Below are 114,559 nucleotides of genomic sequence, written 5' to 3'. Positions count from 1 at the left end.
CGCACGGCGGATCCTGGACGATATTGATGAGACAGAACGGGCAGCGGCCGGCGAATATCATTCGCCGCGTGGTGAGCTGATCATGACCGCTCCGGTGGCCTTTGGACGCCTTCTGGTCCTGCCGGTGATCCGGGACTTTCTTGTGGCCTATCCCAGGATCGATGTCCGCCTGGTCCTGTCCGACCGCAATCTTCACCTGATGGACGAACATATCGACATGGCGGTGCGGATCGGGCCGCTGCCGGACAGCTCCATGGTGGCGACAAAAGTCGGATCGATCCGGACGGTCGTTGTTGCCAGTCCGGCTCTGCTGGCGGCCCACGGAAAGCCGCAATCGCCGGAGGACCTGTCCGACCTGCCCGGCGTGCACTTCGACATCCTGTCGCCGGCCGGCCGCTGGACCTTCACAGGCCCCGGCGGGCAGACACATGACAGCGCGCCGCGGCCCCGTCTCACCGTCAGCAGCGCCGATGCCGCGGTCTGGTCAGCCTGCGATGGTGTGGGTGTGACCCGGGTATTGAGTTATCAATGCGCTGACGCCGTGAAGAACGGGTCACTGCATGTATTGCTGGAGGAATTCGAGCCGGCACCCTTGCCTGTGCATCTTGTTCATGCCGGCCGCGGCGTGCAGCCGGCCAAGCTGCGCAGCTTCCTCGACTTCGCAAGGAGCCGCCTGCGATCAAGTCTGACCGCGCTTTGGTGACTGGCCGCATCGGCCGTCAGGGATGACTAGCTCTTATTGGCGAATTTCGGCGGCTTCGCCCGCACCTTTTTCGGCGCAGCAGGCTTGGCTGCGGCAGCCGCGGCCTTGGCTTCCATCGCCAGACGGGCCTGGCGCAGCTTGCGGATCTTGGCCTGCCGCTCGTCGGTTTCCTTGTCCAGCTTGGTGCGGACCATGGTGTCGGTGATTTCGGCCCGCGTTTTCGGGGCCACCGGGGTCACTTTCAGAAGGTCACTGTAAACGGGTTCGCTCATGGGCATGTCTCCTTGGCGCTGACAATAGGGCAAATGGGCCGGAAAAACAAAAAGGCCGGGCGAGTGCCCGGCCTTTCTGATTGCCTGTCCGGGGCGCGGCAATCCGGCCCCGGGACTGGCAGTATGGCTTAGACAGCCTGAAGGTTCTCGGCAGCGTTCTTGCCCGAACGCTTGTCCTGAACGACTTCGAAGGACAGCTTCTGGCCTTCGGTGATCGTGGTCATGCCAGAGCGCTCAACGGCAGAGATGTGGACGAAAACGTCCGTGGAGCCATCTTCCGGCTGGATGAAGCCAAAACCTTTGGTGGTGTTGAAGAATTTTACGGTACCAGTAGCCATGACGATTTCCTTTCAATCAGTCACGTAGATATGGGTCTGCCCGACCGCGTGCCGGAAAGTACCCGAGTGTCGAAATTTGAAAGGAAGAGCGTCAGCGGGGCGACAGATCGCCCCCAGAAGATTCGGCATTCAAGATCGAGTAGCCGCTATATGGGGGGCGATTGTGTCTTTTGCAAGGTAATTCGGTTTGGGGGGTGCGTCTTCAATTCCCCAAGCCTGGCGCGCAGAGACTCCCGCACTCCCGGAACTCCATCACCATTTTCCCAGAAAGCGCGTCAGCGCTATCCGGCGCCAACCGGAGACTCAGCGCCTCAAGGCGCGCTCGGTCAGTCCCGGGTCTTCGCCCGGGAAAAATGGCGTGTGAGATTGCGAGGCTGGCGTCTTCTGTCGAACAGACGCGCCGGGCGCTCTCCCAGCCATACATCCCTTGCCGGGAGAAAGCCGTATCCGGTTCTTGAGCTCAAGGGTTTCAACCGCGAAGCGGCGCTGCGCGCCCTTGACCTCAAGAACCGGATACGGCCCGCTGGCTGACAAGGGCTTTATGGATCAATCCGCGCTTGGCGCAGTTTTCGAGCTACGGACCCCCTACTCCCACTCAATCGTCCCCGGCGGCTTGGACGTCACATCATAGACCACCCGGTTCACGCCGCGCACTTCATTGATGATCCGCGTCGCCACGCGGCTGAGGAAGTCGTGCTCATAGGGGTAGTAGTCCGCCGTCATGCCGTCGACGCTGGTGACGGCGCGCAGGGCGAGGACGGCGTCGTAGGTGCGTTCATCGCCCATCACACCGACCGTATTGACCGGCAGCAGGACCGAGAAAGCCTGCCAGATCTCGTCATAGAGGCCGGCCTTCTTGATCTCCTCGATATAGATCGCATCGGCCTTGCGCAGGATGTCGGCCTTTTCCTTGGAGACAGCGCCGGGGATGCGGATGGCGAGACCCGGTCCCGGGAAGGGATGGCGACCGACAAAGGCGTCCGGCAGGCCGAGCTCGCGGCCAAGCGCACGGACTTCGTCCTTGAACAGCTCGCGCAGCGGCTCGACCAGCTTCATCTTCATCCGGGCCGGCAGGCCGCCGACATTATGGTGCGACTTGATGGTGACGGAGGGGCCGCCATCAAAGCTGACGCTTTCGATGACGTCGGGATAGAGCGTGCCCTGGGCGAGGAAGTCGGCGCCGCCGGCCTCCTTGGCCTTCTCGTCGAAGACATCGATGAAGAGGCTGCCGATGATCTTGCGCTTCTTCTCCGGATCGTCGACGCCCTTAAGGGCGGTCAGGAAGAGGTCCTCGGCCTCGGCATGGACGAGCGGGATATTGTAGTGCTCGCGGAACAGGGTCACGACCTCGTCGGCCTCGCCCTGGCGCATCAGGCCGGTATCGACAAAGACACAGACCAGCTGGTCGCCGATCGCCTCATGCAGCAGGACGGCTGCGACCGAGCTGTCGACGCCGCCGGACAGGCCGCACAGGACGCGCTTGTCGCCAACCTGTTCGCGGATCTTGGCAATCGCCTCATCCTTGAAATTGGCCATCGACCAGTCACCTGTAAGGCCGGCAATCTTGTGCGTGAAATTTTCGAGCAGGGCTGCGCCACGCGGTGTGTGAACCACTTCCGGATGAAACTGCACGCCGTAGAATTTGCGGGTCTCGTCCGCAATGGCGGCATAGGGCGCATTGCCCGAGGTCGCGATGACCTTGAAGCCCTCGGGCAGCGCCGCGACACGGTCGCCATGGCTCATCCAGACGCGCTCTTCATGACCGACCGGACCAAAGCCGGCAAAGAGCGGGCTGTCCTCGACCAGCTTGATGTCGGCGCGGCCAAACTCGCGCTCCTCGGAGGCCTCGACCCGGCCGCCCAGCTGGGCGCACATGGTCTGCTCGCCATAGCAGATCCCCAGGACGGGAATTCCGCGCGTGAAGACCGACGCGTCGGCGCGCGGGGAATTGTCCCAATGGGTGGAATGCGGCGAGCCCGACAGGATGATCGCCTTGGGGTCATAGGCATCGATGAAGGCGGCGTCGGCGCGGTTATAGGGGTGGATCTCGCAGAACACCCCGCTCTCGCGGACGCGGCGGGCGATGAGCTGGGTCACCTGGCTGCCAAAATCGATGATGAGGAGTTTGTCGTGTTGATCGGTCATGGGCGTTCGCACCCGCGCGCGCAGGTGTCCCGGAGGTCAGATTGTAGGGAGATGGCAGAAACATCTGTCAGCATGTGGCCCGATAGCGCGAGTCAGCCCGCTTGACCAGTCCCGCACCGCCCCGGACCTGCGCTTTGCGTGGTTTTGCCGGAAATTCATCACAACGGGCTTGTCCGCGAGCGGCCGGGCGCGCAAGTCTTGCGGCAAGTCAAACCATGGAGATCCGACATGCGCCTTGTCATGACCGCGCTTCTCGCCAGCCTTGCCGTCGCCTGCTCGCAGCCCGTCACTCCGGGCACCTGGCATTTGGACGCGGACCGATCAGCCCTCAGCTTCGTCTCCATCAAATCCGGTGACATCGCCGAAACCCACAGCTTTTCCGGCCTCAGCGGGTCGGTCATGCCGGACGGCCAGGCGGAACTGGTAATCGATCTGGCGACCATCGAGACCGGCATCGGCATCCGCAATGAGCGCATGCGCGAGCACCTGTTCGAGATCGAGCGTTTTGCCGATGCCCGGGTAACCGCCACACTCGACCTCGCCGCGCTTGCCGACCTTGGCGCCGGTGAGCGCCGCGCCCTCACACTCGACGCCGCGCTCGACCTGCACGGCGTCGCCATGGAGATCGAGGCCGAGGTGATCGTCAGCGAGATCGACGGGCGGAGCATCCTCGTCGAAAGCCGTTCTCCCGTGATCATTGACGCGGCTGACCATGATCTCATCGATGGTCTTGCGACCTTGCAGGACCTCGCCGGCCTGCCCTCGATCACGCCGGTTGTCCCGGTTACCTTCTCACTGGTCTTCGCCCGCAGCTGATTATGACACTTGGCCTGAACCATCGTGGCGGGCCACTGTCGGCGCTCAAGGGTCGGCTGCTGGGTGGTCGGCATTGCCCAGCGGAGAGTTGATGCTGCCTGACCGTCCCCGCGCCGAGATCATCGAGCTGCAATATCTGCGGGCCATCGCGGTGTTGCTGGTTGTCGTCGGCCATCTGAACCAGGCGGGTGTTCGCTTCCTGGGTACCGATTTGCTGGGTCCGGTCGGATATGTGGGCTTTGCAGGCGTCGACGTCTTTTTCGTCATTTCCGGTTTCATTATCCACACGCTCTACCGCACAGCCACACGGCCCGGTCCGAGCTATGCGCTGAAACGCCTGAACCGGATTTTCCCGCTCTACTGGATATTCACCGGCCTGTCAGTGGTCGGCTATCTGGTACTGGATGACAGCCTGAGCCGCGGCATGGGAGAACTGGACTGGGTGGCCAGCCTCACCCTGCTGCCGACCGGGCAACCACCCCTGCTCCTGGTCGGATGGACGCTGACCCACGAGCTCTACTTTTACCTCGTTTACGGTCTGGTCCTGTTCCTGCCGCCGCGCTGGCGCCGGGCCGCGTTGGGGCTGTGGGCCCTTCTCACAGTGGCAGCCATGGCTGGCTTGATCGATACAAACCACCCCTGGCGCGCTCTCGCGCTCAGCGGTTTCAACCTGCAATTCATCGCTGGAATCGCGCTCGCAGAGTTCCGCGATCGCCTGTCAGCATTCCGCTGGCCGGCGCTGATCACACTGGTCATCGGCGCAGGCCTGGCTATGACCTGGACCATCAGGCATGGTCTGGACGGGCTGGCGATCGCTGACATTCGGGTCCTGGCCTTTATCACCCTGGCTATCGGCCTGGTCTGGACAGTGCTGGCCTGGCAACCGCGCTGGCCGAAACTACTCGCCGCAATCGGTGATTGGTCCTACGCCATCTATCTCGGGCATTTGCTGGTCATCGGGGTCGCAGCCCGCGTCCTGGCGGGCCTCCTGCCGCACGGCCCCGTCAGCACGCTGATCCTGTTTGCCGGCGGCCTGGTCGCCAGCCTGGCCTTGGGCCTGATTGTCTACCGCCTTGTCGAGACGCCATTGCTCAACGCCGGAAAACAGTTGATCGGTCGCTTCTTTGGCGGAGGGCCGCGAAAAACCCGGTCCTGACAGACGGTTATCCCGACGCCATGTACACTCAGTGAAACTTCCGTAATTTATTGAAACAATGTAACTTATTGCCACCGACGCGGCCTGCTACCTGAGAGTGAACTCGCTGTCTCGGGTCACTCATGCAGTACGCGGTCGGAAAATCTCCCATCTTCATCGGCGGTGCCCCGCGATCCGGCACGACATTGCTGCGCGCCATGGTCAATGCCAGCCGCAATATCGTCTGCGGACCGGAGATGCGGGTCATCCCAGCCCTGTGCCATTTGGCCGAACAGATCGAGGCCGGACAGTCCGACGTGCTGGCGCGCGGCTATGGTCTCGACCGCCAGGCGCTCAATGACCGCTTTGCCCGCGCCATCGACACGCTGCTGGCCCCGCTGCACGAGCGGACCGGGGCGCGGGTGGCCGAGAAGACGCCGGCCAATATCCTTCACTTTTCCCGCCTGCGGCAGATCTTCCCCGACAGCCCGCTGATCGGCATCGTCCGCGATGGCCGCGATGTGGTCGCGTCGCTTCTGTCCATGGACTGGACCGACGCTAGGACCGGTCAGCCGATGGCGATCACCCGCGACGCCGAAGCCGCCGCGCAGCTCTGGTGTGCCAGCATCGATGCCGGCCAGCGCATGAAGGCCGACCCGAATTATGTCGAGCTGCGCTATGAGGATCTCGTGGCTGACACGGCCGGCACGATCTCCCGCCTGTTCGATGCACTGGGCGAGGACGATGACGCCAAGGCCCGCGCGCTCGATCATGCAGACGCTTTCGACGGCCGTCAGGGTATGGCGGAGTCCAGTGCCGACCGTGTCTCCCGTCCCGTCGACCGGACCGCCATCGATCGCTGGCAGACCGATCTCGACCAGACCCGGCTCGACACCGTCATGCGCGTGGCCGGACACCATCTGGACCGGCTCGGCTATGTCTGACAGCGAAGGCAAGGCCGGACGCAGCGATGGCCAAGGCCTGGTCTTTGCCGGCGGCTGTCCGCGCTCCGGCCTGACCCTGCTGCGCCGCCTGCTGGAACCCCATCGCCATGCCCATTGCGGACCCGATACGGGTCTGCCGCCCTCGATCGCCATGCAATGGCAGAATTTTGCCCGCGAGCTGGGCCCCCTGCACGCGCAGGATTTCGATCTGGGCGCCGAGGACATGCGCCGCACCATGGCCGACCTGCTGACCGGCATGATCAGCGCGCCACTGGATCAACCGCCCATCAAGGTGCTGGTCGAAAAGACCTCGCTCAATGTCGCCGCCTTTGACCCGCTCGGGCGGCTGCTTCCGCAGGCCCGTTTCATCCATGTCGTGCGTGATGGTCGCGACGTCGCAAATTCCCTGCTCGCCCGCAACTGGCGCGACCCTCAGGGGCGCCCCTTCCCCCATGTCAGCAACACGGGCGCAGCGCTGAAATACTGGACCGACCTGACCGGTATCGGCCTCGCCGCCGAACGCAGTCTCGCCGGTCGCATCATCCGGATTCGTTACGAAGACCTGGCGACCCGGCCCAAGGCCACGGTGACCCGTTTGATGACCTTCCTCGGCCTGAAATTCGAGCCCGCCCAGTTGCACTACGCGACGCGGAGCATCGAGCTGCACGGGCTGGAGCATGACAGCGCCCCCCTCATCAACCAGCCCCTGACCCGGCGCCGGGTCGGCGCGGGTGCGGGACTGGATGTGCAGGTCAACCCCGCGACCCGGCAGAGACTGAACGAGTTGGGATATGGGGCGCCGGCCGGTACAAAACGGCGACGTGTCGGTGCGCGGTGATCGGGTGAACACGGGAGACAGGCCGCGAGTTCAAGGGGCGCCAGATGTTGCTGATGAAGAATGTCGGAGGGTGAGTATGCCGACTATTCCGCTGGCGCAGCCTGCGGCTTTCGGATGCCGATGAAGCGGTCGCCCAAGTGCGCCGCCATTTCGTCCGCGAGGCTTGATGGTCTTGTCGCCTTGCCGATGACGAGTGTTCGTCCTTGGGCATCGGTGACCCACACGCGCAGGAATATCTCGGAGATGCCCGCCTGCCGGATATCGTTCCAGGCCAGCTGGATGTCCGCGCCGGGCCAGCGCCGTGCGGCCAGGGTATCATCGGACCACCGGATCTCTGATCGGGTCAGGTAGAGCAGAGCGCAGGCCACGAAGATACCCAATCCGACAGTCACAAGTTCAACTTCGCGCCCCTCCTGTGCCGCCAATCCGGTCGGGCCGGTGACCACATTGTGCAGGGTGATAAAAAGCAACAGAATGCCCAACAACATCGGAGTTGGGATTGCCTCAACGAACGCAAACCCCGGATGGCGCAGACGTCGCCTCGCTCGGTGCCGCCAATGAATGGCCGCAACCAAGGCAAAGCCCAAGACATACCCTGCCACATAGCTCAACACTTCACCGGCCCCCAAAAAACCATTCATTGCCGCACCGGGAATAGGCAACCTGCGGCCAATAGCTGAAACCAACCCAAATCTGATAAAGCGGCGCACGACGCGGCGCTATCCATAGATCGCTTGTCAGCCAGCAGGCCGTATCCGGTTCTTCAGGTCAAGGGCCCGAGGGGCCGCAAAGCGGGTAGACCCCTTGACCTGAAGAACCGGATACGGCGGTCTCCCGGCAAGCAGATTATGGTGGGGCATGCGCGATTGCGCAGAAGGGAATGACCCCGGTCAAGCCGGCTCGCATTTTCCTACACTTTCGAGCTTGTCGCTGAGCGCGGCATCGCGGTATTTGTTCAATAAATCGGCCAGCTCCTGAGGTGGCAGCTCGTAACTCTGTTGAAGCCACGCCCCTCGACCTGCGACATTCCGGTTCATGCCTGACCACCAGTCCGCGGGCTGATCGAGAACATCAAACACCACCATTGATACGGCCGGGACGCCAAACCGACGCTTGGTGTAGACCTCGAAAGGGCTCACCTGGTTCCAGCACAATCGGCGGTCGCGACCAGTTGTCTGTTCCTGAAAACCAACTTCATCAAGGGTCAAACTCGCGCGACCGCGAGCCGCTGCCATCCCGTCTTTGGCAAATACCCAGCAGCCGACTCCAAGGAAGGGTAGTCCCGCCCAAAGAAGCCAGTACGCGAACCAGCCACGTCGAATGCTTTCAACATTCTCGACCAGATTTCCCGTATGCAGATTTACCAACGCCCAAGCGCACGCACCGATACCGGCAAGGCAGCCCACAGCCATTGCCAAAAGTTTATCGGTGCTTTGCCTCAGAACGATCGTTTCACTCACCCCACCCGCTCCATCACGCAGATGTAGAACCCGTCCGTATCCGTCCGGCCCGGCGAGAGCTGGAGGGCGCCGTGTTCGGTGAGGCAAGACTCCAGCAGCGCCTCGGCGCCGTCGCCCAGACCGCCGGACTGGATCAGCGCGTCCATCACCGGCACCGGTTTGAAACCCTCGACCTTGTCGAGGAAAGCATTGACCCGGTCACCGTTTTCTTCCGGCAGGACCGAGCAGGTGATGTAGACCAGACGGCCGCCCGGCTTCACATAGCGATGGGCGCGTTCCAGCACGATGTCCTGCTCTTTCATGCGACGGTCGAGAGCGGCGGGCTTGAGACGCCATTTGGCGTCGGGACGGCGGCGCCAGGTGCCGGTTCCGGTGCAGGGCGCATCGCAGAAAACGACATCCATTTTCTCAACAAACTCACCCAAGGCCTTGTCTTCACTATCATCATGGACCTGGACATTGCGCACATCGGCGCGCTTGAGGCGCGGCCAGATGGCGCGCAGGCGGCGCCAGTCAATGTCCCAGGCGTGGACCTGTCCGGTATTGTGCAAAAGTGCGGATAGCGCCAGCGTCTTGCCACCGGCACCGGCGCAATAGTCCAGTATCTGCTCGCCTGCACGGGCGCCCGAGGCCAGCGCGGCCAGCTGGGAACCGATATCCTGGACCTCGACCCAGCCCTTGCCATAGGCGGGAATGCTCTCGGCGGCGGCTGACTTGCCACGCGGGTCGCGCTGCGGAATGCGAATACCTGAGCGCACCAAGGGGCTATTTTCAGCCGCTTTCAGTTTTGACGATACCTCTTTGAAAGCACGGTCGAAATCGACCTTGGCTTCATTCACCCTGAGATCAACCGGCGCCCGCGAAGAGAGCTTGCGGCCCTCTTCGGCGGCGGCCTCGCCAAAGGCCCGGACCAGGCTTTCCTCGAGCCATTCCGGCACATCGCCGCGAATGTGCAGCGGCGCGTCGGAAATGTCCCGGGCCAGGCCCTCTCGCTCGGCGTCGGTGAGGGCTTCCGGCGCATGATCATCACCGGCAAACATGGCGTCGATGGCATCAGCCTCAACACCCCAGACCCGTCCGACCGTGCCAATGGCCAGCGTGCGAGGCGCGTCTCCGTCCATCGCGTAGGCGGTCGAGGACTGGTGACGCAGCGCGTCGAGCACCAGCCCGCCGATCCAGGCGCGATCGCCCGAGCCGGCAAAGCGGTGCGCCTTGCCCCAATCGCGCACGGCGTCCTTCACTGGCTGGTGCTGGGTCTGGAGGGTCTCGAGAATCTCGATGGCCGCGGCAATGCGTGCGCCGTCTCTCATGTCGGATATCCGTCTTGTAAGGGCGCACTCGGGCGCGGTTTATTTCGGCTGGGCGCCGGTATAGCACGCCGCCAGCTGGCGGCAGATGGCCTTGGGGTCGGTATAGATCCGACGGCCATTCACCACCGCCTCCGGCTCGATATGGGCCACCGTGTCGGGGCTGAGGATCAGGGTCGGCGCATTCTGATGGTCCGCGTCCAGCAAGGCCACGATCTCCGCGCGCGGACGGGCGTAATCGACCCGCACCAGGGTGACAGCTTCAGCCCAATGCGGATTGACCTTGATGGCGCCCTCCATCGTGCAGCAATCGGCGCACAGCCACGGACCGCCCTCACCGTCACCCCAGGCGCCAGTCAGCAGGAAAAGAATGTCCTGCCCGGTCTCGAGCATTGGCTGGTCCTGCATCATCGCGTCACGATCCCGATCGCCAGCGTGATCCAGAATGCCAGCAGGACGAAGACACCGGCGGCAAAACAGTAAAAGCGCCAGCGCAGATGATTGCTGGTCGCATGGATGAAGGCGTGGACAATGCGCAGCGCCACCCAGGTCCAGGACAGGGCGAGCAGAACCGGCCCGCCAACACTGGTCACAACTGCCAGGATGACACCGACGAAGAACAAGACCGGCGTTTCCAACTGGTTGTGGAACGCATTGGAGACCTGCTGGACCTGTTTCGGCCAGGCCCGTTGACCGAGCATGATGTCAGCCGGCTTGACCTTGCCAGCGGCAATCGATCCCGTGCGCAAAAAAGCGGTGGCGAACAGCAGGACGAACGTCAGGGCGACTTGCACCAGGAGCGGGTAGATCAAAGCGTCAGACATCAGGCTTCTCCTTGAAAAGAATGGATGGAAGCGGGGTAGCCACCCCGCCCCGTCCCGGCAATCGCCGCCCCGGAATGGCCTTCATGCGAAGATGGCGGCTTGCCTTTCCCGGCTCATTCAACCCGGGCTGATCAGCTCGTGGTCGGATAATTCGGCGCTTCGCGGGTGATCTTGACGTCGTGGACATGGCTCTCGCGCAGACCGGCATTGGTGATGCGCACGAATTGCGCCCGCTGGTGCAGGTCGGCAATAGTCTTCGAGCCGGTATACCCCATCGCCGCGCGCAGCCCGCCGACCATCTGGTGCAGGATCGGGCCGACCGGGCCCTTATAGGGCACCTGGCCCTCAATTCCCTCGGGCACCAGCTTCATGCGCTCGGTATCCTTCTGGAAATAGCGGTCCGCCGAACCGGCCGCCATGGCGCCCAGCGACCCCATGCCGCGATAGGATTTGTAGGACCGGCCCTGGTAGAGGAAGACCTCGCCCGGCGCTTCTTCCGTACCGGCCAGCAGCGAACCGACCATGACGCAATGGGCGCCGGCCGCGATGGCCTTGGCCATGTCACCGGAGAATTTGATGCCGCCATCGGCGATGATGCAGGCGTCGGTGCCTTCCGCCGCGCGGCGCGCATCCATGATCGCTGTCAGCTGCGGCACGCCGACACCGGCGACGATCCGGGTCGTGCAGATCGAGCCCGGCCCGATGCCCACTTTCACACAGTCCGCCCCTGCCTCGATCAACGCCTTGGCACCGTCATAGGTGGCGACATTGCCGGCCACGACACGAGCCAGGCTGGAAGATTTCTTGACCCGGGTGACCTGGTCCAGAACAGATTTGGATTGGCCGTGGGCCGTATCGATCACGATCACATCGACACCGGCATCGATCAGCGCCTCGGCGCGCTCGAAACCACTATCCCCGACCGTGGTCGCCGCCGCACAGCGCAGCGCGCCCTGGGCGTCCTTGGCGGCATTGGGGAAGGCTTGCGCCTTTTCCATGTCCTTGACGGTGATCAGGCCGATACAGCGATCGCTGTCATCGACGACCAGCAGGCGCTCGATGCGGTGCTTGTGCAGCTTGGCGCGGGCTTCGTCCTGGGACGCGCCGACCTTCACCGTGACCACGTCGCGGGTCATCAGATTGCCGACCTTCTCATTGGGATCATCGGCGAAACGGACATCGCGATTGGTGATGATGCCGACCAGCTTGCCCGGGCGCGACGGCGTGGCGCCTTCAACAACGGGAATGCCGGAGATGCGATGCTGGGCGATCAAGGCGCGCAGATCGGCGAGCGTCGCATCCGGCGAGATCGTCACCGGATTGACCACCATGCCGCTCTCATAGCGCTTCACCCGCCGAACTTCCTCGGCCTGCTCGGCAATGGTCAGATTGCGGTGGATCACCGCCAGGCCGCCAGCCTGCGCCATGGCGATCGCCATACCGCTCTCGGACACGGTGTCCATGGCGGCGGCGAGCATGGGAATCTTCAGCGACACATCGCTGGCCACGCGCGTCGCGACATTGGCATCGGCGGGAAGAACTTCGGACGGGCCCGGTTGCAAGAGCACATCATCGAAGGTGAGACCTTCACGAATCTCCATGGGAGACTCCTCATTGCTGCTTGCGGCGCGGCAATAGAATGGATTCGAAGATGTGGCAAGGGATGGATGCGGGTGGTCGCAGAAATGTCGCGGTGTGGGAGACGTTGGGCGTAGCTTAGGGCGCGCTCGCAGGTGAACCCCACGGATCCCGTCATCAACCGCCCTAACGCAACCAGGCAAAGGCTCGCTTGAGAAAAGCGTGCGCATTGTCCCGCACCGGCTCACCATGCGCAAACAGAACGGTTGTGACCGGCCAGGAGAGAATACGGTCGATGGCTGCGCGCGCCAGCTTCCGGTCACGAAAGGCAAGGCGGAATTTGCCTGGTACGGCCGGTTCCGGGCCGGTCATCCGGTCCCAGCGCGCAACCCAGCGCCGCCAGCCGGAATACCAGTCGTCCGGCAGGTGCTGGATCAGGTCGGTGAAGATCACCGTGCCACTGGCCCGGTGGAAGAAGACGACCTCGGTGGTGATCCGGTTGCCGCGCACGACGACCTGATCGATCTCGCCTGCCCAGGCCGGGTCAGCGCTGTCAGTCAGCTCCCGATCGAATTTCAGATCGGAAAGCTGGGCGGCCATGCCCGGCGCGCCGTGCAGTTGAGCGGCCGGATAGGCGAACTGCCAGTCCGCCAGGGCGAGATGGTGCAGGCTGTTCGGCGCGACGATATGGGCGACCTCTCCGAGCGCGTCGATCTCGCGCTGCAGGGCCTCGTCGAGCGCAACCGGCGACCACACCCAGAGCCGGTCATCTTCGAGACGGATGACCATCATCCGGGTTGGATAGTGAAACCCGGCGACAGCCGTGACGACGTCACCGGACGCGGTCCAGATTCCATCTGACATCCATTGCAGTGTCGAACTGTCCGGTTCCGCGTCCATGTCGTCAGGCTAGGCACCGGGCACGGCCAGAACAAGCACGCGTCCGACACGCGGCCCCATTTTCGCCCGCAAATGGCCTTCCCGCCTCCCCGCTCCTGCCTTGCCAGCTCGTTCGACTGACAAGGCGCCGGGTGAGGCTGGCGCGGTCCATCGGCCAATGGGGAGGCCCACATGCGTAAACGTTTTCGCAAGCGCGACGACCAGGCAGAGGTCAACATGACCCCGATGCTGGACATCGTTTTCATCCTGCTGATTTTCTTCATCGTCACTGCGACATTCCTGTCGGAAGAGGGTGTCGATTTGCGCCCGCCGCCGGAGTGCGAAGGCGCGGGGTGCGAGGCGCCGAACCGGCCCGTGATCCTGATCCAGGTCGACAGCGACAACCAGGTTTTCGTCAACCAGGACCGGACCGACATCGAACGGGTTCTGGCCTCCGTCAATCGGCACAGGGCAGAAAATCCCGAAAGCGCAGTCCTGCTGGAAGTCCATGACGAAAGCGATCATGGCGTGGTGGTCCGGATCTGGGATGATATGGGCGCGAATGGCGTACCCGTCTCGATCCAGCGAACCGACGAGGACGGACGGGGTATGTGACCTTCCGCTTACGCCGACGACATGCTATAAATCAGGTAACGGCGACCCTCGCCGAACGAGCTAAAGGCGGAGCAACTGGCGTGTCGGTTTCGAAAGCGACAGCTTGAAGCCCAAAGTCATTTCGGTCCGCCTTACCCTTTCGGGCCGCCCTATTTGGGCGGCCCGATATATTTTGAGCTGTCATCCACCACGGTGAGATAACGCGCAAAGATGCGGTAGCGCAGGTCGCGCCATGTCTTTCGCGACAACTTGCGGGGATAGGAGGGTCGCTCTCGGCTCAAAGCGTGTTTGGGGTCGAGAGTATCGACCAGCGCGTGCACGACGATCCCATAGGCCATCAAGCGTTGTCGCTCGGTTGTATGGCGGGTGCGGGACAGGAAATCGACGAGAGGCCCTACCCATTCCTGCGCCAGAGGGTGCTCCTTCTGCCGCAGGGCAAAGTCAAGAAATCGAACCAGGTCGAGCCCCTCCGCCTGATCATTCAGCATGAGTTCGCCGATCGCTCTTTGCGATATCCGGTCCTGTAATCGCACACGACGGGATTCGAGGCAGTCGATGAAGGTCTGCAAAGTCCGTCCGCGTTCGTCACGCACGAATTCGACGGTCAAGCCGGCAGTCCGGAAGACTTCGATCTGGGCCCAGAATTTTGACAGAAGGTAGACGGTCGATTGCAGGTCCTTGGATCGCGCCAGATCGGTTGTGTCATGAAGCGGCTGGAAGTCCTGCATGGCAAGCGAACGCAGCTTGCCCACTAGCTCATCCGCAACCTTGATCAACGGCACAAGATGGGAATCGACGAAGGCCCTCGCCGACTTGGACTTCATACTGCGCGAGCGGTATTCCTGATAGGCGATATCAAGCAGTTTGACGACCAGCCCCCCGCCAAGTGCCGCCCCCAGAAGTTGTAGCCAGTCGCCAATCACGTGAACGCCTCCAAGGCTTCACTCTACCTTTGGGAGCGGTGGGCGACAATTACATGCGCTAGCCCTTGAAGCCCATCGCGACAACAAAGGTCTCGGCGCTTTCCGAACGGCTGGCATCCGGCTTGAAGTGGCGGACCTTCTCGAAATTGGCCTTGAGGAAGTTGAGCAGATCACTGTCGGATCCACCCTGGAAGACCTTGGCGATGAAGAAACCGCCGGGCTTGAGGGTTTCGACCGCGAAATGGGCCGCGAGTTCGGCCAGGGCGACGATGCGCAAATGGTCGGTGGTCTTGTGGCCAGTGGTCCAGGGCGCGAGATCAGAGACGACGGCATCGGCGGCGCCGCCCATCTCGGCCTTCACCAGGCTGGGCGCGTCGGCGTCGGTGAAGTCCTTTTCCAGCAGGGTCGCGCCGGCGATGGCTTCCATCTCCAGCAAGTCGATCCCGACCACTTCGGAGGCACCGGATTTCAGTGCCACCTGCACCCAGCCGCCCGGCGCCGAGCCGAGATCGACCACGCGCATGCCCGGCTTGAGGAGTTTGAAACGCTCGTCCAGTTGCAACAGCTTGTAGGCCGCGCGCGAGCGATAGCCCTCCATCTGGGCTTTCTTCACATAGGGATCATTGAGCTGACGCTGCAGCCAGCGGGTCGAAGAGGACTTGCGACCCCGCGCGGTTTTCACGCGCTCGAACATCTGCTTGGCAGCGCGGGCGTCTCCGCCCTTCTTCATCGGACCGGAGCGGCGGCCGCGGCGCTTGTCACTGCTGCCCCAACCGGGCAGGCCGGCCTGGTCCGGCGCGCCTTCACCGGCTGCCGGCGTCTCGCCATCGGGCTGGTTTTCGGCAGGCTCCGAGCCGTCGGGCGTCGCGTCTTCGGGTTTTTGATCGTCGTCGCTCATGCGTCTGATCCTGTCACGTCTGGCGCCGCATCGCCCGCCTTCTTGCGGCGACGCCTGCGCTTCTTGGACTTTCGCATCAGATTGAGCAACATGCCTTCGCGCAAGCCCCGGTCACCGACCCGCAACCGGTCGGCCGGCCACATCTCGGCCACCGCCTCATAGATCGCGCAGCCGGCGAGCACCAGCTCGGCCCGGTCGGCGCCGATGGTCGGCTCTTGCGAGCGACCGTGAAAATCCAGTTCCCGCAAGCGCTTGCAGGCGTCCAGCGCCTCATCGCCACTCATCCACAACCCGTCCACCTTAGACCGGTCATAGCGCGGCAGGCGCAGATGCACGCCGGCCATCGAGGTGACGGTCCCCGACGTGCCGACCAGATGGGCCCGACCATCATCGAAGATCGGCCGCATGGCCTTGGCGCCGCGCGGGGTCTTCATCAGGTCGCGGGCATAGGTCTTCATGTCCTGGTACCATTCGGCCCGGTCCTCACGCTCGGGAAAGCGTTCCGACAGGGTAACCACACCCACCGGCGTCGAGGTCCAGGACTTCATCGGCGGGCGGCCGCCCGAGTCCCGGCCACCGCGCCGGCGCCATTCGGCCAGATCGACCCAGGACAGCTCGGTGGAGCCGCCGCCGATATCGATCACCAGCGCTGCGTCGCGGTCTTCATCGAGCAGGTCGACGCAGCCATGCACGGCCAGGCGCGCCTCTTCCTCGGCGGTAATGAGATCGAAGGTCAGCCCGGTCTCGCGTTCGACGCGGTCGAGGAATTCAGCGCCATTATCGGCCATGCGGCAGGCTTGTGTGGCGATGGAGCGATGCTTGACGACGTTCTGGCGACGGATCTTGTCGGCACAGACCTTGAGCGCCTCGACGGCCCGATCCATGGCCCCCTGCGACAGCGCACCCGAGCCGGTTATGCCCTCGCCCAACCGCACGACCCGTGAAAAGGCATCCACGACATGAAAGCTGCTACCGGATCGCTGCGCCAGCAACATGCGGCAATTATTGGTTCCCAGATCGATCGCGCCGTACACGGGAGCTGGCGCGCGTTTGCGCCCTCTCCGCTTGCGTGCGGCGGCATCACTGCCCGGATCAGACCGGGACGATGGCTCCGCCATGATTTCCCTCTTGCCGACCGGCGCGCCGCATCCGGGTTCGGGAGGCGCGGCTCGAATCGGGCTATTTCTTTGTTGATTGCAGAATACAAGGAAGTGATTGACCTGCAAGGATGCGTGACGTCTGGCAGTGCAAGCCGTAGCTTAATGCAAGAAACACCCTAGATAGGGTCCCGGCGCGCGAGGATGGTCCGCGCGCGTTCATATGTGCCAGAGTGTGTGCCAGAGTAAGATGCCATGATCATTCGCGACGCCAAATTCGGATTGGGCGATGTGGTTCGCCACCGGCTCTTCCCCTTCCGCGGGGTGGTGGTGGATGTGGATCCGCAATTCGCCAATACAGAGGAATGGTACGAGTCCATTCCCGAAAATGTCCGTCCGTCCAAGGACCAGCCTTTCTATCACCTGCTGGCCGAGAATGATGAAAGCTATTACGGCGCCTATGTCTCGGAGGGCAATCTCCTGCCCGACGCCGAGAACGGCCCGGTCGAGCACCCGCAAATCGCTGAGGCCTTCGAGAGCTTTGACGGCACGCGCTATCAACTGAAAATGACGCCGGACCAGGCGCACTAGGGTCGAGCCGCCAGCGCGGCGTAGACGCGCACGGACCTAACCGTCCCTCCAGCCCGACGATCCCCGTCGACCGGGTGGACAAGGCCCCCCGGACAAGCCGGGGGATGACGGGGTTTGAGGCTATTGCGGGCAAGAGAAAGGCTGGCGCAGCGCGCCCATCAAATTGACCAATCCGAATCTCGATATCCCGCGACATTGCGGCCTCAAGATAACACCGCCAATCCGGCGATATATCGGTGCCTGTCACCATTTCTTACAACAGCTTCGTCAACTCTGAGCCGCCATGAGATGAATGCGCCGAGCGTCGATTCTACCTAAAATTCACATTCCTCTTCAAAGAAGCAGACCTCGATCGCTTCCTCCACCGTTTCCCGGATCGCTTCTTCGACAATGCCTTCGATGTTCTCGGCGGGGTCAGATTGCAATTCGTCGATGACCTCTTCCATGACCAGGGCAGCCGGCTGCACGGTCTGCGTGCCGTCTGGAATCGGAGCAGGACTTCCGGGGCAGTTTGGATTTTGAACCCATAGCCCGGTCCGCTCGTCGAAGGACCAGCAATCAACAGAACCGGCATTCGGCGCGGTCGGGGTTGGTGAAACCGTGTCAACGTTCGGCAACACGGACAGGCTCGGGCCATCATCCGTAATGTTGAGGTTCGGCTGGCCGGTCGTCGGAGCAGGACTTCCGGGGCAGTTTGGATTTTGAACCCATAGCCCGGTCCGCTCGTCGAAGGACCAGCAATCAACAGAACCGGCATTCGGCGCGGTCGGGGTTGGAGAAACCGTGTCAACGTTCGGCAACACGGACAGGCTCGGGCCATCATCCGTAATGTTGAGATTCGGCTGGCCGGTCGTCGGTAACTGGACCGATTGCAAAGACTGTGGCTGCCCGAGCACAGGCGATATGGGCGATGCAGGTGCCGGTGCCGGGCTGCACATATTGAGTTGGCCACCGCTGGACGCCGTGAGGCCGGAAAAAACCGAAGCGATAAAAGCGGAATGCGGCATTCCGTTTGGAGAGAAGGACTGCAGATAGGCAGTGTAATTGTCCGGGTTTGTGCGATCCGGCATGCCCGTCACATTACCGGCGGGGATGCCATTGCCGGCTGCTGCGATCGACAAGATCTGGCTCGCCCGAGCGCGCACGCCATTGTCCAGAAGCACGATGTCCGGATTGTTCGGATCGCGCGGCAACCTGGCGACACCCTCAATCAACTGGGCCTGCGTCGCCGTGCCGGCTCCTAGCGCGTTATCAAGCGCACAATTAGAGTCGAGGAAGACGCCAAAATTGGTCATATTGGCGCCACTGCCAGCCACCGCGGCGGGATTGTTGGGCGTCGGCGACTGGACCGACAGGGGCTGTGGCGGTTGGAGCACAGGCAATGTGGGCGATGCCGGTGTCGGTGCCGAGCTGCACAGATTGACTGGGCCGTTGTGAGACGTCGTAAGGCCAGAAAAGACCTCACCGATAAAACTCGAATGCGGCATTCCGTTTGAAGAGAAGGACTGCAGATAGGCAATGTAATTGTCCGGGTTCGTGCGATCGGGCGTGCCCGTCACATTACCAGCGGGGATGCCATTGCCGGCCGCCGCGATCGACAAGATCTGGCTCGCCCGGGCGCGCACCCCATCGGCTAAAAGTACGATGTCGGGATTGCTCGGATCGCGCGGCAGCCTGGCCACTGCCTCGACGAATTGGGCCTGCGTCGCCGTTCCGAGTTGAATGGCGTCTTCCAGCTCACAAGCAAGGTTGATGCTGACCCCCTGATGGGTCATCTGAACCCCACTTCCGGCAATCGCGACGGGATTGCCGGTCGTTGGCGACTGGATCGACAAGGTTTGTGGCTGCTGGAGCACAGGCGTTACAGGCAAAACCGGTGCCGGTGCCGGGCTTCCGATGGAGACGTTGACTTGGCGCGGCGCCGGCGCAGGGGCGCACAGGTCAACCGATCCGCCGAGCGAAGTGGCAACGCCCCTGAATATCGCGGTGACAAGGGCCTGGTGCGTCAGCGCATTGCCGCCATTGTCGTGGACGAGATACGCCATGAGATTGTTCGGATCGGACCGATCCGGCGGGGTGGATAACGGGCTAGCAGGCAGTCCGGATCCGCCAGCGACGAGCGCATTGATAGCGCCGAGCTGCGCGCGTGCACCGTTTGCGAGCAACACGATTGAGGGATTATTCGGATCGCGCGGCAGCCTTGCGACCGCCTCTGCGAACTGGGCCGGCGTCGCCGTTCCGAGTTGAATGGCTTCATCCAGCGGGCAGGTCATGGCTACCGTTGGCGTGGCATTGCCGGCTGGCATATTGAGGTTGCCGGGCGCGGCGACAGGCGCCACACCGCCAGACACGGGCGATTGGACCACAGGGCCGAGCAATACGTCGGTCACAATGTTTTGCGAAGCCGGGGTTGGCGCCGGGCTGCACAAATCAGCCGGGCCGCCGCCAGACGGCGTGAGGCCGGAAAAAACCGAAGCGATAAAAGTGGAATGGGCTATCGCGGTTCCACCGCTACGGTACAGCAGATGGGAAATGTAATTGTCCGGGTTTGTGCGATCCGGCTCGCTCGTCACGGGGGCTGCGGCAATACCGTTGCCCGCTGCTGCAATCGCCAAAATCTGGCTCGCCCGAGCGCGCACGCCATCGTCCAGAAGCACGATATCCGGATTACTCGGATCGCGCGGCAGCCTGGCAACAGCTTGAGCGAATTGGGCCTGGGTCGCCGTTCCGCTAGAAACGGCCCCAACCAGCTCACAAGCATACCTGCGCATAGGTTGCCGAGTCGCGGCGGCGCTGAACGCAGCGGGATTATTGGTCGTCGGCGACTGGATCACCGGGGGTTGTGACGGTTGAATCACAGGGCCGAGCATGGCCTGGGTCACAATGTTTTGCGGAACCGGGGGCGGCGCACACAGATCAACCGTTCCGAACAATCCCGTCGAGACGCCGCTGAAAACCGCGTACATGAAATCGCTGTGCGACATGGCACGTTGATTGTTGCTGAACTGCAGATGGGCGACGAAATTGGCCGGATTGGCCCGGTCCGGCGCGCTCGCCACATTGCCGGCTGGAACGCCATTGCCGGCCGCTGCAATCGCCAGGATTTCCCGGGCACTTGCGCGTACACCATTGTCCAGCAACACAACATCAGGATTCCGCGGATCCCGCGGCAGCCTGGCAACTGCCTCGGCAAATTGGGCTTGCGTTGCCGTTCCTGCGGCTATGGCTGCATCCAGTTCGCAGCTAAAGCCTGACGAAGTAACGAGGCCTTGAGCGCCGACCGCAACGGACGCGGTCAGGCTGAATGTACCGGCAATGACGGCGGCAGCGAACATGCCGGCAAGTCGTGATGTTTTCATGTTCCGGGTCCTTCGGTCGGGCCTTGGCCGCGGCGCCCCTGGCGCGCGGCTTGAATTCAACGTCTAGAAGCGTTGATTGATGCTGAAACTGATGATCGTCTGGTCGTAATTCGCCGACGGCAGGTTCGAGCTTGAATCCAGATGGCTGGCGGAGCCTGTTATGGACAATCCGCTGTCGAATTCCCGAGACAGCGCGGCCTGATATCTGCGGCGCGTATCTTCTCGGGTAACGCCGTAATACGGATCGAGCCGGTCATAGCTGCGCTCCGAGATGCCGGCGGTGAGCGACAGGCGGAGCGGTTGATCGATCAACCGGAGCGGTTGGGACAGGTTGATGGAGACGGTGGTGGAGTTGTTATCCAGGAAGTCCGAACTTGCGTCTTCACCGGCCTGGCTCAATTCCAGTCGAATTCGGGTATCGCCAAATCGCCGCGATGCCGAAATGCCGACGCTGTCGGCGCTTGCGTCCCGTTCTGACAGGGCCGCGTCGAATGTCTTTTCCGTCGCTGTGTAGCGACCGACCAGCACCCAACCCCATGGCCCCGGCGTTCCAAAGAACAGGCTCGCCACGTCGATCTCCAGGAAATCTTCGCCGTCGAGCTGGTAGCGCCCGATGGCATAACTGCCGCCGAGGACCGATACGCCAACGCGATGGGTGTAGGTCGCCGTGCCAAGATGGAGGTTATTGTCCCGCGATCCGATTGCACTGTAGCGCGTGCCGGAGAAGGCGTAATCAAGCGACAGGCGACCATTGTCACCGATTTGCCACTTGCCGTTTGCACTCCCACGCAGCGTAATCGAGCTGTCGTCGTCCGATGAGACGCCCGCGCCCGACAGGAAAGCGATATTGTCGCTATTCGACACCGTCAGCCCGAGGCTGAAGCTCAAGTCCCCATCGCCAGTTTGTGCATCAGACGCACTTCCAAAAGCTCCCGCCAATCCGACGGCAGCGATAACTCCAAGCAATGGTTTCATATGCAAGTGCCCCAACTCTCGTAGCAAACAAATTTGCATAGTGCCTTTTCACCGTCAACGGCGTGGCTCGCCGAAACCATTCATATCAATCATTTACCAGAACGTGTGGGGGCCGACTTCCTTGATTTGGCGACGGCCTTACTGCGAAATCGCTCAAGGCCTCTGTGTAAATTGCGGCGCCCCAAACCGTGTCGCCCCGCCTCGAGAACCCGAAAACCGGCCCGACCCATGCTCTAAAAATGACCGAAACAAATGGTGACAGGCACCAATTAATTCTCGGATTCAGGCTGCGCCGTTATCCATTGCCGGGTGAAAGCCGAATCCGGTTCTTCAGCTCAAGGGTTTCAACCGCGAAGCGGCGCCTGCGGCGCCCTTGACCTGAAGAACCGGATACGGCCCGCTGGCTGACATGGGTTTTATGGATAGCTCCCGCGCCGGGCGCAGGATATTAGGTGCGCCCCGGTCTTCCCCACGCGAACCGGCAGATCGCTGCCCGCAACGAAAAAGGGCGGGATCATCGCCCCGCCCTTTTCTTGCCTTGCCGGGATGGTTGCCCGCCCTCAGGCCTTGACCACTTCCTGCTCGATGGCGCCGAAGATGGACTTGCCGTCCTTGTCCTTCATCTCGATGCGGACCGTGTCGCCATATTGCATGAAAGGCGTGCTTGGCTTGCCGTCATTGATCGTTTCGATCATGCGGATCTCGGCGATGCAGGAATAGCCGACACCGCCTTCACTGATCGGCTTGCCGGGACCATCATCGAGCTTGTTGGACACTGTGCCGGAGCCGACAATCGTGCCGGCCGTGACCGGGCGCGTCTTGCCGAGGTGGGCGATCAGCTGGCCGAAATCAAAGGTCATGTCGACGCCGCACTCGGCCTTGCCGAACAGCTCGCCATTATATTTCACCAAGAGCGGCAGGTGCAGCTTCTTGCCATCCCAGGCCTCACCCAGCTCGTCCGGCGTGACAGCGACCGGCGAGAAGGCGCTCGGCGGTTTGGCCTGGAAGAAGCCGAAGCCCTTGGCCAGCTCACCGGGGATCAGGCCGCGCAGGGAGACGTCATTGACCAGCATCACCAGGCGGATGGTCTTGGCGGCGTCCTCGACCGAACAACCGGCCGGCGCGTCGCCGGTGATGACAGCGACCTCGCCCTCCATGTCACAGCCCCAGGCCGTGTCGCCGAGCGGGATATCGGCGCGCGGGGCGAGGAAGGCGTCGGAGCCGCCCTGATACATCAGCGGGTCGGTCCAGAAGGTGGCCGGCATCTCGGCATTGCGCGCCTTGCGGACCAGTTCGACATGGTTGACGTAGGCTGACCCGTCGGCCCACTGGAAGGCACGCGGCAACGGCGACAGGGCCTCGCGTTCATGGAAGCGCTCGCGCGGAATGGTTTCACGCTCGAGTTCTTCTGACAGGGCGCGAAGCTCGGGCTCGCACCGGTCCCAGTCATCAAGGGCCGCCTGCAGGGTCGGCGCGACCTGCCGGGCATCCGCACACCAGGCGAGATCTTTTGAGACGACGACCAGGCGGCCATCCCGGCTGTCAGATTTGAGCGTTGCGAGTTTCATCCTGTCACTTCCCTGTGCATCGATTGTGGTCCCGACGTGATGATCCGCCGGTTGAAATGTTGCGAAGCAGGCTGGCGCCCGATGCGCGGCAATTGAAAGAGGCGGGCGCAGCCAGATCTGGAGTCCGCGTCGGACGCGGGACTGCGGCGAGGCTAGACCGGATGGAATTCGCCGTCTTCCCCCATCCACTCCAATACCCCGTCATGAATCGAGAAGCGGGCCCCGTGCAGTTGCAGCCCGCGGTCCTGGATCGCCTGTTCGACAAAGGGGAATTGGTGCAGCCGCCGGATCGAATGCCGGATCGAATTGAGCTCGAGCGCATCACACAGCGTCTCGCTGTCGGCGTCGCCATGATGCGCATGCACTTCGGCCCGCGCCGGTTCGAGTGGCTCCAGCCAGGGGCCGACATATTTGAAGGACAGGCTGTCGAGGCCGGCGACGCAAGCCGCCACGCCGCCACACTGGCCATGCCCCATCACCACGATATGGTCGACACCCAGGGCGCTGACAGCAAATTCGATCGCGGCCGAGACGCCATGGCGTCCGCCATCATCATCCATCGGCGGCACGAGATTAGCGACATTGCGGACCACGAACAGATCGCCCGGGCGGGCGCTGAACACCACTGCCGGGTCCACCCGGCTGTCGGAGCAGGCAATGATCAGCGTGTGCGGATTCTGGCCCTTGGTCAGCTCGGCATAGTGCGCCCGCTGGGTCTTGTAGGCATCGCGGCGAAATTCGCGATAGCCATCCAGCAGGGGTTTGGGGGGTTGGTCCGGCATGCGTCGCTCCTGCGTCTGGCCGGGCAAGGCTGGCCACTCACATCGATAGCGCCGTTTTAGTTGCAATCGAAACCGATTTGAAGCCCGGGCCCGCAGCCTGGTGCAAGCCTGTGCTCAGCGACAAAAAAGCGGCCGGAGCACAACACGCTCCGGCCGCCAGTCTGTGCAGCATGCAAACCTGTCTGGGAGGATTAGTTTGCCGAGGTGCACGAGGCCATTGCGAGATTCGCGGTCACTTCGTCCTCACCGGTCGAGGCAGCGTCGGCGGCGCGGAAATCGGCCAGGGCCGCCTCCGTATTGCCAGCCAGCCAATGGGCCGCACCACGATTATTGAGCGCACGCCAGGCATTGTCGCGCAGGGCCAGGGCCTCGCCGCAAGCCGAGACGGCCGCTTCATACTCACCACTGCCCGCATAACCGGCGCAGAGATTGGACCAGGCGGCGGTCTTGTTGCGCGAAGACAGGCCGGTTTCAACTAGGCCTTCGCCGATCAGCACCACATTGGGCCACTCGCCGCGCTCGACGGCGTTGTACTGGGCACGTACCGTACCGTTGGCAGTCCGGTGGCCGACCAGGGTCGGTTCGGCGTCACAGGTCTGGGCAATTCCGGCTGGCGTTGCGATGGCGGCCAGGGCGGCCGCGAGAAACATTGAGCGCATGATCAATCCCTCCGATATGAGCAATGCGGTAAACACTGTTCATAATTAGAACGAAGTTCCGCGAATGGAATTGACGATATCATCATCCTTGGAATACAAATTCGTATGGATGACTGGTCTGATTATCTCGTCTGCCTCGCCGTTTCCGAAGCAGGCAGCCTGACCGCCGCGGCCCATGAGCTCGGCGTCAGCCAACCCACGGTTACACGGCGCCTGCAGGCGTTGGAATCCCGTTTTGGCGAACCCCTGTTCGAGCGCGAGCAGGGGCAGACACGACTGACCCCGCTCGGCCGGAAAGTGACCGCCCATGCCGCGCGCATGCGCGACGAGGCGTCGGCCATCGAGCGCGCCGCCATGGCCCAGGACCAGTCCCTGTCAGGCCTGGTGGTCGTCTCCGCCTCGGAAGGCCTGGGCGCCGACTGGCTGCCACTGGCGCTGGAGAGTTTTCAGGCCGCCAATCCCGGCATTGGAATCGATATCGCAATCAAGAATAATTCAGCCAATCTGGCCGATCGCGAGGCCGATATCGCCCTGCGCTGGAACGGCCCCGGCACCCAGCAAAGCCTGGTCGGACGCCGTGGTGCCACGGTCGGCGCCGGCCTCTATGCCGCCAAGAGCTATCTCGACAAGCATGGTCGTCCGAACGCCGTGGAAGACCTCGCCGACCATGCCGGTGTCGGCTGGTCGATTGGCGATTATTTCGGCTGGCCATCGACGCAGACAGGCGCTCCGGTCCTGCCGCGGCATGTCTCCTTCAAGTCCAACAGCCCCGCCTCCCACGTCAAGGGGCTGGAGGCCGGTTTCGGCGTCGGTGTGACCTCGCACCGGCTGGCGCGCAACAGCATCTATCTCGAACGCATCTTGCCGGACTTTGAAAGCTCGCTGGACCTGTGGGTGGTCGCCCACGAGACGGTCCGCAAGAGCGCGCGTGTGCGGGCCGCCTACGACCATATCATCGCGCAAATGAAGGCCGACGCGGCCTATTTCAGCCGCGGCGAACCGTCGACGCTCTAGCAATCGGTCAATACGGGACGAGAACGCCGACAGCTACAGTCTTTGCAGCGACGTCAGTCCTCGTCTCCGTAAATCGCAACCACCGGCTCACCGCCCTCGCTCAAGCGGGCCCGATACATGCCCGGCGTGTTGAAACTCCAGGCGATCTCGCCGCCCGGCGTAAGCGCGACGATGCCGCCATCGCCGCCCATCGCCGTCAGCTCGTCGCCGATGACCTGGTCGCTGGCGGCCTGCAGGTCGAGGCCCTGGAACTCCACCAGGGCACAGATCCGGCTGGCGACCGTCAGGCGGATGAAATACTCGCCCGTCCCCGTGGCTGAGACACCGCAGCTGGCATTATTGGCATAGGTCCCGGCTCCGATGATCGGGCTGTCACCGACCCGGCCCCACCGCTTGGCGGTCGTGCCGCCGGTCGAGGTGCCCGCCGCAATGTTTCCGGCGCGGTCCAGGGCGACCACGCCGACAGTGCCGAAGCGGTGTTCGCGGGCGTCGCGATCCAGCTCGCCATGATCAACCCCGGTCGGAGCGGGCGCTCCATCCGGACGGGACGGGATTGGCAGACCCAAAGCACCCAGCGAGCGCTCCATCGCCGCCCAGCGCCGTTCGGTGAAGAAGTAGGCCGGAGGTACGATTTCCAGCTCCTGCTCGCGGGCAAAGGTCTCGGCGCCCTCGCCCTGCAACATGACATGCCGGGAATTGTCCATCACGGCACGGGCCAGGGAAATGGGATGGCGGACCTGGGTCACACCGGCGACCGCGCCGGCCTCCAGGCTCGCCCCATCCATGATCGAGGCGTCCAGCTCGTTGCGGCCGGCGGCCGTGAACACCGCGCCGCGCCCGGCGTTGAACAGCGGATCGTCTTCCATGCCGTGAATGACCGCTTCGATCGCATCAAGGGCGCTGCCGCCCTGGTCGAGGACAGCCTCGCCGCGAACGAGCGCGGCATTCATCGCATCGCGATACTCGGCCTCGCGCTCGGGCGTCATGGCGCCGCGCTCGATGACGCCGGCACCGCCGTGAATGACCAGGGCCCAGCGGCCCTCCGATTGCGCCTGACTGCCCGCCGTTGCAAGCATGGCGCCCGCGGCTGCGACAGCCGTGATCATGAAACGAAGCATGTGAAAATCTCCCCGTGATACACGCACAGGGTCCCGCGCCGACGCCGGTCTGGCAAGACGCCTCAGGCGGAATTGACACACAGCGGACGAAGGCCGACGAGGCTCGCCTGTCCGGGACCGGTCGCGGCACGGTCAAAATAGAGCTGCACGCCCTGGACCGTCCAACCGCGCTGGCACCACACGGTGCGGTATTCGGTGACACAGTCGCCGGCTTCCGCCGTCACCGCCTCATCGGCAAAGGTGTAGAGTCGTACCGCGCCGACCCGTTCGGCGTCGGTGAAACAGGCCGCAATGCCATTGACCCGCTCGCCAGCGCGCAGCGTGGCGCTTCCCGCGCCCTCCAGTTGCCGGCGCGTCATCCGCCGGGTGCAAAACTGGGCGGTCCGGGGTGACGCCCCGCGGAAAAAGGCTCGCACCTGACAGGGTCGGTCGCGACGCACGCCAATCTGCAGGCCGTAAAAATCATGCCCTGAAACGGCGATCAGGCTGGTGTGGAAATCAGTGGTCTCGCCGACCACCATTTCCTCACTCTCCCCGATCATGCTGAACGTCACCAGCATCGCCATGACAAAGGTCGTCAACATGGACATATCGCCTCCTGCTGCGGGCAGACTAGGCAATCAGGGAGAATTTGTCCGCACACTCATCAATCACAAGCGCGTGCGCTCGATCGCGGGTCACTCGGCGCGAACCGCGCTGCCTCTGACGCGGACCGACGCGCGCGCTTCGCGCCCGGTCTCGTCGATCGCGCTGACCGAATAGAAGCCCGGGCCGGTTGGCGTCCACAGCGCTTCGCCCAGCGCGTTTTGCGGCACGCGCTGACCGTCCGCATACCAGCGCAGCGGACCAGCCGCTTGCGCCGACAGGATAAAGCCCCGCCCGGCCCGGTCGGACCAGATCTCGGCCCCATCCGGAGGGAACAGGATGTGCGGCGCCGGATCCTGCTGGAAAGCCGTCAACGTCTCGGGAAGCGCATCCGGCAGCGCCGGATCCGGTGTCCCGGTCATGGCACTGCCCGGCTCGACCTGGCTGATCCCGTCGGCGATACGGAACAGCAGCGGCAGCGCCGCCTCCCGCCCGGTCACGCCGTCGCGCGGTGCGCCATCGGCCCGGCCTGTCCAGACGACGATCGTGTAGCGCCCGGCGATACCGGCAGCCCAAGCATCGCGAAAACCATAGGACGTCCCCGTCTTGAACGCGATATCGGGTGCGCCGCGCGCCAGCAGGGCCGGTACCCGACCACCCGGATGCGGAGCGCGGCGCAGCACGGCCATGATCTCGTCCGCCGATTCCGCGGACAGCAGGCGGAAGCCGCCGGGCGCGACACCTGTGTCCAACTCATCCTCATACCAGGCCAGTGGCCTCGCCTCGCCGCCATCACCCAGCGCGGCGTAGAGCACACCGACCTGCCGCAGCGTCAGTCCCGCACCGCCCAGTGCCACAGCCAGTCCACTGTCCTGACCGGCCTGACGCGGTCGCAGGGGACGCGCCCCGGCAAAGCCGAGCGCCGCGTTGAACCGGCGCGCGCCGACACCGTCCAGCGTCGTCACGGCGGGAATATTGAGCGAGTGCTGCAGCGCTTCGGCAATGGTCACATCGCCGCGGAAGCGTCGGTCGAAATTATCCGGTTGATAGCCGGAATAGCGCCGCGGCAGGTCAGCGATGCGCGTGCCCGGCGCCGCCAGCCCGTCATCGAAGGCCATGCCGTAGATGAAGGGTTTCAGGGTCGAACCCGGCGAGCGCGCCCGGTCGGTCAGATCGATCCAGCCGCCCGGCCTGGCGCGGCTGGCCGAGCCGGCCATGGCCCGCACGGCGCGGCTTTGCGTATCGATCACCATGGCCGCGAACTGAACATCCGGCCCGGTCTCCGGCAGCTCGCTCTCCAGCCGGTCCTGGAGCATGCGCTGGAGCGCCCGGTCCAGCGTGCTGACATGGTCATGACGGTCCGGTCGGGCCCGGCGCAGATCGTCGGCCGCATGCCAGGCATCGGAGGGGAAGGCGCGGCGGCGCGGGGCCGGATCACCGAGCGCATCGGCGGCGGAGGTGTCGCGGGCCAGGCCAACAGCCGCCAGACGCTCCAGCACCCGGCTGCGGGCCAGCACTGCCTGCCCGGGCCGCCGGTCCGGACGCCGGGCCTCGGGCGATTGTGGCAAGGCGATCAGCATCGCGATCTGGTCGATGGTCAGATCATCCGGCTCCCGCCCGAAATAGGCCCAGCTCGCCGCCCGCACACCCTCCAGATTACCGCCATAGGGAGCCAGGGTAAGATAGAGCTCCAGGATTTCGCGCTTGGTCAGGCGCAATTCCAACTGGAGCGCCCGCGCCATCTGGATCAGCTTGGCCCCGAAGGTCCGCTCGCGCGGCTCGATCAGCCGGGCCAGCTGCATGGTGATGGTCGATCCGCCCGAGACAATACGTCCGGCCGCCAGGCTGTCGCGGGAGGCGCGCATCAGGGCTGGCAGGTCGACGCCCCAATGCCCGAAAAAGCGCTCGTCCTCATAGGCGAGCAGGGCGGCCAGGAAATCCGGATCGAGCGTGTCGATATCGGCGGCCAGACGCCAGCGCCCCTCCTCTACCGGGAAAGCCCGCAAAACCGCTCCATTGCGATCACGGACCACCGCCGACACCGACCCGGCGTCCGGCAGGGGCGGTGGCAACAGCCGGTCGAGGGCGAGCAGGCCCACAAGCCCCGACAGGGTGGCCAGTATGATCCAGTATGCCCGCCCCAGACCAAACATGATCAGTCGCGCGGCGCGATCACCACCCGGCGGGTTTGCGATCGGGCATAGACATCACTGCGATACATGTCCTCGACCACGGCGCCCGGCAGGGTGTATTCACCGGGCGTCACGGCACGGACGATATAGGCCAGCCGGCGCGGTCGGCGCTGGGTCAGGTCCAGGGCGGCGGCATACCGGTCATCCCGGGTTTCACTCATCGATGGCGAGACGATCTGGCCGAGCCAGGCATAGGCTCCGCGCGGCGCGCCCTCGGCCGAACTGATCTCGGCCTCGATCTCGAAGCCCGGCGGCAGAAGGTCGGTCAGAATGGCCGGGATCAGGCGTTGTTCGTGCGGAGACACGGTAATGTCGATGACAAGCCGGTCGCCCTGCACCAGCGCTTCCAGATCAACTGCCCGGCCATCAAGGCCGAGCACACGTTTCTGCACGGACAGGCCTTCGGCTGCGGCGTCCGGTGCCAGGCGGGTCTCGCCATGGGCCAGCTGGGTCACCCAGACCGGTCCCTCGCCTGCTGCGGTGAAGGTCAGCTCGCTATCCAGCATGTCCGGCTGCACGGTGAAGACGGGACGCTCACCGTTCGTCGGGGCGAACGGCGCCTCAATCACAACGCTATCCGCGCCGCCCGACAAGCCTTGCGCCGCCATCAGGAGGAAAGCCTTTTCCTGCGTGGTCAGACGGGCCGGTTCGGGCAGATCGGTCACGACCTGTTCGGCGAGGCGGGCGACGCGTTCGGCATCGCCGGCCTCGGCGGCATAGGCGACCACGCCGGCCAGGTCACGACGGGCCGACTGATACCAGTCGCCCGGATTCTCATAACCGATCAGGGCCTCGGCGGCGTCGAAGGCACTGAGCGACCGGGCCCGGTCGCCGATCAGATGAAGCGCCGCGCCCAATTGCGCCAGGGCGAGCGGGCTGTCGATCTCGCCGAGACGTTCATCATGCATGTAGCGCAGGCGCGAGCGGTCGACCCGGCCGGCCCGGGCCAGCACGTAAAGCGCATAGGCCGCACTGCGGTCAGACAGGCGCTCGGCGGTGTCGGTCTGGCCGCGCCAGGAATAGATGGTGGTGGTGTAGCCGCTGACCCGCCAGCTCTCCTGCGCGGCAACATGCTCCAAACCCGAATAGGCGCGGTCCAGCGCTGCCTGCGGCACGGTGTAGCCGGCCGCCTTGGCCCGTTCGAGGAAATCGACGGCATAGGCCCCGATCCACGGACGGCTGCCGCGGTCGCCGATGCGCCACAGGCCGATCGTGCCATCATTGGCCTGTCGGTTGAGCAGGGTCGAGATGGCATCCTGGATAATCACCCGCGTGTCGTCGACACCGTCAATGCCGGCGGCCTGGGCCAGCGGGTCGGCCATCAGAAGCGGCATGGCGCGACTGGTGATCTGTTCGGTGCAGCCATAGGGATAGCGCGACAGGGAGCGCAGCAGCGCATCCTCGTCCAGCGGTGTCGGCGAGAAGCTCAGCGTGACATCCGACCCGCCGGGCAGATAGGCCGCAAGTGCGTCCGAGCCCAGCGACCAGCTTTCACCCGGCAGCAGCCGACCACGGGTGACGGTGGAAGATGGCAGCCAGGCCGAGCGGACCTCGATCGGATAGCTGCGAGACACGGCGAAATCAGCCGGTCCGCCAACATCAAGCGCCACAGAGCCCAGGCCGGCATCGGCGCCTTCCAGCGCATAGCGACGGTCGGCGCGCTGGCCCTGGTCGAGCGGGATGGTGTCAGATGCGGCACCGGACACGGCACCATCGGCTGTCATGGTGGTCAGATAGTCGCCGGGAGCACCGTCGACATTGTCGATGGTCAGCGTCGCCGTCGAGACGTCACCAGGCGCCAGGAAGCGGGGCAGGATGAGTTCGGCGGGCACATCATCGCGCACCGTCAGCGGTTGGGAGAGACCGCCCACCCCGCTTTCACTCCAGGCCACGGCCATCAGGCGCAGCTCGCCATTGAAGTCGGGAATCTCCAGCGCGACGGTGGCGCGGCCATTGCGACCGACCGACACCGGACCACTGAACAGGGCCACCGTGCGGGTCGGCACCACGGTCAGGCCGGCGCCGCCGATCTGGTCACCACCGGAACGGACAGCTGCAGCGGCGCCCTGGTTGGGATCGAGCAGGCGACCGTAATCATCATAAAGATCCACATCGAGCGAGGACTGACCGAAGAACCAGCTGACCGGGTCGGGCGAGGCAAAACGGGTCAGGGCCAGAATGCCCTCATCCACAGCCGCGACGGTCAGCCAGGCGCCCTCACGCACCGGCCCGTCCAGGGTCACGCCCAATTCCAGCGTCTGGCGCGGATGGACACGTTCAGGCGCGTCCATCGTCAGCTCAAATGTCCTCTGCCCCATATCGACCGGCAGGTAGGCCACACCCACCGCCCGTCGCGGGGCTGGCTGGTCGACCGGATGGCGCGGCGTGAACAGGGACACCATGGCATAGGCGCCGGCGCCCCATTCCTCGGTGACACGGAAGGACAATTCGGCGCCGCTTTCCGGAATGGTGACCGAGCGCGTCTCGATCACATGATCGCTGGCGATCACGATTTCGGCCTCGCCGGCATAGGGCGGCAGCAGGCTGAGCGTCATTTCGCCACCAACCGGCGTTGGCGTGTCCGGTGTCGACAGGGCGACACGGTCAGGCGCTTCGCTGCCCGCTTCTGCCGTCGCACCCCAGCCGACCCAGAAATCGGTCGAGGCGCTCTGGCCACTGCTCGCCCCGGTGACGACAAGCCGGTAGCTGCCCCAGTCGAGAGCCCGGATATCGATGGATGTCGGACCATCGCCAACACTCGACGCAACACCCTGTTCGACCAGAACGATATTGCGGGTGCGGCGCCACTGCCAGCGACCACTGCCCACGCGATACCAGTCATATTCCCAGTCCACGCGCACCAATTGCCATTCCAGCGGCGTGGCGACGAGGTCACCTGCGGGGTCCAGAGCCACGACATCGATCGCGGTTTCACGATTGCGCTGGGCGCGCCCGTCAAATTGCGGGCGCAAGCCGAGATAGAGATCGGCCGGGCGGTAGGGAATGCGCAGATCGTCGGCGACCGGCCTGCCACCGGGCTCAATGGCCGAGATCACAGCGCGCACACGCAAGGGCTGGGTGGCATCGCGGCCGGCCTCGCCCAGATCGATCGACTGGACCGCGCGGCCGGCGCCATCGGCGACGGTATCGGCGAGATCACTGGTGAACTCACGGAAGGGTTCATCGCCGCGCCCGAAACGGAAATCGGCAAAATCGGCGAAGGGAGCCGGATCGACCTCGACACGGACCCGTCCCTCGACCACCAGACCGGCGCCAGGTGCGCCATAGAGGAAGCGCACATTGGCTTCAATATCGCGGACTTCGCCGGCACCGATGGCCATCGCGTCATCGCCGGACAGGGTCAGACCGACGCGTTGCGGCACGAAGTCCTCGACCGAGAAGCGGACCTGGCCGACGCGGCCATAGCCATCCATCTCGGCGACAATTCGCCACTCGCCGCGTGCCGCTGTGCGCGGCACATCCCAGGCCCAGCTGACACCGCCCGCATCAGGAGCAGCGGGGAAACGCACATTGGCCGCCTCGATACCGTTGGGACCATAGACAGTCAGATCGACAGGACGGTCGGTGACGGCGAATGCCTCGGCATCGCGCAGCAGGGCTGATACATGCACGGTTTCGCCGGGACGATAGATGCCACGGTCGAGATAGACGAGACCATCGGCCCCGTCCGGGCGCTGGCGCCCCGTTGTGTCCAGTCCGGACAGGTCAACCGGATTGCGCTGAAAGTCGAGCACGGCGAAGTCATTGTCAGGGCCGTAGGCTGTCAGCAAGCGCGGCGCCATGGCGCCCTCGCCGCGGGTCAGCGGGCCCTCAAAGCGCGCCCGGCCACTGGCATCGGTCGTCACCCCGGCCAGCACTTCATTGGAGCGGGCGATCAGTTCGACCCGCACACCGGAGACAGGCTGGGCGGTCTGCAGCGAACGGACAACGAAATCGACGCCGTCATTGCCGCGATAGGCCGTCAGGGCCAGATCGGTGATCACCAGCCAGCGATTGGCGCGAGCCGGCGTGCGGTAGTCATCATCAGCCTCGGCGGCATCGACCACGGTGATGTGATAGGCACCCGGTGTCAGTGTGCCGATGGCCTCGGCGACCGGGAAGACGGTCGTCACCGGCGTGTTCAGCAGGCCGGCCGTGTCCATCTCACCGCGCCAGATGATCTCGCCGACCGCGTCGGGGTTTTCCTCTTCGCCGGACCAGTAATAGTCCCCCGAGGCAATATTGGCGCCGGAGGTGATGGACCGGAAAGCCAGGGCCCGGTCATTGATGCGGCGAAGGGTGACCGCGACGCTGTCGACATTGACGGTCTCGATCGCCAGGCCGTCGGCATCGAGGCGCGGCAGGATGACCCCGTCGCCGGCAATACCGACATAGGCGGGCCGGTCACCGAAATCGACCTCGACGGTCTCATCGACCAGCAGGCCATCGCCATTGGCGGCCGGGAGACCGGCACGCAGCGTCAGCGACTGACCCTCGCCAAAGCCCAGTCCACCGACACACAGGCTCTGCCCGCTGGCATCCAGGGCGATGGGGCGCTCAGGAGTGACAGCGACATAGGACGCGTAATCAGCCTGCGGATCGAGCGGGTGGGTAAAGCCAAGGCACAGGCGGGGCGCGTCGTCATCGACATCGATGGAATAGCGCAGAAAGGCGAACTGGCTGGGCGTGCTTTCTTCGGCGCGGGGGGCGCCGGCTTCACGGGCGTCCAGCTGCGGGCCGGTCTCGGTCTCCTGGGAGCCACCGGAACAGGCCGCAACAGTCAGGGCCAATGCCCCCACAAGCCAGTTTGCATACCGAGTCGCCATCATGCCTCTCCCCTGAATGAAGCACTGGCGAGCTTAGGGCATGCTATTGCGAAACGCACCTACAAACAGGTTGAAACATTGATGTTTTCGAGAGGCTGCCCGCTTGGTGGGCAAGGGCATGGCGCGACGGGTCAGTCGAGCGGGATGCCGCACAGCGCTGCCAGCGCCCGCCATGGAATGGCCGCCGAGGCGAAGCCGATCATGACAATCACCGCACCGACGAAATAGCGGGTGCCCGGCCGGCGGGCGAGTGCGAGAAATTGCGTCAGGCCGAGCGCCGCAGCGGTCACGGCTGGCAAGGTGCCCAGCCCGAAGCCCAGCATGACCAGTCCTCCGGAAACGGCGCTGCCGGACAACAGGGCATAAAGGAGCGCCGCATAGACCATGCCGCAGGGCAACAGCCCCCAAACCAGACCCGCCAGCACCGGGCTTGCCGCGTGGAATGCGCCACCCAGCCGCGCGCCCATGAAGCGGTGCACGCCCTGACCGAGGCGGTCCAGTCCGGACAGGGCAGGCGCCCAACCCATGACCGAAAAACCGATATAGACCAGCACGAGGGCGCCGGCCCAGCGCATGACATGATGGGCCTCGGCCCGGTCAAAGCCGAAATAGAGACCGGTCCCGATCGCGGCCAGAGCGGCGCCGGCCAGCGTATAGGCGATGATCCGGCCGAGCTGGGCGAACAGCAAGACACGCACCCGGTCGGCCCTCGACCCATTTGGCGAAAGCGACAGGGTCAAACTGGACGCGATGCCACCGCACATGCCGACGCAGTGCAGGCTGGACGCCAGGCCGGCCGCAAATCCGCCCGCCAGGCTGAGTTCACCCAGCATTGCTGTCATCGCTCGGTTACTCCCCTGGCCACGCGACTTTCCTTGTCCGGTACGGCCCCTGTTGATGCATGACAGCGGGAAAGCCATAAAAAAAGTACGGCGTATTGCCGCAAGGGCCGATACAGCTTAGTGATTGGGCATCAAGGGGAGCTCAAGATGATGAAATTGCAGCATGTCAGACGCGATGCTCCGTGGAAATGGTTGCAAGCTGGCTGGCAGGATTTCATCAAGGCGCCCCGGGTCTGCCTGACCTATGGCGCCATTTTCGTCCTCATCGGGCTGACGGTCAGCGTTGGTCTGACCAGTATCGGACTGGCCTCCGCCATCCCCGTTGCGCTTAGCGGGTTTGCCCTTGTCGGCCCGGCCTTCGCAATCGGTATCTACCAGGTCAGCCGGGCGATTGAACGCGGCGAAACCCCGCGCTTCCGCGTCATCATCTCGCGCATGCCCGACCGTTTGTCCCAGATCGGCTTTCTCAGCCTGCTGCTCCTGCTCTTGCTGCTTTTGTGGGTGCGGATCGCGCAATTCCTGCTGGTCCTCATTGCGCCCTTCAGCCCGCTTGATCCCGGGCCATTCCTCAATTTCCTGCTGAGCGATGGTGCCGGCCTCACCCTGTTGGCGATCGGAACTCTGATCGGCGGCATTCTGGCGACCCTGGCCTTTTCGATCTCCGTCCTCGCCTTCCCCATGCTGGTCGATCGCGATGTCGACGCTGTCACCGCACTGGTCACCAGCCTGCGGGCTGTCGCTGCCCAACCCTTTGTGCTGCTGACCTGGGCCTGGTTGATCGCCTTCGCCATCGGCGCCGGGATCGCCGCCTTCGGCGTCGGCCTGGCCATCACCTTCCCGTGGATCGCGCTAGCCTCCTGGCATGCCTATCGGGACTTCCTGCCGGCCGAATAGCTCAGGCATCGCGGCGCGCATCGCCGTCGATCTGACCATCATCCTGCGCACCCTCGCCGGTTTCAGAATCGCGCGACGGCAACGGCGCATCATCGTCCATCAGCATCCGCTGGGCGGCGCCGTCCATATCCTCATACTGGCCCGAGCGGAGACTCCACAGGAAACCGGCAAGGCCCAGGGCGCCCATCGCAATGGCCACCGGGATCATCCAGATCAGAACCGACATCAGCGCGTTCTCCGCGCCAGCCGGAGCGCATTCAGCGTGACCAGGACCGAGGACGCCGACATGGCGATGGCGGCAATCAGCGGCGTCACCAGTCCGGCGACGGCCATCGGTACCGCAATCGCATTATAGGCGGCCGCCAGACCGAAATTCTCCAATACACGCCGCCGCGCCGACCGCGATACATCCAGCGTGACCAGGCAGGCCGCCAGCTTGTCGCCCTGCAACACGAAATCGGCGGCGGCCTGGGAAATCTCAGCGGCAGAGGCGAGCGAGACAGAGACATGGGCCGCCGCCAGGGCCGGCGCGTCATTGATCCCGTCGCCGATCATCGCCACGACCCGTCCCTGTGCTTTCAAGGCTTCAAGCCGGTCAATCTTGTCGCGTGGCTGAAGGCCTGCGTGCCAATCGTCAATGCCAAGCTCCATTGCCACCGCATTGACCGGACCGGGCCGGTCACCGGACAGCAGGGTCACGCCGCAGCCCCGCGCCTTCAGGCCCGCGATCACAGCCTTGGCATCCGGGCGCAGACTGTCCTCGAAACAAAAGCGGACCGGCCTGTCCGTTCCGACCTGCAGCCAGGCTTCCGTATGCGGGTCGGAATGGGCGTCAATTCCCATCCAGTTCGCTGCGCCAAAGCGGACCAGCATGCCGTCCTGTTCGGCTTCCAGACCGCCTCCCGGCACTTCGCGGACCCCGGCCGCGGCCTCGCCCATGCCGGCGGCATCAGCAATGGCGCGCGAGAGCGGATGACGACTGGTACGGGCCAGGCGTGCGGCCTGCTCCAGCATGCCGTCCGGCAACGCGTCCTGATTGATCAGGCGCGGGCGTCCCTCGGTCAGGGTGCCGGTCTTGTCGAACACCACGGTATCAATGCCTGCGAAACGCTCCAGCGCATCGCCGGATTTCACCAGCACGCCCTCACGGTAGAGCCGCCCCGACGCCACGACCTGAACGGCCGGCACCGCCAGCCCCAGCGCGCAGGGACAGGTGATGATAAGCACCGCAATGGCGTTGATGATGGCCGGACGCGCCTCGCCACCGATCACCAGCCAGCCGATCAGCGTCAGCGCCGCCAACCCGTGCACGACCGGTACATAGAGCCGCGCCGCCTGGTCGGCCAGACGGACATAGCGCGAGCGCGCCTGCTCACCGGCTTCCACGAGCCGGGTGATCTCGGCCAGCAGCGAATGGTCGCGATCACTGCGCGCTTCGAGCACCAGCTTGCCGTCGAGATTGAGCATGCCGGAAAAAACGTCGAGCCCCGGCTTGGCAATGACGGGCGCTGTTTCACCGGTCACGAGCGAGCCGTCCAGCGCGCCCTCGCCCTCACAAATGGTCGCATCGACCGGGACGCGGTCACCGGCAGCGAGGACCAGCCGGTCGCCCGCCTTCACATCGCGCGCCGGGATGGCGCGGACGCGGCCATCGGCTTCCAGACGATTGGCGGTGGCGGCCTGCATCGCCGCGAGTCCTCGGGCGGCCTCGCCGGCGCGGGCGCGCAGGCGCATATCGAGAAAGCGGCCAATAAGCAGGAAGAAGAGCAGCATGACAGCTGCGTCGTAATAGGTCTGTCCGTGACCGATAAAGGTTTCCCAGACCGACAGGCCGCAGGCCAGCAGGACCGCCAGCGAAATCGGTACATCCATGTTGACGTGACCGCTGCGCAGGGCGGTCACGGCAGAACGGAAGAAGGGCTGGCCAGCGTACGCCGCGACCGGCAGGGCAATCAGGGCGGAGCCGCGATGCATCAACGCCTGCAGGCTGGCGCTCATCTCCTCGCCGCCGGCCCAGACCGAAATCGAGAGTAACATGACATTGGCCATGCCGAAGCCGGCCACCGCGAGCGCATAGAGGAGTTTGCGCTCATCTTCCTTTTGCGGATCGGCCTCGCTCTCCGGTTCATAGGGCGTCGCCGGATAGCCCAGCCGGCCCAATGTATCGACATAGTCGCGCGCAAGGTCTGCAGATCCGGTCCAGCGCAGGTTCAGCCGGCCGGTCGACAAGTTCAGACGAGCCTGGGTGACACGGGCATCCGCCTTCAGCCCGCCTTCGATACGGGCGATACAGCCGGCACAGGTGGCACCGCGGACCAGCAGATCGAGACTGGCCTCGCCATCGCTTTCCCGCACGAAGGCCTGCGGGTCGGCATGTCCGGCCATCGCCGCCCCGGCGACAGCCGCCGTCATGGCAGCCTCAAAGCGTGCATCATCTCGAACGGCGGGCCGTCCACCGTATGCACACGCAAACGCCAATCACCGGCCTCGCCGCAAGGCAGCGTCGAGCGATAGACACCCGGCCGGGCCTCGGTGAAAGCGAGGTCACAGTCAGCGCCCGTATCCGCGGGGTGGATCAGCTGGCCGGCCAGCTGGAGGCCGGCGACAGCCGCCCCGTCCGCATCATCAATGGCGAGGACGAGATCGCCATCAACCTGGTTGACCCGCGCCGACCAGCCCAGGGCGGCCTGGGCGTTGCGGCGGTCCAGCGTGTCATTGTAATTGAGGCCCTGCACGTAGGAGCGCGGCACGTCTTCGCCGGGATGACTGGACAGGGCAAGCGTCACGAAGGTCGCGTTGACGCCGATCGTGACGCCGAAAAACATCAGGATCAGGATCAGGACGTGCCAGCCGCGCAGCGGGTTGAACGGGTTTCGCATGGCTCAATCAGCTCCGGTGATCAGGACGGATCGGGTGGTCGCGGTCTCGCCGGTCGACGGATCGGTGACCCGGAACTGGAAGTCCTCGCGTGGACCGTCGATCGCCTCGCCTGGCAGGGTCAGATAGATGACAAAGTCCTGTGTCGTGTCGGCGCCGACCTCCAACCGTCCGGGCGCATCCGCCGGAGCGCCCAGAACGCGGGTCTGGAAAGCGGTATCGCCGTCGATGGCGAGCTGAAGCACGCGCGGCGTTGTCGCCTTGTTGATGACGGTCAGCGAATACCCGTTCCGTACCGAACCGTCTGACAGCCGCACATAATTCGGATTGCGGTCGCGCTGCGAATTCAGGTCGAGCTCGGTGCGCATGACCAGCCCGGCCAGCATCACCGCGCACACGATCGCCAGTGACACCGCATAGACCATCGTCCGGGCCCGAAGAAAACGGTAGCGCGGTTTCTCACCCGCCACGAAACGGTCGACATTGTCATCGGTCTCATAGGTGATCAGACCCGTCGGACGGTCGACCTTGGCCATGATGTCGTCGCAGGCATCGATGCACAGGGCGCACTGGATGCATTCCAGCTGGGCGCCGTCGCGGATATCGATCCCCATCGGGCAGACCGCCACGCACTGCTTGCAGTCGATGCAATCGCCGCGATTGTCCCAGCTTTCATTCTTCTTGTGAGCGCCGCGCGGTTCACCACGATCGACGCGATAGGTGACGTTCAGCGCTTCGCGATCCGTCATGGCGGCCTGGATGCGTGGCCAGGGGCACATATAGGTGCAGACCTGCTCACGCATGGTTCCGGCGAGGGCATAGGTGGTGAAGGTCAGCACACCGGCAAACACATAGGAGGACGGCGCCGCCGTACCGGCGAAGAAATTCGCCAGCGTGTCCCAGGCATCGTGGAAATAGAGGATCCAGGCACCGCCGGTCCCGAAGGCGATCAACAGCCAGACCGCGTGCTTGCCGACCTTGCGCAGCGCCTTGTCAGTCGTCCACCCGGCCCGGTCCAGCTTGATGCGGGCATTGCGATCGCCCTCGAACAGGCGCTCGACCATGATGAAGAGATCGGTCCAGACCGTTTGCGGGCAGGCATAGCCACACCAGACCCGCCCGAACAGCGCGCTGGCGAGGAAGAGGCCCAGCGCGGCGATGATCAGCAGCCCGGTGACGTAATAGATTTCCTGCGGCCAGATCTCGATGAAGAAGAAGTAGAAGCGACGGCCGGCAAAATCGATCAGCACGGCCTGGTCCGGCGCGCCCTCACCCCGGTCCCAGCGCAGGAAGGGGACCAGATAGTAAATCCCCAGCGTGACCGCCATCACCACCCATTTGGCAAAACGGAACTTGCCGTGCGCCAGCTTGGGATAGATCGGCTCGCGCTTCTTGTAGAGCTCGCGCGTCTCGGCCGCGTTGACGGCCTCGGCCTGCGACCGGGGAATGCCGGCCGCGGCCTGTTGCTGGGCAGTTGGCTGGGTCATGACGGCTTCATACAGGAGCCGGACAGCCGCTCACATGCGACCTACTGCCCGGTGGGGCGCTCTGACGCACCCTCCCCGCCTCCCAAGAGGAACACATAAGCGGCCATGGCATCGAGTGTTGCCTCGTCGAGCCGACCTTCCCAGGCCGGCATGACGCCATAGGGCCCGCGATGGATGCTGGCGATGACCTGGTCGCGACTGCCGCCATAGAGCCAGTCCCGGTCGGTCAGATCAGGCGCACCCTGGACCCGGTCGCCAACACCGCCCGGCATGTGGCAGCTGGCGCACTGGGCGTCGTAGATCACAGCGCCGCGGGCGATGGCCGCGCTGTCGGCCTCGACACCGGACAGCGACAGGACGTAATCGGCCGTGTCGGCGATCTCGCTGCGCGTCAGCAATTCATCCCGCCCGAAAGCCGGCATCTGCGAGAAACGCGTGTCGGGATGCTCCGCCCGGATGCCAACGGCGAGAGTGGTGCGGATATCGTCATACGAGCCGCCCCACAGCCAGACATCATCATTCAGGTTGGGATATCCGACAAAACCCTGGGCACCCGTTCCGTGGCAGGTCGCGCAGTTATCGCCGAATACGGCCTCACCGGCCGCAAAGACGAAGCCGAGCAGGTCCGGATCATTCTCGATCTCGGTGATCGACGCGCCTTCCAGCGCCGCGAACCCGTCAGCGCGTTCTGCCGCCAGCGCATCAAGGGCCAGCGCGACATTTGCCCGCTCGGAATGGTTGCGCAGGCCACGTGTGTGGTCGGTCTCGCCGGCCAGTCCCGGCAGCGCCGGCCAGGCCGGCATCAGGACCCAATAAACCACCGACCAGACGATCGAGGCGTAGAAGATATAGAGCCACCAACGCGGCAATGGCGTGTCGAGCTCCTTGATGCCATCCCATTCGTGGCCGGTTGTTGCGGTTCCGGAATGCGCGTCGGTTTCGCGTGTCTCGTCATGCTCGGACATGGGTCTCGTCCTCGGTCTCGCCGGCCGGAGCCGGAGCGTCGTTTTCAACAAGTGGGGCGCTGGCCGCAGCATCGAACCGGGCCTGGTTGCGTGGCCAGAGCGCGTAAACGAGCGCTGTGCCGAACAGGACGACAAAGACCAGCAGGCCCCAGGTCTGCGCGAAGGTGGAGAGGAGTTCGTACATCGCCCTACCTCAGATTTTCATCGGCTTCGGCTTCATAGGTGGAGAAATCCACCATCGTGCCGAGCACCTGCAGATAGGCGATCAGCGCATCGAGCTCGGTCACCTGGTCCGGATTGCCATCGAATTCCCGCATCACGGCACCAGGATAGCGCGCCTGGAAGCCGTCATAATCATCGGCGAACGGATCCAGCTGGGTCTCGATGTCCGACACGGCCGATGCGAGCATCGTGTCGTCATAGGGCACACCCACCGTGCGCAGGGCGCGGAGATTGGCCTCGACATTGTCGAAGGCGAGCTCGGACGTCTCCAGGAAGCCATAGGCCGGCATGATCGACTCCGGCACCACCGATTGCGGCCGCCGCATGTGATCGCGATGCCATTCGTCGGAATACTTGCCACCGACGCGGGCGAGGTCCGGACCGGTCCGCTTCGAGCCCCACTGGAAGGGGTGGTCATACATGCTCTCGGCCGCCAGCGAGTAGTGGCCATAGCGTTCGACCTCGTCGCGCAGCGGGCGAACCATTTGCGAGTGGCAGTTATAGCAACCCTCGCGAATATAGATGTCGCGTCCCAGCTGCTCGAGCGGCGTGTAGGGCCGCATGCCGTCAACCTCCTCGATCGTCGAGTCGAGGTAGAAGAGCGGTGCGATCTCGACAATGCCGCCGATCGAGACGGTCACGAGAACCCCGACCGTGAGGATGAGCGAGTTCTTTTCGAAGAGCGATTTGTGGAGATCGCTCCAGAGAGATTTTTTCCCTGACATGAGGACCTCCTATTGCGCCGGCTGGAGTGAGGGTTGATCGACAACATCTTCATCGACCTCGGTCACATCGCCCTTGATGGTGCGATAGACATTGTAGGCCATGATGAGGGCACCAGCGAGGTAGAGCAGCCCGCCGACAGCCCGGATGATGTAGGAGATATGCATCTCTTCGACGGTCTCGACGAAGGAGTATTCCAGGAAGCCGAGGCTGTCATAGGCCCGCCACATCAGGCCCTGCATGATACCGGCCGCCCACATCGAGGTGATGTAGAGAAGGATGCCGATCGTCGCGACCCAGAAGTGCCAGTCGATGAGGGCCTTGGAGAACATGCCCTTGCGCTTCCACAACCAGGGAACCAGGCAGTAGATGGCACCGAAGGAGACGAAGCCGACCCAGCCAAGCGCCCCCGAATGCACATGGCCGACAGTCCAGTCGGTATAATGCGACAGGGCGTTGACGGCGCGGATCGACATCACCGGACCTTCAAAGGTCGACATGCCATAGAAGGCAACGGACATCACCAGCATGCGGACCACCGGGTCGGTGCGCAGCTTGTCCCAGGCGCCCGACAGCGTCATCAGACCGTTGATCATTCCGCCCCAGGACGGCATCCACAGCATGATCGAGAAGGTCATGCCCAGCGTCTGCGCCCATTCCGGCAGGGCCGTATAATGCAGGTGGTGCGGTCCGGCCCAGATATAGATGAAGATCAGCGACCAGAAGTGGATGATCGACAGGCGATAGGAATAGACCGGCCGGTTCACCCGCTTGGGGATGAAGTAGTACATGATCCCGAGGAAGCCGGCGGTCAGGAAGAAGCCGACCGCATTATGGCCGTACCACCACTGGATCAGGGCATCCTGCACGCCGGAGAAGGCAGAGTAGGAGCGCGAGCCAAGCCAGGAGACCGGCATGGACAGGTTGTTGATCACGTGCAGGACGGCAATCGTGACGATGAAGGCCAGGTAGAACCAGTTGGCCACATAGATATGCGGCTCCTTGCGCTTCCACAGCGTGCCCAGGAAGACCAGCAGATAGACCACCCAGACCAGTGTCAGCCAGAGATCAGCATACCATTCCGGCTCGGCGTATTCCTTGCCCTGGGTGATCCCGACGACATAGCCCGAGGCGGCCATCAGGATGAAGAACTGATAGCCCCAGAACACGAACCACGGCCAGATGCCGCCAGCGATCCGGGTCCGGCAGGTCCGCTGGACGACATAGAAGGACGTCGCGATCAGTACATTGCCGCCGAAGGCAAAGATCACGGCCGAGGTGTGCAGCGGACGCAGACGTCCGAAATTGGTGAAACCGAATTCCTCGATATTGAGGACCGGGAAGGCCAGCTGGAAGGCAATGACAACGCCGACCAGCAATCCCACCACGCCCCAGAACATGGAGGCGATCACGCCGGCCTTGATCAGGTTCTCGTTATACTCGCGCTCATCGGTGATCACCCCACCGCCGGCGATCGAGCCAACCAGCAGGAAAATACCGGTCAGGAAACCGCCGAGCAGGAGCCAGGCCTGCCCTTTCATCGCGGCGTCCGGAGCATAGGCGGCAGCAAAGAGCGACCACAGGGCGCCCAATACGGTGATGAGGAGTACGATGGCTGTGTTCGGGTCGGATCCGGCCCGTCGTAGCCCTTGAGCGGAAATCATGTGTGCCCCCGGCGATTCGCGTTATTGTCCGGGTGTAGCGCACTTCACCACAAAATGTGTATGGCAATTTGTCACGGGCGGTTTTCACTGCAGTTTCAGCCTCGCCCATCCCATCCCTGAAGCTTGCGCGCTTGATCCGCAGCAGGATCCCGTGAACTGTCCTGGCATCAGGTCGCAAAGACGACCGTCAACGGGAGAGATCGATGAACTGGGCCCTGTCCATAGACCGCAAAAACATTACTGACGTCCGGATCGCCGAGGCGACGACGCGACCGCTCGCCGAGGGCGAAGCCCGCCTGTCGGTCGACAGTTTTGCGCTGACCGCCAACAACATCACCTATGCGGCCTTTGGCGATGCGATGCGCTATTGGGATTTTTTCCCCGGCGATGACGGTCGCTGCCGTCTGCCGGTATGGGGTTTCGCCGAGATCGCTGAAAGCCGGGTCGACGGCCTCACCGTCGGCGAGCGGATCTACGGCTATTTCCCGGCCGCATCAGAACTGATTGTCAGTCCCGGCAAGGTGACGCCGGCCGGTTTCGTCGACACGTCCGAACACCGCGCCGAGCTGGCCCCCGCCTACAATAATTATGTCCGCTGCGCCGCCGATCCCGGCTGGTCATCAAGGGGCGAGGCCGCGCAAATGGTGTTGCAGCCGCTCTTCATCACCGCCTGGTTGCTCGACTTCTTCCTGCGCGACCCGGACAACGGCCTGACCGAGGCACCGGTCCTCTTGACCAGCGCCTCCAGCAAGACCGCCATCGCCCTCGCCTTTGCGCTCAAGGCTGGCGGCGGCCGCCAGGCGATCGGCCTGACGTCGAAGGGCAATGCAGACTTCGTGTCGGGCCTGGGCCTCTATGACTCAGTTGCGACATATGACGCGCTCGATGCGCTGGCCCCCTCCGCGCCGGCGGTGATCGTCGACTTCGCCGGAGACGCCGACCTCAACCGCAAGCTCCATGAAGGCCTTGCCGGCCAGCTCGCCGCCAATATCCGGGTCGGCGGCGCCCATTGGGAGCAATCCGCGCCACCGCGCGACCTGCCCCCGCCCAAACCACAATTCTTCTTCGCTCCGGACGCTGCGCGCACCCTCATCAAGCAATGGGGACCGGAAGCGTTCGATCAGAGATACAAGGCCGCCTGGCGCAAGTTTGCCGACGCCGCACCGGATTATTTCGACTTCCGCAGTGAAGCAGGAAGCGACGGCGCCCTCGCCACTTACCGTGCCTTGCTGGACGGCAAGGCCAGGCCGCGGGACGGATTCAGCATCAAGGTCTGATCGGGTGGGGCAAGAAGGGGCCTGGCCGTAACCCGATACGGCGGCCCCTTCGCCCTGTCCCCGACAGCCCCGCTAGAGAATGCTCTGACCCGTCTTCTGCCAGTCGGCCATGAAGGCTTCCAGGCCCTTGTCGGTCAGCTGGTGCTTGACCAGGCCTTTCAGGACTGAGGGCGGGGCGGTGGCGACGTCGGCGCCCAGCAGGGCACATTGCTGGATGTGGTCGGCCGAACGGATCGAAGCGGCCAGGATCTGGGTGTCGAAGGCGTAATTGTCGAAGATCATCCGCAGATTGGCGATCAGCTCCATGCCGTCAACGCCAAGATCATCGAGCCGGCCGATGAAGGGCGAGACATAGGTCGCTCCGGCCTTGGCAGCGAGCAGGCCCTGATTGGCGGAAAAGCACAGCGTCACATTGGTCTGGATATTCTCGGCCGTCAGCGCCTGGCAGGCTTTGAGACCTTCAAAGGTCAGCGGCAGCTTGACCACGACATTGTCGGCCAGCAGGGCCAGCTTCTTGCCTTCGGCGATCATGGCCGGCGCTTCGAGCGCAGTGACTTCGGCGCTGACCGGTCCCTCGACCAGATCACAGATTTCCTTGACCACTTCGAGGAAGTTACGGCCTGATTTGGCGATCAGGGACGGGTTGGTGGTGACACCATCGACCAGACCGGCTTCAGCCAGCTCGGCGATCTCTGCGGTTTCGGCCGTGTCGACAAAGAATTTCATGATGCGCTCCTCGCGGTCGGTCAGTGTATTTCGCTGCCGTTACCGGTAACGGCCGGATGTGACATTTCAAAGCCCGATGGGCAGATCAACTCAGTAGCCCGCCAGTTCGACCCGGAAGCCGGCCGCCTGCAGGGCCGCCTGGATCCGGTCCATATGGGCGCCATCCTGCGCCTCCAGCGAGATATCGATATAGGTCACCTTGGCTGGCAGGTCCGAGAATGTCTTGTGATAGGCGACATCGGTGACATTGCCACCGGCCTCGGAGATGATCTCCGACACGCTCGACAACTGCCCGGGAATATCGACCAGCTCGATGCGGAAGCGGGCTAGCCGGCGCGATCGGGCCAGGTCGCGCAGCAGGAGCGATGACAAGAGCCTTGTATCGACATTGCCGCCGGACAGGACGAGGCCGACCTTCTTGCCGGCAAAGCGTTGCTTGTGGGCGAGGACGGCAGCAAGCCCGACAGCGCCCGCCCCTTCCGGCAGGACCCGCATCTGCGCGATGAAGAGATTGAGCGCGTGCTCGATCTGGCGCTCGTCCACCAGCAGGACATCATCGAGCAGGGTCTTCAATATCGCGCTGGTCAGATCACCGGGCTGACGCACGGCAATGCCTTCAGCGAGGGTGAAACCACCGACCGGCCGGTCGGCGTCGTGAAAGAGATTGGCAAAGGCCGGGAAAAGGTCGGACTGCACACCCACCAGTTCGATGTCCGGCTTGATCCGCCGCGCCGCCAGCCCGGCGCCCGCCGCCAGCCCGCCGCCGCCGACCGGGAAGACCAGCACGTCGAGGTCGGGCTGGTCCTCCAGCATTTCCATCGCCACCGTTCCCTGCCCGGCCAGCACGACAGGGTCATCGAAGGGGTGGATGAAGACGGCACCGCTGGTCTCGGCTGCGGCGACAGCAAGCGCCTTGGCCGCATCAAAATCATCGCCGGCCAACTCGACCTCAGCGCCCAGGGCGCGGGTCGCATTGACCTTCACGGTCGGCGTTCCCACCGGCATGTAGATCCGGGCCGCTATACCCATCGCCCCGGCGCTGCGTGCCACACCCTGGGCATGATTGCCCGCCGACGCCGCGACAACGCCCCTGCGGCGCTCATCCGCACTGAGGGCGGCCATGCGGGCAAACGCGCCGCGCTCCTTGAACGAGCCGGTGACCTGAAGGTTTTCCAGCTTGACCCACAGGTCGCATCCCGCGCTCGCCGACAGGACCGGCGATGCGACCATCGGGGCACGCAGAATGCCGCCAAACCCGTCCCGCCGCAGCGTGTCGACATGGTCGAACGCAGCAGACAGCGCGGTGGCTTCTTGCGGTGGGCAGTCTGGCAAAGGGGCTGTCGAACGGGCAGTTAGCGACATGGGCGGTCTCCGGAATGCCGCGCAGAAAAAACCCCACTCCTGTGGCCAGGAGCGGGGTGAAACTGCACGAAACCTAAGTCAAAGGGGTCAGGTCGTGGCTGTCATCGCTCCTGTAGGCGCCATGACGGTGGTAATCGAAATGATGGGAAGACGGCGCACGGCAGGGATCGGCGCGCACTTGCGTGCCACCCCGGTCATCTGCACGTTTTTGCCTGCCAGTAGACGCATGGCGCCTTTCTCCAACAAAATTTCACCGCAAGCATGCCCGCGCCCGCAAGGTCTGTCCAGTGGCAAACCGGGCGCCGTCCACCTAGCCTGCCGCCTCATAAGCCTGTTTGAGCCAGCCAAGCACTTCGGCATCGACCGCGCCCGGCCCGTCCAGGCGGACACGATGGGTGCACATCGCATTGAACGAGCCCGACGCTTCCAGCCGACCGGCGGGCTCGACCCCTTTGAGATTGAGACCGAGATCAACCCGCGTCCTGGTCGAGGGCTGGATCAGGCCGAACTGCTTGGCCCGCCGCAGCGAGACATAGGCTTTCTTCGGGGCGAGTTCGACATCGCCGCCAAAGCCGGTCGCGGCGGACGACAGGGCATCATAGATCGGACGCAGGCCGGCCTTGCCGCCGGCATATTGCGCTTCGACCAGGTCAGTGGCGGCAGCCGGGGCCGAGACGACCCCGCTCTTCACTTCATGCGCCACCAGATTGGCAAAGCCATGCGTCATGCCGTGCTCGGTCTTGAGCAGCTTGACCATCTCGCCATGCTTTTCCAGCCCGCTCGCCTTGACGATCGCGACCCAGTCGCCGAGCGGTTTGCCGGTCTTTTCCGGCATGTTGGCGATCATCGACCGCGCCATGTCTTCCGGGGATTGCGCCATGATCAGGCCTCCTCTGTGACTGCAGGAATTTCGGACAGGTCGGGCGCGCGCTCAAGCGGCCAATTGCTCGACAGCGCCGCCTTCGGCGTCATCGGCGCCATCAAGGAAAACATGAACAGCATCATGCGTCCGCCCATCGTGGCCTTGCCGGTCTCGACCAGTGCCTTGAGATTCTCGCAGATGAATTTCGCGCCCTGCGCCATTTGCTTCTCGGACTTGGAGACCTCGTCGGCCGCCGAGTGCTCATTGATCAGCGTGAATTCAACCCCGCCTTCAACCTCCTTGAGGACATAGCGCACGATCGAGACCGGGTCGTCCGAAGTGGTGAAGCGGAAGGTATGCGCATAGCGGTGCGGCGGCTCAAACTCGATCACCTTGCCCATTACCAGCGTATGCTTGCCGTCCGGCGTGCGCATGGCGAAGGCCGCCCCGTTCTGAAGGCCGGGCGTGTCATACTGGCCGTTGAAGAAGAAGGGCATCGGCCGGTCGGTCCGGATCAGCTCGGACCAGACCTGGTCAATCGTCGCCCGGATCATGACCCGGTACATGGATGTCCGGACCTCTCCGGACAGGCTTTTGGCTTGTGGTTCACTCATCCTGGCTCCCCCTTCGTGTGAGTAATTTCGTCCGCCTCCGGCGCATCGCCGTCGCGGGCACGGCGTTGTTCGGCGAGATACTTGATATCCAGCATGCGACCGGACCAGAGCGCGGAATACTCGCTCGTCCACCGGTCATGGATCATCTGGATGGGCACGGCATTCATGTAGAGATGCCGCGTGCGTCCGCGCTTGTCCGAGATGATGAGACCGGCCTCCTCCAGAACGGTCAGATGGCGCATCACCGCGATCCGGCTGACATCAAAACGGCTGGCGACCGCCCCGACCGAGCATCCCGGCTCATTGCGGACGATGTCGAGCATCTCGCGCCGCGTTGTGCTGGCGAGCGCCTGAAAAACCGCATCCATCGAGTCCGGAGACATCATCTGATCACCTCATGTAACTAAGATATTACATGTTAGAGTAAATTTTTCAAGCTATATCTCATAATCTGTCGCAGATTGATGATAGCATATCTCAATTATGTACATATTCTGGGCGCCCACAGCGGAGCGGGGCAGAACCTCTTCCTCGGAGATAACGACCATGGAGGTACCGAGTTGGAGACACCGTGTTAGAGGCGCGAAACCGGCGCGACCGAAGGAAGCTCGTTCAGGTCATCGCGCCAAGCGCGGAACCGCCCTTAATTCTATTGTCAGCCAGCGGGCCGTATCCGGTTCTTAAGGCCAAGGCGGTCGAGATCACGCCTTCCCGCTCATCGCCCGTGCCCCAAACCTGTCTCTCTTGCCGCCGACCTCAAAACGCGTCACCCTCAACCTTCGCAGTGCAACATTTCGCTTCCATCCGCCGCGCGAAGCGGTTTTTATGGTAACGTTACCAGCGCGCTGACCGGCGCGCGCCACCCCTGACCCTATCGGGAGACGCCGCGTGCCCACCGAAAAACTCCTCGTCGCCAATCGCAGTGAAATCGCCATCCGCATCATGCGCGCCGCTACCGAGCTCGGCCTGCGCACGGTCGCGATCTATGCGGAAGAGGACAAGCTGGCGCTGCACCGCTTCAAGGCCGATGAAAGCTATCGGGTTGGCGCCGGCCTCGGTCCGGTGAAGGCCTATCTCGATATCGACGGCATCATCGCCATTGCCAAGAAGTGCGGCGCGACCCTGATCCATCCCGGCTATGGCTTCCTGTCGGAAAATCCCGACTTCGCCGAAGCCTGTGCCGCGGCCGGCCTGACCTTTATCGGCCCGTCTCCGGATGTCATGAAATCCCTCGGCAACAAGGTCGCCGCGCGCAATATGGCGGTTGAGGCCGAGGTGCCGGTGGTGCCCGCGACAGGCCCCTTGCCCGACGCATCGGATGACTGGGACACAATGGCCGAGGCCGTTGGCTATCCGCTCATGCTCAAGGCCAGCTGGGGCGGTGGTGGTCGCGGCATGCGGGTGATCGAGGAGGCCGGCGAGCTGCACGCCCAGGCGGAAGCCGGTCGCCGCGAGGCCGAAGCCGCTTTCGGCAATGGCGAGGTCTATCTGGAAAAACTGATCCGCAAGGCGCGCCATATCGAGGTCCAGATCCTCGGCGACAGTCATGGCAATCTGGTCCATCTCTACGAGCGCGACTGCACGGTCCAGCGCCGCAACCAGAAAGTCGTCGAGCGCGCCCCGGCGCCGGACATGGGCGAGGACACCCGCTCCGCCATCTGCGAGGCCGCCCTGCGCCTGGTGCGCCATGCGGGATATTGCGGCGCCGGCACGGTGGAATTCCTGCTCGATGCCGAAACCGGCAAATTCTACTTCATCGAGGTCAATCCGCGCGTCCAGGTCGAACATACCGTGACCGAGGAAGTGACCGGGATCGACATCGTCCGCGCCCAGATCCAGATCGCCCGTGGCGGCCATATCGGTATCGAGTCCGAGACCGGCGTCCCCGAACAGTCGAAAATCGTGCTGCACGGTCACGCCCTGCAATGCCGGGTCACCACGGAAGACCCGCAGAATAATTTCACCCCGGATTATGGCCGTATCACTGCTTATCGCGGCGCGACGGGTTTCGGCATTCGGCTGGATGGCGGCACCGCCTATTCCGGCGCCGTGATCACGCGCTATTTCGACAGCCTGCTGGAAAAGGTCACCGCCTGGGCAGCGACGCCGGAAGAAGCTGTGCGGCGGATGGATCGGGCCCTGCGCGAGTTTCGCATCCGCGGCGTCTCGACCAATATCGCCTTCCTGGAAAACGTCATCAATCACCCGGACTTCGTCTCGGGCAATATCACCACCCGTTTCATCGACACCACGCCGGCCCTGTTTGATTTTCCCAAGCGCCGCGACCGCGCCACGCGTCTGCTCGGCTTCATCGCCGACGTCTCGGTCAATGGCAATCCGGAGGTGGCCGGCCGGCCGCTGCCACCGGCCCATGCCGTCACACCGGTGCCGCCACCCAGCACCGGCAAGGCACCGGACGGCACCAAGCAATTGCTCGACAAGCTGGGCCCGGAAGGCTTTCGCGACTGGATGCTGGCGCAAAAGCGCGTGCTGATCACCGACACCACCATGCGCGATGGTCACCAGTCCCTGCTGGCAACGCGCATGCGCTCGCACGACATGGTCACCGTGTCGGAGGCCTATGCCGAACACCTGTCCGAGCTGTTTTCGATCGAATGCTGGGGCGGCGCGACCTTTGATGTCGCCCTGCGCTTTTTGAAGGAAGACAGCTGGGACCGCCTGGCCGATCTGCGCCAGCGCATGCCGAATGTCATGCTCCAGATGCTCCTGCGCGCCTCCAACGCCGTCGGCTACACCAATTATCCCGACAATGCCGTCGACCTGTTTGTCAAACAGGCGGCCCAGACCGGGATTGATGTCTTCCGCGTCTTCGACAGTCTCAACTGGGCCGACAACATGAAAGTCGCCATGGAGTCGGTGCTCAAGACCGACCGTCTGTGCGAAGCGGCGATCTGTTATACCGGCGATCTGGGTCATGCCGAGCGGCCGAAATACCAGCTCGACTATTATCTCGGCCTCGCCCGTGAGCTCAAATCCGCCGGCGCCCATATCATCGGCATCAAGGACATGGCCGGCCTGTGCCGTCCGGCCCAGATCCGCACCCTGGTCAGCGCCATCAAGGACGAGACCGGCCTGCCGGTGCATTATCACACCCATGACACGTCCGGCATTGCCGCCGCGACTGTTCTGGCGGCCTGCGAAGCGGGCGCCGATGCCGTGGATGCGGCCATGGACAGTTTCTCCGGCCTGACCTCCCAGCCCAATCTAGGCTCCATCATCACGGCGCTTGGCGATACCGATCGCACCACAGGGATCGACCCGGCGGTGATCCGCCGCTTCTCGGACTATTGGGAAGATGTGCGCACCCAATACGCCGCCTTCGAGCCCGACCTGCGGGCCGGGGCGTCGGAGGTTTACCTGCACGAAATGCCGGGCGGGCAATTCACCAATCTCAAGGAACAGGCCCGCTCGATGGGGCTGGCCGAGCGCTGGCATGAAGTCGCCAAGATGTATGCCGCCGTGAACATGATGTTCGGCGACATCGTCAAGGTGACGCCCTCCTCCAAGGTCGTTGGCGACATGGCGCTCTACATGGTCTCCTCCGGCCTCACACCGGACGACGTGCTGGATCCCGATACCGAGATCAATTTCCCGGAAAGCGTGATCGGCTTGTTGCGCGGCGATCTTGGTCAACCGCCAGGCGGATGGCCGCCGGCCCTGCAGGCCAAGGCATTGAAGGGTGAAAAGCCGCGCACCGACCGCCCCGGCCAACATCTCGACCCGGTCGATTTCGACGCGGTGCGCGCGACGATCAAGGGCCATGGCGGGCGCGAAATCAATGACAATGATGTCTGCTCGGCCATCATGTACCCAAAAGTCTTCGCCGATTACGAAACCCATCGCAGCGAGTTCGGACGCGTCGACCGCCTGCCCACGCCGGTCTTCTTCTATGGCATGGAACCGGGCGAGGAGATCTCCGTCGAGATCGACCGCGGCAAGTCGCTCAATATCCGCTTCATGGCGATCGGCGAGCCCAATGATGCCGGTCTGCGCGAGGTCTTCTTCGAGCTCAACGGCCAGCCGCGCGTTGTTCGCGTCGATGACAAATCGGTCGCCTCCACCGTGGTCGTCAATGAAAAGGCCGACATGGCCAATCCGGGCCACATCCCCGCCCCGATGCCCGGCCTGATCGCCACCGTCGCCGCCAAGGAGGGCGACACCGTGAAAGCCGGCACCCTGTTGATGACGTTGGAAGCAATGAAAATGGAAACCTCGATCACCGCGCCCCAGTCCGGCACGGTCAAACGCCTGCCGATCAGTGCCGGGGCCCAGGTCGATGCCAAGGATCTGCTGGCTGTGGTGGAGTGAGCGCCTGAACGGCCCGCCCTACTCCCCGGGGAGAAGGAACACGTGCCTTGCACGCGGCGCTCTGCGCGGAGCCATCCATAAATCACTTGTCAGCCAGCAGGCCGTATCCGCTTCTTCAGCTCAAGGGTGAAACCGCGAAGCGGCGCCTGCGGCGCCCTTGACCTGAAGAAGCGGATACGGCGAAGTCTCGGCAAGCGATCCATGGTGCGGTGCGCGCCAGAGGCGCGGGGGTGAACGGGATTAATTGTGTCTGTCCCGGTTGTTTTGGGGATATCCGAAGGGAGAGTCGGGCTGGTTGGCCCGATTGGAAACAATGCTGCAGCGTGAGCTGCGCCCGAAACCGAAAGTCCAACCGCAGCGTGAAACCGAGGATTAAAGGGGGCCTGTCACCATTTATTCCTGGTCGGGCACTAAGCCCGCAATCACTTCATGCGGTTGGCCGCTCCGCTCAATGCGGCGGTCAGCAGCGCGGCGATCAGGGCCAGGTCAAGCAGGTTGAATGCAACATCAAGCATCGCCGCCCAACCTTCCAGGATGAATTCATAGGACACGAACATCGAGGCCGACAGCCACAGCAGGAGGTCAAGCAGGGAAGCAAGGAAATAGGTCACGCTCGCGGCGATCGGGCGCGACGGATACAGCATCGCGGCGGCGAGATATCCTGCGACATAGGCGAACCAGAAACCGAAAAAGACAGGCCGCATGCCGTCGATGAAGCCGGCGAGAAAGCCTTGCACGAATTCCGTGCCCGAAATGCCCAGCCGGTAGGCCAGCAACACCAGGAAGAGTTGAAGGGCCCAGAGCGCCCGGAACCAGAGCACGCTGCCCAGAATGGTCGCTGCGGTCGTTCCCTTTTGAAAACTCAAACCCGCCTGACGGCCCATGATTCCATCCTGCTTCTTCGGCCCCATCAAAACAAGAAAGGTCCCGACAAGCAACCAGATCAGCCCCTAGCCCAGCTTCCCCGCCATGCGCACAATAAATGCCTCCAGCCGCTCCGGCTCGATTACGGGTGGCATGTGGCCGCGGGCTTCCATCGTCTCGACATCGGCATCTGGCAGGGCCGCGCTGAGTGCGGCGATTTGTTCCGGGGCCGAGAGGATGCGGTCCGCCATGCCGTAGAACATCCCGACCGGGACCTGGATCTCGCCGATCCGGGCGGTGATGGCGTGCATGTCCTTGCCAACGGCGGTGAGATCAGTGGCCGCAGCGTAAAAAGCGTCCGGACGCATGGACAAAAGACCGCCACCGCGGGTCCGGAAGTCCTCCGGCGCCGGGTCCGGGCCGAAGATGATTGCCAGCGTTTTGGCGCCATTGCGGATCGACATCGGGATGGCGATGGTCTCGGCGATGAAACGGCGCATGCCCGGATTGGCGATATCGATACCGGCAAAGGCTTCGGCCGGCGTGTCGGGCGGTGTGACCAGGGCCGAGACCAGGGCCAGTCCGCCAACGCGGTCGGGATGATTGACAGCCAGGGCCAGTGACACGGCGCCGCCCAGCGAATGACCAACCAGGAGCGGCTTGTCGATGCCCTCCTTCTCCAGCATCTCGGCGATCATGCGGGCCTGTTCGGGGACCCGCGCCTGCTCGTCACTGTCGCGCTCGGACCAGCCGCAGCCGGGACGATCGACCGCGATGGCGCGATAGCCGGCAGCGGCGAGGCGCTCGGTCATGGCATAGGTGAAATTATGATGATTCCCGCCGAGGCCATGGATCATCACGACCGGCTGCCCCTCGCCCTTTTCGATCCAGTGCAGGCGGCCGCCCGACACCTCGGTGAAATGACCCTTTGGCGGCAATGCAGCCGACGCCTTCTTCGCCACCATGTGGCTGAAGCGCCAGGCGATGAACAGCGCCAGGATGAAGATCAGGATGATGCCACCAAGAACGGCAAGAAGAACAGTAAGCATGAATGACCCCTAGGAGGCGCGCTTGGCGCCGACCATTTTTTGAAGAATCGACCAGTAGCGGGTCGGGAAGATCCGTTCCAGCCACATCATGGTGTGCGCATCCCGGCCGACAAATATGCGCGGCTTCCTGCGCGCGACGCCATCAAGGATGATCCGCGCTGCTTCGGCTGGCGGCATGACCAGCAGACGCTGCGTCTGCTTGCGGGCCGCTTCCATCTCCTCGGGCGACGCTCCCGGTGGCGATTTTGCGCTGGCCGCAATCTGCGTTGCGACCCCGCCCGGATGGACCGTTGTCACCCCGATGGACGACCCGGCGAGCTCATGCCGCAAGGCGTTGGAAAAGCCTTTCACGCCAAACTTGGCCGTTGAGTAGGCTGCCTGGCCGGCCGGCGCGACGATTCCGAAGATGCTGGAAATATTGACGATATGGGCTTCATCAACCGCGCGCATCCTGGGCAGGAAGGCCCGGCTCATGCGGATGACGCCATAAAGATTGATGTCGATCAGGCGTTCAAAATCGGCCATTTCAACGTCCTCGAACATCCCGCCCAGCGCGATACCGGCATTATTGAAGAGGAGATGGACCGGCGCGCCGCTGGCTTCGACATCCTTTGCCAGCCGGGCAATGGCCGCGGCATCGGCCATGTCGACCACGAAGGTCGAGACCGCACACCCATCCGCCCGCAAAGGTGCCGCGACGCCATCAAGCCCGTCTGCATTGATATCGACCAGGATGAGACTGGCACCGCGCGCAGCCAATCCCGCCGCCAGCGCTGCACCAATGCCGCTGGCGGCCCCGGTGATCAGCGCCGTCCGGCCGGAATAAACGAAGCGCCGGCTCATTCCGCGGCCTCCCGGGCTGCCAGCTGACCGACCGGGCCGGGCGCCTTGGAAAAGGTCATATAGCCGTCCTCCAGCTTGCCGAAGCGGATCGCCAGCATGTCCTGGACATAGTTCTGATAGGTCTTCCAGGGAGCCCGATCGCCCTGCTTGGGCAGGTGCGCAATGGCCCGCTGGACATAGCCGGACGAGAAGTCGAGCAGCGGCTCGGGCGTGATGTCGTCGGGCACCTGCGGTACCGCGATGTCAGTTCCGGTCTTCTCCATGTGATTGAGCATGCGGCAGACACGCTCGCAGGTGAGATCGACCTTCAGGGTCCATGACGCATTGGTATAGCCGAAGGCGAGCGCCAGATTGGGCACATCCCCCAGCATCATGCCGCGATAGGTGTAAAGGTCAGCCGGCTCGACCACCACACCGTCGCGCGAGATCCGGGCCCCGCCTGCCAGCTGCATCTCCAGCCCGGTCGCCGGGACGATGATGTCGGCCTCGAGGATTTCGCCGGACTTGAGCTGGATACCGGTCGGCGTGAAACGCTCGATATGATCGGTGACGATGTCCGCCTTGCCGGATTTCAAGGTCTTGAAGACGTCACCGTCCGGCGCGAGGCAGAAGCGCTGATCCCAGGGATTATAGCTCGGCGTGAAATGCTTCTCGACATCGAAGCCCTCACCCAGCTCCGCTTTCACCGCTTTCAGGACGCCCTTCTTTACAAAGTCGGGCCATCGCCTTGAGAGCTGGTAGGTCAGGATGGAAACGCCGATATTCTTGATGCGTGCGATCAGGTAGGCGAGCTTGGCCGGCAGCATCTTGCTCATGGACACGGCGAGCCCGTCAATCGATGGACGCGACGCGATATAGGTCGGTGACCTTTGCAGCATCGTGACGTGCGAGGCCGTCTCGGCCATTGCCGGGACCAGGGTTACCGCGGTCGCACCGGAACCGATGATGACGACCCGCTTGCCGGCATAATCGAGCGCGCCGTCCCACAATTGCGGGTGGGCGATTTCGCCCTTGAAGTCATCATATCCCGCAAATTCGGGGAGATATCCTTTTTCATACCGATAATAGCCCGAGCACAGGAAAACGAAGCGGGCCCTGAAGACCTGCTCCTTGCCCGCGCCATCAACTGCCGTGACCTGCCAGCGCGCCGACGTGCTCTGCCAGTCCACGGCGACAACGCGGTGGCCGAAGTGGATATGTTGGTCGATACCGTTTTCGCTCGCCGTGTCGCGGACATATTGGCGAATGGACGGACCATCCGCGAACGCCTTGCCTCCGGTCCAGGGCCGGAAGGCATAGCCGAACGTGTACATGTCACTGTCCGAGCGGATACCGGGATAGCGAAACAGGTCCCAGGTTCCGCCGATCGCATCGCGCGATTCCAGGATGGCATAGCTGCGTCCGGGAGAGCGGGTTTGCAAGTGGTAGGCGGCGCCGATGCCGGACAGTCCAGCCCCGACGATCAGGACGTCAAATTCGTTCTCGGACATGTCAGCTCCCATACCGTGTCTTCGGCACTGTAGGAAAAGTGAACACTGTTTGCCAGTCGTTTCAAGCGCCGGTACAGGCCATCAACCAGGCGTCGCGAAGCGCCGCCGCCCAGAACAGTCCTCCCAGTCCCACCAGCACCCGGCCGTCCTGCGGCAACTGCGCGGCAGCGATGGCCTGCGCCGCCGTCGGGGCGAGTTGAAGTCGGGCACGCGGGTTGCGCTGACGGTAGGCCGCTTCCAGCAAGGCTGCCGGCACGCCTCCCGGCAGGGCCGACACGACGACATCGTCAAAGGCCGGTGCAAGCCGGTCGAGCATGGCGTCAACGGACTTGTCCGCCGACATGGCCAGCAATAGCCGCGCCGGTCGTCCGTCCAGCAAGGTCGCGACGCCGGACACAGCAGCGGCGATACCGGCCGGAGAGTGTCCCGCATCGATAATCAGCCCCGGCTCACCGTCGCCATCATCTGCGCCCAATGGCAGGACTTCCATCCGGGCCGGATTGGTGCAATGCGCCAGCGCCTCCGCCACACTGCCGGGCCAGTTGTTTGCGAACAGGTCGGGCCGGGCCTCAGCCAGCACTTCCAGTGCGACTTCCAGATTGTCGGCCTGAAACCGCCCGTGCATTGGCGTCAGGACACGCAGCGGGCCGCGCTCGCGATGCCGGATGGTGATATGATGCCCGGCCAGCCTGTCCTCGCTGCCGGACGGGCCATACTGGTCTGCGACCCAGAGGGGCCGCACCGGCTTGAGGCCCGCCATCACCGCCAGAACGGGGCGTTCGCCTTCAAAACTGCGGCCGATGACAACGCGCGCGCCGGGCGGGGCCACGTCGAGCTTGTCCAGGGCGACCTCGCGCAAAGTGTGTCCCAGCAGCGGCATGTGCTCGCGGTCCAGGCTGACCAGGGCGACGACCGGCGCCTGCAGGAGCCGGGTCGGATCATAACGTCCACCAATGCCTGCCTCGATGACCAGCCGCTCGGCGCCCGCTTGCTCAAACCACAACAGCGCTGTCAGGAAGCCGGCTTCAAAGGCACAGGCCTGATCACCCGGATGATCGGCGAGATGGTCGCTGACGGCCGCCCCGATCTGGGCTTCCAGCGCCTGCAGTCGATTGTCGGCAATCATCTCGCCGGCCAGTTCGAAGCGCTCATTGAAGGCCTGCAGATGGGGCGAGGTGAACAGGCCGGTCCGTTCGCCGGCAGCCTGGAACAGCCCGCCCAGCATGCGCGCGACACTACCCTTGCCATTGCTGCCGGCGATCACGACCGACCGGCGCCCGATAGCGGGCAGATCAAGGCCAAGCCGCGCTGCAATCGCAGCTGTGCGGGCCAGTCCGACCCCATCGCCAAAGCGCGGCAGATCGAGCGTGCTGGCCCTCATGGCGCAGCCGCCAGGGCGCGAGCCAGGATATCGGTCCACAACGCCTCTGCCACCGCATGCTCGCCAATCGATTCCAGGGAGGCGAAGCTGGGATTGGCATTGACTTCCAGCACGACCGGAGCGCCCGGAGCCGGCCTGAGCAGATCGACCCCGGCGACGTCCAGACCCAGCACCTTCGTCGCCCCGACGGCCAGCCCGGACAGGTCGGGGTCCACGTCGGTCGTGAACCCGACCGCTTGTCCACCGGTGGCCAGATTGCCGCGACCAGGCAACAGCACAGACACCCCTGCCTCAGAGATGTCATCAGCGCCCTGCCCCCGCGCTTCCAGGCCGGCGGCGAAATCCGTGCCAGTAACCGGGCTCAACGCGTTGTCCTGCAAATTCCTGTTGAGGCTCTCCAGCAGCTCGCGCCAGCTCGACTGGCCGTCACCAACCAGCCCGCCCGAGACCTTTTGGTATTGAAACCGCGCCTCGCCGGCGACAACCAATACCCGAAACTCTGCCGCTTCCACATAGGGCTGCACGACGACCTGGTCATATGTGCGGGCCGCGCGGTCCAGATAGTCGAGCAAGCCGTCATGGTCTCGGATCTGTTCGGCCAAATCACCATGGGCACCGCGATTGGGCTTGGCGAAGACCGGGTAGCTTGCTGTCGCCCCCCATTGCTCAAGATCGGCGCGCTCGCGCCCCGGCGCGCGCAAATGCCGGCGTGTCGTTTCCAGAAAGTAGAGCGAGGTAGGAAGATGCGGCAGTCCGGCCTCAGCGAGCATCGCCGCCGTGAAGGCCTTGTCGCGCGCGATTGTATAGGCAGTCGCGGAGTTGCCGGGATAGGCACAGATCGCGCCGGATCCGCAATGGACGCGGCGCCCGCCGGCCTCGACAGCGAAGAGATAGCCCTCGCCGCCATCCAGATCGAGAAATTGCCACCCCTGGCGCTGGCACACCGTGCGGACCAGGCGGGTATTGAACGGGGTTCGGTCAGGGGCGGCCATTGATTGCATGTCGATCTTCTACATCCCCGCCGCAGGCGCGGAAACAGCGGCATGACGTTCCCTCGATACCGCACCGCCGCAAAACGCATGGGTCAGATACATACCCAAGGGTCGATTTTCGCGAAAACCTCCCTATTTGATAGCGCTGACTATTTCTGTAAGGACAAGCGAATGACCCCGACCGACGCCCTCTTCAAGCCCTTCTCGCTGGGTTCGTTGCAACTGCCCAACCGCATTGTGATGGCGCCAATGACGCGCTCCAAAAGCCCTGATGGTGTGCCGGGCCAACCTGTCGTCGACTATTACCGGCGCCGCGCCGAGAACGCCGTCGGCCTGATCATCACCGAGGGCACGACCGTTGACCGGCCCGGCGCCAGTTTCGACCCGTCCATACCGAATTTTCATCGGCCCGACTCGCTGGCGGGGTGGAAAACCGTTGTCGATGCGGTGCACAAGGCCGGCGGCAAGATCGCGCCGCAGCTCTGGCATGTCGGCCTGGCCCGCAAGCCGGGTACCGGTCCGCACCCGGACGCCAAATCCGACAGCCCCTCCGGCATTGTGCCTGGCGGCAAACAGGTCGGCGAGCCGATGAGCGCCGAGGACATTGCCGACACCATCGCCGCCTTCGCCAAGGCTGCCAGGGCCGCGGCCGATATCGGTTTTGATGCCATCGAGATGCATGGCGCCCACGGCTATCTGCTCGACCAGTTCTTCTGGGACGGCATGAACCAGCGCGATGACCGCTATGGCGGGGGGCTCACTGAACGCACCACCATCGTGCAGGAGATCATCAAGGCCATCCGCGCCGAAATCCCGGCCAACCTGCCGCTCATCCTGCGCTATTCGCAATGGAAGCAGCAGGACTATAATGCCCGCCTGGCCGAAACGCCTGACGCGCTTGGCGAATTCCTCGGTCCGCTCTCCGATGCGGGTGTCGACATTTTCCATGCTTCGACCCGCCGCTTCTGGATCCCGGAATTTGAAGGCTCAGAGCTCAACCTTGCCGGCTGGACCCAAAAACTGACCGGCAAGCCGGCCATCACGGTCGGCTCGGTCGGCCTCAACTCCGACTTCATCGGTGCCTTCATGGGCGAGAACTCGCCTGCGGCCTCGCTTGACGGTCTGATCGAACGCCTCGAACGCAATGAGTTCGACCTCGTCGCCGTCGGCCGCGCCCTCATCTCCGACCCGGAATGGGCCGCCAAGGTTCGTGATGGCCGTTTCGACGAGCTGGAAGACTTCAGCGCCGAGAAGCTGAAAGAGCTGGTGTAATACCGGTCTGATCACAGTAAGGCGCCCCGCTGCGCGGCGGGGCGCCTTACCCTTGATCGGGCGGGCGCTGCCGTTCGGCTCGCCTGCCTGACGGCATGACCCTTTCGCCCCGAAAACCCGACCGCGAATAACAAATGAGACAAATTTTCGTCTATTTTTCGCGACTCTACGTTTTTCTGCAGAATAACGAACGGTTGCAGTCGACTATTGAACGACACATTAAGACTTATCCATCTAGCTTGCCCGGACAGCAGTTTTTGATGGATTGATACTGTGACAACTGATGTTCTCGACCGGATCAAGAAGGCCCTGACAGGGCGCGACGGGATCGACATCGGTCATTTCCAGTGGATCAACTTGGAAATGATCAAGAACGAGGTCGGAGAACAATGGATCGAGGTGCGCAAAAAAATCTACAGCGTCTCTGCCCAGTACATTGAAAAGCGGCTCGCCAAGGAAGACGTGCTGGTCCGCTGCCGGGGCGGATTCATCCTGGTTTTTGCCACCCTGTCGGGTGCAGATGCCGCCCGGAAAACAGCCGAACTGTCCAATGGTCTGAACCACTACTTCCTGGGCGACCGTATCCTCAAGAACCTGGAAATCAGTTCTCAATCCAAAGAGTTGTCGGTTAACGAATTCGCCGAACTGGTCAAACGCAGCGACGTCTCCCAAGCGGCAGAAATCGGCCAGGCCAGCCAGAATGCCATCAAGACCGTCACCAAGAAGGATGCCGCCGGCAACTGGCGAGACATAGACCGCCGGTCGGCAAGTTCCGCACAGCGCGACCTGTCAAAGCACAAGTCTCCCGACATCCCCGCCCCGGCTCCGGCGCAAATTGCCAAGGACCTGCCGCCGAGCATCGACGCCACAGCCGATCTCGACAAGCTGTCCTCCCTGCCGTTCAAGGTCCCGACCGCCCAGTGGGACGAGATCATTTTCAAACCGTCATGGGATGCGAAATTCAATTACATAACGGCCAATTTCTGCCTGCCACACCGCCATCACAACGGCCAGGAGCTCTACGGGCGCCAGACCCTCCTGGGCAATGATGATCCCGACATACTCCAAGCGATGGATCATGCCGTGGCCACCACGGCCCAACGCGGTTTTCTGAAACAGCTGACCGGCGGCAAGAAATGCGCTGTCGTCATCCCGGTCAATTACGAGACCGTGATCGGTACCCAGGACCGGATTCGGTATTTCTCCATTCTCCAGAATATTCCCCAGGCCCAACGAAAATATTTCTACATCCGGGTCGACAGTATTCCGGACGGCGCGCCGATCGGCCAGATGGAAGAATTGTTCCGGTCCATGCGGATATTCGGGTCCAATCTGCTCGCAAAGATCGAACCTGGCACAGTCCGGCTCAACCGATTCGAGAATTGCTCGATCGCCATCTACTGCTCGTCGCTGGAACGCAAATGGGCGCGCACCGGCCTGAGCGAGGGCGTCATCAAGAAGCTTGTTGACCAAGCAATCTCGATCCGGCGGATCGGCGCACGCGGTGCGCTCACACAGGTTGATACCGCCGAACAACTCCAGTTCGGCATTGATGCCGGCTACGAGATCTTCACCGGCGCAGCCATTGGCAAGGACATGAAATCCCCGGCCCCGCTGATTGAGGCAACGCTCCAGAGCCTGCTGTCCAAGGCGGCCTGACACACGGATTGTGATCGCGCCGGAACCGCCAAGGCCGGCCCGCATACAAAAAGCATCCATGTTCAGGAAATAAATGGTGCCCGGGGGCGGAATTGAACCACCGACACGCGGATTTTCAATCCGCTGCTCTACCCCTGAGCTACCCGGGCACCGTGTCGACAAGCTGCCTCGGCAGCCATCGAGAGCGCGGTTTATAGGTCGGGCACGGATGCGTGTCCATGGCTCTTTTCAGCGAAATCACAACCGGTGGCAGCTCGGTCCGCCAGAGGGGCCCGCGCGTGCCCCTACTGGTCTTCCTCGGTCGGCGGATTGTCCTCGGCGACGTCGGCGGGCTCACCGGGAATGGCGTAGGAACCACTGACCCATTTGCCCAGATCGACATCAGCGCAGCGCTTGGAACAGAAGGGTTTGAAATCGGGGTCAGCCGGCTGGCGGCAGATCGGACATTTCATGGCGATGTCTCCTTTGCGGGGAGGCGGACAGGGTGGAGGGTGTCAGGGTGGAGGGTGTCAGGCGCGTCCGACACGGCAGGCATTGCGTGCCAGCTCCGGATTTTCGGTCAGTTCAAAACGGGCCCCGATACGATCGGTCAGCGCCGCGCGCCAGGCAATGGTGTCGCTGTCGAGCCAGTTGAAGACCTCGGGCCCAACCGTCAGGCGCTGCTTGCGGGAGCGATCGGACCGGGCTTCCGCGTCGAGCCGGCGCAAGGCGGTCAGCGCGGCGGTTTCAACAGTCGGTCGTCCGTCGGACTCCAGCATGATTTCCGACAGGGTGCGACCGCGCCGCTGACGGGCAACCTCGCCAATGCAGAACTGCGACAGCGGGGCGACGTCAACCTTGGCCCGGTCACGGCGAAAGGCGCCGCGCAGGGTCTGTTCGACAGCCTTGCGATCCGGCTGCCCGCGCATGTGGACGAAATCGATGGCCAGGATGCCGCCAATACCGCGCATGCGGGCCTGACGGGCGGCTTCCTTGGCGGCGGAATTATTGAGCTGGACGGCCAGCTGGGCGGCATTGCCCTGGCCCTTGCGGCCATCGGCATCGACATCAATCGTCGTCATCGCCCGCGTCGTCTCGATATAGAGCGACCCGCCGCCGGGAATGGCGACTTGTGGCTCCAGCGCCTCATCGAAGGCGGCCTCAAGGTCGAAATCAGTCTCGTCCGCCCATTGCGCCTCGGCATCGCCGAACGTGCGCACCAGGCGCTGGGCGAGGATTTCGGCCGGTTCCAGGCAATCGGGTGCCTCGCCAGGCTCGACGTCGACGAGCCCGAGATTCGGGCCTTTCTCGGCATAGGCTTCGCGGGCAATGCGCACGCCGATGGCGGCGCCTTCGTGCAGTCCTTTGGGACGGCCCGACTTGCCGAATGGCAAAAAGCCCTCCTCGCCGACACCCAGATCGACAAAGGCGGCATTCAGGGCCGGCTCGACCCGGCGCACCCGACCGCGATAGATCTCGCCCTCGATCACCCGCTGGCCGGCTTCCGACCAGCGGTCGAGGAAGAGCTCGACGATGCGGCCATTCTCGGCGACAGCAGCGCGGGTCTCGCCGATATTTTCTTCGATCAGGATCTGCCGGTTCATGCCGAACCTCCCTCGCCCATCCGCGCGGTGACCGGATAGCCCAGCCCCGTCAGCAGATTGGCCGTTTCATAGAGCGGCAGGCCGACCACGCCGGTGAAGGAGCCGATCAGATTGATCACGAAACAGCCCGCCCGCCCCTGAATGGCATAACCGCCCGCCTTGCCGCGCCATTCGCCCGACGCGATGTAGGCGTCGATTTCCGGCTGTGACAGGCGCTTGAACTTGACCCGGGTTTCGACCACCCGCGCTGCAAAACGGTTGTCCGGTCCCCGCGCAGCAATGCCCGTGAAGACGCGGTGATTGCGGCCGGACAGCAGATCGAGACAGCGCCGCGCTTCGGCCTCGGTCTCGGTCTTGGGCAGAATGCGCCGACCAACCCCGACGACCGTATCGGCGGCAAGGATGAAGGCGTCATCGCTGCCCGGATGGGCCATGGCCTTTTCCTGCGCCAGACGCAACGCCAGGGGCCCGGGCAGCTCGCCGGGGATCTCGTGCTCATCGATATGGGTGGGTTCGACCGCGTCGGGGCTCAGTCCCGCCCCGCTCAGCAGGTCGAAGCGTCGGGGCGAGGCACTGGCCAGGATCAGGCGCGGGCGGGGAAGTGCCGGGTCGGCCAGCGTCATCGCGTCACCACGCCTGAATGGAGCTTACTTGAAGCGATAGGTGATCCGGCCCTTGGTCAGATCATAGGGCGTCATCTCGACCAGGACCTTGTCGCCGGCCAGAACGCGGATACGGTTCTTGCGCATCTTGCCCGCAGTGTGGGCAATGATTTCGTGTTCATTCTCGAGCTTGACCCGGAAGGTCGCGTTCGGAAGCAGTTCCGTGACTTCGCCCGGAAACTCCAACAGTTCTTCTTTCGCCATGCGGCTCCTCGTTTCTGACCCTGCGGTCTGACCCTGTGGGGGCTTAGAATTCTGGGTGTTACCGCAGACTCGCCAAGCAGCCCGCGCACCGGAGCGCGCTGTATACTCCCCCTTGCGGGCAAAAGTCGAGACATCAAGCGCTTTTTGGCGTCGGTTCCCACTGCGCGACACGGGCGGCGATGGCATCACGCGTTTCGCGATAGGCGGCGATCTTCATGTCACGATTACCGCCGGTCTCGCTGGGATCGGGAATCGGCCAGGCCTGGAACTCGGCACCGGTGCGGGCGGCATACTCCCGTGCCATCCGGTCGGCCGCCGTCGACAGCGACACGATCAGCTCGGCCGGAGGGTCGCCAACGCCATTGAGGGCAATCGGCGAGAAGTCTTCCAGATCGACCTTTTTCTCCAGCATGACCGAGACCATGAAAGGGTCCACGAAGGCCGCCGGGATGACACCGCAGGAGCGGGCGATGGCGTCGGGACCGAATCGAAGGCGCCACAACCCCTCACCCATGGGCGAGCGGATGGCGTTGCGGCCGCAGACAAACAGCACCGAAGGCGCGCTCATGACGCCGCCCGCCTGTGCAGGGCGCAGATCAGGGTGAAGAGGCGCCGGGCGGTGTCGAAATCAACATCGATCTTGCCGACCAGCCGCTCGCGCAGCAGCGTCGAGCCCTCATTGTGAACACCGCGCCGGGCCATGTCGATCGCCTCGATCCGCTCCAGCGGCGCATCGCGCACAGCCTCGTAATAACTCTCACAGATCAGGAAATAGTCTTTCACGATGCGGCGCAGCGGCCCCAGTGCGAACATGAAGCCATGCACCGGCGTGTCGTCTTCCAGACGCACATCGAAGACCAGCCGGTCATGTTCGATGGCGAGGCGCAGCGCATAGGGACCATCGACCTCGCCGTCCGGACGGAAGCGATTGCCTTCCAAGAGGTCGGCAATGGCGACGCGGCGCTCATGGTCGGCATTGACATCGCCTGGTCCCATACTGGCGCCGTCGAGGTCGATACGGACAATCCTGTCGTCGGACTGGCTCATGGCGCTTGGGTCTCTTCGTCCGGTTCACCGATATCGGCGGTTTCATGCTGCGGTCGCGCTGTGGCCCGCCAGGGACGGGACAGATCGACCAGAACCACGTCCAGGCATTCGACATCAAGCCGCAGCTCGCCGCCACCGGAAAATGTGCAAACCACCTGCCCCGACGGCATTTCGCCCGGCTCGAAGCGGATCGCCAGCAGATTGACCACCGCATCCTCGGCACCCTGTCGGATATTGCGCGAGCGGGCCGCGGTCACATGGCCGATCTGGACGCCGGAGCGCACGCGCCGGTCGCGCCTCCCCGCCTCCCAGCAGAAGCGGTTGAACGCCATGGTGAAGGATCGCAGCCGTTTGGAGTGCTCGAAATCACCCAGCAGCGCCACGGCGTCCTGGAGGGCCGCCGAAATGGCCGCGAGATCGTGCTCGTCCAGTGCCGTCAGCCGCAAGGGAGCTGTCATCCGTCATGTCCTGTGGTTCAGGCTCCGTCGGGGAGCCGTTCGATGCGGGCACCGCAGCCGGTGAGCTTGGCTTCCAGCCGTTCAAACCCGCGATCAAGATGGTAGACCCGATTGACCACGGTTTCGCCTTCCGCCGCAAGACCGGCGATGACCAGGCTGACCGAAGCGCGCAGGTCGGTGGCCATGACCGGCGCCCCGCGCAGGCGCTCGACGCCGCGCACCACCGCCTCATTGCCATGCACGGTGATGTCAGCGCCCAGACGGGCGAGTTCCGGCGCGTGCATGAACCGGTTTTCGAAAATGGTTTCGCGGATCACCGAAGACCCGTTCGCCAACGACATCAGTGCCATGAATTGCGCCTGGGCATCGGTCGGGAAGCCCGGGAAGGGCTGGGTCTCGATATCGACACTGTCCAGGCGGGAGCCATTGCGGGCCACACGCACGCCGTCCGCCACGGCTTCAACCGTCACACCCGCCTCACCCATCGACGACCACAGCGCCTTGTTATGGGCCAGCACAGCCCCTTCCAGCACCGCATCGCCGCCTGCCGCGGCAACGGCCAGAGCATAGGTCGCGGTCTCGATCCGGTCGGCAACCACCTTGTGGGTGACACCGGACAGTCGCGACTGGCCCTGGATACGGATGGTCGAGCTGCCGGCTCCCTCGATCGTCGCGCCCATCGCCGTCAGGCAATCGGCGAGATCCCCGATCTCCGGCTCGCGGGCAGCATTTTCGATCACGGTCTCACCGCGGGCCAGCGAGGCGGCCAGCATGGCGTGCTCGGTGGCGCCGACCGAGGCAAAGGGCAGATCGATCTCGCCGCCGACCAGACCGCCTGCCGGCGCCTTGGCCGAGACATAGCCCTCGGAAATCTCGATCTGTGCGCCCAGCGCCTTCAGTGCTTTGAGGTGCAGGTCGACCGGGCGCGCACCAATGGCGCAGCCACCCGGCAGCGACACACGGGCATGCCCCTCTCGCGCCAGCAGCGGGCCGAGCACATTGAAGCTCGCCCGCATCTTGCGGACCAGGTCGTAGGGCGCGAACGTGTCGGCAATGGTCGCCGCATGCAGGCGCAGTTGCGCGTCTTGGCCATCGGAGACCTCGACACCGAGCTTTTCCAGCAGATGACCGAGAAAGCGGCTGTCAGCCAGGCGCGGCATGCGGGTGAGGATCACCGGCTCATCGGTCAACAGCGCCGCGGCCATCAGCTTCAGCGCGGAGTTCTTGGCTCCGCTGATTTCAATACGGCCTTCAAGGCGGGCGCCGCCCTGGATGACAATCCGGTCCATGAGTACTCCTTCAACGCCAAGACGGAAACGCGAGACGCGCGTGATTGCGTGTGCGCCCCATCCCGGTGCCCGATCCGGGCGGCATTATGACGGGGTGGCGGGTTTTTCTGAGGCAGTTTGTGCAGCGTCGCTGTCATTTTCCGGTGCCTCCTCGACCGGGGTACGCACCGCCGCCTTGCGACGACGCAGATTGGCGCGCAAAGCCTCGGCCAGACGGGCCTCCCGGGAATTGGGGTCCGGTTTGTCGCGCTTGGCGCGCGGCGGTGTGGCGGGTGGATCGCTGGGCTTGCTCATGCAATTGGTCATGGCGAACGCTGCACATCACGTCAAGACACACTTGGCGCAGGCTCAGGCTTGCGTTATATGCCCGGCTCTCGTTCGCCGAAAGGCAACCCGGCGCCGCTATAGCTCAGGGGTAGAGCGTTCCCTTGGTAAGGGAGAGGTCGAGTGTTCAATTCACTCTAGCGGCACCATTTTCAAGCCCTTGAAATTGCTTGGACAAATCACTACACAACATCGGAACACGCACCGAACGCAGGCTTTATAGGATTGTGCCGCGGCAGGCCTGTCCGTGTTTGGTTTTGCTGCAACCAATCTGACCTGATCGCCTCCTGGGCCTTGCTCTCGAGATGCCTCGCGCACGACCACGCACAGCCTAGCGCGAAAAGGAGACGTGCCGAAACCGCGGCTGTTATATGAGCGCCGCGGCGCACGGCCATCCATACACCGCTTGTCAGCCAGCGGGCCGTATCCGGTTCTTCAGCTCAAGGGTGAAACCGCGAAGCGGCCGCGTCGCGGCCCTTGACCTGAAGAACCGGATACGGCGGTCTCTCGGCAAGCGGTTTATGGCGGGGTTTGCTCCTGGGCGCGGGGGATAAGGGAGATTAACTGTGTCTGTCCCGGTTGTTCTGCAGTTTCCGTTGGATCAGAACCGCCAAATCTGCCCGAAAATGGTGCCTGTCCCCATTCTTCCCGTTTTTCTCACTGTCACCATTTATTATCGGGCGACGTTTTGAAGTAGCGGAATGGGTTCAGGCCCGTTTACATAAACCTACGATTTGCAACTGCCCAGAACCTTCGAATTCACCATCATTGATTGATCCGAACTCACCATTCACGGCGATTTCATTCCCAAGCTTCAACGCATCGTCCGAAATCTCTTTTCCATCCCTAGCGCTCAGCCCAAGGGCATCATAGGTGTGCCTATCAAAATTCGTTGGCTTGATACCGATGATCAAAAAATGGTTATCAGGCCTGCTTACGTCGATTATCTCGTTCCCAACAATCAGATTGTCACCATCAGGCCCCGAAAAATCCCAGGGCTCTCCAACAGACACAGAAAACTTTCTCAAATCACTGGCCGAGAATAACTTCTTCAAAGATTTCCACATTAACTCTGTCCCCAGTTTTCCCGAGAAATGACTCGCTTCCACCCCTTGCCGCGATGGCGTTGTCTGGTACTGGCAGTCGTAAGAAAAAACAGGAAAAAACAGGGACACACACCATTTATCCCGCATCCAGTTTAGGTCGCCCGCGCGGTCTGGGGCGCAATCGTCGGCCGGATTTGGTTTCCAGTCCAGAGAGCCATGCCTCCGCCCCCATGGGGAAACCGGTTTTAGTGAAATAGCCCAGCCGCGCTTCCACTTCCTCGCTGAGCCCGTCTGCCAGGCAGGTCGGCCAGTCGAGGATCCGGTCCGGATAGTCGGCCGGCTCCGGAACCAGGTGGACATGATTGGATTAATAGGTGCCTGTCACCATTTTTTGCCGAAGCATTTGAACGGATTACGCATCCGGGCAGGCTGGGAAACTTCGCCCGGCACTCCTGGCGAAGTTCCTCTGACAGGCCCCCTCTGACAGCACCCGCATCGCCCCAATCAGTAGTCCGAGTAGAACAAGATCAGCCGGTCGGAATCCCATGTGGTGGCGACCGACAGATAAAAGCCGACAGGCGGAACGGCCCCGGTAAAATTCCGATCGGTGACCATCTGAGGGTAGCCCGGATCGGCGCGGTCGGCAGCAATATCAAAGCTCAGCATGCGATTGCCCGAGAAGAACATGATTTTGCCATTCCCCATATTGGTCGCGGCTTCAATCCGGCGGCCCAGTGCCGGCAGCCCCGGCCACGTGCCTTCAGTCACGGGCCTGGGGTAGCCGGGATCGGTACGGTGGCTGGCAATGTCAAAGCGCAGATAATTGCCGCCGCCGAAGAAATAGATCTTGCCATTACCCGCATTCACCGCAGCATCAATCGGGCCCAGAGCCAACAGGCCGGGCCAGCGTTGCTCGGTGATCCTGACCGGAAATCCGGAAGAGACCTCTCGTATGCTGAGCTGGTAGCGCGAATACCAGCCATCGCGAAAGAAATAGACAAAACCACGGCCGTCATTGACCGCCGCTGTCGTGCCCTCCCGAAAAACGGCATCAAAACCGTACGGATCCAACCTTTGGATACCCCGGGGTATCCCCCCGACACGGTTTTGTTCCAAATCAAACTCCGCCCAATAAGCGGGGTCAGCATTTCCAGGACCAGAGCGCGCGACCTGCTGGGGTGCCCGGGGGACCGCCGCGGCCGCATTGACGATAATGTCACCATCTGCCGGTGAATTGACGGTGAGTGCTTGACGAAAATCTGCACTTCCGAGCTCTTGCGCATTTGCGTAGATATCGGCCCTGGTGTCATAGGCGCCCAACCTGGAGATGTGGCATTTGTCCTCTGTATCGGCGAGGCGTTCCATCCAGTCCCTGCCGGTATTTTTATGGTGGAAGATCGTTATGGATCGGCTTTGGTGGCCCGAAACCGTTCGAAAATGATCGCCCGATATTGTTAAAGTCGCATGGGAATTGTCTTCTGGAATAGCATAGGATACCGATGTGTGAGGCGCGACCGGGTAGGTCGCGCAGCCACCTCCCGTATTGAACAAGACCAATGTGACGGGGACATCTCTGTTATTGGTGATGTGCCGATAACAATAATAATCCCTCGCGTGCGCTGTTCCGGCTAGCGACAGCAATGCAAGAACGCATGCCGCTCCGAAAAATCGACGGACGTTATTGATCTCGGCACGCCGCTCACGATTTTTCATATTGCGCTTCCCCTACCATCCCCTGAATTATATAGGACTCGCAGTGCCCCCCAATAATGTCAACGTGTTGGTTTCAAACGAAGGCGGACCTACACCACCGCCGCATTGCGGATCACCTCAGGCGACATTTTGAAGTAACGAAATTTGAAGTAACGAAATGGGTTTTTCATCCAAGCATTTTTGCTGGCGAACCGATAACGGCCCGTTTTATCTTATATTTCCTTTGAGGCGAATGCAGTATTGCTGCGCGATCTCTTTGTGAGAAGACTTTGACGATTTGCGGAAATCGGGGCCAAGCGTGACAGCTTGGAGCTCATTGTCACGAAGGGAATTTTTGAGCCTGGGCGGCTCATGGTTCGAGCCGATCAAAGTCAATTCCTTCCTTCTTTAGTTGGTGTTCCCGGTCTTCCTGTGCATCAAGGAGAGAGTTCAATCCATCTCCCTCAAGCGGCACCATTACTTCCCGCAGACACAATTTGAATTGCCACGGGGTCTTGCCGCGATGGCGGTGTCTGGTATTGGCATGGGTGAGATCGGGGCGGTGTCCGGCGCAAAGGCGCCCCGGCGGTAAACGGGGCGGGGATTGCAGGTTTTTCAATCAGACTGGGTGCGCGCTCTGGGAGTGCTGACCGTGACCATTCTGGGCGCGGCAGCGATTCTGTCTGCCAGTGGCGAGACGCATGCCGAGCCGGAACCCGTTCCGGTCATCTATTCCATCCTGAACATGACCGAACGGATGGCGGACCGGCACGCTTGCCCTCTGGACCTGGTGCATGCGCGCGAGCTGATCGAGACACGCTATGCGGCGACCGGGTACCGGTTGGAATTCAGCCCCCTGGCCGACGGGCCAGATGTGCTCCTGCATGAATTCGCCGCGACGGTCTCGCCGGAACCGGACGCGAGCACGGCCGCCTGTGCGTGGACGGTCATTGTCAGCTTCCAGGGCGCAACCGCGACCTATCAATCCACGGTCGCCCCGTCCTCGACGCCGCTCGAACGTGTCAATCTGACGCCGCTTCCCGCAGCCTCACCCGCGACCGACACCCGATGAGCGCCTTTCACCCGGCCTGCGCGCCGCACCAGAGCGGCCATCTGGACGTTGGTGACGGGCATGCGATCTATTGGGAAAGCGCCGGGAACCCGGACGGCATCCCGCTGCTGGTGCTGCATGGCGGCCCGGGTTCGGGGATATCCGACAAGTTCCGGAAGTTGTTCGATCCGCAGCGATTCCGCATCATCCTGCTCGACCAGCGCGGCGCCGGCCGCTCGACGCCGCACCTGTCGCTGCAGGCTAATACGACCGCCCATCTGGTCGCTGACCTGGAAGCCCTCCGCGGGCATCTGGCCATCAAGCGCTGGATGGTGTTCGGCCCGTCCTGGGGCTCGACGCTGGCCCTGGCCTATGCCCAGACGCATCCACACGTCGTCAGTGGCCTCATCGTCGGCGCCATCTTCACGGCCCGCGCTTTCGAGCTGGACTGGTGGCACAGCCCCGACGGCGCGCCGACCATCTTTCCGGACGCCTTCGCAACCTTCATCGCTCCGGTACCGCAGGCAGAGCGGACCTCACCCGAAACGATCATGCGCTGGTATCTTGCGGAGATGCAGGACGAGATCGCGCGCGGGCTTCCGGATCTGACTGAGCTGGCCGACATCTCGACCCCGCTCGATACGCTGCGCCGCTCTGCGGTCTATCGGTGGACTGAGTATGAGGACCGCCTCTCCTATCTCGACAATCCGCCAGAAGCTGTGCGCGCGGGACTGGCGGCTCGCGGTGCCGGCTTTATTGCCGCGCATTCGCTGATCGAGGTCCATTATTTCAGCCAGGGATGCTTCCTCGAGGAGGGTGAATTGCTGGCCAAGGCCGACCGCCTGGCAGACATTCCGATGGGGATCCTGCACGCCCGCTATGACATGGTGTGCCCCGCCCGCACCGCCTTCGATCTCGCCGCAGCCTGCCCGCATGCCGATTTCCGGCTGGTCGCCGTGGGCGGTCATGGCATGACCGATGCCAGCCAGGCTGAGCTGAATGTCCTTGTCGACGACGTGGTCTCCCGTATCACCTGAGTGCAGGTGAGCGGGTCAGCCCTCCGGGGCGACCGGCATCCAGGCATGGATTGCGATGGCGACTTCCCCACCGGTGAAATCACCGCCATTGGCCGCCAGTTCGATTGGCGTATCCGAATAAAAGGCGGTCGGGCCGATCACGCCCAGATTGCTCGCGCCCTCGGCGATGCCGAGCGACCCGCCGAATTTGGTGCGCTCCCCGGACAGACCGCAATCAAACGAGCTTGCGCCGGTGATGGCTGAGACGGTTCTCACCGATACGCAGAAGACCACCGCCCGGGCGGGAATGACGACCGAACTGGCTACCACCGATCCGCTCAGCCCGGTCAGGGTCTCCTCGGCGATCAGGGCCCGGCTTGCGGCACCACCAATCCCCTGCGCCAGGACCGTATCGGTCGGCGCGTCCCGCCAGCGTGCATTGTCCTCATCCCAGAACAGGCCGGCCCGTTCATCGATGACAGACACCCGCCAGCCATCGGCCGGAGTAAATGCCGTCCAGTAGCCGTCCCGCCAGACGGCAATATCGCCGGCATTGAGGCTCGACCAGGCCGTACCGCTGGCTCCGCCCGGGATGATCCAGGCGGCGCCCTCGGCCGGTGTGGCCGGCTCAACCGTCACGCTGCGACTTTGCACCACGGCCTGGACCAGGGCGTCGAGCCGCATCAATGCCTCGTTCACGGTGACATGCTTTTGCGCCTGGGCGGGCATCACAAGCGGCAGATCGAGTGTCGGACTGGTCTGGGACATGGGGTTTCTCCTCGCTGGCCCGCCAGTCTGTGGCAAGATGGGGAAGCGGGGATAAGCAGCCACACTGTCCTCGCTTCAGTGACCCACTTGACGCACGCGCCGTGCGCGCTTTCTCTCCGCCGCACAAAGACACCACGAAGATCGAGGATTCCGGGCATGACTGACACTATCCGCGCCCTCGCCGGGGATTTCCCGGCCCAGACGCCGGCCAGCTGGACGGCGCTGGCCGAGAAAGCCCTGCGCGGCGCCGATTTCGACGACACGCTCGGCCGCACCACGATCGACGGTATCAAGCGCGGCCCGGCCTTTTTCGCCCGTCCGGAAGGCAGCAACGCTGTCGACGCGGCGCCGCGCGACATCCACCTGCCCTGGGGCATCCGCCAGACCCTGGTCGAAGCCTCGCCCGAGGCCGCCAATACTGCGGCGCTGGATGATCTGATGGGCGGCGTCTCCGAACTGGAACTGCGCCTCGATCCGACGGGACAGTTCGGCCTCAAGGCCAATGAGATTGAATTGCTGGACGCGGCCCTGAAGGGTGTCGACCTCACCCTCGCCCCGATCCATCTGGACAGTCTGGGCGGACAGGGTCACCACGCCCATCTCCTCCTGACCCTGTTTGCCCGTCGCCGCATCGACGGCGAATTGGTCAGCGGCGGCCTCGGACTACACCCGGTCGAGCGCGCCGCCCGGCAGGGCATAGCGCTGGATGAGGAGTGCTTCCCCAAAGCCGCCGCCCTGACCGAGCTGGCCCAGGCCGCCTTCCCCAATCTCAAGGTCTTCCGCTGCGATGCCGCGCACATGTTCGAGGCCGGCGCCAGTGAGAGCCAGGAACTGGCCATCTTGGCCGCTTCGGTCGCGACCTATATGCGCCTGATGATGGAAACCGGGCTCGACGCCAATGCCGCGGCCAAGGCCATCGAGGCCCGGCTGGCCGCTGATGCCGACATCCACCTGACCATCGCCAAGCTGCGCGCCGCGCGCCGCATCTTCGCCCGCATCGCCGAGAGTTTCGGCGCCACTGGCGAGGCACGGCGCCTCACCCTGCATGTGACCACGGCCGCCCGCATGCTGTCAGCCCGCGACGCCTGGACCAATCTGATCCGCAATGCCTGTGCCGGCTTTGCCGCCGCCGCTGGCGGCGCCGATACGATCACGGTGCGGCCGATGACCGAAGCCATTGGCCGCCCGACCGGCTTTGCCCGCCGCGTGGCCCGCAATCTCCACATCCTGCTGGCCGAGGAAAGCCATCTGGGCAAGGTCACCGACCCGGCTGCCGGCTCCTACCTGCACGAGACCCTGGCTGACAGCCTTGCGCAATCCGCCTGGTCCCTGTTCCAGGAGATCGAGCGCCGCGGCGGGCTGGTCGACGCCTTTGCCAGTGGCTGGTTGCAGGGCGAGATCGCCAAATCGCGCGAGGCCTCTTTGGCCCGCATTGCGGGCGGTCAGGCGCAGATCCTCGGTGTTACGCAATACAAGGACCCCGATCCGCGCGCGGTCGAAACAGATGGCATCTGGCCGGACCCTGACGCGCCGGAGGATGCGCTGCTGGCGACCCGTTTCGCCGCGCGATTTGAAACAGAGATGGAGGCGGCCCAATGACCATCACATCCAAATCCACCGCCCCTGACTTCACCACGATAGAGCTGGGCGAGGCGCGCAGCCCCGGAACCGGCTCCCGTGAGCCCTGGACGCCGGCGGAAGGCATTCCGGTCCGCTCGCAATACCGCGCCGAGGACAGCGCCGGTATCGACTTCCTGGGCTCCGTCCCGGGTGCCGCCCCCTTCGTGCGCGGCCCCTATCCGACCATGTTCGGACAGCGACCCTGGACGATCCGCCAATATGCCGGCTTCTCCACAGCAGAAGACTCCAATGCCTTTTACCGCCGCAATCTGGCCGCCGGGCAAAAAGGCCTCTCGGTCGCTTTCGATCTGGCCACCCATCGCGGCTATGACTCAGACCATCCGCGCGTCGCCGGCGATGTCGGCATGGCCGGTGTGGCCATCGACAGTATTTACGACACCCGCACCCTGTTCGACGGCATTCCGCTCGACCAGATGTCGGTCTCGATGACGATGAATGGTGCCGTCCTGCCGATCATGGCGCTCTATATCGTCGCCGCGGAAGAACAGGGTGTGAAACCGGAACAACTCTCCGGGACGATCCAGAACGACATCCTCAAGGAGTTCATGGTTCGCAACACCTATATCTACCCGCCCACGCCTTCGATGCGGATCATTTCGGACATTTTCGAATTCACCTCCAAGCACATGCCGCGTTTCAACTCGATCTCGATCTCCGGCTATCACATGCAGGAGGCGGGTGCCCCGGCCGACCTCGAGCTCGCCTACACGATCGCCGACGGGCTGGAATACATCCAGACCGGGATTGATGCCGGGCTCGACGTCGACACTTTCGCGCCGCGTCTCTCCTTCTTCTTCGGCATCGGCATGAATGTCTTCATGGAGATCGCCAAGCTGCGCGCGGCGCGCCTGCTGTGGGCCAAGTTGGTCAAGGAGCGCTTCAACCCCAAATCCGACAAGTCGATCTGCCTGCGTACCCACTGCCAGACGTCCGGCTGGTCGCTGGCCGCCCAGGACGTGTTCAACAATGTCGGACGGACGGCGCTGGAGGCCATCGCCGCGGTCGACGGTCACACCCAGTCGCTGCACACCAATTCGCTGGACGAGGCGCTGGCCCTGCCGACCGATTTTTCCGCCCGCATCGCGCGCAATACCCAGCTATTGCTGGCCGGCGAGGCGCATCTTTGCGATGCCATCGACCCCTGGGGCGGCAGCCACTACATCGAACGCCTGACCCATGACCTGGCCGCCCGCGCCCTCGATCATATCGCCGAGGTCGACGAACTGGGCGGCATGGCCAAGGCCATCGAGGCCGGCATTCCCAAACTGCGCATCGAGGAAGCCGCCGCCCGCACCCAGGCCCAGATCGACAGCGGTCGCCAGACCATTACCGGCGTCAACAAATTCCGCCTCGACGAGGAAGAGGATGTTCCCGTCCTCAAGGTCGACAATTATCTGGTCCGCAAGCAGCAGATCGAGAAGCTGGAACGCTTGCGTGCCGAGCGTGATCCCAACGCCCTCAAGGCCGCGCTGGACGCCCTCTCCGAGGCGGCCCGCACCGGCGAGGGCAATCTGCTTGCCCTCTCGGTCGACGCCGCACGCGCCAAGGCCACGGTCGGCGAGATTTCCGACGCGATGGAAACCGCGTTCAACCGGCATGTCGCGAAGATCAAGACGGTCAAGGGCGTCTATGGCGAGGTCGCCGGTGATGATGACCGGGTGAAGAAAGCCCGCTCCCTCGCCGAGGCCTTTGAAGCGCGTTTTGGCGAAAAGCCGAAAATCCTGATCGCCAAGCTGGGCCAGGACGGGCATGACCGCGGCCAGAAAGTCGTCGCCTCAGCCTATGCCGATCTTGGCTGGGAGGTCGTCGTCGGACCGCTGTTCCAGACCCCGGACGAAGCCGCGGATCTCGCGGTCGCCGAGAAGGTCCACGCCGCCGCGGCTTCCTCCCTCGCTGCCGGACATCTGACCCTGGTCCCTGAATTGAGGTCCGCACTCGGCCAGCGCGGCCGCGACGACATTCTCGTCGTCGTCGGCGGCGTCATCCCGCCCGATGACGAGCCGGTCCTGCGCCAGATGGGCGCCGCCGCGGTCTTCCCGCCCGGCACCGTGATTGCCGACAGCGCCCTGGTCCTGCTGGAGCGGATGGGGATGGAAGTGGAGTAGGCCAGCATTCATCGACCTGACAGCCAGCCTGTGTCACGCTGCGCCATCGCCATCATCCAGGAGTGCGCCATGCGCCGGGTCTTTGCTTCGCTTGTTCTTGCCACTTCGCTGACGGCCTGCGCGACGACGCCGACGACCTACGGACCGTCCAATGGGGGTGATCGGGGCTGGTCGCAGAGCCGGATCGAGCAGGACCGCTTTCGAGTCCGCTTTGCAGCCGGCTCGGATACGGAGTTTGACGAGGCCGAGAACATGGCGCTGCGCCGGGCCGCCGAGATCACGCTGGACAATGGTGGCGACTGGTTTCTGGTCACGAACCGGCAGCGTGAAGGCAATGACCGCAACCCGGTCGGAGTTTCGACCGGCGTCAGCATTTCGTCCGGCTCACGCGGGCGTTCCTCCCGCGGCGTCGGTCTCGGCCTGCGCTTTGACGGCGATGCCGGTGAAAAATCGGTCTCGCTGATGATCCTGATACGATCGGGGCCATTGCCGCAGGATCCGAACGCCTATGACGCGCGCAACGTGCTGGCCAATCTGACCCGGCCCTGAGACCTGCCGCCGTCTCAAAACGGCCGCGGTTCAGCCGGTGAGCTTTTTGGCCTGACCGACCCAGTCATCCCGCACAATCCGGCCGCGACCATTGATGGCCGCGTCCCAACGCTCGATGTCCGCGTCCGTCCAGGCGGCAATCTGGGCCACCGAGGTCACGCCACCGGTTTTCAGCGCGGCAGCAGCCTTGGGACCGAGCCCTTTGATCGCGCCAAGATCACCGCCGGCTTCGACGGCTGGCTTGCCAGGCTTCGGCGCCGATTTCGCCTTCGGGCTGGCTTTGGGCTTGGCGGCGGCTTTGGGCTTCGCGGCTGAGGGTTTCTCGGCTGAGGGCTTCGCTGGCGCGGGTTTCGCGGCAGGTTTCGGCTTCGGTGTTGCCGACGGGGCCGTGGCAGCGTCGCGCACGACCGTCTCCGGCATGGCGATCTCCGGCGCTTCGACGCGAGCCGGCGACGGATCCGCTGCGGCCACGCGGGACTGGGCCTCGGCCTCGCCAAGGCGGCGCGCGAGATTCTCGTTTTCCTGGCGCAGGCGGGCATTCTCGGCCACGGCGGCATCTGCCTCGGCGCTGCGGGCATCGCCGGACCAGAGTTGATAGCCGACGAAAACGCCGAACCCGACCGCCAGCAACAACAAAATCCCCATTTCCCAGATCAGGTAAAACATGCCTCAGCCCTCAAGCGTCGCGATTGCGAATGATATGGCGTCATCCTGTCGATCGGTCAGGACAACGAATACACGCGGGTTTTCCGCGGTGACATTGGTGACCAGCCCGGTCACGGCAGCGATCCGGGCCTCGTCCAGCTCGGCATCATCGGCACTGCGGCGGACCGAGACCGTCAAAGCGGCGTCGTCCGGGCAGGCGGCGAACATGCGACCGACCCGCCGCAGGGCGACGGATGTGAAGGGGCTGGGCGTCGCACCTGCGCGCTCGAAGCGCGGCATTTCAGTGCCTTGAGCGGCCAGGATCACCGCTGAGCAGGCGGCAACGTCCTCGACCCGAACTTCGGCTGGCGCACCGGCGGGCGTGATGACCGTCGCCGCCCGGAATGGTGTCGGCATGGCCTGAAGCGTCTGGGTCACCGAACGCGCAATCTGCGGGTTTGACGCTTCACCGACCAGGGCCCCTTGCTCGCCGCGCAGCACCAAGGCACCGCGATCCAACCGTGCCAGCTGACCCAGCAAGCGCTTGGCGGCCTCCTCCCAGTCCGGCGAGGCAGACCCGCCAGGAACGAGGGTCAGGTCGGTATCGGCACCACCGGGAAAATTGGCGCTGGCATAGCGGGCCACCGCGTCGCGGGCCCCGGCATCGGTGGCATCGCCCCGGATCAACACCCGGCCATTGGTGGCGACATCCGCGCGGAACACAAATCCCGACTGCAAGCGTGCCTCGATTGTCTCGTCGATGACGCGGGTGACGCCGCCGGCGACCACTCCGCCACTCCAGCTCGATGTCAGGACGGTGGCGATGGCATCGTCGCGCGCCTCCACGTCCGGCGCGGCACCGGTCAGGATGGCCCGCTGCCCGTCCATGCGCACGCTGGCCCAGTCATGCCCGCGCGAATCAAGCGCTTCGCGAGCGCCGACCGCCAGCCGGGCCTCGATCGATCCGACGGAAAACGGGCCGAATGAAAACAGCACCACAGCGGCCAGGACGACCAGTCCGGCCGCCATCAGCAGCGTTTTTCGGGTGCGAGGGGTCAAAGCGAGGTCAAGCATGAAATCTTCCATCGAATGCGGCCAGAAATCACCGGAAAAAGGCGAATTGAAGGCCCGCGTCCTCCACCGAAATAGCATTAAAGGTCAGTGACCTCCATAGGGCAAACCGCATCCGCGCATGCAAAAAGGGCCGGAGCTTGCGCCCCGGCCCTTCTTGTCACGATTGACCGTGTGCCTAGTTGCGCACGCGCAGGGTCAAACCATAGGTACGCGGCTGACCAAGGAAGGCGTTAAAGGAACCCGGCTGGAACGGACCGTCAAAGCCAACCTGGACATACTCTTCATCCAGCAGGTTGCGACCCCAGAGTTCAAGCGACCAGGCTTCGTCCTCGGCACTGAGACCGACGCGGCCGTTGAACACCATGTAACCGTCCTGGACCTTTTCCGGGTCAAGGTCGGAACCGGTGTTCTGCTCGGACATCCAGCGACCATCAAGGTGGGCCAGCCAGTTCATGCCGCCCTCAAGCTCACCGGTGTAGGACACCGAAGCCGAGGTGTACCATTCCGGAGCCAGCGAGAAGTTCTGGCCGGACAGGCGGTCAACGTCAGCCGTACCGGTCGGGGCGAAGTTGTCGTAACGCGCGTCGGCGTAGGTGACACCACCCTGAACAGTCAGGCCCGGCATGCTTTCCGGCAACCAGAGGATCTCGGCTTCGGCACCCTGGGTCGACGCACCGTCGATCGAGGTGACGAAGTAGCCGATGCCGTTGAACGTGTTCAGCTGGTAGGTCTCGAAGTCCGAGCTGAACAGGTACAGGTTGGCCAGCAGCGTGTCGTTGAACCATTCGGTCTTGAAACCGATCTCGACACTGTCGACGACTTCCGGATCGAAACGAGCCGGATAGGAGGACGGGTCAGCCAGGACGGACTGGAAATCAACCGCCGAAGAACCCGCCTGGGTGAAGCGGTCGAGGTTGAAGCCACCGGCCTTGTAGCCGCGCGAGAACGTACCATAGACGAGGAAGTCGTCATTGATGCGGTGCGAGACGGAGAGCAGGCCGGACAGCTGGTTTTCTTCCAGCGACTGGGTGTTGTCGATCTGGGCGTAGACATCACGCGAGAACGGCAGACAGGTGAAGGTACCGAAGGTCACCAGGTCGGCCACAGCCACGCCGGAACCGGCCGAGAAGCCGTTCAGGATTGCCTGGCTGAGCGGGGTCGAGAAGTCCAGCGCGTCACCGAACACGGCTTCCCAGACGTCACAGGCCGGCACGGAGCTGTCTGCAAAGTCAAACGTCGCTTCCTTGTCGGTGCTGGTGTGACGCAGACCGAAGGTGATGTCGGTGTTTTCCAGCACATGCCAGGTGTTGTGCGTGAAGAAGCTCAGGCTTTCACCCTGCTGGGTGAAGGTGTCCCCCAGCGGATTGCCGCCACCGAGCGGAGCGCCGGAACCCGGTGCAAGGCCGCCGAAGCCCGGAATGAAGGTGAAGCCGAGACCATTGGCCAGATCGGTGACCAGGGTCGGGCTGCCACCGAGCAGACCGAGATAGGGTTCGAACACATTGCCCATCTGGATGGCATCGCCGCGGACGAGATTTTCGTCCGAGTAATACATGCCGAACATCCAGTCGACGCTTTCACCTTCGCCAGAGAAGCGAAGCTCGAGCGTGGTGTTGTCGAAATCAAAGGTGTTGTTCGACGCATCACGGAAGACGATGTCGGCACCGGTGAAGTCGGTGTCCTGACCCGAGCGCAGGCTGTAGCTGCGGTCCGAGACGATCGCCGTCATGTCGAAATTGTCGAACTCCCAGTTCAGCTCGCCGCTGTAACCGTGGTCGATGATGTTCTGACCGGTGTCACGGTTGGCCTGGATCACGCGGCTGAACGGGTCCTCGGAACCGGCCAGCGGGCGGGCACCGGGAACCAAGGCGTTGATCGCCGCAGCGGTCGGACCCGAGACGAGGCTCGGCGCACCACAACAGAACTCTTCGCGCTTGGTGTAGTCTGCCGACAGGAGCAGGCTGACATTCTCGCTGAAATCGAGCAGGAATTGCGTGCGCAGGGTGAAGTAGTCCTGGTCGCCGTCACGGTCTTCCGTGCGCGGGCCGCCGAAGGTCTCGACAGTCTGGAAACCGTCACGTTCGCGGTAGGCGCCGAAGACGCGCATCGCCAGATTGTCGGACACACCACCGGTGAAGCCACCAGCAACGCCATAGCCCTCTTCAGATCCGGCGACGTATTCCAGTTCGGCATGCGAGCTGAACTCGTACTCGGGGCGCTTGGTCACGACATTGATGATGCCGGCCGAGGTGTTGGCGCCGAACAGCGTACCCTGCGGGCCGCGCAGCACTTCGATACGCTCGAGCTCGCCGAGGTCGTTGAAGCCAACGCCGTTACGGGCGCGCGGCACGCCGTCGATGACGATACCAACCGATGATTCCAGACCCGGATTGTCGCCAACCGTACCGATGCCGCGGATACGGGCGGTGGTGACGAACTCGTTCGAGGTCGAGGTGACGTTGATGCCCGGCGCGATGACGGCGAGGTCCTTCAGGTCACGGACGCCGGCGTTCTGGAGCAGCTCGGCATTATAGGCCGTCACGGCAACCGGGACGTCCTGGATACCTTGTTCGCGCTTCTGAGCCGTCACGGTGATGACGTCGACAGAGCGGCTGTCCTGGGCGGCAGCCTGAGCGCCGGTCAGTGCGATCACCGAGGCTGCGGCGAACAAAAGTGTGCGTTTGGTGGATGACATACTCTAACTTCCTCCCGTTGGGTCGACGGTCGTGCCGTCGTTCTTTTTTGATGCGCCCGATGGGGGAATGCCCCATCATTCAAATCAATCTGACCGAATTGCGATATTGGGTGAAGCACAATTGCTGCGTCGCCCACACGGAATTCCGCACCGAAGGCTCGAAAAGCGACACTTTTCGGACAGCTGTTGCAATCAGGGCACAGAATTGCAGCGTCTGTGTGGGATGGATGGATGAGCGGCATTTTCAGACCGCGAGAAATTGGACGGAGACTGTTTGTGATCAAACCGATAGCGGGAATGTTGGCCGCGATCGCCTTCGCAGGCGCAGCATGCGGACAATCAGCAACACCGTTGACGCCCGAAATTATCTTTCAGCTCGAGGCCGCATCAGCGCCCAGCATCTCGCCCGACGGTGAGCGGGTTGCTTATGTGCGCCGCACAAATGACGTCAAAAGCGACCAAACCCGATCTTCTATTTGGCTTGTCCGAGCGGATGGATCCCATCACGAACCCCTGTCCGCCGACGGAGCAGCGTCCGGATCGCCGCGCTGGTCGCCAGACGGCCAGACCCTCGCCTACACCTATGCCGGTGAAGCCGGCGTCAGCCTGCGGACACGCAGCCGCGATGGAAGCGACTCATTGGTGACGGAGCTGCCCGGCGCTCCCGGTGGGCTGGCCTGGTCGCCCGATGGCAACCGCCTCGCCTGGTCAATGTTCAAGGCCCTTCCCGGACCGGTTGCAGCGGCCCTGCCCGCTGCAGCGGAGGACGCCGAACGAGCGGCGCCGGCCGTTGTCGAAAACCGCCTCACCTTCCGCCTCGACGGTGCCGGCAACATCCCGCCCGGCATCCAGCAATTCTACATGATCGACCTGCGGACCGGGACGACCACCCTGCTCAGCGAAGACGGGTTGGGCGGTTCGGGTGATTTCGTCTGGGCCAATGACGGCGCGTCGCTGATCTTTTCCGCCGATCGACGCCCGCAACTGGGGCAGCTGCCACCCGACAGCGAATTGCACCGGCTCGACATCGCCACCGGTGACGTCACCCAGCTGACAGACCGGGCCGGGCCGGACGCCTCTCCGCGAGCTTCCCCGGACGGACAATGGATCGCTTATCTCGGATATGATGACCACCGGATGGGCTATCACAATACCGAACTCTACATCGTCCCAAGCGGGGGCGGGACGGCACGCTCACTGACGGCTTCGCTCGACCGCTCGGTCGGCAATCCGCAATGGGCTGGCGACAGTTCAGGTCTCTATGTCCAGTTCGATGATCGCGGCACAACCCGGGTCGGATTTGTCGCCCTGGATGGCAGTCTGAGCGTCGTGGCCGAAGGACTGATCGGCTCGACATTCGGACGTCCTTATACCGGCGGCGATTATGCCGTTTCCGCAACTGGCGATGTGGTCTTCACCACAGGCTCGCCGCAACACCCTGCCGAGCTGGCCCTGGTCACCGCCGACGGCGTGCAGAGCTTGCTGACCGATCTGAACAGTGACGCCCTGGCTGGCACCGCCCTGTCACCGGCCGAGGCCGTGAGCTGGGCTTCTCCGGCCGACGGCCGCGACATCCATGGCTGGGTGCTCTATCCGCCCGATTTCGATCCGTCGCGCGCCTGGCCGATGATCCTGGAAATCCATGGCGGTCCGTTCACCGCCTATGGTCCGACCTTTTCCGCCGAGCTGCAGCTGATGGCCGCCGCCGGATATGTCGTGCTCTACACAAACCCGCGCGGATCGACGAGCTATGGGTATGACTTCGCCAACCTCATCCACCATGCCTATCCCGGCGACGACTACGACGACCTGATGGGCGGGGTCGATCACATGCTGGGCCGCGGCTTCATCGACGAGGAGCGGCTGTTTGTCACCGGGGGGTCCGGCGGTGGACTGCTGACCGCGTGGATCATCGGCAATACCGACCGCTTCGCCGCGGCCGCCTCGGTCAAGCCGGTGATCAACTGGGCCAGTTTCGTGCTCTATTCCGACCTGCCGCAATTCTTCTATCGCTACTGGTTCGCCAGCCCGCCCTGGGAGGATCCGGACGAATACTGGCGCCGCTCGCCGCTATCGCTCGTCGGCAATGTCACCACACCGACCCTGATGATGGTCGGCGGAGCCGATGTTCGCACGCCGCGGGCCGAGACCGAGCAGTATTACTCAGCGCTTCATCTCAACAACGTACCGACGCGCCTGGTCATCATACCGGACAGTTTCCACGGCATATCCAATTCGCGCCCGAGCCGGCTGTTGACCAAGGTCGCCGAGATCCTGCGCTGGTTCGATGAGCATGATCCCGGCGCTGCGCCCCTCCCACAGCCGGGCGCGCCATGACCGGTTTCATACTGGCGGCCATCCAGGCGGCTCCGATTGTCTTCGACCGGCAGGCCTGCACCGACAAGGCCTGCGAGCTGATCGCTGAGGCGGGTCGCAATGGCGCCGATATCGCGGCCTTCGGCGAGACCTGGCTACCCGGCTACCCCTTCTTCATCGAGGCGCCGCTCGGGGATCTGTGGTGGGAGGCGGCGGCGCTTTATCTCGAACAGGCCGTGCGTCTGGACGGGCCGGAGATCGCGCAGATCTGCAAGGCAGCCCGCGCCGCCGGAACCGATGTGGTGATCGGCATCGCCGAACTCGATCCGGCGACGCAAAGCTCGATCTACGCCAGCCTCGTCTTCATCTCCCGCGAAGGCGAGGTCATGGGGCGTCACCGCAAGCTGAAACCCACCCATCATGAACGGTCGGTCTGGGCGGATGGCGATGCCGACGGGCTGGTGGTCCATGAACGACCCTATGGGCGCCTGTCCGGCCTCAATTGCTGGGAGCACAATATCGTCCTGCCCGGCTTCTCACTCATTGCGCAGGGCACGCAGGTCCATGTCGCCGCCTGGCCGGGTCATGAGCCGGAAAACGCGCCCAGCGATCCGGTCTGGGCCCGGCAGCATCTGTTGTCCCGGGCCTTTGCCAGCCAGGCCGGCGCCTATGTCATCGCGGCTGCCGGCTTGCGTCTCGATCAGCATGTGCCGGAGCGGTTCAAACCGCTGAACGCCTTTGAACACACAGGGCAGAGCGTGATCATCGATCCACGCGGCGAGATCATTGCCGGGCCGGCGGATGGAGAAACCATCCTCTATGCCGACGCCAATCTGGACGAAGTCCGCAAGGCGAAAGCCGCCTGCGATCCGGCCGGCCATTATTCGCGGCCGGACCTGTTCGAGCTTCGCCTGAAAGGCAAGACGCTGTTCCCGACCCGTCAGAGCTGAGCCCGGCCGGCCCTAACCAGCTCCAGACGTCAGGCCTCGATGCTCGGCCGCGCCGCCACCGCTTCGCGCCAGCGGGCCAGATTGTCCAGGCCTTCCGGCATGGGCAGCTTGATCCAGGCGGTGAAGTCGACAAAGACGAAGGCGGCGATATCGGCCGCGCTGAACGCGTCGCCGGCCAGATAGGCCGCCTCACCCAGACGGGTGTCGAGATCGTGCAGGCAGGCCGTCGCCCGCGCCCGCCCCCGCTCGATCAGCTCGGGCACCTGGGCATAGCGATTGGGGCCGGTAACCGAGGAATCCTTGAAGAATTCGGACCGGTTGCGCAGCGCTTCGGCGACGCCCATCAGCCCTTCCCCCTCGACCCGCGCCAGCCACTCGGCGACCAGAGCCTTTTCAACCGGTGTCCGGCCCAACATCGGCGGGTCCGGATAGATTTCCTCGAAATAGCGGGCGATCGATGCGTTGTCGCAAAGGACGGTCCCGTCATCGAGCTGGAGGGCCGGCACGGTACAGCGCGGATTGATCGCCTTGAAGGCGGGGTCAAACTGGGCGCGGGCACCCAGATCGATTTGCTCGATCTCGATATCAATGCCCTTCTCGGCCATCAGGATACGGGCCCGGCGCGGGCTGGGTGCAGCCTTGTAGTCAAAGAATTTCATGATCACTCCTGGTGGAAAGCGGGCGGATGGTCATCCGCGACATTGAGCCGGCGTTCGATTTCGCGCCCCAGCGCGATCAGCGTGCCTTCTTCAAAAAGGGGCGCCCACAGGCTGGTGGTTTGCGGCACGCGGTGGGTAGTGCCCTCATCGCTCGCCGGATCGCCGAAAATGGTCCGGGTGGCAAGCTGGTTATAGCCGGACTTGATCGCCAGCTGCGGGTGACCGGTATAATTGGTGATGACCAGCAATGCATTGGCGAAGTTCGGGCCGATCATCGCATCCAGCCCCTCCATCACACCGTCCATCATCTCCATCACCTCGCGCCGGAAGCGGTCGACATTGATCAGATCGACGGCGGAAATGAAGCGGGCCCGGCGCCAGGTATTCGGCCAGGCCGCCGGCGCCTGCCAGACCAGGCTGTCATCCTCGCCGGACAGGGTCAGGTGCTCAAAGGCAGCTGCCGATTCCGCTTCGACGACCGCGAACAGGCCGTCATAGGGCAGATCGGGCAGTTCGACCTCGACCAGTTCGACACCGGCATCCCGGGCCGCCTGCAGGGCCGCCCGGTCGGCATCACTGCCGGCCTCGAACCAGGCCGGGCTGTAGCCGACCCGCATGCCCCGAACCGGCCGGGCGGCATCAATCTCCAGCCCGACATCCAGTGAGCCGGCATCAGCGGCGTCAAATCCGTTCAGCGCCGCCAGTACCAGGCCGGTATCCTCGACCGAGCGGCAGATCGGCCCGATCTTGTCGAGCGACCAGCAAAGCGCCATCGCCCCGTGCCGCGAGACCCGCCCGAAAGTCGGGCGCAAACCGGTGGTGCCACAGCGATTGGACGGCGACACGATCGACCCCAGCGTCTCGGTACCGATGCCGAAAGCAACCAGTCCGGCCGCCGTCGCTGAGGCCGAACCGGCGCTTGAGCCGGACGAGCCCTCTTGCGTATTCCACGGATTGCGGGTGATGCCGCCAAACCAGCGATCACCATAGGCCAAAGCCCCATTGGTGGTCTTGCCGAGCAGGACAGCACCTGCCTCGCGCAGCCTGGTCGTCACCGTGGCATCGGCTTCAGCGACACGGTCCTGATAGGGCGTCGCCCCCCAGGTCGCGCGCACGCCGGCCACATCGACAATGTCCTTCATGCCATAGGGAATACCGTGCAGCGGACCACGGTCCTGACCGGCGGCGAGCTCCCGGTCGGCGGCATCCGCCTGGGCCCGGGCGAGGTCCGGCGTCACCGTGACAAAACACTCCAGCGTGTCGCCATGGACAGCGATACGGTCGAGATAGATATCGGTCAGGCGGCGCGAGGTCAGGACGCCGCGCCGCATCCACTGGCCCAGCTTCCAGACAGGCGCGAAAGCGATGTCGGCGGGGCTTGATGGCAGCGCGCCGGCATCCGCACCGGACGGGGCGACCTGATCCGCCTGGTCACGATAGCGACGGGAACGCAGGCGCGGGTCGAAAACGGTGGCAGGCGAAAGCGTGTTGGGTTTGGCATGGGCCCGCTGCCGGCTCATCCGGTCAATCCAGCCATCGATCTCGGCGACGACCATTTCACGCTCGGCATCGGTGTAGCGAACGTCAAACAGCGCTTCAGCGCATTGCAGCGTTTGCGGTGTGACGGCCTCCTCCACGACTGCGCCGGTGGTGCTGACCTGCCGCGCGGTGGCAGCGCCCGTTGCCCCGACCGAGACGACAGCCAGTGCGCCGCCCTTGAGCAAGTCCCGCCGTGACGTTTTGCGTCCTGTCATGATCATCTCCCCTATCTTCGCTCGCGAATCTGCGGTGCTGCCCACCGGATTTCAATAGCTTGCCCCAGATCGCGACCGATTTCCCCTCAAAATCGCCTCAATCCGAGCCATTTCGCTTCACAATTGCAAATTAACCATGATGTCAGAGCCAATCCGGCTTGGTCGAATGAGGGGGAGGCCATGCCCTTAGATCAGAACATTGTCGAAGCCGATCTGGAATTGCGTCCGGATCTTGCTGAATTCCGCGAGACCCGCGCGCCTGCCGCGCTGATCCAGCTGGGTCGTGCCCGCGCCATCGCCCGGGCCCGCCGGGCTGATCTCCTGAAATTCCGTCGCACCTGGGGCGGTGCCGTCGAGGACACCGAAGGAACGGACAAGCCGGCCGTCAAACCGATTGACCGCGCGGCCATCTATCCGACCTCGCACATCCTGCACTTTTCCATCCTGGCAACGCTGGTGCTCTTTGAGGGTCTGGCCAATGCCTACTTCTTCTCCACCGGTTCCGATCTCGGACTGCTGGGTGGCTGGCTGCAGGCGATCACCGTCTCCTTCACCAATGTCATCGCCGGCTTCTTCCTGATCGGTTTCATCGGTCTGCGTCACATGTCCAACCGTAACCGACCGATCATTTCCGGTCTCGCGGCTGTGGGCGTGATCATCGGCGCCGCGATCCTGGTGATGCTCAACCTGACCGCGGCCCATTATCGCGACCTGCTGGAGCTGAACGCCGCAACGCTGGCCCTCGGCGGGTCCGAAATGACCGGCGCGGTGCTGGCGCCGGTGGTCGAGGCGCGTGCCAACCCGTTCGGCCTGCAGACGCTGGAAGCCCTGCTGCTGTTCATCCTGGGCACCACCTTTGCCGCCATCGCAGCCTTCAAGGGCCGCACTTTCGACGACGCCATTCCGGGCTATGGCGGGGTTTCCCGTCGCCTTGAAGCGGCTTCGCGCGATCTGGAGAAGGCCCTCGAGGCCGGCTGGAAAGACGCCCGCAAACTGTCGCAGCCAGAGCTGGAAGAACTCGTCGAGGCAAAAAATCTGCTCGATGATATCTGTCAGGACTTGGCCGGGCCACGCGAGCGCAGCTAAGCTCTACCCGTGGGTCACCGCGATCGGCCGATTCACGGGTAACGACCCAGGGGGTGGGGAATGTCCGGACGCGACGCCATAGGCCTGTTCAATCTTGCTGTCGTAGCAGCTGTCATCGGCGGTATCAGCTATGCCGCATTCAAGCTCACGCCGGACGAGTATGACAGCCAGACCCTGTGCCTGGCTGACGCCCTGCCACCGCACCGGGTGGTGGTCATCGACAAGACCGACCTCTACTCCCCGGAACAGGCGGGCGGCATTGAAAGCCTGATCCTGTCGGAACGTGATGGCCTCGCGGTTGGCGAACGCTTCTCCCTCTACGAGCTCAATGAGAGCGGTCAGCTGCGAAACACCAACAGTTTTTCGCTGTGCAATCCCGGTGCTGGCGAACAGGTCAATCCGCTCTACCGCAATCCCGACCGCATCCAGGCACGCTACGAGGCTTTGTTTGCCGATCCGCTGGACCGGGCCCTGGCCGATCTCGTCCTGCCCAAGGATGCGCCGTCGAGCCCGATCATCGAGGCGCTGGCCCGCCTCGCCCAGGATCCCAGCTTCGACAATACCGTGCCGGGACGCCGCATCGTGCTGGTTTCGGACATGTTGCAGAATTCCGAGATCTTCTCGGTCTATGGCCGACGGCGCGGGGCGCTGGATGCCCGCATCCCGCCCGCCGACACCGTCGCCACCGCCATTCGCGATACCTATGGCGACACGCTGCGCGGCGTCGGCCTCGAGATTCACCTGATCCCGCGCGACAGCTGGGAAGCGGAACAACGCGGTCCGCTCCGGGACTATTGGGACGATGTGTTCTATCGCCTGGGCGTCAACGCCCGCTGGGCCGACATCTGAGTTTTTCAAGCCTTTGCTTTCGAGCCCGCTTATCCACAGGCAAACCCTGTGGATGCATAGAATATGCATTTGCCCGCGGCCCGACCCACCCCACAATATGTTGTGTTGAATTCAGGCAACGACGCAACTGATGGGGTTTTACATGGCGATCATCGCCAAACAGCTGGACGAGGCGCCCGCACTGCCGAGCCCGCGATCGACCGCACCGCCGCCCCGCGACAGCGTGCTGAACCGCGATGTGATCACCCTCTGTGCCCGTCAGACCCACCTCACCGAGCTGGCCTTTCGGCTCGCGGACAATGGCCACACCCATGTCGGCGACCTGATCGGCCTGTCGCGCTACACGCTGGTTGATCTCGCAGATGGCGACGCGGCCCTGGTCGACAGCCTCGAACTGGTTCTGGGGCATCTCGGCCTGGCGCTGGGCACACCGGTGACCGGCTGGATTGCACCGCCGGCCGATGCGATCGACGTCCTGCTCGACTGATCATGCAGCGCAGACGCGTTGCCTTTTGATCGCAGGCGCCTATTTCATGACGCGTCGACAGTCAGCCGGGTAGAAGTCCATGATCACCGTCCACCACCTCAACAATTCCCGCTCGCAGCGCATTCTCTGGCTGCTTGAAGAAGCCGACCTGGATTACGAGATCAAGAAATACATGCGCGACGCGACCACCATGCGCGCGCCGCAGGCTCTGCGTGACGTCCACCCGCTCGGCAAGTCTCCGGTCATTTCGGACGGCGAGACTGTCATCGCCGAATCCGGCGCGATCGTGGAATACCTGGTCGACACCTATGCCCCCGCCCTCAAGCCGGAAGCCGGGACGCCCGCCTATCGCGACTATGTCTACTGGATGCATTTCGCCGAGGGCTCCTTGATGACGCCCCTGCTGCTCAAGCTGATCAGCGACCAGATGCCCAAATCCAAGGCGCCCTTCTTCGTCAAGCCGGTCATCCGCCAGGTAGCGGCCCGGCTCCGGTCCAGCTTTGTCGATCCGGAACTGGCCTCTCTGTTCGGCTTTATCGAGTCGTACCTTGAGGGACGGGAATGGATTGCCGGTGACGCCTTCAGCGGCGCCGACATCCAGCTGACTTTCCCGCTGGAGGCCGCCGCTGCCCGGGGCGGGCTCGACGAGCGCTACCCCAATCTGAAAGCCTATGTCGCCCGCATGCAGGCCCGCCCGGCCTACAAGGCCGCGATCGAGCGCGGTGGCGCCTACGGCATCGTCGGCAGCTGACAGGCAACACGCCCGTCTGCGAGGTCAGCGATTCTGGATCCGGAGGCCGACCTGGAACACGGCGCCGGAATAGCTGCGCAGGTCGATATTCGAGTCATTGTCGACATAGCCTGCCTCACCGAACAGGGTCACCTGATCGCTGATCATGTGCTCAACCCGGCCGGTCGCCCGCCAGCGCGTGTCCTCGCGCTCAAAGGCCTGGGCGACCGAAAACGGTCCATCATAGGCGCGCTGTGAGGCTTCAAACCGCAGTTCACCGCGCGTCTTCTCGCCCAGCGGGCGCCAGGTCCGGGCCCGCACCTGCGCTTCAGTGAAGCTGAAACGGTCGGCATCGGCACTGGAGTCGGTCAGGAAACCGGCCAGATACCAGCCCGAGCGGCGCTCGTCGCCATAGCCATATTGCTCGACGCCCAAACGCCATTGTGACTGATCAAGACCGGCCACGACCTGATCACCGAAATCATACTGGTTGGCCCGCAATCGCAGCACCGTCTCGCGGTCAGCCTGACCACGATAGCGCAACTGCCCCTCGGCCTGCAGGCGCGTATAGTGGCGGTCACCATCGCGATTGAGGACCGAGCCTTCGGCGGCGACCCGCATCTGCCAGTTCTCGCCGACCGGCGCCCAGTACTGGACCCGCGGCGTCAGCAGGAAGGAGTTGAGGTCATCGCGATCCTCATAGCGGCGCAGGCGGGCCTGCTGCTCGAAGCGCCAGACACGCCCCTCACCGACCGGCTTGACGATGCGCAGCCAGTTATTGCTGTCGAAGCCGGTTTCCAGGTCTGAAGCGCCCTGCGGTTCCAGGACATCCTGATCGATAAAGGGGTCCGACCGCTCGACGGCGTTGTCCGACCGGAATTCGAACCGCGCGTCCTGAGCCTCCGCCAGGGCGGGCAGCAGGGCCAGGCCGATGGCGCTGCCCAGCAGCGTATTGAGGCGGAATGTCATGTCGGAACCCCCTGAATTTCATGTTGTTGCGTGAAGCTTATCGCCGCGGTTCGGCTTTCGCCATCGCCTTGGCGCCTTAATCTTGATAATTTCAAGCCTTAGTGTCGCATCGGGGCCGAAATTGGACGCCATCGTTCAGTCTTCCGACAGGTCCCGAACATGCAGGAGCACCCATGGCAGGCAAGGATCGTCAGGACAGATCCGGACCGGGCAAATCCGCCCGGCCCGCTGATTTCTTCCGGTCCGTCGACAGCGCGCCGAAGGGTATCAGCGTCAAGCGCGACCGGTCGGTCACCGACGGATTCCTGATCACCTTCCTGGCGCTGACCATTCTCGCCCTGTCGGCCGCGGCCTGGGCCAATGCCCGCTGGCCGGGCAGCGTTCCGACCGACCTCATTTTCTTCACCGCCGACCGCTTCAACGCCGTCCTGCCAATCCGCATCTTCCTGGTGATCTTCTACATCAGCTATGCCGCCTATGCGCACGGCCCGGTGCTGGCGCGGCTGCGGCTCGGCTTCAGCTTCCTGATCAAGCTGGCGGGCATAGCGGCCATAGTCGACGGTGCGGCCATGCTGTCCTGGCAGCAGGCCGACGCAGTCTGGCCGGTCCACGTCCAGCAAATCCTGGTCGGACTGTCCGGACTGGCGATCTTCCCGCACACCGTGCTCAACCAGGCGCGACTGCCGGGCCCGTGCGGGTCACCGGTGCGCCGCCGCGGTCGCTATCACGAATACTGGTTGATCAGCGTGGCTGCGCTGACGTCGGCGATCGGCGCGGTCGTGGCCCTGACACTGTATGGCGGCGAAGTGGAGCAATTGCGCAATCTGGCGCTGTTGGGCGGCATGGGGCCGGGCGTTTTCCTCGCCCAGCAATTCTTCACCGTGCAACTGGCCTCGCTCGGCTGGATGCGCAACACGCTGTCACGGCGCCGGTCCTTCTCGCCGCCAGTGGCCGTCCTGATCCCCGCCCACAATGAATCCCATCTCATCGGCCAGACGATTGACGCCATTGACGAGGCCGCCGCCCATTATGACGGGCCGGTGCGCATCCTGCTGATGGAGAACTGCTCCAGCGACGACACGGCCGACGTGGCCCGTCAGGCAATCGCCAAATGCCGTTGTGCCCGGGGCGAGGTGATCGAGAGCATCATTCCCGGCAAGGCCAAGGCGCTCAATCACGGTCTTGAGCTGATCAGCGAGGACTATGTGGTCCGCATCGATGCCGATACCCAGATCGACCCGCAATCCCTGCGGCTGGCGATGCGCCATTTTGCCAACGAGACCGTCGGCACGGTCGGCGGCCTGCCACTGCCACTCAAGCGCACGGGGCTGCTGGACAAGTTCCGCACCATCGAAGTGCTCAACCGCCACGGCTATTTCCAGGTCGCGCTGGGTGCCTTCAACGGCATTCTGGGCATTCCGGGCATGTTCTGCATCTATCGGCGTGACGTGCTGATGGAGGCCGGCGGCATTGTCGAGGAAATGAATGGCGAGGACACCGACATTGTCCTGCGCATGACCAATCTGGGCTATCGCGCCGTTTCCGATCCGCGGGTCAAATTCCGTACCGAAGTGCCCGACAGCATGGAATTCCTGCGCGAGCAGCGGACCCGCTGGTTCCGCAGCCTCTATCATGTCACCGCGCACAATCGCGAAATGCTGTTCCAGGGCAATCTGATCACCGGGGCGGTGGTGCTGCCCTTCACGCTGATGAATGGCGCGCGCCGGGCGATGATGGCGCCGCTGGCGATCTATGGTGTCGTGCTGTTCTTCATGTTCGGAGGGATTTACGACCACCCGCATCTGACCACGGTGCTGGCGGTCATGTTCGGCATGCCCTTCATCATGGCCTGCGCGGTGGTCGCCTTCTGGCGCCGCCCGGACCTGATCCTCTACATGCCGGCCTATATGGCCTTCCGGCTGCTGCGCTCCTACTACACGCTGGGCGCAACGCTGACGCTGGTCTATCCGGGCTCGTCAAAGGATCGTCGTTTCGATCCGCCCAAGCCGCTGGCCGTGCCGGCGGAAGAGCGGGTCGGGCTGGTCGAGAAGCCACCGATCATCGCCGAGTAGCCGAACCGCCGGCGGGCACGCGGCCCGCCGACATCCGGGCTGATCAATCGAGGGTCAGGACCGCGCCTTCGTCGTGGACAACCGCCACATGCTCCTGCCCGATCTGCGAGCGCATCAGCGTCGGCGGCGTTCCCAGTGCATGGGCGACCAGACCCGGGACAGCAACGACCCGATCAGGCTGGCCCGGTCCCGGGCGCGGCAGCAGCGCGGCAACCGCCTGCAGGATGGCAACATTGGAAACCGAGCGGATATCGGCCGTGTCGACCCGACGGGTCTGGCTCATCTCGATCCGGTCGCCTTCAACGCCAATCGGCAGGACAACATTGGACGGCGCATGATTGATGGTGATGAAGGGTTCGATGGCCTGGGAGGCCGGACCCGCTGACGGATCGACATAGCCAAAATCGATCTGGGCCGACAGCGGCACAAAGCTCGCCACCACCTCGGAGCCCAGCTCCAGCGCGGCCAGGCGATCCGCCCCGTCCAGCCCGGACGGGAAGCGCAGGGCAACGCGGTCGCGGAACAGGTGCGGCAGGCCAGCCAGGCCCGCCATCGGCGCCGTGCCTTCGTCATACAGGAAACCGGATTCCGGCAGCAGCTGGACCGGATAGCGGCGCGCCGTGATGGTACAACCACCGGCCTCGCGGTGACGCTGGACAGAGACCCGCAGATCATTGCGCAGGTTCTGGACCTCGTGCGGCAGGTTCAGCGTGAACGTGTTGAGACGACCCGTTTCCATATGGCGGCTGTCGATCAGCACGCCATTCAGCTCGGTATGGATCAGATTGGTGAAATCGCCCGGACCTTCCGGCAGGCGAACCGCCAGACGCAGCCGGTCCGGCACACGACCATCCGGCAGGCTGGCCAGACCGTAGCCAACATCCCAGCTGCGCGATTCCGCAATGCGCTGGATCGAGGTGTCGACACCGATATCGCCAAAGCGGGTCATCAGCGTGTCGTCGTGCGACTCGACAAATTCGGTGGGCGACACAAAGGCCGTCCGGGCCAGCGGCAACATGTCGGAAGTGATGAAATCGGCGACGTCCATACGGCCGGCCTCGGTCAGGCCCAGATGGACGAAATCGCCCTGGCGCCACAGCGTCGCCGCACCGCCATGTCCGGCATCAGCGGACAGGTGATCGAAGCCGCTGGCGGCCAGTTGATCGGCCGATCCCAGCAGGATCAGGCCGCGCGAGGCCAGCCGGTAGCGCTCCAGCGCTTCCAGATCCATGAACTTCACCGCATAGCCGCGCTGGGTCATGCGGGCGCCCAGGCGCAGGGCCAGCGGAACGAAGTCGGCATCACCCGTAGAGGGCACGGCGATCGTCACTTCGGCGGGCAGCAGATTGACCACGTCGCGCAGGGATGAAACCGCGCTACGCAATTCCATTTCGATACCCGAGCGGGAATCCAGGGTCACCACGGCCCCGATCGAGCGGTCATTGTGGCAGAGCGCGTCCGGCAGATCGCCATGCAACTGGATGCCGACATTGAGTTCCTGGCCGTGCATCGCGCTTTCCGGCAGGGCGATCACCCAGCGAAACTCGCGCGAGCCCGGCACCAGAACCCGTTCCAGAACCCGTTCGCCATTGACCACAACGCGCATGGCAGCGATGGCCGACTCGGACAGGTCCTGCGTGCCCTGCAGCACCAGGCGGACCTGGTCGACAGGCGTATCACGCACGACCGGCAGGTCGAAGGTCGCATAGGAGGGGTAGCCGGCGATGAACAGGCCGTCGCTTTCGCCGATATCGGCCAGCGTTACGGTTGAAGGTTGCTCAGGCTCGGCATCGGCACGGCCCGTAATGACGGTGTCGAACACGTCCGTGACGAACAGGCCGAAACTGCCGCGGCCGGCATTGAGTGCGCCGGAATTGAACAGGGTGATCACACTGCCGAGCGCGATGATGATCAAGATGTAGGAAAACCACGGTTTCCGCTTGTTCCTGTCGGTATTCGTACGCATCGGATCCCCCGTTGACCGATCCGCTTCCGGATCCTTGGTCGGGCTGATTGTTTCCCTCAAATCCGACGCCCCCCAGCGACCGAATGATTAACAGGTATTTCGGCAATGCGTTCAAACCGCGACCATTTGCGATGAATTCTGGATCAATCAGGGCAAAACTGCGGCACGACAGAAAACGAGCGGACCATCGGCATGGCCCGCTCGTCTCGATCTACCTTGCAGGCTTGAGAGCCCGCCAGCTTCCCGGCGACTATTCGTCTTCGGTCGCCGACCGGAAATCCACATCCAGTTCGGCGGCGAGATAAACCAGCGCCACATAGGCCGCGACGTTCTGGGCCAGCTCATCCGGATCGATCTTGTCGAGCGTGTCATCCGGCGTGTGATGCAGGTCGAAATAATCGCTGCCATTCTGACTCAAACGCACCGTCGGCACGCCCTGCATGGCCAGCGGGATGATGTCCGGTCCACCACCGGGCACGTTTGATCCCCCGCGGACAATCCCGAGCGGGCCGATAATGTCGCCCACCGCATCGATCGCCGGCGTGCCTTCATCCGAGACATTCGAAACAAGCTGCCAGACGGTCCGGGCACCGAAATCGGATTCAGTTGCCAGCACATGATTGCCGATCTCGTCGGCATGCTGTTCGGCATAGGCGCGGGCACCGAGAAGGCCGACTTCCTCGGCCCCGAACATCACGACACGAATGGTCCGGCGCGGGCGCTGCGGCAATTGCGCGATCAGCGCTGCGGCAGCCGTCGTGATGGCGACACCGGCACCGTCATCGACCGCGCCTGTACCCTGGTCCCAACTGTCGAGATGACCGCCGATCAGGACGATCTCGTCAGGGTTCTCGCGGCCGATCAGATCCAGCACGACATTGCCGCTGGTCACCTCGCCCCGCCAACCGGCGGTCGAGCGGATCCGCATCTCGATCGCTTCACCCGAATTGTGCAGCCGGCGCAGATGGTCTGCGTCCGGATTGGAGACCGCGATGACCGGAATATCGGCCCACTCGCCATCCATGGAGCTCATCATGCCGGTATGGGGCATGCGATGGCTGTCCGAGCCGACCGAGCGCACCACGAGGGCCTCGGCACCGCCACGCTCGGCGTGCTGCCAGCCGATACGGCGGCGCTGGTTTGACGGGCCATAGCCGGCACCGGTCTGGCTGGGCACCATGGCATCACCGTCAACAAACGCGATCTTGCCGTCCAGCGCCCCATCCTCAATGGCGGTCAGTGCATCGATATTGCGGAAATAGACGATCTCCGCATTCACCGCCCCCAGGAAAGGCGACCGGCCGGAACCACCAAGAGCCGAGCCATACAGGGCCTGCTCATAGGGCGCGGTCATGACGATTTCCATCTCGCCGCGCTCCCAGAATTCCATCGTGAACGGCTCGACACTGACCCGGTCAAAACCGAGCTCGCGACCCAGTTCCTCACCCCAGGCACGGGCCCGGGCCTCGGCCTCGGAGCCGGCAAGACGGGGACCGACGCTGGTGGTCAGCGATTCGACAATGTCCCAGGCCAGATCACTGTCCAGCGCCGTCTCGACCAGGGCCTGCGCCGTATCGGCGTCCCCGGCCGGCAGGACAAAGCCGTCCTGGGCCAGTATTTCCGCAGACAGAAAGACTGTCATTCCAAGCGCGATAATTGATTTCATGAAGTCCTCCCGACACATTCGGACCACACTATGGAGGCCGCAGCGAAAGGCGCAAGTCACGCCGCTGTGGGCTCGCAATGCAATTTCAGCCGGAGGTGCACGATGAGCGGCATGATCACCCAGAAGTTCGCAGGAAAGCCCAAGGATCTTGGCGGGTTCGGCGTTCGCCGCGTGCTGCCCTTTGCCCGCCAGCGCATGGTCGGGCCCTTCATCTTTTTCGACCAGATGGGCCCGGCCGAATTCGCGCCCGGCCAGGGAATCGATGTCCGGCCCCATCCCCATATCGGCCTGGCAACGGTCACCTATCTGTTCGAAGGCGCGCTGGGCCATCGCGACAGCCTCGGCGAAGACCTGGTGATCCGTCCCGGTGATGTGAACTGGATGACCGCCGGGCGGGGTGTGGTCCATTCCGAGCGAACGCCGGCGCCCGAGCGCGCGGCGGGCCATCGCATGTTCGGCATCCAGACCTGGGTCGCCCTGCCGGAGGACAAGGAGAACATCGCGCCGGCCTTCCACCATCACAAGGCCGCCACCCTGCCCGTGATCGAACGGGGCGATAGTCGTTTCGACCTCATTCTCGGTAACGCCTGGGACCGGACAGCACCGGTCGAGGTGTTCTCGCCAATCTTCTACCTGCATGGCCTGATGCCGGCCGGCAGCGGCACCGACCTCGATATCGACCATGCCGAGCGGGCGGTCTATGTGGTGGAGGGTGAGGTGACGCTGGATGGCGAGCCGGTCGCTGCCGGAGAGATGGCGGTGCTGGAGGCGGGATCCGTCGGACATCTCATGGCCAGCACGGACAGCCGCGTCATGCTGTGCGGCGGCGACAATCTGGGTCCGCGCCATATCAACTGGAATTTCGTCGCCGCCGACCGTGCAGCGATCAGCGAAGCCCGACAGGACTGGTCGGACGCTGCCCGCGCCGGCTTCCCGACGGGCGGGCGGTTCGCCCTGCCGCCCGGTGAGACCGAGCACATTCCCCTGCCCGACTGATCCTGACTCGGCCTACCGACTTATCGGCCGATCGGCGCCTCAAGGGCGCGCTGGGTGGTCAGATAAGTCGCGAAACTGGCCAGCCAGTGACCGCCGGCATAATCATCGCCGGTGACCGACGCGATGCCGCTCTCGGCATGGCGCGCCGAGGCCGCCATCAGGCTGGCACGACGCGGATCCCCCTGCGGCAGGGCGTCGGCGATGGCTTCGAGATTCCAGGCCCGCGACAGGTTGACCCCGTCAAGATGGACCAGCTTGCCATCGCTGGGATCGAGCACGACGCCCGGTTCCAGCCAGCCAGCCGAGCCGTCGGTCGGAATGCCGGGCAGGAAGTCCGTCAGCCACTGCGAATAGGCGCCCTCGTCCAGCACGCGCCGCATCAGGTCCGCCTCCATCAAACAGGGAGACAGGAAGTCCTCGCCGGACGGCTCATAGCTGATGGGGCAGGCCCGGTCATCGCGGTGGAAGGTCAGGCTCGCTTCGACCAGCTGCGCCTCCAGCGCCTCGTCGCCCACGGTACGGGTCCAATCCAGCGCCAGGGCAAAGCCGAAAGCGGACTGGTTGTGGGTGCCGATACGGATCGGATAGGCAAGATTGGGCAACCAGCTGCGATAGCGGTCGGCAACCACGCTTTCCAGCGGTTCCAGTGCCGCCGCCCAGCGCCGCGCCCGCGGATCTTCCCACTCCCGCAATTCGGTTCCCAGCTGCAGCAGCCAGGCCAGCCCGTAGGGGCGTTCGAACGAAGCCGTCCCTTCGCGGGCGAAATAGGCCACTTCGCCGACCATGGCTTCCGGCGTCAGGTGCCGGTCCAGCGCGGCGGTCGCGGCCAGCTCGGCATCGGCATCCAGACCACCGCGCAGCAAGCGGACAATCAACCAGTGCCCATGCACGGCGGAATGCCAGTCATAACAACCGTAAAAGGCGGGGTGCATGTCGCGCGGCGTGCGGGCGTCCGAGTCGTCCTGCAGGACATGGGAGATCTTGTTCGGGTATTCGCGGTCAACACAGTCCAGGGCCAGCTCGAGAAAATGCGATTCCTGCACCGGCGGAGCTGTCTCGGCCTGGGCCTCGGCGATGTTGCTGCAAAGAAAAGCAAAATTTGCGATTGTTACAAAAAATGTTCGCGATAACATGGACTTCCCTCACCGAAATTGCGCTACGGAACCGTGCCTTTTTGGCTTTTCTGGACACTTTCGATCTGCTACCGGCCCCATACCATGAGTGTTTGGCGGCGCTGGCAAGTGACTTGCCTGTGCCAACGTACAAGGCCCGCACATGCCTCGTTTTGAAGCGAGTGTCGGGCAGGAAGGTGCCAGTCTGACGGCGCAAAAAAGCGTCGCGGGATCACCGGGGGAAGGAAAAACATGTCCAAGTCAGAACGTCTTGATGGCGGTCTCGAAGCACTGGGAATCCAGGCCGGGACGGTCAATCTCAACTGGAACGAGCCGCGGCTCTACCAGGAAGCGGTACAGCGCGGCGAAGCCGAAGTCGCCGAAGGTGGCGCCCTCGTCGTCAAGACAGGCGCCCATACCGGCCGCTCGGCCAAGGACAAGTTCACCGTCCGCGACAGCGAAACCGAAGACCAGGTGTGGTGGGACAATAATGCCGCCATCTCGCCGGAGCATTTCGACGCGCTGTGGACGGATTTCCAGGCCCACATGGCCGGCAAGGAACTCTTCGTTCAGCAATTATTCGGTGGCGCTGACCTCGATCACCGCCTGCCGGTGCGGGTCGTCAACGAGCTGGCCTGGCACTCGCTCTTCATCCGCCATCTCCTGCGCGTTCCCGCGGCCGAGGAATATGCCGGTTTCGCAGCCGAGTTCACCATCATCAACCTGCCCAGCTTCAAGGCTGACCCGGCCCGTCACGGCTGCCGCTCCGAGACCGTGATCGGTGTCGATTTTGCGCGCCGTATCGTGTTGATCGGCGGGACGTCCTATGCCGGCGAGACCAAGAAGTCGGTCTTTACCATCCTCAACTACCTGCTGCCCGCCAAGGGCGTCATGCCGATGCATTGTTCGGTCAATTCCAACCCGAACGGCGAGGACGCGACGATCTTTTTCGGACTGTCGGGCACCGGCAAGACCACCCTCTCCGCCGATGCCAGCCGCACGCTGGTCGGTGATGACGAGCATGGCTGGTCGCCCAACGGCTTGTTCAATTTCGAGGGCGGTTGCTACGCCAAGATGATCCGCCTGTCGGCCGAAGCCGAACCGGAAATCCATGCCACCACCAAGATGTGGGGCACGGTGCTGGAAAACGTGGTCATGGATCCGCAGACCCGCGTCCTTGATCTCGATGATGACAGCCTGGCCGAGAACAGCCGCGGCGCCTATCCGCTGTCGGCCATTCCCAACGCCTCGGAAACCGGTCGCTGTGGCCATCCGAAAAACGTCATCATGCTGACCTGCGACGCCTTCGGCATCATGCCACCGATCGCCAAGCTGACCCCGGCCCAGGCGATGTACCACTTCCTCTCCGGCTATACCGCCAAGGTCGCCGGCACCGAAAAGGGTGTCACCGAGCCGTCAGCCACCTTCTCGACCTGTTTCGGCGCCCCCTTCATGCCGCGTCATCCGGCCGAATACGGCGCCCTGCTGCGCGAGCTGATCGCCGAGCACCAGGTCGATTGCTGGCTGGTCAATACCGGCTGGACCGGCGGCGCCTACGGTACCGGCAACCGCATGCCGATCAAAGCTACCCGCGCCCTGCTCAACGCTGCCATGGACGGTTCGCTCAACAGCGCTGCCTTCCGCGAAGACCCGAATTTCGGCTTCATGGTGCCGATCGCGGTTGATGGCGTCGATGCCAGCATCCTCGATCCGCGTTCGACCTGGTCGGACAAGGCCGCTTATGATGACCGAGCCGCCAAGCTCGCCACCATGTTCATCGAAAACTTCAAGACCTTCGAAGCGCATGTGGCGCCCTATGTCCGCGCTGCCGCTCCGAAAGTGCGCGAGCTGACTGCGGCTGAGTAACGCCACCGAGCGCGACTACAGACACAAAAGCCCCGGCCGGTTGGTCGGGGCTTTTTTTGCTTTGGGCTAGGCGCGCCGCTGCCCAACCGCCCGAGGCTCCTGATCATCCTTGTTCGCGCCGCTAGTTACCGTCATCCCGGCGAAGGCCGGGACCCAGGCTCGCAGTCCCGGCTTGGCCAAGCCAGGCAACAGCGTGCGTCGCAGCCTGGGTCCTGACTTTCGTCAGGATGACGGTGGATTGGGGGCTTTTTCTTTGTGTCGAGGGAAGCGTTCAAGGCGTGGAGCCACAGGCGCTCACCCCACCATAAATCCCTTGCCGGGAGTTAGCCGTATCCGGTTCTTGAGCTCAAGGGTGAAACCGCGAAGCGGCGGCTGCGCCGCCCTTGACCTCAAGAACCGGATACGGCCCGCTGGCTGACAAGGTATCTATGGATCAAGGTGCGCGCGAGGCGCGCCTCTTCTCCTTCAATCCTCAAAAACCGTCATCTCACGGGGCGCGCGAAGCGGACATCCGGGGGATGACTGTGGATTGGGGCGTAATGTTTGTGTCGAGGGAAGAGTTCAAGACATGGAACCAGGGGGGCACGACAAGTCAGAACCGCTCCGCGCGACCCGAGCTCACCCCCGCTTGCCCGCCAGCCGATAACCCAGCCAGGCCATCGGCAGGAAGACTGCCAGACCGAAGGCCCACATCCATAGCGGGCTGGGGATCAGGATGAGATTGCTCAGCCCGGCGAACAACAAGCCGCCGCCGGCGACCAGGGCCAGCGCCAGATGATGCCGCCGCGCCAGCGTGGTGGTCACCCATCCGGCCATCAGGGCCCCGCCGGCCCAGGCCGCGATCACCGCGACGCGATTGGCGTCCGGAACCTGCGCGAGAGCCGCGTTGAGGGCCTCGCGGTCATTCAGGTCTTCAGGGATCAAACCCTCCGGCAAAGGCATTGCCATATGTCCCAGGGCCTCCAGCACACCGGTCACGATGCCGCCCGCGATCACGCCTGCCAGGACCGCCAATATCATCCGGACCATGCCGCCTCCCTCGAATATGCCCGGGCACCCTCATGGCGAGACCCGCTGACGGGCAGAAGAGTGCCCGACCCGACCCGCCGGCGCCAGCACGCGCTCCGCCGGCGAGCCCCTCTCCAAACGCGCGCACTCGCCTGACCGGAGAAAATCATGCTCGTGAATGCGCCCTTTAACACCTGATTACAGGAATTCTGCCAAAAAGGGTTTGACCGCGCGAAATTTTTGCGCACATCTTGTCATCACGTTTTGCAGGTGCAGCAATCATGCTGGACCGGCACGCCGCCCTCGCGGCAGAGGATTTGTCGATATGGCCTTCGCCATGACCCTGACCAGCAGCCTCCGTCCGACCCTTTCGGGTTCGGGCGTGACCGGCTGCGGCATCGACGGCGGCCTCGGTACCACCACCATGATTATCACGACGACCTCCTGGACCAGGGGGGCGGCCGGCGTGGCGTAGCGGAACCAGACAAACCGCAACACACCGAACCCGCTCCCTCACCGGCAGCGGGTTTTTTCATGCCGATTTTTCACCACCCCCACCACACCTCAACCCGACCCATCACACGACCCGACCCGAAGGACCCGACCCATGGCCTTGCCAGACCAACCCCAGCCAGACCAAGCCGACCGCCCTCTCAAACTTTGCGTGCTGAAATTCGGCAGCTCAGTCCTGTTCAAGCCGGATGACTATGCCCGCGCCGCCCACGAGATCTATCGCCATGTCCGCGCCGGCGAGAAAGTCGTGGCGGTGGTCTCGGCGCTCGATGGCGAGACCGATGCGCTGTTCGGGGTCGGCAATGATGTCGGCCAGGGCTGCAGCGATGCCCTGCTGGCGCGCCTGGTGCGCTGCGGTGAGTTGAAGTCGGCGGCCCTGATGGGCCTCGCCCTGGAACGTTCCGGCATCCCCTCGGCCGTCCTTGACCCCCACGAAATGGGGCTGCGGGCTGAAGGCGAGGCCCTGGATGCCAACCTCACCGGTCTCGACGCCAGCCGCGTGCTCAAGCGCTTCGCATCGGTCGATGTGATCGTGGCACCGGGTTTCTTTGGCGAAGGCGCTGATGGTCCTGTCACCCTGGGTCGGGGCGGCACGGATCTGACGGCGGTCGAATTCGCCCATTGGCTGGGCGCCGACCGGGTGCGCCTGATCAAGGATGTCGACGGGGTCTATACCGATGATCCGGCCAAGGTCGCCAATGCCAAACGGTTCGACCAGCTGGACTATGACGAAGCCGCCAGGGTCAGCCGGGGTCTGGTGCAGGACAAGGCCATCACCCGCGCCAAGGAACAGGATGTCGTCATCGAGGTCGCCGCCCTTGGCCGCCCCTATGCAACGCGGATCGCCGCCGTTGAGCAACGCGCCGGCGATGGTCTGGAGATGAAGCCGATGCGGGTTGCGGTGCTCGGCCATGGCGCGGTCGGTGCCGGTGTCTGCGCGCACCTGCTCGCCCATCCCGGCCGTTTCACGCTGAACCCGGTCCTGGTCCGCGACCCGGCCCAGCACAGCGCCGGGGCAGCCGCCGAACTGAGTTTCACCGACGATCCGGCCAGGGCGCTGGGCGGTGAACCGGATATCGTGGTGGAAACCATTGGCGGTACCGGCCTGGCCCGCGCCCTGTCACAAAGCGTGCTGCGCGAAGGCGCACACCTCGTCACCGCCAACAAGGCCGTGGTCGCCCTCGACTTTGACCGCCTGCACGAGCTGGCCGAGGAGAATGGCCGCTCCCTGCGCTATTCGGCCACCATTGGCGGCGGCGTCCCCATTCTTGAACTCGTCGACCTGCTCGCCCGCCATGACACGCTGCTGTCGGTCGAAGGCGTGCTGAACGGCACCTGCAATTTCGTGCTCGGCCAGCTGGGCCAGGGCGTGCCGCTCGCCGCAGCCGTCGCCGAAGCCCAGCGCCTGGGCTTTGCCGAGGCCGATCCGAGCGCCGATATTGACGGTCTCGACGCTGCCGACAAGCTGGCCATCCTGGTCCGCCACGCCTTCGGCGTCGCCCTCCATCCCGACCAAATCGCCTGCGAGAGCCTGAGCGACCTGTCGGCCGAGCGCATCGCCGCGGTCAATGAAGAAGGGCTGGTCTTCAAACAGATCGCCTGTTGCAGCACGACCGCGGATGGCGGGGTCGAGGCCCGGGTCGAGATCCGCGCCCTGGCGCCGGATCATCCGCTGGCCGGACTGGTCAATGAGGGCAATGGCGCCCTGCTCGACCTGCCGAGTGGACAGGTCGGCGTGTTCGGCAAGGGGGCGGGCCGCTGGCCGACCGCGGAGGCCGTCTTCGCCGACATCATGGATATCCAGCGCGAAACCCTGCTGCCGGCGCAAAGCGCGTCGCACCAGCCGGAGAATCCACTTAGCCATGGTCGCCAGATGTCCTCGAGGACGGTGGCATGAGCAAAAAACCATCGCTGGCGCGCGCAAGTGCACCAGCCAGTATCGGCAATGTCGGGGTCGGCTTTGATGTGCTCGGCCTCGCCTTCGATGCCGTGCGCGATACGGTCACGGTCCATCGTGATACGGCGCCGGGAACAAGGCTCGGCCATGTCTCCGGACTGGTCGAACAACTGCCCGAAGCCGTCGCCGACAATTGCGCCCTCGCCGCCGCCGATGCCGTCCTCAAAGCCGCCGGCTCGCCTTGCGGCCTTGTCGTCGACATCCACAAGGGTGTGCCGCTGAGTGCCGGCATGGGCGGATCCGCCGCCTCGGCCGTCGCCGCTGCCGGTGCCGTCAATGCCCTGCTCGGATCGCCCTTCAGCCTGAGTGAACTCCTGCCGCTGGCCATGGAGGGCGAGAAAGTCTCCGCCGACCCGCCGCCCTGGGACAATGTCATGGCGGCCCTGATGGGCGGTCTGGTGGTCGCCGGCCGCCTTGACCCGCCGCTGATCCGCCGCCTGCCGCTGCCCGCCGGTGTTGCCTGCGTCCTCTTCCATCCCGACCGCAAGGTCGAGACCCAGCGCGCCCGCGAACTGCTCGCCCCGACCATCGCCAAGGACATCGCGGTCGAGCATGCCCGCAACATGGCAAGCTTCGTCGCCGGCTGCGCCATCAATGATCTCGACCTGGTCCGCGCCGGGCTGAGCGACATCTTCATCGAACCCCAACGCCTGCCCCTCCTGCCCGAGCTAGCTGCGGTCCAGACCGCCGCGCTCGAGGCGGGCGCGCTGGGATGTTCCTTCTCCGGCTCCGGCCCCTCGGTTTTTGCCTGGGCCGCCGAGACCGAGCTCACCGCCGTCGAGCGCGCCATGGCCGCCGCCTTCCGCGCCGCCAATTGCGACGCCAACGCCTATGACGCGCCTATCGACTCGGCCGGCCTGCGTGTGGAGTCGGTGGAATGATGTATCGCTCGACCCGAGGCCAGGCTCCCCTGGTCGATGCCGGAGCCGCGCTGCGCGCCGGTGTCGCGCCCGATGGCGGTCTCTACATGCCGCAGGAATTGCCGCGCTTCACGGCGGGCGATTTCAGCGATACGCCCGACCTGCCCGGCCTCGCCGCCCGACTGCTCGCGCCCTTCTTCGCCGACAGCGCCATCGAAACCGCCCTGCCCTCGATCTGCGCCGACGCTTTCGACTTCCCCTGCCCGCGCATACCGCTCGCCCATACCGATAACAACGCCAGTCCCGGCCCGGACATACTCGAGCTCTTCCACGGGCCGACCGGCGCCTTCAAGGATTTCGGGGCCCGCTTCCTGTTCCGCGCCTTTGCCGCCCTGGGACAAACGACCGACAGGCTGGTTACCGTACTGGTCGCCACATCGGGTGATACCGGCGGGGCCGTCGGCTGCGCGGCGGAAGGCGTCGCCGGCACCCGCGCCGTCATCCTCTTCCCGGCCGGCCGGATCTCGCCCTTCCAGGAGCACCAGCTGTGCTGCTGGGAACCGCCGGTCGAGGCCGTGCGGGTCAGCGGCGATTTCGACGCCTGCCAGGCCCTGGTCAAGGCGGCGTTCGCCGACCCCGATCTCGCTCGCCGGCACAATCTCACCTCGGCCAATTCGATCAGTATCGGCCGCTTCCTGCCGCAGATGACCTATTGGGCCCGCGCCGCGCTGGACGTCACCGCCGAGACCGGCACGCCGCCCGGCCTGATCATCCCGACCGGCAATCTGGGCAATGCTTTCGCCGCCGTGCTGGCCCGCGCCTGCGGCGTCCCGATCGGCCCGATCGTGCTGGCCACCAATGCCAATGCGACCCTGTCGGACTGGCATGCCTCGGGCCAGTATGAAGGCCGCCCCTCCATCGCCACCCTCGCCAATGCCATGGATGTCGGCACCCCCAGCAATTTTGAACGCCTCGCCGACCTCCCGCCCGGCCAGATCGAGACCGTGATCCGCGTCAACGACGACGCCATCAAGGCCCGCCTGCGCGCCACCTTCGACCAGTCCGCCTACATCGCCTGCCCCCACACCGCCACCGCCCTGGAAACCTTCCACACCCTCGACACCGACCAGCGCCAGGCCCGCCGCTGGATCATCGGCGCGACAGCTCACCCGTCAAAATTCGCCGACACGGTCGAGCCGGTGATCGGCCAGACGGTCGCCCTGCCACCTGCGCTGGAAGCGGTGCTGGAACGCGAGGCGCGATGTCGGGAGATGGGGGTGGCATTGCCGGAGCTGGCTGGGGTTTTGGCGCGGTGAGGTTCGCGTTGTCTGGCGGAGTTCTTTTAGGGTGCGGTGGGTTGAATTTGAACTCAAACCCTTAAGTCATGAATTTTGGAATGATCGGGCAGCGCTCTCGCTGCTCCCGCTATCGCAACTTGTCGGCACCGAAACCATCCTGACGGTCTTCCGTACAGTCTGGATCACTTCCAGGCGCTAGTTTAGCGGTTTATTCGGCGCCTTCAACGACAGGACGAGCGCACAGTCCGGCGTGTCTGTGCGCTGGCACTGGCTCGTGATCTCTTCCAGAGACGCTGCGAGCTGCCTGAGATCGGCGACCTTGCGATGGATTTGGGACAGATGCATCTCGGCAATCCCTGCAACCTGTTTGCAGGAAAAGGTCTGCTTCTCCGTCATGGTAAGAAGTTCCCTGACTTCCGCGAGAGCAAATCCCAACTGTCTTAGCCGAAGTGCAAACCGCAGGCGCTCGACGTCCGCCTGCGAAAACAGCCTGTGGCCAGCGTCGGAGCGCGCCGATGCGGCGACCAGATCGATGCTCTCATAGTATCGGATCGTCTCGATGTTGCAGTCCAACAGCTTCGCGACGGCGCCTCGTTTAAGCGGTCCCTTCATCGGGTCAACCTGTCCCCATGCAAATTTCTCTTGATCCTGTAGTTACTACAGGGATTACCATTCTGCAGTTATGAGATCGACCCAGAAAAACCTTATCCCTTCATCCTTCGTATCTGGCAGCGGGGCAGTCAGCGGCTTTCTCGCTTTTGTCGGCGCGTCCTGCTGCGTGGTTCCGATCCTACTTGTTCAACTTGGTGTCGCCTCCGGCTTGGTTGCAAAGCTCGGTTTCTTTGCACGTTGGCAGGATTGGTTCGCTTGGGGGGCGACCGGCATGCTCGCGTTCTCGCTGACGCTGGCGTTGTGGTGCGGAAGCCCGGGCCGGATATTCTGGATATGGTGGATTGTTGGCGCGGTATTTCTCGCCGTGTCGCTCACCCTGCCGAACTACGAGATGCGATTGCAAAGCTGGTTATTGGACTGGCTCCGAGCTTGATATGGCCAAACCTTCGCCGACCTATCAGTTTCGCGACGGAGGAACGATACCGCCGCCCGGGCCTATCGGTCGTCTCTCACGCCTGTTTTTCGGCGCAAGCGCAATCTATTGGGCGGCCCAATTGTTTCGCTTCGGCGAGATGGATGCCTTGACCAATGCATGGGTGATCGGGTTCACGGCGTTTGCTGTCCACTTGGCCCCATACACGCTGAACATTGGACTGGGTTTTCGGCTAGGGCTTTGGCCTCGACTGCTGGCTACGGGCTTGTTGCTCGGCGCCGCGGCTATCGGATGGCAATCTTCCGGCGAGTGGATCAATTCACATCTATGGTCGACCGCCTATTGGCTCAATATCTATGTCTATCTCCACCTTGGTGGTTCATTTTTCCTGGCTGCTCTCTTCGGAACGCCCGGCTGCGAAATGCGCGCAATACCGATATTAATTGGCCGGATAGCAGGGCGTGAAACCCGCGATCACGAATGTCCCGGGCCGATTGGTGCAATTGATCAATGGGAGCGTTCCCTAAAGTCCGATGGCTGATATCCAACTCAAATCAACACTCACCTGTCCCCATTGTGGCAGCATACACGCCAATTTGGAGATGCCGACGAACGCCTGCCAGTACTTCTGGGACTGTCCGTCATGCAGCACGCTGCTGAAACCGAAGCCGGGCGATTGCTGCGTCTTCTGCTCCTTTGGAACCGTACCGTGCCCGCCTATTCAGGAGGGCGATGCGTGCTGTGCAGCGGGGTGACCCGCACGCTCGTCAGTTCGACTGATAGAGCCCCGGGCTTCCTGCATTTACGAAGCACTCGCGGTGTCTGACACCTTTCCGCGCAGCATCAAGTCCCAGCTCGCCAACCCGGCTTCTATGCTCTGATCAGCGATCAAGAAAAGCACCTGTTTGACAGTCTGCAAATCATGGGCGCCTTGTACGGCGAAACCCGAAACTACGGATACACGCTGAATTCAGCACTCTGCCGAAAAATTATGTCCGCTCTTGCGGCAAAGTCGACATGTCAGCTTCGCGAGTATTCACAGTACAAAGCCCCCCGAAACACCCTCACCTGCTTCCAATATGCTCCCAAATCCGCAGGCCCCGCAAAACCCCAAAAAGAAAAACCCCGCGCCAGAGGCACGGGGCTAATTTGGGTGCGGGGGTAGGATTTGAACCTACGACCTTCAGGTTATGAGCCTGACGAGCTACCGGACTGCTCCACCCCGCATCAGGGTGTTCCGGGTCAGCGCCACTGGTGGGCGGTGTGTGCCGGGAGCGCGTGTGTAAGCTGCGATCCGTGTACGGTCAACCGCATAGCTGCGCTTGGCCTGCTTTCAAAAGCATGGCTTAAACTGACCGTCATGAGCAAGACAAATCCTACAGCCAGCCAGACCGCGCAGACGGCGCTGAACGACTGGCATGCCGGCCGGCATGATGCGGCCTTCGACGCTGCCGAAGCGGCCACCCGCGCGGGCGATGAAGCGGCCATGGGCCTGCTTGTCCAGTTCAGCGGCCTGCCCGAGGCCGGGAATGATTATGCCGCCCGTACACGCGCGGCACTGGACAAGGCACCCGCCGGCGTCATGCGCAACCGGCACCGGGCCTATTTCCGCGCCGCCGGGATCGGTGAAGGCCCGGCCGACTGGGCCGGCGCCCTGACGGACCGGATGGCCGAGGCCGATGCCGGCGACTGGGTCGCCCTGACCGAACTCGGCCTGCTGGCAGTCATGGCCGGTGAAACGCAAGCCGGACACGCCTGGCTGGAGCGCGCCGGCAAGGCCGGCTCGGGTCTGGCGATCGCCGCACTGATGCGCGAATCCCTGGAGGCAGGCCAACGCTTTGCCTGTCTCGACACGCTCGGCCCGGGCCTGGCCAATTCCGGTCACCCCATGGCCGGTGGATTGATGCACCGCTGCGCCCAATTGCCGGCCGCCTCGCAAGGCAGCGCGGCGATACTGCCGGACAATCCGGGCGAGGTCCTGGCCCGCATCGCCATGGCGCTCGAGGCCCCGGCACCCGCCCCTGACCGTCTGCAGGACAGTCCACGGATTGATCGCTGGCCGGGTGCCCTGTCGGCGAGTGCCTGCGACTATCTGACCGTCGGCGCCGCGCCGCTGTTGAAACCGGCCCAGATCATCAATCCGCAGACCGGTAATCTGGAGAATGATCCCTATCGCAGCTCGCTGACGGCGCCCCTGCCCGAACAGGCCATGGATCTGGTCTCCTGGGCCTTCAAATGCCGCATGGCCGCCCTGGCCGGCCAACCGCCCCGCCATGGCGAGGCGCTGGCGGTGATCGTCTACCGGCCTGGCGAGGAATACCGGGCCCATTTCGATTTCATCCTCGATTCCGACGGCCAGGCCGCGCGCGACATCGCGCAGCGCGGCCAGCGGGTCGCCACGACGCTGGTCCGCCTGAATGAGGAGTTCAAGGGCGGCGACACGGTCTTCCCGCGCCTCGATGTGCGCTGGACCGGCCAGCGCGGCGATGCCCTGAGCTTCGACAATGTCGCCAGCGACGGCAGCTGCGACAAGGCCAGCCTGCACGCCGGCGAAAAGGTCACTGACGGCGTCAAGGTGATCGCCAGCCTGTGGCTGCGCGAGCGCGTCTGACGAAGTCAGGCAGGCAGGCCCATTGAACGCGTCAGCCTGGCGCAGACAGCGGCGACTGCGCGCGTGAACCGGGAAAGTTGGACAGCCCCGGCCTCACCCGGCCGCGCGAAGATTTCGCGGCGTACGCCTGTCCCAACCTTCGGTGAGGAGAAATGCCTCACATTACTGGGCATCCAGCCTGCAGGAGAAGCAAGATCGCGCGTGCAAGATCACGGCAGGGCCACCGGGCGCTGCAGGGCCCGGGACAGACCTGCCCTTGCGCCGACCGCCCCGGCTTCCGGACCTCAGGCCGGAACGCTTGTCGACAGGTCAGCCTGGCCCTCCGGCGCATCATCAATCAAGGCCACCTGCCCGCCGACCTTCAATCGCCCCGCGATCTCGGCAACCCGGGCACCCAGTAAGGCCGCGGTCCGACGATCCGATTGCGGCGGCGCGACATCGCCGCCCTGATCGCCATTGGCCTGCGCCATCACCCCGATCGAGGCGCCAATCCGGTTGATGTCCTCGACCGACCCGGTCGATGAGTTATTGCCCGGAAGCAGACCAAGGCTGACCCAGATCATGCCGTGCTGGGCCGCCAGGGTGGAAAGTTGACTGAGCGTGGCGAACTTGTCGCCAGCCTGCGAACTCGACACGGTGAACCCGGCCGCCACCTTGTCCTGCCAACCGCGGTCGAGCCAGATCCGGGAGGTTGCGTCCATGAAGGTTTTGAACGGCCCTGAGACGGCACCCATATAGGTCGGCGACCCGAAAATGATAGCGTCCGCAGCGTTCAGGAGCGCCCAATCGGCCTCACTCATTTCGCTGACATCGATCATGCGGGCAATAGCACCCGGTTCGCGCCCAGCGCCGTCATGAACAGCTCTGGCGAGCGCCTCGGTGTGGCCGTAGCCGGAATGATAGGCAATTGCGATTTGAACAGCCATGCTGTGCCTCCTGTGTCTAGCCCTGTCTCTTACCGGTCCAGCACACCGGGATAATCGGGCTATCAGGAAGCTCACCATTCACCAGGACGAAACAACGCAGAGGTCAACTCGCCTGCTGACATCAAATGGGAAAGGCGTGGTTGGCGCACAGACCGCGGGCGCGATCCCGCAGAGTCATCCATACACTGCTAACATGCCTAGAGGCCTGCTCTTCACCCCGCCTCGCTGCTTCCGTCGCGATTGAGATGGAAGGCCAGCGGCGCGAGCGAGACAAGATAGACCAGATTGACGGTGAACATCGCGTAGAAGAGGTCTGTCGGTGCGCCGGCAGAGAGCATGCCGGCCAACGCATAGGACATCAGACCGGCCGCAATCAACAGCAACACAAACGGCGGAATTGCCCAGATGATGCTGCGACCGGTGTCGCGGAGCCGGCGCGTGATCGCGGCCGCCAGCAAGCCGATGCCGACAAGAACCACCAGCGAGCAAGACAGGCTGGACCAGATCCAGCTTCCACCCGGATTGTCAGAATTGCCCAAAACACCAAGCGCAACAGGGACTATGGACAGCATGAAGCCAATGCTGACCAGGTAAATGACAGGCATCAGATAAGGCAGGAACACCGCCTTGCCGTCCTGACCGTCAAAGCGGCGGAGGTTTTGAAGATTATACTGGATCGACCTGAAAACTGTCATGCTACCCCCTCATGACCCTATCGTGTGAAGGTGGAGACTGCCCCGCAGAGTTCGCGCCGGCCAGAGCCGGACAGGGTAGCACGGTGGAAAACCCGGACCACGCCAGGTGTCCCACGCCCCCCCATGCGAGGTTGTTCGGAGTGCAACCCGGCGCCAAGCGCGGAAGCCCCCATACATCGCTTTTGAGCAGGGGGCCGTCTCGGGCTCTTGGGGTCAGGGGGCCTGCCCGGTTTGCGGCCCTTCGGGCCCCTGGCGTGACGAACCGGAAACGGCGAAATCTCGGCAAGCGATTTATGGTTTGCTTTGCGCTGCTGGCGCGGCTCGCCAGGCAAGTCTCGGGTGACGCCTTGAGTGCCTGGCTTTCGTGATCGAGGACGGTGGCCGCCTCTCACCAGTTGCCCCATCCCCCGACAGCAAGACGCCCCCGGCCTGGTTGGCTCGGGGGCGTTTTGTATTTGAGATTTGTGGAGGATTTCCTGTTGGATCTATCGTGCAGACCGGGCAGCGACCTACTCTCCCACACCTTAAGATGCAGTACCATCGGCGCTCGGGGTCTTAACGGTCGTGTTCGGGATGGGAACGTGTGCGGTCCCCCTGCAATAACCACCCGGTCAGCGCGACAGATCCGAGGAAAGAAGAGACATTCTGATTTATTGAGGTGTTGCTTTGTTCGACGAAGCGTTCGCCGGACATGAGCATCTTCAAGATCAAGACAATCGAGTAATTAGTACCAGTCAGCTTCATGCGTCACCGCACTTCCACATCTGGCCTATCAACGTGGTGGTCTTCCACGACTCTCAAGGGAAAACTGGTTTTGAGGGGGGCTTCCCGCTTAGATGCATTCAGCGGTTATCCCTTCCGTATATAGCTACCCTGCTATGCTGCTGGCGCAACAACAGGTCCACCAGAGATACGTCCACCCCGGTCCTCTCGTACTAGGGGCAGCTCCTCTCAATTTTCCGACACCCACGGCAGATAGGGACCGAACTGTCTCACGACGTTCTAAACCCAGCTCACGTACCGCTTTAATTGGCGAACAGCCAAACCCTTGGGACCTGCTCCAGCCCCAGGATGCGATGAGCCGACATCGAGGTGCCAAACAATGCCGTCGATATGGACTCTTGGGCATCATCAGCCTGTTATCCCCGGCGTACCTTTTATCCGTTGAGCGATGGCCCTTCCATGCGGGACCACCGGATCACTATGGCCGTCTTTCGACTCTGCTCGACCTGTCAGTCTCACAGTCAGGCGGGCTTATGCCATTGCACTCAACGAGCGATTTCCGACCGCTCTGAGCCCACCATCGCGCGCCTCCGTTACTCTTTGGGAGGCGACCGCCCCAGTCAAACTACCCACCAGACAGGGTCCCGGACCCAGGTTCATGGGCCGCGGTTAGATATCAACAATCATCAGGGCGGTATTTCAAGGATGTCTCCACCAGAACTGGCGCCCTGGTTTCATAGACTCCCGCCTATCCTACACAA

The 114,559-nt window shown here is 63.7% G+C and carries 102 protein-coding genes, 3 tRNA genes and 2 rRNA genes (2 of these 107 cut by a window edge); 36 read left to right on the top strand and 71 right to left on the bottom strand.

Going from position 1 to position 114,559, the window contains the following annotated elements:
* Positions 1-703 carry the 3' portion of a LysR family transcriptional regulator gene (locus MMAR10_RS06185; protein WP_011643127.1) on the top strand. 203 nt of this gene lie to the left of the window's left edge, so only the last 703 of its 906 coding nucleotides appear in the window; its start codon lies beyond the left edge, outside the window; its stop codon occupies positions 701-703.
* A 26-nt stretch (positions 704-729) separates the two neighbouring features.
* Here the strand turns inward: MMAR10_RS06185 and MMAR10_RS06180 are convergent, their stop codons facing one another.
* The 3 genes from MMAR10_RS06180 to guaA all read right to left on the bottom strand — a co-directional run bounded on the left by MMAR10_RS06180 (position 730) and on the right by guaA (position 3,458).
* Positions 730-975, bottom strand: a complete 246-nt coding sequence (locus tag MMAR10_RS06180; protein ID WP_011643126.1) for a hypothetical protein — start codon at positions 973-975, stop codon at positions 730-732.
* A 128-nt stretch (positions 976-1,103) separates the two neighbouring features.
* Positions 1,104-1,313 (bottom strand): cold-shock protein, encoded by a 210-nt coding sequence (locus MMAR10_RS06175; protein WP_011643125.1) that lies wholly within the window; start codon positions 1,311-1,313, stop codon positions 1,104-1,106.
* Between the two features lie 585 nt (positions 1,314-1,898).
* The gene (gene guaA, locus MMAR10_RS06170; protein WP_011643124.1) at positions 1,899-3,458 is read right to left on the bottom strand and encodes a glutamine-hydrolyzing GMP synthase; all 1,560 of its coding nucleotides are present in this window, start codon (positions 3,456-3,458) and stop codon (positions 1,899-1,901) included.
* 228 nt (positions 3,459-3,686) lie between these two features.
* Here guaA and MMAR10_RS06165 point away from each other — a divergent pair, with 228 nt between their 5' ends.
* The 4 genes from MMAR10_RS06165 to MMAR10_RS06150 all read left to right on the top strand — a co-directional run bounded on the left by MMAR10_RS06165 (position 3,687) and on the right by MMAR10_RS06150 (position 7,191).
* Positions 3,687-4,274 carry a YceI family protein gene (locus tag MMAR10_RS06165; protein WP_011643123.1) on the top strand — a complete coding sequence of 196 codons (588 nt, stop codon included), beginning with the start codon at positions 3,687-3,689 and terminating at the stop codon, positions 4,272-4,274.
* A gap of 91 nt (positions 4,275-4,365) precedes the next feature.
* On the top strand, positions 4,366-5,430 hold the full coding sequence (locus MMAR10_RS06160) for an acyltransferase family protein (RefSeq protein ID WP_011643122.1): 1,065 nt from the start codon (positions 4,366-4,368) through the stop codon (positions 5,428-5,430).
* A 122-nt stretch (positions 5,431-5,552) separates the two neighbouring features.
* Positions 5,553-6,353 carry a sulfotransferase family protein gene (locus tag MMAR10_RS06155; RefSeq protein WP_011643121.1) on the top strand — a complete coding sequence of 267 codons (801 nt, stop codon included), beginning with the start codon at positions 5,553-5,555 and terminating at the stop codon, positions 6,351-6,353.
* Entirely contained in the window at positions 6,346-7,191 is an 846-nt protein-coding gene (locus MMAR10_RS06150) for a sulfotransferase family protein (protein WP_011643120.1), read from the top strand. The genes MMAR10_RS06155 and MMAR10_RS06150 overlap by 8 nt, the downstream gene beginning before the upstream one ends.
* 83 nt (positions 7,192-7,274) lie before the next feature.
* Here MMAR10_RS06150 and MMAR10_RS16880 read toward each other — a convergent pair whose 3' ends face one another.
* The 7 genes from MMAR10_RS16880 to MMAR10_RS06115 all read right to left on the bottom strand — a co-directional run bounded on the left by MMAR10_RS16880 (position 7,275) and on the right by MMAR10_RS06115 (position 13,260).
* Positions 7,275-7,901 (bottom strand): hypothetical protein, encoded by a 627-nt coding sequence (locus MMAR10_RS16880; protein WP_150099722.1) that lies wholly within the window; start codon positions 7,899-7,901, stop codon positions 7,275-7,277.
* A 180-nt stretch (positions 7,902-8,081) separates the two neighbouring features.
* The gene (locus tag MMAR10_RS06140; protein WP_150099721.1) at positions 8,082-8,651 is read right to left on the bottom strand and encodes a hypothetical protein; all 570 of its coding nucleotides are present in this window, start codon (positions 8,649-8,651) and stop codon (positions 8,082-8,084) included.
* Entirely contained in the window at positions 8,648-9,961 is a 1,314-nt protein-coding gene (locus tag MMAR10_RS06135) for an RsmB/NOP family class I SAM-dependent RNA methyltransferase (RefSeq protein ID WP_011643118.1), read from the bottom strand. The genes MMAR10_RS06140 and MMAR10_RS06135 overlap by 4 nt, the downstream gene beginning before the upstream one ends.
* A gap of 39 nt (positions 9,962-10,000) precedes the next feature.
* Entirely contained in the window at positions 10,001-10,369 is a 369-nt protein-coding gene (locus MMAR10_RS06130) for a DUF3088 domain-containing protein (protein ID WP_049755674.1), read from the bottom strand.
* Positions 10,366-10,782, bottom strand: coding sequence for an MAPEG family protein (locus tag MMAR10_RS06125; RefSeq protein ID WP_011643116.1), 417 nt, complete (start codon positions 10,780-10,782; stop codon positions 10,366-10,368). The genes MMAR10_RS06130 and MMAR10_RS06125 overlap by 4 nt, the downstream gene beginning before the upstream one ends.
* Before the next feature lie 131 nt (positions 10,783-10,913).
* Complete coding sequence (gene guaB, locus MMAR10_RS06120; protein ID WP_011643115.1) at positions 10,914-12,383, bottom strand: IMP dehydrogenase; 1,470 nt, start codon at positions 12,381-12,383, stop codon at positions 10,914-10,916.
* A gap of 163 nt (positions 12,384-12,546) precedes the next feature.
* A complete protein-coding gene (locus tag MMAR10_RS06115; RefSeq protein ID WP_011643114.1) occupies positions 12,547-13,260 on the bottom strand; it encodes a DUF4336 domain-containing protein in 714 nt (237 codons plus the stop codon).
* A gap of 171 nt (positions 13,261-13,431) precedes the next feature.
* Between MMAR10_RS06115 and MMAR10_RS06110 the strand changes: the two genes are divergently transcribed.
* Complete coding sequence (locus MMAR10_RS06110) at positions 13,432-13,854, top strand: ExbD/TolR family protein (protein ID WP_011643113.1); 423 nt, start codon at positions 13,432-13,434, stop codon at positions 13,852-13,854.
* Positions 13,855-14,003: 149 nt separating this feature from the next.
* Here the strand turns inward: MMAR10_RS06110 and MMAR10_RS06105 are convergent, their stop codons facing one another.
* From MMAR10_RS06105 to MMAR10_RS06095, 3 genes are read right to left on the bottom strand one after another with little or no spacing between them, the layout of a single operon-like run.
* Positions 14,004-14,777, bottom strand: a complete 774-nt coding sequence (locus tag MMAR10_RS06105; protein ID WP_011643112.1) for a hypothetical protein — start codon at positions 14,775-14,777, stop codon at positions 14,004-14,006.
* 58 nt (positions 14,778-14,835) lie between these two features.
* On the bottom strand, positions 14,836-15,675 hold the full coding sequence (locus MMAR10_RS06100) for an RlmE family RNA methyltransferase (protein ID WP_011643111.1): 840 nt from the start codon (positions 15,673-15,675) through the stop codon (positions 14,836-14,838).
* Positions 15,672-16,793, bottom strand: a complete 1,122-nt coding sequence (locus MMAR10_RS06095; protein WP_011643110.1) for a Ppx/GppA phosphatase family protein — start codon at positions 16,791-16,793, stop codon at positions 15,672-15,674. The genes MMAR10_RS06100 and MMAR10_RS06095 overlap by 4 nt, the downstream gene beginning before the upstream one ends.
* A 234-nt stretch (positions 16,794-17,027) precedes the next feature.
* Here MMAR10_RS06095 and hspQ point away from each other — a divergent pair, with 234 nt between their 5' ends.
* A complete protein-coding gene (gene hspQ / locus MMAR10_RS06090; RefSeq protein WP_011643109.1) occupies positions 17,028-17,363 on the top strand; it encodes a heat shock protein HspQ in 336 nt (111 codons plus the stop codon).
* 314 nt (positions 17,364-17,677) lie between these two features.
* On the opposite strand, the gene MMAR10_RS06085 is transcribed toward hspQ, so the two are convergent.
* The 5 genes from MMAR10_RS06085 to MMAR10_RS06065 all read right to left on the bottom strand — a co-directional run bounded on the left by MMAR10_RS06085 (position 17,678) and on the right by MMAR10_RS06065 (position 24,706).
* The gene (locus tag MMAR10_RS06085; RefSeq protein ID WP_041636841.1) at positions 17,678-20,698 is read right to left on the bottom strand and encodes a hypothetical protein; all 3,021 of its coding nucleotides are present in this window, start codon (positions 20,696-20,698) and stop codon (positions 17,678-17,680) included.
* 87 nt (positions 20,699-20,785) lie between these two features.
* The gene (locus MMAR10_RS06080) at positions 20,786-21,610 is read right to left on the bottom strand and encodes a hypothetical protein (RefSeq protein WP_041636840.1); all 825 of its coding nucleotides are present in this window, start codon (positions 21,608-21,610) and stop codon (positions 20,786-20,788) included.
* 647 nt (positions 21,611-22,257) lie between these two features.
* Positions 22,258-23,265, bottom strand: coding sequence for a fumarylacetoacetate hydrolase family protein (locus MMAR10_RS06075; protein ID WP_011643106.1), 1,008 nt, complete (start codon positions 23,263-23,265; stop codon positions 22,258-22,260).
* A gap of 152 nt (positions 23,266-23,417) precedes the next feature.
* Entirely contained in the window at positions 23,418-24,047 is a 630-nt protein-coding gene (locus MMAR10_RS06070; RefSeq protein WP_011643105.1) for a carbonic anhydrase, read from the bottom strand.
* 191 nt (positions 24,048-24,238) lie between these two features.
* Positions 24,239-24,706 carry a tetratricopeptide domain-containing protein gene (locus MMAR10_RS06065; protein ID WP_011643104.1) on the bottom strand — a complete coding sequence of 156 codons (468 nt, stop codon included), beginning with the start codon at positions 24,704-24,706 and terminating at the stop codon, positions 24,239-24,241.
* A 105-nt stretch (positions 24,707-24,811) separates the two neighbouring features.
* On the opposite strand from MMAR10_RS06065, the gene MMAR10_RS16105 reads away from it, so the two are divergent.
* Complete coding sequence (locus tag MMAR10_RS16105) at positions 24,812-25,720, top strand: LysR family transcriptional regulator (RefSeq protein ID WP_011643103.1); 909 nt, start codon at positions 24,812-24,814, stop codon at positions 25,718-25,720.
* 53 nt (positions 25,721-25,773) lie between these two features.
* Here the strand turns inward: MMAR10_RS16105 and MMAR10_RS06055 are convergent, their stop codons facing one another.
* The 5 genes from MMAR10_RS06055 to MMAR10_RS06035 form a co-directional block, all read right to left on the bottom strand.
* Positions 25,774-26,838, bottom strand: coding sequence for an isoaspartyl peptidase/L-asparaginase family protein (locus MMAR10_RS06055; RefSeq protein WP_011643102.1), 1,065 nt, complete (start codon positions 26,836-26,838; stop codon positions 25,774-25,776).
* Between the two features lie 62 nt (positions 26,839-26,900).
* Positions 26,901-27,422, bottom strand: coding sequence for a hypothetical protein (locus MMAR10_RS06050; RefSeq protein WP_041636838.1), 522 nt, complete (start codon positions 27,420-27,422; stop codon positions 26,901-26,903).
* 93 nt (positions 27,423-27,515) lie between these two features.
* Positions 27,516-29,576: a penicillin-binding protein 1C gene (gene pbpC, locus MMAR10_RS06045; protein WP_011643100.1), complete on the bottom strand. Its 2,061-nt coding sequence runs from the start codon at positions 29,574-29,576 to the stop codon at positions 27,516-27,518.
* Between the two features lie 2 nt (positions 29,577-29,578).
* Entirely contained in the window at positions 29,579-34,444 is a 4,866-nt protein-coding gene (locus MMAR10_RS06040) for an alpha-2-macroglobulin family protein (RefSeq protein WP_011643099.1), read from the bottom strand.
* Positions 34,445-34,572: 128 nt separating this feature from the next.
* Entirely contained in the window at positions 34,573-35,283 is a 711-nt protein-coding gene (locus tag MMAR10_RS06035) for a sulfite exporter TauE/SafE family protein (RefSeq protein WP_011643098.1), read from the bottom strand.
* Positions 35,284-35,430: 147 nt separating this feature from the next.
* On the opposite strand from MMAR10_RS06035, the gene MMAR10_RS06030 reads away from it, so the two are divergent.
* On the top strand, positions 35,431-36,177 hold the full coding sequence (locus tag MMAR10_RS06030) for a DUF2189 domain-containing protein (protein WP_011643097.1): 747 nt from the start codon (positions 35,431-35,433) through the stop codon (positions 36,175-36,177).
* Position 36,178: 1 nt separating this feature from the next.
* Here MMAR10_RS06030 and ccoS read toward each other — a convergent pair whose 3' ends face one another.
* The 8 genes from ccoS to ccoN are packed head-to-tail and all read right to left on the bottom strand — an operon-like array spanning position 36,179 to position 44,115.
* Positions 36,179-36,403, bottom strand: a complete 225-nt coding sequence (gene ccoS / locus MMAR10_RS06025; RefSeq protein ID WP_011643096.1) for a cbb3-type cytochrome oxidase assembly protein CcoS — start codon at positions 36,401-36,403, stop codon at positions 36,179-36,181.
* On the bottom strand, positions 36,403-38,589 hold the full coding sequence (locus MMAR10_RS06020; protein ID WP_011643095.1) for a heavy metal translocating P-type ATPase: 2,187 nt from the start codon (positions 38,587-38,589) through the stop codon (positions 36,403-36,405). The genes ccoS and MMAR10_RS06020 overlap by 1 nt, the downstream gene beginning before the upstream one ends.
* Positions 38,586-39,056: a FixH family protein gene (locus tag MMAR10_RS06015; RefSeq protein ID WP_011643094.1), complete on the bottom strand. Its 471-nt coding sequence runs from the start codon at positions 39,054-39,056 to the stop codon at positions 38,586-38,588. Before MMAR10_RS06015 ends, MMAR10_RS06020 begins: the two co-directional genes overlap by 4 nt.
* A 3-nt stretch (positions 39,057-39,059) precedes the next feature.
* Entirely contained in the window at positions 39,060-40,541 is a 1,482-nt protein-coding gene (gene ccoG, locus MMAR10_RS06010) for a cytochrome c oxidase accessory protein CcoG (protein WP_011643093.1), read from the bottom strand.
* A 41-nt stretch (positions 40,542-40,582) separates the two neighbouring features.
* On the bottom strand, positions 40,583-41,506 hold the full coding sequence (ccoP, locus tag MMAR10_RS06005) for a cytochrome-c oxidase, cbb3-type subunit III (protein ID WP_011643092.1): 924 nt from the start codon (positions 41,504-41,506) through the stop codon (positions 40,583-40,585).
* Positions 41,493-41,690 carry a cbb3-type cytochrome c oxidase subunit 3 gene (locus tag MMAR10_RS06000; protein WP_011643091.1) on the bottom strand — a complete coding sequence of 66 codons (198 nt, stop codon included), beginning with the start codon at positions 41,688-41,690 and terminating at the stop codon, positions 41,493-41,495. Before MMAR10_RS06000 ends, ccoP begins: the two co-directional genes overlap by 14 nt.
* Before the next feature lie 4 nt (positions 41,691-41,694).
* The gene (gene ccoO, locus MMAR10_RS05995; protein WP_011643090.1) at positions 41,695-42,453 is read right to left on the bottom strand and encodes a cytochrome-c oxidase, cbb3-type subunit II; all 759 of its coding nucleotides are present in this window, start codon (positions 42,451-42,453) and stop codon (positions 41,695-41,697) included.
* A gap of 9 nt (positions 42,454-42,462) precedes the next feature.
* Entirely contained in the window at positions 42,463-44,115 is a 1,653-nt protein-coding gene (ccoN, locus tag MMAR10_RS05990; protein ID WP_011643089.1) for a cytochrome-c oxidase, cbb3-type subunit I, read from the bottom strand.
* A gap of 203 nt (positions 44,116-44,318) precedes the next feature.
* Here ccoN and MMAR10_RS05985 point away from each other — a divergent pair, with 203 nt between their 5' ends.
* The gene (locus tag MMAR10_RS05985; RefSeq protein WP_011643088.1) at positions 44,319-45,392 is read left to right on the top strand and encodes a DUF2855 family protein; all 1,074 of its coding nucleotides are present in this window, start codon (positions 44,319-44,321) and stop codon (positions 45,390-45,392) included.
* A 72-nt stretch (positions 45,393-45,464) separates the two neighbouring features.
* Here the strand turns inward: MMAR10_RS05985 and fsa are convergent, their stop codons facing one another.
* The 5 genes from fsa to MMAR10_RS05960 form a co-directional block, all read right to left on the bottom strand.
* Positions 45,465-46,118 (bottom strand): fructose-6-phosphate aldolase, encoded by a 654-nt coding sequence (gene fsa / locus MMAR10_RS05980; protein WP_011643087.1) that lies wholly within the window; start codon positions 46,116-46,118, stop codon positions 45,465-45,467.
* Positions 46,119-46,208: 90 nt separating this feature from the next.
* A complete protein-coding gene (locus MMAR10_RS05975) occupies positions 46,209-47,480 on the bottom strand; it encodes a threonine ammonia-lyase (protein WP_011643086.1) in 1,272 nt (423 codons plus the stop codon).
* A gap of 310 nt (positions 47,481-47,790) precedes the next feature.
* Complete coding sequence (locus MMAR10_RS05970; protein ID WP_011643085.1) at positions 47,791-48,360, bottom strand: DUF4287 domain-containing protein; 570 nt, start codon at positions 48,358-48,360, stop codon at positions 47,791-47,793.
* Positions 48,361-48,362: 2 nt separating this feature from the next.
* Complete coding sequence (locus MMAR10_RS05965) at positions 48,363-48,956, bottom strand: SRPBCC domain-containing protein (protein ID WP_011643084.1); 594 nt, start codon at positions 48,954-48,956, stop codon at positions 48,363-48,365.
* Complete coding sequence (locus MMAR10_RS05960) at positions 48,953-49,342, bottom strand: ArsR/SmtB family transcription factor (RefSeq protein ID WP_011643083.1); 390 nt, start codon at positions 49,340-49,342, stop codon at positions 48,953-48,955. Before MMAR10_RS05960 ends, MMAR10_RS05965 begins: the two co-directional genes overlap by 4 nt.
* A gap of 502 nt (positions 49,343-49,844) precedes the next feature.
* Between MMAR10_RS05960 and MMAR10_RS05955 the strand changes: the two genes are divergently transcribed.
* Positions 49,845-53,285, top strand: coding sequence for a pyruvate carboxylase (locus MMAR10_RS05955; protein WP_011643082.1), 3,441 nt, complete (start codon positions 49,845-49,847; stop codon positions 53,283-53,285).
* 422 nt (positions 53,286-53,707) lie between these two features.
* Here MMAR10_RS05955 and MMAR10_RS05950 read toward each other — a convergent pair whose 3' ends face one another.
* The 6 genes from MMAR10_RS05950 to MMAR10_RS05925 form a co-directional block, all read right to left on the bottom strand.
* On the bottom strand, positions 53,708-54,169 hold the full coding sequence (locus MMAR10_RS05950) for a hypothetical protein (RefSeq protein ID WP_011643081.1): 462 nt from the start codon (positions 54,167-54,169) through the stop codon (positions 53,708-53,710).
* Positions 54,170-54,235: 66 nt separating this feature from the next.
* The gene (locus tag MMAR10_RS05945; RefSeq protein ID WP_011643080.1) at positions 54,236-55,198 is read right to left on the bottom strand and encodes an alpha/beta fold hydrolase; all 963 of its coding nucleotides are present in this window, start codon (positions 55,196-55,198) and stop codon (positions 54,236-54,238) included.
* A gap of 9 nt (positions 55,199-55,207) precedes the next feature.
* Positions 55,208-56,041 carry an SDR family NAD(P)-dependent oxidoreductase gene (locus MMAR10_RS05940; RefSeq protein ID WP_011643079.1) on the bottom strand — a complete coding sequence of 278 codons (834 nt, stop codon included), beginning with the start codon at positions 56,039-56,041 and terminating at the stop codon, positions 55,208-55,210.
* Entirely contained in the window at positions 56,038-57,531 is a 1,494-nt protein-coding gene (locus MMAR10_RS05935; protein ID WP_011643078.1) for a flavin-containing monooxygenase, read from the bottom strand. The genes MMAR10_RS05940 and MMAR10_RS05935 overlap by 4 nt, the downstream gene beginning before the upstream one ends.
* Before the next feature lie 61 nt (positions 57,532-57,592).
* Positions 57,593-58,912 (bottom strand): bifunctional folylpolyglutamate synthase/dihydrofolate synthase, encoded by a 1,320-nt coding sequence (locus MMAR10_RS05930; RefSeq protein WP_011643077.1) that lies wholly within the window; start codon positions 58,910-58,912, stop codon positions 57,593-57,595.
* Positions 58,909-59,913 carry a RimK domain-containing protein ATP-grasp gene (locus MMAR10_RS05925; protein WP_011643076.1) on the bottom strand — a complete coding sequence of 335 codons (1,005 nt, stop codon included), beginning with the start codon at positions 59,911-59,913 and terminating at the stop codon, positions 58,909-58,911. The genes MMAR10_RS05930 and MMAR10_RS05925 overlap by 4 nt, the downstream gene beginning before the upstream one ends.
* Positions 59,914-60,075: 162 nt before the next feature.
* On the opposite strand from MMAR10_RS05925, the gene MMAR10_RS05920 reads away from it, so the two are divergent.
* Entirely contained in the window at positions 60,076-61,176 is a 1,101-nt protein-coding gene (locus MMAR10_RS05920) for an NADH:flavin oxidoreductase (RefSeq protein ID WP_011643075.1), read from the top strand.
* A 273-nt stretch (positions 61,177-61,449) separates the two neighbouring features.
* On the top strand, positions 61,450-62,835 hold the full coding sequence (locus tag MMAR10_RS05915; RefSeq protein WP_011643074.1) for a hypothetical protein: 1,386 nt from the start codon (positions 61,450-61,452) through the stop codon (positions 62,833-62,835).
* Between the two features lie 74 nt (positions 62,836-62,909).
* Here the strand turns inward: MMAR10_RS05915 and MMAR10_RS05910 are convergent.
* The 10 genes from MMAR10_RS05910 to MMAR10_RS05865 form a co-directional block, all read right to left on the bottom strand.
* Positions 62,910-62,984, bottom strand: a tRNA-Phe gene (locus MMAR10_RS05910).
* A gap of 135 nt (positions 62,985-63,119) precedes the next feature.
* Complete coding sequence (locus tag MMAR10_RS05905; RefSeq protein WP_011643073.1) at positions 63,120-63,287, bottom strand: DNA gyrase inhibitor YacG; 168 nt, start codon at positions 63,285-63,287, stop codon at positions 63,120-63,122.
* A gap of 57 nt (positions 63,288-63,344) precedes the next feature.
* Positions 63,345-64,418 carry a ribonuclease E/G gene (locus MMAR10_RS05900; protein ID WP_011643072.1) on the bottom strand — a complete coding sequence of 358 codons (1,074 nt, stop codon included), beginning with the start codon at positions 64,416-64,418 and terminating at the stop codon, positions 63,345-63,347.
* Entirely contained in the window at positions 64,415-65,041 is a 627-nt protein-coding gene (locus MMAR10_RS05895) for a Maf family nucleotide pyrophosphatase (protein ID WP_011643071.1), read from the bottom strand. Before MMAR10_RS05895 ends, MMAR10_RS05900 begins: the two co-directional genes overlap by 4 nt.
* Before the next feature lie 24 nt (positions 65,042-65,065).
* Positions 65,066-65,284, bottom strand: coding sequence for a translation initiation factor IF-1 (gene infA / locus MMAR10_RS05890; RefSeq protein ID WP_011643070.1), 219 nt, complete (start codon positions 65,282-65,284; stop codon positions 65,066-65,068).
* A 133-nt stretch (positions 65,285-65,417) separates the two neighbouring features.
* Positions 65,418-65,852 (bottom strand): low molecular weight phosphatase family protein, encoded by a 435-nt coding sequence (locus MMAR10_RS05885; protein WP_011643069.1) that lies wholly within the window; start codon positions 65,850-65,852, stop codon positions 65,418-65,420.
* Positions 65,849-66,331, bottom strand: coding sequence for a UPF0262 family protein (locus MMAR10_RS05880; RefSeq protein WP_011643068.1), 483 nt, complete (start codon positions 66,329-66,331; stop codon positions 65,849-65,851). Before MMAR10_RS05880 ends, MMAR10_RS05885 begins: the two co-directional genes overlap by 4 nt.
* Positions 66,328-66,789 (bottom strand): DUF2948 family protein, encoded by a 462-nt coding sequence (locus tag MMAR10_RS05875; protein WP_011643067.1) that lies wholly within the window; start codon positions 66,787-66,789, stop codon positions 66,328-66,330. Before MMAR10_RS05875 ends, MMAR10_RS05880 begins: the two co-directional genes overlap by 4 nt.
* 17 nt (positions 66,790-66,806) lie before the next feature.
* Complete coding sequence (murA, locus tag MMAR10_RS05870; RefSeq protein WP_011643066.1) at positions 66,807-68,078, bottom strand: UDP-N-acetylglucosamine 1-carboxyvinyltransferase; 1,272 nt, start codon at positions 68,076-68,078, stop codon at positions 66,807-66,809.
* A gap of 84 nt (positions 68,079-68,162) precedes the next feature.
* Positions 68,163-68,372 carry a hypothetical protein gene (locus tag MMAR10_RS05865; protein WP_150099719.1) on the bottom strand — a complete coding sequence of 70 codons (210 nt, stop codon included), beginning with the start codon at positions 68,370-68,372 and terminating at the stop codon, positions 68,163-68,165.
* A gap of 104 nt (positions 68,373-68,476) precedes the next feature.
* On the opposite strand from MMAR10_RS05865, the gene MMAR10_RS05860 reads away from it, so the two are divergent.
* A tRNA-Thr gene (locus MMAR10_RS05860) sits at positions 68,477-68,551 on the top strand.
* Between the two features lie 558 nt (positions 68,552-69,109).
* On the opposite strand, the gene MMAR10_RS05855 is transcribed toward MMAR10_RS05860, so the two are convergent.
* Together MMAR10_RS05855 and MMAR10_RS16100 are read right to left on the bottom strand one after the other, a co-directional pair.
* On the bottom strand, positions 69,110-69,577 hold the full coding sequence (locus tag MMAR10_RS05855) for a hypothetical protein (RefSeq protein ID WP_150099718.1): 468 nt from the start codon (positions 69,575-69,577) through the stop codon (positions 69,110-69,112).
* Between the two features lie 375 nt (positions 69,578-69,952).
* Positions 69,953-71,161, bottom strand: a complete 1,209-nt coding sequence (locus MMAR10_RS16100; protein WP_011643064.1) for a hemopexin repeat-containing protein — start codon at positions 71,159-71,161, stop codon at positions 69,953-69,955.
* Positions 71,162-71,744: 583 nt separating this feature from the next.
* Here MMAR10_RS16100 and MMAR10_RS05840 point away from each other — a divergent pair.
* Together MMAR10_RS05840 and pip are read left to right on the top strand one after the other, a co-directional pair.
* Positions 71,745-72,212 carry a hypothetical protein gene (locus tag MMAR10_RS05840; protein WP_011643063.1) on the top strand — a complete coding sequence of 156 codons (468 nt, stop codon included), beginning with the start codon at positions 71,745-71,747 and terminating at the stop codon, positions 72,210-72,212.
* Complete coding sequence (gene pip, locus MMAR10_RS05835; protein ID WP_011643062.1) at positions 72,209-73,228, top strand: prolyl aminopeptidase; 1,020 nt, start codon at positions 72,209-72,211, stop codon at positions 73,226-73,228. Before MMAR10_RS05840 ends, pip begins: the two co-directional genes overlap by 4 nt.
* A 15-nt stretch (positions 73,229-73,243) precedes the next feature.
* On the opposite strand, the gene MMAR10_RS05830 is transcribed toward pip, so the two are convergent.
* The gene (locus MMAR10_RS05830) at positions 73,244-73,975 is read right to left on the bottom strand and encodes a DUF2793 domain-containing protein (protein ID WP_011643061.1); all 732 of its coding nucleotides are present in this window, start codon (positions 73,973-73,975) and stop codon (positions 73,244-73,246) included.
* Positions 73,976-74,131: 156 nt separating this feature from the next.
* On the opposite strand from MMAR10_RS05830, the gene MMAR10_RS05825 reads away from it, so the two are divergent.
* From MMAR10_RS05825 to MMAR10_RS05815, 3 genes are all read left to right on the top strand, one after another.
* Positions 74,132-75,574 (top strand): methylmalonyl-CoA mutase family protein, encoded by a 1,443-nt coding sequence (locus MMAR10_RS05825; RefSeq protein WP_011643060.1) that lies wholly within the window; start codon positions 74,132-74,134, stop codon positions 75,572-75,574.
* Positions 75,571-77,721: a methylmalonyl-CoA mutase gene (gene scpA / locus MMAR10_RS05820; protein ID WP_011643059.1), complete on the top strand. Its 2,151-nt coding sequence runs from the start codon at positions 75,571-75,573 to the stop codon at positions 77,719-77,721. The genes MMAR10_RS05825 and scpA overlap by 4 nt, the downstream gene beginning before the upstream one ends.
* Positions 77,722-77,790: 69 nt before the next feature.
* Positions 77,791-78,270, top strand: a complete 480-nt coding sequence (locus MMAR10_RS05815) for a CC0125/CC1285 family lipoprotein (protein WP_011643058.1) — start codon at positions 77,791-77,793, stop codon at positions 78,268-78,270.
* Between the two features lie 30 nt (positions 78,271-78,300).
* Here the strand turns inward: MMAR10_RS05815 and MMAR10_RS16095 are convergent, their stop codons facing one another.
* From MMAR10_RS16095 to MMAR10_RS05800, 3 genes are all read right to left on the bottom strand, one after another.
* Positions 78,301-78,936 (bottom strand): NADH dehydrogenase I subunit E, encoded by a 636-nt coding sequence (locus MMAR10_RS16095; protein WP_011643057.1) that lies wholly within the window; start codon positions 78,934-78,936, stop codon positions 78,301-78,303.
* Positions 78,937-78,939: 3 nt separating this feature from the next.
* Positions 78,940-79,989 (bottom strand): hypothetical protein, encoded by a 1,050-nt coding sequence (locus tag MMAR10_RS05805; RefSeq protein WP_150099717.1) that lies wholly within the window; start codon positions 79,987-79,989, stop codon positions 78,940-78,942.
* Positions 79,990-80,164: 175 nt separating this feature from the next.
* Positions 80,165-82,684 carry a TonB-dependent receptor gene (locus tag MMAR10_RS05800; RefSeq protein WP_011643055.1) on the bottom strand — a complete coding sequence of 840 codons (2,520 nt, stop codon included), beginning with the start codon at positions 82,682-82,684 and terminating at the stop codon, positions 80,165-80,167.
* Positions 82,685-83,326: 642 nt separating this feature from the next.
* On the opposite strand from MMAR10_RS05800, the gene MMAR10_RS05795 reads away from it, so the two are divergent.
* Positions 83,327-85,021, top strand: coding sequence for a S9 family peptidase (locus tag MMAR10_RS05795; RefSeq protein WP_233353874.1), 1,695 nt, complete (start codon positions 83,327-83,329; stop codon positions 85,019-85,021).
* A complete protein-coding gene (locus tag MMAR10_RS05790) occupies positions 85,018-85,950 on the top strand; it encodes a carbon-nitrogen hydrolase family protein (RefSeq protein ID WP_011643053.1) in 933 nt (310 codons plus the stop codon). The genes MMAR10_RS05795 and MMAR10_RS05790 overlap by 4 nt, the downstream gene beginning before the upstream one ends.
* Positions 85,951-85,979: 29 nt before the next feature.
* Here MMAR10_RS05790 and MMAR10_RS05785 read toward each other — a convergent pair whose 3' ends face one another.
* Together MMAR10_RS05785 and MMAR10_RS05780 are read right to left on the bottom strand one after the other, a co-directional pair.
* Positions 85,980-86,609, bottom strand: a complete 630-nt coding sequence (locus tag MMAR10_RS05785; RefSeq protein WP_011643052.1) for a glutathione S-transferase family protein — start codon at positions 86,607-86,609, stop codon at positions 85,980-85,982.
* Between the two features lie 2 nt (positions 86,610-86,611).
* Positions 86,612-88,363 carry an amidase gene (locus MMAR10_RS05780; RefSeq protein WP_011643051.1) on the bottom strand — a complete coding sequence of 584 codons (1,752 nt, stop codon included), beginning with the start codon at positions 88,361-88,363 and terminating at the stop codon, positions 86,612-86,614.
* 180 nt (positions 88,364-88,543) lie between these two features.
* On the opposite strand from MMAR10_RS05780, the gene MMAR10_RS05775 reads away from it, so the two are divergent.
* The 4 genes from MMAR10_RS05775 to MMAR10_RS05760 all read left to right on the top strand — a co-directional run bounded on the left by MMAR10_RS05775 (position 88,544) and on the right by MMAR10_RS05760 (position 91,536).
* Entirely contained in the window at positions 88,544-89,449 is a 906-nt protein-coding gene (locus tag MMAR10_RS05775; RefSeq protein WP_011643050.1) for a hypothetical protein, read from the top strand.
* Positions 89,450-89,509: 60 nt separating this feature from the next.
* The gene (locus tag MMAR10_RS05770; RefSeq protein ID WP_011643049.1) at positions 89,510-90,298 is read left to right on the top strand and encodes a hypothetical protein; all 789 of its coding nucleotides are present in this window, start codon (positions 89,510-89,512) and stop codon (positions 90,296-90,298) included.
* A gap of 142 nt (positions 90,299-90,440) precedes the next feature.
* Positions 90,441-90,785 (top strand): hypothetical protein, encoded by a 345-nt coding sequence (locus MMAR10_RS05765; protein WP_011643048.1) that lies wholly within the window; start codon positions 90,441-90,443, stop codon positions 90,783-90,785.
* Positions 90,786-90,864: 79 nt separating this feature from the next.
* The gene (locus MMAR10_RS05760) at positions 90,865-91,536 is read left to right on the top strand and encodes a glutathione S-transferase (RefSeq protein ID WP_011643047.1); all 672 of its coding nucleotides are present in this window, start codon (positions 90,865-90,867) and stop codon (positions 91,534-91,536) included.
* Positions 91,537-91,560: 24 nt separating this feature from the next.
* Here the strand turns inward: MMAR10_RS05760 and MMAR10_RS05755 are convergent, their stop codons facing one another.
* On the bottom strand, positions 91,561-92,484 hold the full coding sequence (locus tag MMAR10_RS05755) for a hypothetical protein (RefSeq protein WP_011643046.1): 924 nt from the start codon (positions 92,482-92,484) through the stop codon (positions 91,561-91,563).
* A gap of 173 nt (positions 92,485-92,657) precedes the next feature.
* Between MMAR10_RS05755 and MMAR10_RS05750 the strand changes: the two genes are divergently transcribed.
* Positions 92,658-94,556, top strand: a complete 1,899-nt coding sequence (locus tag MMAR10_RS05750) for a glycosyltransferase (RefSeq protein ID WP_011643045.1) — start codon at positions 92,658-92,660, stop codon at positions 94,554-94,556.
* Positions 94,557-94,599: 43 nt separating this feature from the next.
* On the opposite strand, the gene MMAR10_RS05745 is transcribed toward MMAR10_RS05750, so the two are convergent.
* On the bottom strand, positions 94,600-96,522 hold the full coding sequence (locus MMAR10_RS05745) for a hypothetical protein (RefSeq protein WP_011643044.1): 1,923 nt from the start codon (positions 96,520-96,522) through the stop codon (positions 94,600-94,602).
* Between the two features lie 250 nt (positions 96,523-96,772).
* Positions 96,773-98,188: a M20/M25/M40 family metallo-hydrolase gene (locus tag MMAR10_RS05740; RefSeq protein ID WP_011643043.1), complete on the bottom strand. Its 1,416-nt coding sequence runs from the start codon at positions 98,186-98,188 to the stop codon at positions 96,773-96,775.
* A 111-nt stretch (positions 98,189-98,299) separates the two neighbouring features.
* On the opposite strand from MMAR10_RS05740, the gene MMAR10_RS05735 reads away from it, so the two are divergent.
* Positions 98,300-99,184 carry a pirin family protein gene (locus MMAR10_RS05735; RefSeq protein ID WP_041637349.1) on the top strand — a complete coding sequence of 295 codons (885 nt, stop codon included), beginning with the start codon at positions 98,300-98,302 and terminating at the stop codon, positions 99,182-99,184.
* A 20-nt stretch (positions 99,185-99,204) separates the two neighbouring features.
* Here the strand turns inward: MMAR10_RS05735 and MMAR10_RS05730 are convergent, their stop codons facing one another.
* A complete protein-coding gene (locus MMAR10_RS05730) occupies positions 99,205-100,317 on the bottom strand; it encodes a DUF2891 domain-containing protein (RefSeq protein ID WP_011643041.1) in 1,113 nt (370 codons plus the stop codon).
* Between the two features lie 231 nt (positions 100,318-100,548).
* On the opposite strand from MMAR10_RS05730, the gene MMAR10_RS05725 reads away from it, so the two are divergent.
* Positions 100,549-102,162, top strand: coding sequence for a phosphoenolpyruvate carboxykinase (locus MMAR10_RS05725; protein WP_011643040.1), 1,614 nt, complete (start codon positions 100,549-100,551; stop codon positions 102,160-102,162).
* Between the two features lie 618 nt (positions 102,163-102,780).
* Here the strand turns inward: MMAR10_RS05725 and MMAR10_RS16090 are convergent.
* The gene (locus tag MMAR10_RS16090; protein ID WP_011643039.1) at positions 102,781-103,191 is read right to left on the bottom strand and encodes a hypothetical protein; all 411 of its coding nucleotides are present in this window, start codon (positions 103,189-103,191) and stop codon (positions 102,781-102,783) included.
* A gap of 304 nt (positions 103,192-103,495) precedes the next feature.
* Between MMAR10_RS16090 and MMAR10_RS17035 the strand changes: the two genes are divergently transcribed.
* The 4 genes from MMAR10_RS17035 (at position 103,496) to thrC (ending at position 107,816) form a co-directional block, all read left to right on the top strand.
* Positions 103,496-103,645, top strand: a complete 150-nt coding sequence (locus tag MMAR10_RS17035; protein ID WP_190273960.1) for a hypothetical protein — start codon at positions 103,496-103,498, stop codon at positions 103,643-103,645.
* Between the two features lie 132 nt (positions 103,646-103,777).
* On the top strand, positions 103,778-105,580 hold the full coding sequence (locus MMAR10_RS05715; protein WP_011643038.1) for a homoserine dehydrogenase: 1,803 nt from the start codon (positions 103,778-103,780) through the stop codon (positions 105,578-105,580).
* Positions 105,577-106,521, top strand: coding sequence for a homoserine kinase (locus tag MMAR10_RS05710; RefSeq protein ID WP_011643037.1), 945 nt, complete (start codon positions 105,577-105,579; stop codon positions 106,519-106,521). The genes MMAR10_RS05715 and MMAR10_RS05710 overlap by 4 nt, the downstream gene beginning before the upstream one ends.
* Positions 106,518-107,816 (top strand): threonine synthase, encoded by a 1,299-nt coding sequence (gene thrC / locus MMAR10_RS05705; protein WP_011643036.1) that lies wholly within the window; start codon positions 106,518-106,520, stop codon positions 107,814-107,816. The genes MMAR10_RS05710 and thrC overlap by 4 nt, the downstream gene beginning before the upstream one ends.
* A gap of 177 nt (positions 107,817-107,993) precedes the next feature.
* Here the strand turns inward: thrC and MMAR10_RS05700 are convergent, their stop codons facing one another.
* Positions 107,994-108,410, bottom strand: coding sequence for a MerR family transcriptional regulator (locus tag MMAR10_RS05700; RefSeq protein WP_011643035.1), 417 nt, complete (start codon positions 108,408-108,410; stop codon positions 107,994-107,996).
* 70 nt (positions 108,411-108,480) lie between these two features.
* On the opposite strand from MMAR10_RS05700, the gene MMAR10_RS05695 reads away from it, so the two are divergent.
* From MMAR10_RS05695 to MMAR10_RS17250, 3 genes are read left to right on the top strand one after another with little or no spacing between them, the layout of a single operon-like run.
* Entirely contained in the window at positions 108,481-108,843 is a 363-nt protein-coding gene (locus tag MMAR10_RS05695) for a hypothetical protein (RefSeq protein WP_011643034.1), read from the top strand.
* A 1-nt stretch (position 108,844) separates the two neighbouring features.
* Complete coding sequence (locus tag MMAR10_RS05690; protein WP_011643033.1) at positions 108,845-109,384, top strand: hypothetical protein; 540 nt, start codon at positions 108,845-108,847, stop codon at positions 109,382-109,384.
* Positions 109,377-109,598, top strand: coding sequence for a GDCCVxC domain-containing (seleno)protein (locus tag MMAR10_RS17250; RefSeq protein ID WP_011643032.1), 222 nt, complete (start codon positions 109,377-109,379; stop codon positions 109,596-109,598). Before MMAR10_RS05690 ends, MMAR10_RS17250 begins: the two co-directional genes overlap by 8 nt.
* A 395-nt stretch (positions 109,599-109,993) precedes the next feature.
* Here the strand turns inward: MMAR10_RS17250 and MMAR10_RS05685 are convergent.
* A tRNA-Met gene (locus tag MMAR10_RS05685) sits at positions 109,994-110,070 on the bottom strand.
* A gap of 133 nt (positions 110,071-110,203) precedes the next feature.
* On the opposite strand from MMAR10_RS05685, the gene MMAR10_RS05680 reads away from it, so the two are divergent.
* Positions 110,204-111,454 carry a prolyl hydroxylase family protein gene (locus MMAR10_RS05680; RefSeq protein ID WP_011643031.1) on the top strand — a complete coding sequence of 417 codons (1,251 nt, stop codon included), beginning with the start codon at positions 110,204-110,206 and terminating at the stop codon, positions 111,452-111,454.
* Positions 111,455-111,738: 284 nt separating this feature from the next.
* Here MMAR10_RS05680 and MMAR10_RS05675 read toward each other — a convergent pair whose 3' ends face one another.
* The 4 genes from MMAR10_RS05675 to MMAR10_RS05660 form a co-directional block, all read right to left on the bottom strand.
* Positions 111,739-112,380, bottom strand: coding sequence for a flavodoxin family protein (locus MMAR10_RS05675; protein ID WP_011643030.1), 642 nt, complete (start codon positions 112,378-112,380; stop codon positions 111,739-111,741).
* Between the two features lie 212 nt (positions 112,381-112,592).
* Complete coding sequence (locus MMAR10_RS05670) at positions 112,593-113,075, bottom strand: DUF805 domain-containing protein (protein WP_011643029.1); 483 nt, start codon at positions 113,073-113,075, stop codon at positions 112,593-112,595.
* Positions 113,076-113,571: 496 nt separating this feature from the next.
* Positions 113,572-113,686, bottom strand: a 5S ribosomal RNA gene (gene rrf / locus MMAR10_RS05665).
* 92 nt (positions 113,687-113,778) lie between these two features.
* Positions 113,779-114,559: ribosomal RNA gene (locus MMAR10_RS05660) — 23S ribosomal RNA — on the bottom strand; it runs 1,957 nt beyond the window's last position.

Origin of the sequence: Maricaulis maris MCS10, from assembly GCF_000014745.1 — a bacterium.
Classification (GTDB): Bacteria; Pseudomonadota; Alphaproteobacteria; order Caulobacterales; family Maricaulaceae; genus Maricaulis; species Maricaulis maris_A.
The sequence above is the reverse complement of the archived record's forward strand: the minus strand, read 5'-3'. Positions and strand labels throughout refer to the sequence as shown.

Bases quoted from the DNA above. Each gene is read 5' to 3' on its own strand.
- MMAR10_RS06150 (WP_011643120.1), top strand. From the start codon at position 6,346: ATGTCTGACAGCGAAGGCAAGGCCGGACGCAGCGATGGCCAAGGCCTG.
- MMAR10_RS05695 (WP_011643034.1), top strand. From the start codon at position 108,481: ATGAGATCGACCCAGAAAAACCTTATCCCTTCATCCTTCGTATCTGGC.
- MMAR10_RS06165 (WP_011643123.1), top strand. From the start codon at position 3,687: ATGCGCCTTGTCATGACCGCGCTTCTCGCCAGCCTTGCCGTCGCCTGC.
- MMAR10_RS05740 (WP_011643043.1), bottom strand. From the start codon at position 98,188: ATGAAATCAATTATCGCGCTTGGAATGACAGTCTTTCTGTCTGCGGAA.
- MMAR10_RS06160 (WP_011643122.1), top strand. From the start codon at position 4,366: ATGCTGCCTGACCGTCCCCGCGCCGAGATCATCGAGCTGCAATATCTG.
- MMAR10_RS06115 (WP_011643114.1), bottom strand. From the start codon at position 13,260: ATGGACGCGGAACCGGACAGTTCGACACTGCAATGGATGTCAGATGGA.
- MMAR10_RS06050 (WP_041636838.1), bottom strand. From the start codon at position 27,422: ATGTTGACGACCTTTGTCATGGCGATGCTGGTGACGTTCAGCATGATC.
- MMAR10_RS05785 (WP_011643052.1), bottom strand. From the start codon at position 86,609: ATGAAATTCTTTGACTACAAGGCTGCACCCAGCCCGCGCCGGGCCCGT.
- MMAR10_RS06130 (WP_049755674.1), bottom strand. From the start codon at position 10,369: ATGATGCAGGACCAGCCAATGCTCGAGACCGGGCAGGACATTCTTTTC.
- MMAR10_RS05900 (WP_011643072.1), bottom strand. From the start codon at position 64,418: ATGAACCGGCAGATCCTGATCGAAGAAAATATCGGCGAGACCCGCGCT.
- MMAR10_RS06135 (WP_011643118.1), bottom strand. From the start codon at position 9,961: ATGAGAGACGGCGCACGCATTGCCGCGGCCATCGAGATTCTCGAGACC.
- MMAR10_RS06125 (WP_011643116.1), bottom strand. From the start codon at position 10,782: ATGTCTGACGCTTTGATCTACCCGCTCCTGGTGCAAGTCGCCCTGACG.
- MMAR10_RS05950 (WP_011643081.1), bottom strand. From the start codon at position 54,169: ATGGGCCGTCAGGCGGGTTTGAGTTTTCAAAAGGGAACGACCGCAGCG.
- MMAR10_RS05830 (WP_011643061.1), bottom strand. From the start codon at position 73,975: ATGTCCCAGACCAGTCCGACACTCGATCTGCCGCTTGTGATGCCCGCC.
- MMAR10_RS06175 (WP_011643125.1), bottom strand. From the start codon at position 1,313: ATGGCTACTGGTACCGTAAAATTCTTCAACACCACCAAAGGTTTTGGC.
- MMAR10_RS16105 (WP_011643103.1), top strand. From the start codon at position 24,812: ATGGATGACTGGTCTGATTATCTCGTCTGCCTCGCCGTTTCCGAAGCA.
- MMAR10_RS06040 (WP_011643099.1), bottom strand. From the start codon at position 34,444: ATGATGGCGACTCGGTATGCAAACTGGCTTGTGGGGGCATTGGCCCTG.
- MMAR10_RS06070 (WP_011643105.1), bottom strand. From the start codon at position 24,047: ATGCCGGACCAACCCCCCAAACCCCTGCTGGATGGCTATCGCGAATTT.
- ccoS (WP_011643096.1), bottom strand. From the start codon at position 36,403: ATGTCGGTTCTGATCTGGATGATCCCGGTGGCCATTGCGATGGGCGCC.
- MMAR10_RS05680 (WP_011643031.1), top strand. From the start codon at position 110,204: ATGAGCAAGACAAATCCTACAGCCAGCCAGACCGCGCAGACGGCGCTG.
- MMAR10_RS05755 (WP_011643046.1), bottom strand. From the start codon at position 92,484: ATGACATTCCGCCTCAATACGCTGCTGGGCAGCGCCATCGGCCTGGCC.
- MMAR10_RS05735 (WP_041637349.1), top strand. From the start codon at position 98,300: ATGATCACCCAGAAGTTCGCAGGAAAGCCCAAGGATCTTGGCGGGTTC.
- MMAR10_RS05770 (WP_011643049.1), top strand. From the start codon at position 89,510: ATGTCCGGACGCGACGCCATAGGCCTGTTCAATCTTGCTGTCGTAGCA.
- pip (WP_011643062.1), top strand. From the start codon at position 72,209: ATGAGCGCCTTTCACCCGGCCTGCGCGCCGCACCAGAGCGGCCATCTG.
- MMAR10_RS05925 (WP_011643076.1), bottom strand. From the start codon at position 59,913: ATGCAATCAATGGCCGCCCCTGACCGAACCCCGTTCAATACCCGCCTG.
- MMAR10_RS06110 (WP_011643113.1), top strand. From the start codon at position 13,432: ATGCGTAAACGTTTTCGCAAGCGCGACGACCAGGCAGAGGTCAACATG.
- thrC (WP_011643036.1), top strand. From the start codon at position 106,518: ATGATGTATCGCTCGACCCGAGGCCAGGCTCCCCTGGTCGATGCCGGA.
- MMAR10_RS05690 (WP_011643033.1), top strand. From the start codon at position 108,845: ATGGCCAAACCTTCGCCGACCTATCAGTTTCGCGACGGAGGAACGATA.
- MMAR10_RS05730 (WP_011643041.1), bottom strand. From the start codon at position 100,317: ATGTTATCGCGAACATTTTTTGTAACAATCGCAAATTTTGCTTTTCTT.
- MMAR10_RS05975 (WP_011643086.1), bottom strand. From the start codon at position 47,480: ATGTCGCTAACTGCCCGTTCGACAGCCCCTTTGCCAGACTGCCCACCG.
- MMAR10_RS05825 (WP_011643060.1), top strand. From the start codon at position 74,132: ATGACTGACACTATCCGCGCCCTCGCCGGGGATTTCCCGGCCCAGACG.
- MMAR10_RS06065 (WP_011643104.1), bottom strand. From the start codon at position 24,706: ATGCGCTCAATGTTTCTCGCGGCCGCCCTGGCCGCCATCGCAACGCCA.
- MMAR10_RS06100 (WP_011643111.1), bottom strand. From the start codon at position 15,675: ATGAGCGACGACGATCAAAAACCCGAAGACGCGACGCCCGACGGCTCG.
- MMAR10_RS05670 (WP_011643029.1), bottom strand. From the start codon at position 113,075: ATGACAGTTTTCAGGTCGATCCAGTATAATCTTCAAAACCTCCGCCGC.
- MMAR10_RS05895 (WP_011643071.1), bottom strand. From the start codon at position 65,041: ATGACGCTGGCCGACCCGGCACTTCCCCGCCCGCGCCTGATCCTGGCC.
- MMAR10_RS06180 (WP_011643126.1), bottom strand. From the start codon at position 975: ATGAGCGAACCCGTTTACAGTGACCTTCTGAAAGTGACCCCGGTGGCC.
- guaA (WP_011643124.1), bottom strand. From the start codon at position 3,458: ATGACCGATCAACACGACAAACTCCTCATCATCGATTTTGGCAGCCAG.
- MMAR10_RS06020 (WP_011643095.1), bottom strand. From the start codon at position 38,589: ATGACGGCGGCTGTCGCCGGGGCGGCGATGGCCGGACATGCCGACCCG.
- MMAR10_RS05780 (WP_011643051.1), bottom strand. From the start codon at position 88,363: ATGACAGGACGCAAAACGTCACGGCGGGACTTGCTCAAGGGCGGCGCA.
- MMAR10_RS05800 (WP_011643055.1), bottom strand. From the start codon at position 82,684: ATGTCATCCACCAAACGCACACTTTTGTTCGCCGCAGCCTCGGTGATC.
- MMAR10_RS06000 (WP_011643091.1), bottom strand. From the start codon at position 41,690: ATGTACGAACTCCTCTCCACCTTCGCGCAGACCTGGGGCCTGCTGGTC.
- MMAR10_RS05815 (WP_011643058.1), top strand. From the start codon at position 77,791: ATGCGCCGGGTCTTTGCTTCGCTTGTTCTTGCCACTTCGCTGACGGCC.
- MMAR10_RS06155 (WP_011643121.1), top strand. From the start codon at position 5,553: ATGCAGTACGCGGTCGGAAAATCTCCCATCTTCATCGGCGGTGCCCCG.
- MMAR10_RS06075 (WP_011643106.1), bottom strand. From the start codon at position 23,265: ATGAAACTCGCAACGCTCAAATCTGACAGCCGGGATGGCCGCCTGGTC.
- pbpC (WP_011643100.1), bottom strand. From the start codon at position 29,576: ATGTTTGGTCTGGGGCGGGCATACTGGATCATACTGGCCACCCTGTCG.
- MMAR10_RS05885 (WP_011643069.1), bottom strand. From the start codon at position 65,852: ATGAGCGCGCCTTCGGTGCTGTTTGTCTGCGGCCGCAACGCCATCCGC.
- MMAR10_RS05865 (WP_150099719.1), bottom strand. From the start codon at position 68,372: ATGAGCAAGCCCAGCGATCCACCCGCCACACCGCCGCGCGCCAAGCGC.
- ccoO (WP_011643090.1), bottom strand. From the start codon at position 42,453: ATGTCAGGGAAAAAATCTCTCTGGAGCGATCTCCACAAATCGCTCTTC.
- MMAR10_RS05700 (WP_011643035.1), bottom strand. From the start codon at position 108,410: ATGAAGGGACCGCTTAAACGAGGCGCCGTCGCGAAGCTGTTGGACTGC.
- MMAR10_RS05790 (WP_011643053.1), top strand. From the start codon at position 85,018: ATGACCGGTTTCATACTGGCGGCCATCCAGGCGGCTCCGATTGTCTTC.
- MMAR10_RS05985 (WP_011643088.1), top strand. From the start codon at position 44,319: ATGAACTGGGCCCTGTCCATAGACCGCAAAAACATTACTGACGTCCGG.
- MMAR10_RS05940 (WP_011643079.1), bottom strand. From the start codon at position 56,041: ATGAGCCGGCGCTTCGTTTATTCCGGCCGGACGGCGCTGATCACCGGG.
- MMAR10_RS05970 (WP_011643085.1), bottom strand. From the start codon at position 48,360: ATGGCGCAATCCCCGGAAGACATGGCGCGGTCGATGATCGCCAACATG.
- MMAR10_RS05965 (WP_011643084.1), bottom strand. From the start codon at position 48,956: ATGAGTGAACCACAAGCCAAAAGCCTGTCCGGAGAGGTCCGGACATCC.
- guaB (WP_011643115.1), bottom strand. From the start codon at position 12,383: ATGGAGATTCGTGAAGGTCTCACCTTCGATGATGTGCTCTTGCAACCG.
- MMAR10_RS06085 (WP_041636841.1), bottom strand. From the start codon at position 20,698: ATGTTCGCTGCCGCCGTCATTGCCGGTACATTCAGCCTGACCGCGTCC.
- MMAR10_RS05905 (WP_011643073.1), bottom strand. From the start codon at position 63,287: ATGAAATGTCCGATCTGCCGCCAGCCGGCTGACCCCGATTTCAAACCC.
- MMAR10_RS05875 (WP_011643067.1), bottom strand. From the start codon at position 66,789: ATGACAGCTCCCTTGCGGCTGACGGCACTGGACGAGCACGATCTCGCG.
- MMAR10_RS17250 (WP_011643032.1), top strand. From the start codon at position 109,377: ATGGCTGATATCCAACTCAAATCAACACTCACCTGTCCCCATTGTGGC.
- MMAR10_RS05760 (WP_011643047.1), top strand. From the start codon at position 90,865: ATGATCACCGTCCACCACCTCAACAATTCCCGCTCGCAGCGCATTCTC.
- MMAR10_RS16095 (WP_011643057.1), bottom strand. From the start codon at position 78,936: ATGTTTTACCTGATCTGGGAAATGGGGATTTTGTTGTTGCTGGCGGTC.
- MMAR10_RS05930 (WP_011643077.1), bottom strand. From the start codon at position 58,912: ATGAGGGCCAGCACGCTCGATCTGCCGCGCTTTGGCGATGGGGTCGGA.
- MMAR10_RS05710 (WP_011643037.1), top strand. From the start codon at position 105,577: ATGAGCAAAAAACCATCGCTGGCGCGCGCAAGTGCACCAGCCAGTATC.
- MMAR10_RS05935 (WP_011643078.1), bottom strand. From the start codon at position 57,531: ATGTCCGAGAACGAATTTGACGTCCTGATCGTCGGGGCTGGACTGTCC.
- MMAR10_RS05765 (WP_011643048.1), top strand. From the start codon at position 90,441: ATGGCGATCATCGCCAAACAGCTGGACGAGGCGCCCGCACTGCCGAGC.
- MMAR10_RS05675 (WP_011643030.1), bottom strand. From the start codon at position 112,380: ATGGCTGTTCAAATCGCAATTGCCTATCATTCCGGCTACGGCCACACC.
- infA (WP_011643070.1), bottom strand. From the start codon at position 65,284: ATGGCGAAAGAAGAACTGTTGGAGTTTCCGGGCGAAGTCACGGAACTG.
- MMAR10_RS06035 (WP_011643098.1), bottom strand. From the start codon at position 35,283: ATGACAGCAATGCTGGGTGAACTCAGCCTGGCGGGCGGATTTGCGGCC.
- ccoG (WP_011643093.1), bottom strand. From the start codon at position 40,541: ATGACCCAGCCAACTGCCCAGCAACAGGCCGCGGCCGGCATTCCCCGG.
- MMAR10_RS05920 (WP_011643075.1), top strand. From the start codon at position 60,076: ATGACCCCGACCGACGCCCTCTTCAAGCCCTTCTCGCTGGGTTCGTTG.
- MMAR10_RS16090 (WP_011643039.1), bottom strand. From the start codon at position 103,191: ATGGTCCGGATGATATTGGCGGTCCTGGCAGGCGTGATCGCGGGCGGC.
- MMAR10_RS05960 (WP_011643083.1), bottom strand. From the start codon at position 49,342: ATGATGTCTCCGGACTCGATGGATGCGGTTTTTCAGGCGCTCGCCAGC.
- MMAR10_RS05775 (WP_011643050.1), top strand. From the start codon at position 88,544: ATGCCCTTAGATCAGAACATTGTCGAAGCCGATCTGGAATTGCGTCCG.
- MMAR10_RS05750 (WP_011643045.1), top strand. From the start codon at position 92,658: ATGGCAGGCAAGGATCGTCAGGACAGATCCGGACCGGGCAAATCCGCC.
- ccoP (WP_011643092.1), bottom strand. From the start codon at position 41,506: ATGTCCGAGCATGACGAGACACGCGAAACCGACGCGCATTCCGGAACC.
- MMAR10_RS17035 (WP_190273960.1), top strand. From the start codon at position 103,496: ATGGCCTTCGCCATGACCCTGACCAGCAGCCTCCGTCCGACCCTTTCG.
- fsa (WP_011643087.1), bottom strand. From the start codon at position 46,118: ATGAAATTCTTTGTCGACACGGCCGAAACCGCAGAGATCGCCGAGCTG.
- MMAR10_RS16100 (WP_011643064.1), bottom strand. From the start codon at position 71,161: ATGAAAAATCGTGAGCGGCGTGCCGAGATCAATAACGTCCGTCGATTT.
- MMAR10_RS06095 (WP_011643110.1), bottom strand. From the start codon at position 16,793: ATGGCGGAGCCATCGTCCCGGTCTGATCCGGGCAGTGATGCCGCCGCA.
- MMAR10_RS06030 (WP_011643097.1), top strand. From the start codon at position 35,431: ATGATGAAATTGCAGCATGTCAGACGCGATGCTCCGTGGAAATGGTTG.
- MMAR10_RS05945 (WP_011643080.1), bottom strand. From the start codon at position 55,198: ATGCTTACTGTTCTTCTTGCCGTTCTTGGTGGCATCATCCTGATCTTC.
- MMAR10_RS05725 (WP_011643040.1), top strand. From the start codon at position 100,549: ATGTCCAAGTCAGAACGTCTTGATGGCGGTCTCGAAGCACTGGGAATC.
- MMAR10_RS05805 (WP_150099717.1), bottom strand. From the start codon at position 79,989: ATGCTTGACCTCGCTTTGACCCCTCGCACCCGAAAAACGCTGCTGATG.
- MMAR10_RS05745 (WP_011643044.1), bottom strand. From the start codon at position 96,522: ATGCGTACGAATACCGACAGGAACAAGCGGAAACCGTGGTTTTCCTAC.
- ccoN (WP_011643089.1), bottom strand. From the start codon at position 44,115: ATGATTTCCGCTCAAGGGCTACGACGGGCCGGATCCGACCCGAACACA.
- MMAR10_RS05880 (WP_011643068.1), bottom strand. From the start codon at position 66,331: ATGAGCCAGTCCGACGACAGGATTGTCCGTATCGACCTCGACGGCGCC.
- scpA (WP_011643059.1), top strand. From the start codon at position 75,571: ATGACCATCACATCCAAATCCACCGCCCCTGACTTCACCACGATAGAG.
- MMAR10_RS06015 (WP_011643094.1), bottom strand. From the start codon at position 39,056: ATGCGAAACCCGTTCAACCCGCTGCGCGGCTGGCACGTCCTGATCCTG.
- hspQ (WP_011643109.1), top strand. From the start codon at position 17,028: ATGATCATTCGCGACGCCAAATTCGGATTGGGCGATGTGGTTCGCCAC.
- MMAR10_RS06055 (WP_011643102.1), bottom strand. From the start codon at position 26,838: ATGCTTCGTTTCATGATCACGGCTGTCGCAGCCGCGGGCGCCATGCTT.
- murA (WP_011643066.1), bottom strand. From the start codon at position 68,078: ATGGACCGGATTGTCATCCAGGGCGGCGCCCGCCTTGAAGGCCGTATT.
- MMAR10_RS05715 (WP_011643038.1), top strand. From the start codon at position 103,778: ATGGCCTTGCCAGACCAACCCCAGCCAGACCAAGCCGACCGCCCTCTC.